The 112,037-nt window shown below is 73.7% G+C and carries 106 protein-coding genes and 5 pseudogenes (2 of these 111 running past the window's edge); 52 read left to right on the plus strand and 59 right to left on the minus strand.

The window, feature by feature from the left end; all coding sequences use genetic code 11:
• A protein-coding gene (locus AC0VYN_RS13785; protein ID WP_475536229.1) for a helix-turn-helix transcriptional regulator crosses the window boundary here: on the minus strand, positions 1–91 show its beginning. The gene continues 725 nt to the left of window position 1, outside the view; the window shows 91 of its 816 coding nt (coding positions 1–91); its start codon is at positions 89–91; its stop codon lies beyond the left edge, outside the window.
• 78 nt (positions 92–169) lie between these two features.
• Between AC0VYN_RS13785 and AC0VYN_RS13790 the strand changes: the two genes are divergently transcribed.
• The gene (locus tag AC0VYN_RS13790; RefSeq protein ID WP_475536230.1) at positions 170–886 is read left to right on the plus strand and encodes an SDR family oxidoreductase; all 717 of its coding nucleotides are present in this window, start codon (positions 170–172) and stop codon (positions 884–886) included.
• A gap of 176 nt (positions 887–1,062) precedes the next feature.
• Here AC0VYN_RS13790 and AC0VYN_RS13795 read toward each other — a convergent pair whose 3' ends face one another.
• From AC0VYN_RS13795 to AC0VYN_RS13810, 4 genes are all read right to left on the minus strand, one after another.
• Positions 1,063–2,304, minus strand: a complete 1,242-nt coding sequence (locus AC0VYN_RS13795) for a low temperature requirement protein A (protein WP_475536231.1) — start codon at positions 2,302–2,304, stop codon at positions 1,063–1,065.
• The gene (locus tag AC0VYN_RS13800) at positions 2,301–2,660 is read right to left on the minus strand and encodes a putative antibiotic biosynthesis monooxygenase (RefSeq protein ID WP_475536232.1); all 360 of its coding nucleotides are present in this window, start codon (positions 2,658–2,660) and stop codon (positions 2,301–2,303) included. The genes AC0VYN_RS13795 and AC0VYN_RS13800 overlap by 4 nt, the downstream gene beginning before the upstream one ends.
• Positions 2,657–2,995: a hypothetical protein gene (locus AC0VYN_RS13805; RefSeq protein WP_475536233.1), complete on the minus strand. Its 339-nt coding sequence runs from the start codon at positions 2,993–2,995 to the stop codon at positions 2,657–2,659. The genes AC0VYN_RS13800 and AC0VYN_RS13805 overlap by 4 nt, the downstream gene beginning before the upstream one ends.
• Before the next feature lie 69 nt (positions 2,996–3,064).
• Entirely contained in the window at positions 3,065–4,522 is a 1,458-nt protein-coding gene (locus AC0VYN_RS13810) for an aldehyde dehydrogenase family protein (protein ID WP_475536880.1), read from the minus strand.
• Positions 4,523–5,244: 722 nt separating this feature from the next.
• On the opposite strand from AC0VYN_RS13810, the gene AC0VYN_RS13815 reads away from it, so the two are divergent.
• Positions 5,245–6,129, plus strand: a complete 885-nt coding sequence (locus AC0VYN_RS13815; RefSeq protein WP_475536234.1) for a Vgb family protein — start codon at positions 5,245–5,247, stop codon at positions 6,127–6,129.
• 47 nt (positions 6,130–6,176) lie between these two features.
• On the opposite strand, the pseudogene AC0VYN_RS13820 reads toward AC0VYN_RS13815, so the two are convergent.
• Together AC0VYN_RS13820 and AC0VYN_RS13825 are read right to left on the minus strand one after the other, a co-directional pair.
• Positions 6,177–6,443, minus strand: a pseudogene (locus tag AC0VYN_RS13820) (hypothetical protein); the annotation flags it as partial.
• Between the two features lie 34 nt (positions 6,444–6,477).
• On the minus strand, positions 6,478–6,555 hold the full coding sequence (locus tag AC0VYN_RS13825; protein WP_467560784.1) for a 50S ribosomal protein bL37: 78 nt from the start codon (positions 6,553–6,555) through the stop codon (positions 6,478–6,480).
• 173 nt (positions 6,556–6,728) lie between these two features.
• Between AC0VYN_RS13825 and AC0VYN_RS13830 the strand changes: the two genes are divergently transcribed.
• Positions 6,729–7,109 (plus strand): DUF488 domain-containing protein, encoded by a 381-nt coding sequence (locus AC0VYN_RS13830; protein WP_475536235.1) that lies wholly within the window; start codon positions 6,729–6,731, stop codon positions 7,107–7,109.
• Here the strand turns inward: AC0VYN_RS13830 and AC0VYN_RS13835 are convergent.
• The 3 genes from AC0VYN_RS13835 to AC0VYN_RS13845 all read right to left on the minus strand — a co-directional run bounded on the left by AC0VYN_RS13835 (position 7,104) and on the right by AC0VYN_RS13845 (position 11,389).
• Complete coding sequence (locus AC0VYN_RS13835) at positions 7,104–7,640, minus strand: DUF488 domain-containing protein (RefSeq protein ID WP_475536236.1); 537 nt, start codon at positions 7,638–7,640, stop codon at positions 7,104–7,106. The two genes, AC0VYN_RS13830 and AC0VYN_RS13835, sit on opposite strands and share 6 nt — an antisense overlap.
• Before the next feature lie 158 nt (positions 7,641–7,798).
• Positions 7,799–9,106, minus strand: coding sequence for a phosphatase PAP2 family protein (locus AC0VYN_RS13840; RefSeq protein WP_475536237.1), 1,308 nt, complete (start codon positions 9,104–9,106; stop codon positions 7,799–7,801).
• Positions 9,107–9,316: 210 nt separating this feature from the next.
• Positions 9,317–11,389 (minus strand): SpoIIE family protein phosphatase, encoded by a 2,073-nt coding sequence (locus AC0VYN_RS13845; RefSeq protein ID WP_475536238.1) that lies wholly within the window; start codon positions 11,387–11,389, stop codon positions 9,317–9,319.
• Positions 11,390–11,734: 345 nt separating this feature from the next.
• Between AC0VYN_RS13845 and AC0VYN_RS13850 the strand changes: the two genes are divergently transcribed.
• The gene (locus AC0VYN_RS13850; protein WP_475536881.1) at positions 11,735–12,727 is read left to right on the plus strand and encodes an NADPH:quinone reductase; all 993 of its coding nucleotides are present in this window, start codon (positions 11,735–11,737) and stop codon (positions 12,725–12,727) included.
• Between the two features lie 50 nt (positions 12,728–12,777).
• On the opposite strand, the gene AC0VYN_RS13855 is transcribed toward AC0VYN_RS13850, so the two are convergent.
• From AC0VYN_RS13855 to AC0VYN_RS13865, 3 genes are all read right to left on the minus strand, one after another.
• Positions 12,778–13,008 carry a DUF5133 domain-containing protein gene (locus AC0VYN_RS13855; protein ID WP_451692522.1) on the minus strand — a complete coding sequence of 77 codons (231 nt, stop codon included), beginning with the start codon at positions 13,006–13,008 and terminating at the stop codon, positions 12,778–12,780.
• Positions 13,009–13,286: 278 nt separating this feature from the next.
• Positions 13,287–13,703, minus strand: coding sequence for a VOC family protein (locus AC0VYN_RS13860; protein ID WP_385463726.1), 417 nt, complete (start codon positions 13,701–13,703; stop codon positions 13,287–13,289).
• Positions 13,704–13,713: 10 nt separating this feature from the next.
• Positions 13,714–14,142: a helix-turn-helix transcriptional regulator gene (locus tag AC0VYN_RS13865; RefSeq protein WP_475536239.1), complete on the minus strand. Its 429-nt coding sequence runs from the start codon at positions 14,140–14,142 to the stop codon at positions 13,714–13,716.
• Positions 14,143–14,266: 124 nt separating this feature from the next.
• Between AC0VYN_RS13865 and AC0VYN_RS13870 the strand changes: the two genes are divergently transcribed.
• From AC0VYN_RS13870 to AC0VYN_RS13905, 8 genes are all read left to right on the plus strand, one after another.
• Positions 14,267–14,677, plus strand: a complete 411-nt coding sequence (locus AC0VYN_RS13870; RefSeq protein ID WP_475536240.1) for a VOC family protein — start codon at positions 14,267–14,269, stop codon at positions 14,675–14,677.
• Positions 14,678–14,787: 110 nt separating this feature from the next.
• Positions 14,788–17,178 (plus strand): ATP-binding cassette domain-containing protein, encoded by a 2,391-nt coding sequence (locus AC0VYN_RS13875; RefSeq protein WP_475536241.1) that lies wholly within the window; start codon positions 14,788–14,790, stop codon positions 17,176–17,178.
• A 95-nt stretch (positions 17,179–17,273) separates the two neighbouring features.
• Positions 17,274–18,551, plus strand: coding sequence for an NAD(P)/FAD-dependent oxidoreductase (locus tag AC0VYN_RS13880; RefSeq protein ID WP_475536242.1), 1,278 nt, complete (start codon positions 17,274–17,276; stop codon positions 18,549–18,551).
• Between the two features lie 52 nt (positions 18,552–18,603).
• Positions 18,604–18,831, plus strand: a complete 228-nt coding sequence (locus AC0VYN_RS13885) for a hypervirulence associated TUDOR domain-containing protein (protein WP_385463739.1) — start codon at positions 18,604–18,606, stop codon at positions 18,829–18,831.
• Positions 18,832–18,837: 6 nt separating this feature from the next.
• A complete protein-coding gene (locus AC0VYN_RS13890; protein WP_475536243.1) occupies positions 18,838–19,170 on the plus strand; it encodes a DUF3140 domain-containing protein in 333 nt (110 codons plus the stop codon).
• Between the two features lie 30 nt (positions 19,171–19,200).
• Complete coding sequence (locus AC0VYN_RS13895) at positions 19,201–19,656, plus strand: hypothetical protein (protein WP_475536244.1); 456 nt, start codon at positions 19,201–19,203, stop codon at positions 19,654–19,656.
• 99 nt (positions 19,657–19,755) lie between these two features.
• Positions 19,756–20,259: a MarR family winged helix-turn-helix transcriptional regulator gene (locus tag AC0VYN_RS13900; RefSeq protein WP_385463748.1), complete on the plus strand. Its 504-nt coding sequence runs from the start codon at positions 19,756–19,758 to the stop codon at positions 20,257–20,259.
• A gap of 171 nt (positions 20,260–20,430) precedes the next feature.
• Complete coding sequence (locus AC0VYN_RS13905) at positions 20,431–22,527, plus strand: MMPL family transporter (protein WP_475536245.1); 2,097 nt, start codon at positions 20,431–20,433, stop codon at positions 22,525–22,527.
• Positions 22,528–22,595: 68 nt separating this feature from the next.
• Here the strand turns inward: AC0VYN_RS13905 and AC0VYN_RS13910 are convergent, their stop codons facing one another.
• Complete coding sequence (locus tag AC0VYN_RS13910) at positions 22,596–23,033, minus strand: PPOX class F420-dependent oxidoreductase (RefSeq protein ID WP_451692508.1); 438 nt, start codon at positions 23,031–23,033, stop codon at positions 22,596–22,598.
• Positions 23,034–23,247: 214 nt separating this feature from the next.
• Here AC0VYN_RS13910 and AC0VYN_RS13915 point away from each other — a divergent pair, with 214 nt between their 5' ends.
• Positions 23,248–23,814, plus strand: a complete 567-nt coding sequence (locus AC0VYN_RS13915; RefSeq protein WP_475536246.1) for a DUF2243 domain-containing protein — start codon at positions 23,248–23,250, stop codon at positions 23,812–23,814.
• A complete protein-coding gene (locus AC0VYN_RS13920) occupies positions 23,814–24,680 on the plus strand; it encodes a cytochrome c oxidase assembly protein (RefSeq protein ID WP_475536247.1) in 867 nt (288 codons plus the stop codon). The genes AC0VYN_RS13915 and AC0VYN_RS13920 overlap by 1 nt, the downstream gene beginning before the upstream one ends.
• On the opposite strand, the gene AC0VYN_RS13925 is transcribed toward AC0VYN_RS13920, so the two are convergent.
• Positions 24,657–24,869 carry a hypothetical protein gene (locus tag AC0VYN_RS13925; RefSeq protein ID WP_475536248.1) on the minus strand — a complete coding sequence of 71 codons (213 nt, stop codon included), beginning with the start codon at positions 24,867–24,869 and terminating at the stop codon, positions 24,657–24,659. The two genes, AC0VYN_RS13920 and AC0VYN_RS13925, sit on opposite strands and share 24 nt — an antisense overlap.
• A gap of 580 nt (positions 24,870–25,449) precedes the next feature.
• Between AC0VYN_RS13925 and AC0VYN_RS13930 the strand changes: the two genes are divergently transcribed.
• Complete coding sequence (locus AC0VYN_RS13930) at positions 25,450–27,153, plus strand: RecQ family ATP-dependent DNA helicase (RefSeq protein WP_475536249.1); 1,704 nt, start codon at positions 25,450–25,452, stop codon at positions 27,151–27,153.
• A gap of 46 nt (positions 27,154–27,199) precedes the next feature.
• Here the strand turns inward: AC0VYN_RS13930 and AC0VYN_RS13935 are convergent, their stop codons facing one another.
• Positions 27,200–28,390 carry an amidohydrolase gene (locus AC0VYN_RS13935; protein ID WP_475536250.1) on the minus strand — a complete coding sequence of 397 codons (1,191 nt, stop codon included), beginning with the start codon at positions 28,388–28,390 and terminating at the stop codon, positions 27,200–27,202.
• 172 nt (positions 28,391–28,562) lie between these two features.
• Between AC0VYN_RS13935 and AC0VYN_RS13940 the strand changes: the two genes are divergently transcribed.
• The 4 genes and pseudogenes from AC0VYN_RS13940 to AC0VYN_RS13955 all read left to right on the plus strand — a co-directional run bounded on the left by AC0VYN_RS13940 (position 28,563) and on the right by AC0VYN_RS13955 (position 32,147).
• Positions 28,563–30,029: an aminotransferase class I/II-fold pyridoxal phosphate-dependent enzyme gene (locus tag AC0VYN_RS13940; protein ID WP_475536251.1), complete on the plus strand. Its 1,467-nt coding sequence runs from the start codon at positions 28,563–28,565 to the stop codon at positions 30,027–30,029.
• Between the two features lie 115 nt (positions 30,030–30,144).
• Positions 30,145–30,327, plus strand: coding sequence for a hypothetical protein (locus AC0VYN_RS13945; protein ID WP_475536252.1), 183 nt, complete (start codon positions 30,145–30,147; stop codon positions 30,325–30,327).
• A gap of 21 nt (positions 30,328–30,348) precedes the next feature.
• Positions 30,349–31,040: pseudogene (locus tag AC0VYN_RS13950) on the plus strand (hypothetical protein).
• 116 nt (positions 31,041–31,156) lie between these two features.
• A pseudogene (locus AC0VYN_RS13955) lies at positions 31,157–32,147 on the plus strand (serine hydrolase domain-containing protein).
• Between the two features lie 69 nt (positions 32,148–32,216).
• On the opposite strand, the gene AC0VYN_RS13960 reads toward AC0VYN_RS13955, so the two are convergent.
• Positions 32,217–33,593 carry a trypsin-like serine protease gene (locus tag AC0VYN_RS13960; RefSeq protein ID WP_475536253.1) on the minus strand — a complete coding sequence of 459 codons (1,377 nt, stop codon included), beginning with the start codon at positions 33,591–33,593 and terminating at the stop codon, positions 32,217–32,219.
• 192 nt (positions 33,594–33,785) lie between these two features.
• Complete coding sequence (locus AC0VYN_RS13965; RefSeq protein ID WP_475536254.1) at positions 33,786–35,447, minus strand: alkaline phosphatase D family protein; 1,662 nt, start codon at positions 35,445–35,447, stop codon at positions 33,786–33,788.
• Positions 35,448–35,704: 257 nt separating this feature from the next.
• Here AC0VYN_RS13965 and AC0VYN_RS13970 point away from each other — a divergent pair, with 257 nt between their 5' ends.
• Both AC0VYN_RS13970 and AC0VYN_RS13975 read left to right on the plus strand, forming a co-directional pair.
• On the plus strand, positions 35,705–36,010 hold the full coding sequence (locus AC0VYN_RS13970) for a hypothetical protein (RefSeq protein ID WP_475536255.1): 306 nt from the start codon (positions 35,705–35,707) through the stop codon (positions 36,008–36,010).
• Positions 36,011–36,125: 115 nt separating this feature from the next.
• Positions 36,126–36,488: a cupin domain-containing protein gene (locus AC0VYN_RS13975; RefSeq protein ID WP_475536256.1), complete on the plus strand. Its 363-nt coding sequence runs from the start codon at positions 36,126–36,128 to the stop codon at positions 36,486–36,488.
• On the opposite strand, the pseudogene AC0VYN_RS13980 reads toward AC0VYN_RS13975, so the two are convergent.
• The 6 genes and pseudogenes from AC0VYN_RS13980 to AC0VYN_RS14005 form a co-directional block, all read right to left on the minus strand.
• A pseudogene (locus AC0VYN_RS13980) lies at positions 36,489–36,818 on the minus strand (VWA domain-containing protein); the annotation flags it as partial.
• Positions 36,819–37,035: 217 nt separating this feature from the next.
• Positions 37,036–38,346 carry an FtsX-like permease family protein gene (locus AC0VYN_RS13985; RefSeq protein ID WP_475536257.1) on the minus strand — a complete coding sequence of 437 codons (1,311 nt, stop codon included), beginning with the start codon at positions 38,344–38,346 and terminating at the stop codon, positions 37,036–37,038.
• Positions 38,347–38,349: 3 nt separating this feature from the next.
• Entirely contained in the window at positions 38,350–39,135 is a 786-nt protein-coding gene (locus tag AC0VYN_RS13990) for an ABC transporter ATP-binding protein (protein WP_475536258.1), read from the minus strand.
• A gap of 163 nt (positions 39,136–39,298) precedes the next feature.
• Positions 39,299–39,943, minus strand: coding sequence for a LutC/YkgG family protein (locus AC0VYN_RS13995; protein ID WP_475536259.1), 645 nt, complete (start codon positions 39,941–39,943; stop codon positions 39,299–39,301).
• Positions 39,940–41,418 (minus strand): LutB/LldF family L-lactate oxidation iron-sulfur protein, encoded by a 1,479-nt coding sequence (locus AC0VYN_RS14000; RefSeq protein WP_475536260.1) that lies wholly within the window; start codon positions 41,416–41,418, stop codon positions 39,940–39,942. Before AC0VYN_RS14000 ends, AC0VYN_RS13995 begins: the two co-directional genes overlap by 4 nt.
• On the minus strand, positions 41,415–42,167 hold the full coding sequence (locus tag AC0VYN_RS14005) for a (Fe-S)-binding protein (RefSeq protein ID WP_385472736.1): 753 nt from the start codon (positions 42,165–42,167) through the stop codon (positions 41,415–41,417). The genes AC0VYN_RS14000 and AC0VYN_RS14005 overlap by 4 nt, the downstream gene beginning before the upstream one ends.
• A 213-nt stretch (positions 42,168–42,380) precedes the next feature.
• On the opposite strand from AC0VYN_RS14005, the gene AC0VYN_RS14010 reads away from it, so the two are divergent.
• The 4 genes from AC0VYN_RS14010 (at position 42,381) to AC0VYN_RS14025 (ending at position 46,580) form a co-directional block, all read left to right on the plus strand.
• Complete coding sequence (locus tag AC0VYN_RS14010) at positions 42,381–43,409, plus strand: LacI family DNA-binding transcriptional regulator (protein WP_475536261.1); 1,029 nt, start codon at positions 42,381–42,383, stop codon at positions 43,407–43,409.
• Between the two features lie 115 nt (positions 43,410–43,524).
• On the plus strand, positions 43,525–44,826 hold the full coding sequence (locus AC0VYN_RS14015) for an alpha/beta fold hydrolase (protein ID WP_475536262.1): 1,302 nt from the start codon (positions 43,525–43,527) through the stop codon (positions 44,824–44,826).
• A 95-nt stretch (positions 44,827–44,921) separates the two neighbouring features.
• Complete coding sequence (locus AC0VYN_RS14020; protein ID WP_475536263.1) at positions 44,922–45,665, plus strand: PIG-L deacetylase family protein; 744 nt, start codon at positions 44,922–44,924, stop codon at positions 45,663–45,665.
• Positions 45,666–45,749: 84 nt separating this feature from the next.
• Positions 45,750–46,580: a pentapeptide repeat-containing protein gene (locus AC0VYN_RS14025; protein WP_475536264.1), complete on the plus strand. Its 831-nt coding sequence runs from the start codon at positions 45,750–45,752 to the stop codon at positions 46,578–46,580.
• On the opposite strand, the gene AC0VYN_RS14030 is transcribed toward AC0VYN_RS14025, so the two are convergent.
• Positions 46,542–48,125: a cytochrome P450 gene (locus tag AC0VYN_RS14030; protein ID WP_475536265.1), complete on the minus strand. Its 1,584-nt coding sequence runs from the start codon at positions 48,123–48,125 to the stop codon at positions 46,542–46,544. The two genes, AC0VYN_RS14025 and AC0VYN_RS14030, sit on opposite strands and share 39 nt — an antisense overlap.
• 108 nt (positions 48,126–48,233) lie before the next feature.
• Here AC0VYN_RS14030 and AC0VYN_RS14035 point away from each other — a divergent pair, with 108 nt between their 5' ends.
• Positions 48,234–48,842: a TetR/AcrR family transcriptional regulator gene (locus AC0VYN_RS14035; protein ID WP_451692708.1), complete on the plus strand. Its 609-nt coding sequence runs from the start codon at positions 48,234–48,236 to the stop codon at positions 48,840–48,842.
• 23 nt (positions 48,843–48,865) lie between these two features.
• Here the strand turns inward: AC0VYN_RS14035 and AC0VYN_RS14040 are convergent.
• The 4 genes and pseudogenes from AC0VYN_RS14040 to AC0VYN_RS14055 all read right to left on the minus strand — a co-directional run.
• Positions 48,866–49,312: pseudogene (locus AC0VYN_RS14040) on the minus strand (lactonase family protein); the annotation flags it as partial.
• 41 nt (positions 49,313–49,353) lie between these two features.
• Complete coding sequence (locus AC0VYN_RS14045; RefSeq protein ID WP_475536266.1) at positions 49,354–50,409, minus strand: hypothetical protein; 1,056 nt, start codon at positions 50,407–50,409, stop codon at positions 49,354–49,356.
• Between the two features lie 48 nt (positions 50,410–50,457).
• Positions 50,458–51,729: an FUSC family protein gene (locus tag AC0VYN_RS14050; RefSeq protein WP_475536267.1), complete on the minus strand. Its 1,272-nt coding sequence runs from the start codon at positions 51,727–51,729 to the stop codon at positions 50,458–50,460.
• Positions 51,730–51,850: 121 nt separating this feature from the next.
• On the minus strand, positions 51,851–52,345 hold the full coding sequence (locus AC0VYN_RS14055) for an FBP domain-containing protein (RefSeq protein ID WP_475536268.1): 495 nt from the start codon (positions 52,343–52,345) through the stop codon (positions 51,851–51,853).
• A gap of 226 nt (positions 52,346–52,571) precedes the next feature.
• Between AC0VYN_RS14055 and AC0VYN_RS14060 the strand changes: the two genes are divergently transcribed.
• Both AC0VYN_RS14060 and AC0VYN_RS14065 read left to right on the plus strand, forming a co-directional pair.
• Positions 52,572–53,861, plus strand: coding sequence for an ROK family transcriptional regulator (locus AC0VYN_RS14060; RefSeq protein ID WP_475536269.1), 1,290 nt, complete (start codon positions 52,572–52,574; stop codon positions 53,859–53,861).
• A gap of 74 nt (positions 53,862–53,935) precedes the next feature.
• Positions 53,936–54,235 (plus strand): hypothetical protein, encoded by a 300-nt coding sequence (locus AC0VYN_RS14065; protein ID WP_475536270.1) that lies wholly within the window; start codon positions 53,936–53,938, stop codon positions 54,233–54,235.
• Positions 54,236–54,306: 71 nt separating this feature from the next.
• Here the strand turns inward: AC0VYN_RS14065 and AC0VYN_RS14070 are convergent, their stop codons facing one another.
• The 4 genes from AC0VYN_RS14070 to AC0VYN_RS14085 form a co-directional block, all read right to left on the minus strand.
• A complete protein-coding gene (locus tag AC0VYN_RS14070) occupies positions 54,307–55,338 on the minus strand; it encodes an SDR family oxidoreductase (RefSeq protein ID WP_475536271.1) in 1,032 nt (343 codons plus the stop codon).
• 287 nt (positions 55,339–55,625) lie between these two features.
• Entirely contained in the window at positions 55,626–56,936 is a 1,311-nt protein-coding gene (locus AC0VYN_RS14075; protein ID WP_475536272.1) for an FUSC family protein, read from the minus strand.
• A gap of 40 nt (positions 56,937–56,976) precedes the next feature.
• Positions 56,977–57,633: an HAD family hydrolase gene (locus AC0VYN_RS14080; protein WP_475536273.1), complete on the minus strand. Its 657-nt coding sequence runs from the start codon at positions 57,631–57,633 to the stop codon at positions 56,977–56,979.
• Between the two features lie 45 nt (positions 57,634–57,678).
• Positions 57,679–58,716 (minus strand): PHP domain-containing protein, encoded by a 1,038-nt coding sequence (locus tag AC0VYN_RS14085; RefSeq protein WP_475536274.1) that lies wholly within the window; start codon positions 58,714–58,716, stop codon positions 57,679–57,681.
• Positions 58,717–58,852: 136 nt separating this feature from the next.
• Between AC0VYN_RS14085 and AC0VYN_RS14090 the strand changes: the two genes are divergently transcribed.
• The 3 genes from AC0VYN_RS14090 (at position 58,853) to AC0VYN_RS14100 (ending at position 61,162) form a co-directional block, all read left to right on the plus strand.
• Complete coding sequence (locus AC0VYN_RS14090; protein ID WP_386920696.1) at positions 58,853–59,662, plus strand: SDR family oxidoreductase; 810 nt, start codon at positions 58,853–58,855, stop codon at positions 59,660–59,662.
• An 88-nt stretch (positions 59,663–59,750) separates the two neighbouring features.
• Positions 59,751–60,017 carry a hypothetical protein gene (locus AC0VYN_RS14095; protein ID WP_475536275.1) on the plus strand — a complete coding sequence of 89 codons (267 nt, stop codon included), beginning with the start codon at positions 59,751–59,753 and terminating at the stop codon, positions 60,015–60,017.
• 41 nt (positions 60,018–60,058) lie between these two features.
• Positions 60,059–61,162, plus strand: coding sequence for an ABC transporter substrate-binding protein (locus tag AC0VYN_RS14100; RefSeq protein WP_475536276.1), 1,104 nt, complete (start codon positions 60,059–60,061; stop codon positions 61,160–61,162).
• 45 nt (positions 61,163–61,207) lie between these two features.
• On the opposite strand, the gene AC0VYN_RS14105 is transcribed toward AC0VYN_RS14100, so the two are convergent.
• The 4 genes from AC0VYN_RS14105 to otr(A) form a co-directional block, all read right to left on the minus strand.
• A complete protein-coding gene (locus AC0VYN_RS14105) occupies positions 61,208–62,455 on the minus strand; it encodes an RICIN domain-containing protein (protein WP_475536277.1) in 1,248 nt (415 codons plus the stop codon).
• 149 nt (positions 62,456–62,604) lie between these two features.
• On the minus strand, positions 62,605–63,144 hold the full coding sequence (locus tag AC0VYN_RS14110) for a VanZ family protein (protein WP_385459316.1): 540 nt from the start codon (positions 63,142–63,144) through the stop codon (positions 62,605–62,607).
• Between the two features lie 117 nt (positions 63,145–63,261).
• Positions 63,262–63,924, minus strand: a complete 663-nt coding sequence (locus AC0VYN_RS14115; RefSeq protein ID WP_475536278.1) for a DUF4230 domain-containing protein — start codon at positions 63,922–63,924, stop codon at positions 63,262–63,264.
• Between the two features lie 109 nt (positions 63,925–64,033).
• Positions 64,034–65,917 (minus strand): tetracycline resistance ribosomal protection protein Otr(A), encoded by a 1,884-nt coding sequence (gene otr(A) / locus AC0VYN_RS14120; protein ID WP_475536279.1) that lies wholly within the window; start codon positions 65,915–65,917, stop codon positions 64,034–64,036.
• 191 nt (positions 65,918–66,108) lie between these two features.
• Here otr(A) and AC0VYN_RS14125 point away from each other — a divergent pair, with 191 nt between their 5' ends.
• Positions 66,109–67,062, plus strand: a complete 954-nt coding sequence (locus AC0VYN_RS14125; RefSeq protein WP_475536280.1) for a ribose-phosphate diphosphokinase — start codon at positions 66,109–66,111, stop codon at positions 67,060–67,062.
• Here the strand turns inward: AC0VYN_RS14125 and AC0VYN_RS14130 are convergent.
• The gene (locus AC0VYN_RS14130) at positions 67,028–67,414 is read right to left on the minus strand and encodes an anti-sigma factor antagonist (protein ID WP_475536281.1); all 387 of its coding nucleotides are present in this window, start codon (positions 67,412–67,414) and stop codon (positions 67,028–67,030) included. The genes AC0VYN_RS14125 and AC0VYN_RS14130 overlap by 35 nt on opposite strands.
• Before the next feature lie 125 nt (positions 67,415–67,539).
• On the minus strand, positions 67,540–68,490 hold the full coding sequence (locus AC0VYN_RS14135) for an NADP-dependent oxidoreductase (protein ID WP_475536282.1): 951 nt from the start codon (positions 68,488–68,490) through the stop codon (positions 67,540–67,542).
• Positions 68,491–68,561: 71 nt separating this feature from the next.
• On the opposite strand from AC0VYN_RS14135, the gene AC0VYN_RS14140 reads away from it, so the two are divergent.
• Together AC0VYN_RS14140 and AC0VYN_RS14145 are read left to right on the plus strand one after the other, a co-directional pair.
• Positions 68,562–69,530, plus strand: coding sequence for a GlxA family transcriptional regulator (locus AC0VYN_RS14140; RefSeq protein WP_475536283.1), 969 nt, complete (start codon positions 68,562–68,564; stop codon positions 69,528–69,530).
• A 175-nt stretch (positions 69,531–69,705) separates the two neighbouring features.
• Entirely contained in the window at positions 69,706–70,101 is a 396-nt protein-coding gene (locus AC0VYN_RS14145; RefSeq protein WP_475536284.1) for a VOC family protein, read from the plus strand.
• 63 nt (positions 70,102–70,164) lie between these two features.
• On the opposite strand, the gene AC0VYN_RS14150 is transcribed toward AC0VYN_RS14145, so the two are convergent.
• Complete coding sequence (locus AC0VYN_RS14150; RefSeq protein ID WP_475536285.1) at positions 70,165–70,467, minus strand: DUF4235 domain-containing protein; 303 nt, start codon at positions 70,465–70,467, stop codon at positions 70,165–70,167.
• 58 nt (positions 70,468–70,525) lie between these two features.
• Entirely contained in the window at positions 70,526–71,551 is a 1,026-nt protein-coding gene (locus AC0VYN_RS14155) for a glutathione S-transferase family protein (protein WP_475536286.1), read from the minus strand.
• A 227-nt stretch (positions 71,552–71,778) separates the two neighbouring features.
• Here AC0VYN_RS14155 and AC0VYN_RS14160 point away from each other — a divergent pair, with 227 nt between their 5' ends.
• Positions 71,779–72,705 (plus strand): cation diffusion facilitator family transporter, encoded by a 927-nt coding sequence (locus AC0VYN_RS14160; RefSeq protein WP_475536882.1) that lies wholly within the window; start codon positions 71,779–71,781, stop codon positions 72,703–72,705.
• Between the two features lie 66 nt (positions 72,706–72,771).
• On the opposite strand, the gene AC0VYN_RS14165 is transcribed toward AC0VYN_RS14160, so the two are convergent.
• Positions 72,772–73,221 carry a nitroreductase family deazaflavin-dependent oxidoreductase gene (locus tag AC0VYN_RS14165; protein WP_475536287.1) on the minus strand — a complete coding sequence of 150 codons (450 nt, stop codon included), beginning with the start codon at positions 73,219–73,221 and terminating at the stop codon, positions 72,772–72,774.
• Positions 73,222–73,393: 172 nt separating this feature from the next.
• On the opposite strand from AC0VYN_RS14165, the gene AC0VYN_RS14170 reads away from it, so the two are divergent.
• Both AC0VYN_RS14170 and AC0VYN_RS14175 read left to right on the plus strand, forming a co-directional pair.
• Positions 73,394–73,936 (plus strand): flavoprotein, encoded by a 543-nt coding sequence (locus AC0VYN_RS14170; protein ID WP_475536288.1) that lies wholly within the window; start codon positions 73,394–73,396, stop codon positions 73,934–73,936.
• A gap of 73 nt (positions 73,937–74,009) precedes the next feature.
• Complete coding sequence (locus AC0VYN_RS14175; RefSeq protein WP_475536289.1) at positions 74,010–74,978, plus strand: aldo/keto reductase; 969 nt, start codon at positions 74,010–74,012, stop codon at positions 74,976–74,978.
• Positions 74,979–74,997: 19 nt separating this feature from the next.
• On the opposite strand, the gene AC0VYN_RS14180 is transcribed toward AC0VYN_RS14175, so the two are convergent.
• Both AC0VYN_RS14180 and AC0VYN_RS14185 read right to left on the minus strand, forming a co-directional pair.
• Positions 74,998–75,660 carry a DUF4232 domain-containing protein gene (locus AC0VYN_RS14180; protein WP_475536290.1) on the minus strand — a complete coding sequence of 221 codons (663 nt, stop codon included), beginning with the start codon at positions 75,658–75,660 and terminating at the stop codon, positions 74,998–75,000.
• 105 nt (positions 75,661–75,765) lie between these two features.
• Positions 75,766–78,144: a SpoIIE family protein phosphatase gene (locus AC0VYN_RS14185; RefSeq protein ID WP_475536291.1), complete on the minus strand. Its 2,379-nt coding sequence runs from the start codon at positions 78,142–78,144 to the stop codon at positions 75,766–75,768.
• 255 nt (positions 78,145–78,399) lie between these two features.
• Between AC0VYN_RS14185 and AC0VYN_RS14190 the strand changes: the two genes are divergently transcribed.
• The 6 genes from AC0VYN_RS14190 (at position 78,400) to AC0VYN_RS14215 (ending at position 87,231) form a co-directional block, all read left to right on the plus strand.
• The gene (locus AC0VYN_RS14190; protein WP_475536292.1) at positions 78,400–81,495 is read left to right on the plus strand and encodes a glycoside hydrolase family 2 TIM barrel-domain containing protein; all 3,096 of its coding nucleotides are present in this window, start codon (positions 78,400–78,402) and stop codon (positions 81,493–81,495) included.
• A 151-nt stretch (positions 81,496–81,646) separates the two neighbouring features.
• The gene (locus tag AC0VYN_RS14195) at positions 81,647–83,890 is read left to right on the plus strand and encodes a glycoside hydrolase family 9 protein (RefSeq protein WP_475536293.1); all 2,244 of its coding nucleotides are present in this window, start codon (positions 81,647–81,649) and stop codon (positions 83,888–83,890) included.
• Between the two features lie 97 nt (positions 83,891–83,987).
• Positions 83,988–84,236, plus strand: coding sequence for a hypothetical protein (locus tag AC0VYN_RS14200; RefSeq protein WP_077797179.1), 249 nt, complete (start codon positions 83,988–83,990; stop codon positions 84,234–84,236).
• Positions 84,237–84,239: 3 nt separating this feature from the next.
• Positions 84,240–84,617, plus strand: coding sequence for a toxin Doc (locus AC0VYN_RS14205; protein WP_475536294.1), 378 nt, complete (start codon positions 84,240–84,242; stop codon positions 84,615–84,617).
• Between the two features lie 376 nt (positions 84,618–84,993).
• Positions 84,994–86,562: an RICIN domain-containing protein gene (locus AC0VYN_RS14210; RefSeq protein WP_475536295.1), complete on the plus strand. Its 1,569-nt coding sequence runs from the start codon at positions 84,994–84,996 to the stop codon at positions 86,560–86,562.
• 63 nt (positions 86,563–86,625) lie between these two features.
• Positions 86,626–87,231, plus strand: coding sequence for a class I SAM-dependent methyltransferase (locus tag AC0VYN_RS14215; protein WP_475536296.1), 606 nt, complete (start codon positions 86,626–86,628; stop codon positions 87,229–87,231).
• 26 nt (positions 87,232–87,257) lie between these two features.
• Here AC0VYN_RS14215 and AC0VYN_RS14220 read toward each other — a convergent pair whose 3' ends face one another.
• Positions 87,258–88,427, minus strand: coding sequence for a lactate 2-monooxygenase (locus tag AC0VYN_RS14220; RefSeq protein WP_475536297.1), 1,170 nt, complete (start codon positions 88,425–88,427; stop codon positions 87,258–87,260).
• Positions 88,428–88,775: 348 nt separating this feature from the next.
• Here AC0VYN_RS14220 and AC0VYN_RS14225 point away from each other — a divergent pair, with 348 nt between their 5' ends.
• Positions 88,776–89,210, plus strand: coding sequence for a protease inhibitor (locus AC0VYN_RS14225; protein ID WP_475536298.1), 435 nt, complete (start codon positions 88,776–88,778; stop codon positions 89,208–89,210).
• A 169-nt stretch (positions 89,211–89,379) separates the two neighbouring features.
• Here the strand turns inward: AC0VYN_RS14225 and AC0VYN_RS14230 are convergent, their stop codons facing one another.
• The 9 genes from AC0VYN_RS14230 to AC0VYN_RS14270 all read right to left on the minus strand — a co-directional run bounded on the left by AC0VYN_RS14230 (position 89,380) and on the right by AC0VYN_RS14270 (position 98,886).
• The gene (locus AC0VYN_RS14230) at positions 89,380–89,640 is read right to left on the minus strand and encodes a CDGSH iron-sulfur domain-containing protein (RefSeq protein ID WP_475536299.1); all 261 of its coding nucleotides are present in this window, start codon (positions 89,638–89,640) and stop codon (positions 89,380–89,382) included.
• Entirely contained in the window at positions 89,621–90,265 is a 645-nt protein-coding gene (locus AC0VYN_RS14235; protein ID WP_475536300.1) for a HemK2/MTQ2 family protein methyltransferase, read from the minus strand. Before AC0VYN_RS14235 ends, AC0VYN_RS14230 begins: the two co-directional genes overlap by 20 nt.
• 30 nt (positions 90,266–90,295) lie before the next feature.
• Positions 90,296–91,327, minus strand: coding sequence for an iron-containing redox enzyme family protein (locus AC0VYN_RS14240; protein WP_475536301.1), 1,032 nt, complete (start codon positions 91,325–91,327; stop codon positions 90,296–90,298).
• A 63-nt stretch (positions 91,328–91,390) separates the two neighbouring features.
• A complete protein-coding gene (locus tag AC0VYN_RS14245; RefSeq protein WP_475536302.1) occupies positions 91,391–91,573 on the minus strand; it encodes a hypothetical protein in 183 nt (60 codons plus the stop codon).
• Positions 91,574–91,637: 64 nt separating this feature from the next.
• Positions 91,638–92,651, minus strand: coding sequence for a Ppx/GppA family phosphatase (locus AC0VYN_RS14250; RefSeq protein ID WP_475536303.1), 1,014 nt, complete (start codon positions 92,649–92,651; stop codon positions 91,638–91,640).
• A 68-nt stretch (positions 92,652–92,719) separates the two neighbouring features.
• Positions 92,720–95,542 (minus strand): NHLP bacteriocin export ABC transporter permease/ATPase subunit, encoded by a 2,823-nt coding sequence (locus AC0VYN_RS14255; RefSeq protein WP_475536304.1) that lies wholly within the window; start codon positions 95,540–95,542, stop codon positions 92,720–92,722.
• A 1-nt stretch (position 95,543) separates the two neighbouring features.
• Positions 95,544–97,766 (minus strand): NHLP family bacteriocin export ABC transporter peptidase/permease/ATPase subunit, encoded by a 2,223-nt coding sequence (locus AC0VYN_RS14260; RefSeq protein ID WP_386920644.1) that lies wholly within the window; start codon positions 97,764–97,766, stop codon positions 95,544–95,546.
• Complete coding sequence (locus AC0VYN_RS14265; RefSeq protein WP_475536305.1) at positions 97,763–98,569, minus strand: biotin/lipoyl-containing protein; 807 nt, start codon at positions 98,567–98,569, stop codon at positions 97,763–97,765. Before AC0VYN_RS14265 ends, AC0VYN_RS14260 begins: the two co-directional genes overlap by 4 nt.
• Positions 98,570–98,670: 101 nt before the next feature.
• The gene (locus tag AC0VYN_RS14270; protein WP_475536306.1) at positions 98,671–98,886 is read right to left on the minus strand and encodes a type A2 lantipeptide; all 216 of its coding nucleotides are present in this window, start codon (positions 98,884–98,886) and stop codon (positions 98,671–98,673) included.
• A gap of 569 nt (positions 98,887–99,455) precedes the next feature.
• On the opposite strand from AC0VYN_RS14270, the gene AC0VYN_RS14275 reads away from it, so the two are divergent.
• The 3 genes from AC0VYN_RS14275 (at position 99,456) to AC0VYN_RS14285 (ending at position 103,798) form a co-directional block, all read left to right on the plus strand.
• Entirely contained in the window at positions 99,456–100,724 is a 1,269-nt protein-coding gene (locus AC0VYN_RS14275) for a S1 family peptidase (protein WP_475536307.1), read from the plus strand.
• A gap of 325 nt (positions 100,725–101,049) precedes the next feature.
• On the plus strand, positions 101,050–103,491 hold the full coding sequence (locus AC0VYN_RS14280; protein WP_475536308.1) for a SpoIIE family protein phosphatase: 2,442 nt from the start codon (positions 101,050–101,052) through the stop codon (positions 103,489–103,491).
• Between the two features lie 124 nt (positions 103,492–103,615).
• Entirely contained in the window at positions 103,616–103,798 is a 183-nt protein-coding gene (locus tag AC0VYN_RS14285; protein WP_475536309.1) for a hypothetical protein, read from the plus strand.
• Between the two features lie 109 nt (positions 103,799–103,907).
• Here the strand turns inward: AC0VYN_RS14285 and AC0VYN_RS14290 are convergent, their stop codons facing one another.
• Together AC0VYN_RS14290 and AC0VYN_RS14295 are read right to left on the minus strand one after the other, a co-directional pair.
• Positions 103,908–104,492: an isochorismatase family protein gene (locus AC0VYN_RS14290; RefSeq protein ID WP_475536310.1), complete on the minus strand. Its 585-nt coding sequence runs from the start codon at positions 104,490–104,492 to the stop codon at positions 103,908–103,910.
• A 97-nt stretch (positions 104,493–104,589) separates the two neighbouring features.
• Positions 104,590–105,051 carry a MarR family winged helix-turn-helix transcriptional regulator gene (locus AC0VYN_RS14295; RefSeq protein WP_386920636.1) on the minus strand — a complete coding sequence of 154 codons (462 nt, stop codon included), beginning with the start codon at positions 105,049–105,051 and terminating at the stop codon, positions 104,590–104,592.
• Between the two features lie 93 nt (positions 105,052–105,144).
• Between AC0VYN_RS14295 and AC0VYN_RS14300 the strand changes: the two genes are divergently transcribed.
• Positions 105,145–105,645, plus strand: a complete 501-nt coding sequence (locus AC0VYN_RS14300; protein ID WP_475536311.1) for a metallophosphoesterase family protein — start codon at positions 105,145–105,147, stop codon at positions 105,643–105,645.
• Between the two features lie 262 nt (positions 105,646–105,907).
• Here the strand turns inward: AC0VYN_RS14300 and AC0VYN_RS14305 are convergent, their stop codons facing one another.
• Positions 105,908–107,173, minus strand: coding sequence for a YncE family protein (locus tag AC0VYN_RS14305; protein ID WP_475536312.1), 1,266 nt, complete (start codon positions 107,171–107,173; stop codon positions 105,908–105,910).
• Between the two features lie 193 nt (positions 107,174–107,366).
• On the opposite strand from AC0VYN_RS14305, the gene AC0VYN_RS14310 reads away from it, so the two are divergent.
• Positions 107,367–108,035 carry a TetR/AcrR family transcriptional regulator gene (locus AC0VYN_RS14310; protein ID WP_475536313.1) on the plus strand — a complete coding sequence of 223 codons (669 nt, stop codon included), beginning with the start codon at positions 107,367–107,369 and terminating at the stop codon, positions 108,033–108,035.
• 26 nt (positions 108,036–108,061) lie between these two features.
• Here the strand turns inward: AC0VYN_RS14310 and AC0VYN_RS14315 are convergent, their stop codons facing one another.
• The gene (locus AC0VYN_RS14315) at positions 108,062–108,427 is read right to left on the minus strand and encodes a nuclear transport factor 2 family protein (protein ID WP_385466670.1); all 366 of its coding nucleotides are present in this window, start codon (positions 108,425–108,427) and stop codon (positions 108,062–108,064) included.
• A gap of 183 nt (positions 108,428–108,610) precedes the next feature.
• On the opposite strand from AC0VYN_RS14315, the gene AC0VYN_RS14320 reads away from it, so the two are divergent.
• Positions 108,611–108,886, plus strand: a complete 276-nt coding sequence (locus AC0VYN_RS14320; protein ID WP_475536314.1) for a hypothetical protein — start codon at positions 108,611–108,613, stop codon at positions 108,884–108,886.
• Positions 108,887–108,951: 65 nt separating this feature from the next.
• On the opposite strand, the gene AC0VYN_RS14325 is transcribed toward AC0VYN_RS14320, so the two are convergent.
• Positions 108,952–110,706 carry an ABC transporter ATP-binding protein gene (locus tag AC0VYN_RS14325; RefSeq protein ID WP_475536315.1) on the minus strand — a complete coding sequence of 585 codons (1,755 nt, stop codon included), beginning with the start codon at positions 110,704–110,706 and terminating at the stop codon, positions 108,952–108,954.
• A gap of 183 nt (positions 110,707–110,889) precedes the next feature.
• On the opposite strand from AC0VYN_RS14325, the gene AC0VYN_RS14330 reads away from it, so the two are divergent.
• Both AC0VYN_RS14330 and AC0VYN_RS14335 read left to right on the plus strand, forming a co-directional pair.
• Positions 110,890–111,978: an S-(hydroxymethyl)mycothiol dehydrogenase gene (locus tag AC0VYN_RS14330; protein WP_475536316.1), complete on the plus strand. Its 1,089-nt coding sequence runs from the start codon at positions 110,890–110,892 to the stop codon at positions 111,976–111,978.
• On the plus strand, positions 111,978–112,037 hold the beginning of the coding sequence (locus tag AC0VYN_RS14335; RefSeq protein ID WP_475536317.1) for an MBL fold metallo-hydrolase. 570 nt of this gene lie beyond the right edge of the window; only the first 60 of its 630 coding nucleotides appear in the window; the start codon lies at positions 111,978–111,980; the stop codon falls past the right edge of the window. The genes AC0VYN_RS14330 and AC0VYN_RS14335 overlap by 1 nt, the downstream gene beginning before the upstream one ends.

Here is a 112,037-nt window from a genome sequence, read left to right on the forward strand (position 1 = left end):
GGGCGGTGCCCGTCTCCGTCAGGCCGATCTCGTGCGGACGCAGGGCCGCCCGGCGGTTCCGCAGGTACTGGGCCAGCTCCTGCCGTGCCATACCGCCTCCTGTCTCCCCCCGCTGCCTGGTACAGACTGTCCCTGGCCGGGCGCGTGCGACCAGGGAAACGTGGTTGCCATGAACGAACGCACAGCTCTGGTCACCGGTGCCAACAAGGGCATCGGCAAGCATATTGCCCGGCTGCTCGCCGCCGAGGGCCTCACCGTGTACGTGGGCTCCCGCGACCCCGGGCGCGGGCAGCGGGCCGTCGAGGAGATCGGCGCCGGGGCCCGCCTGCTGGTCCTCGACGTGAGTGATCCCGACGGCATCGCACAGGCCGCGGCTCAGGTGGACCGCTTGGACGTGCTGGTCAACAATGCCGGCATCTCGCTGTCACTTGACCCGCCGGCCGGCACCGGCGTCGAGGAGTTCCGGCGCACGTACGAGACCAATGTGTTCGGGGTAGTGGCGGTGACCAATGCCTTCCTGCCCGCCCTGCGCCGGTCGCCGCGCCCGCGCATCGTCAACGTCTCCAGTGGCACCGCGTCGCTGACCTGGAGCACGAACCCCAACCCACAGTTCACCCCGGGAAGCGGCGGCGCCGCCGCCTACCGGTCGTCCAAGGCCGCCCTCAACGCCCTCACCGTCTTGTACGCCCAGACGCTGGCCCACGACGGCTTCAAGGTCAACGCGCTCGCTCCTGGCCTGCGGGCCACTGATCTCACTCCGGGGGCCGCCGCTGCCGGCGGCGACCCGGCCGAGGCCGCCCAAGGTGCCCTCCGTCTGGCCCTGCTGCCGGACGACGGCCCCACCGGTGGCTTCTTCTCCTGGGACGGAACCCTCGTGCCCTGGTGACGAGTCATGGGAGGCGTCGGGGACGGGTGACCCAGCGGTGGGTGACCCGTGCCCGGCGAATCAGGCTGCGGAGGACCTGCTGTTTGGGTCCGAGCCGGCCGTAGGCGTACCGGGCGCACGGCACGGGCGCCGTCGTACGCCGTGCCGGCCAGGTTCCCGCGGCGGCGAGGGTTCCCTCACAGAACTGGCACCGCGACGCCTTCCTCGCCCCTCCCGCGCTCCGGGCTCGCCCCGAGCGCCGTCAGCGTCACCCCGGCCGCCACCGCCATCGCCGCCACCAGCCCCGCCGCGAGCACCGCCCAGTGACCCAGGAACGTACAGACGACCACCAGCAGCGCCGTGGCCGGCAGCACCGACTGCTGGGCGATCCCCACCTTGTAGAAGCGCGAGTGCAGCGCCCACACCGTGAGCAGGAACAGCGCTGTCGGCAGCGTCACCGCCGCCGACGCCGACAGCGCCGAAAGGTGCGTCTTGCCCACCGCCTGCTCCACCGCCACCTCCATGCCGGCCCCGATCGCGGCACCCGAGACGAAGATCAGGTAATGGCCGTAGCCCCAGAGGAAGGACTGCCGGTTGGACCGGAGGTGCCCGTGGATGGGGACCGCGAAGTACACCCACCAGGCGGCGAAGATGATCAGCAGTCCGCCGGCGGCGATGGGCAGCAACTCACCCAGGGCCTCGTGCTCGTCGATCCCCGACTTCACGGCGACGGTGGCCGCCGCGACGGTCTCGCCGAGCACGATGAGCGTGAGCAGCCCGTACCGTTCGGCGATGTGGTGGGGGTGCCACGGCGTGGGGTGGGCCCGCTCCGCATACAGCGGTACGGCCATCTCCAGCAGCGTCATCACCAGGAAGAGCCACGGGCGGCCGGCCTCCGGCAGGGCCAGTAGTCCCAGCCAGCCGATCTGGCACAGCCCGATGGCGTACCGCAGCGCCATCGTCCGCTCGGGGCCCTGACTCGACCGCGCCACGCGCAGCCACTGCGCCGTCATGGCGAGCCGCATGATCACATAGCCCAGGATGACGACCAGGTACGCGTGTTCCTCGGACGCCTGGGAGACGCCCGCGGTCAGGACGAGCACGCCGGCTATCTGGACCAGCGTGACGATCCGGTACAGCACGTCGTCGTTGTCGTAAGCCGAGGCGAACCACGTGAAGTTCATCCACGCCCACCAGATGGCGAAGAAGATCATCAAGTAGTTGAGGATCCCCTCGCCCGTGTGCCCCTCGACCATGGCGTGCACCAACTGGGCGCATGCCTGGGCTATGGCCACGATGAAGCACAGGTCGAAGAAGAGCTCCAGTGAGGAGACGCCGCGGTGGCTCTCGTCGCGGCCTCGCGCCATGAGCCTGCGCAGTGGTCTGTGGTGTGCGGGCGCCGCGGAGCACGCCGGCGGCGGAGCCGGGCTGCTTGTCATCTGGTGAGCCAAGCTCCGAAATGCCGCTGCAGTCGGGGATTGATCTGCCAGACCATCGCTGCTGCCGCCGCCGGGACGAGTACAGCCAGTCGCACCGGCAGGTACAGATCCTCCAGAACAGGGTTCGTGGCCAGGCCCAGCAGGACGATGGTGGGGTAGATACCGCACACGGTGAGGAGCCACAGCTTCCAACGCCGGACGGCGGCCGGAACGGTGGGGTCGAGCCGGGGTTCGGCGTTCGCGAACGCGTTCCGGCTCTGCTCCCGGAGCGTGTGCCGGAGGTCTGTCACTGCCGGTGGGCTCGGCAGTCCAGGATCGTCGGCACCATAGGCATGGGAAACAAGTCTCTCGTTCATGGACCACTCCAAATCGAAATGCTGCGTGTCGTTGTGATTCCATCGGTTCCTGCTCGACCGAGGCGATGTTGGCGCTGCGTGATGGGCTGCCCGCGCAACAGCGGCAGCAGTTGCCGGGTGAGCAGCACAGGGCTCAGATGGTTTCGCTGGGTCTCGGCCGGAGCGGACAGGTCGGCGATGTATTGCTCGGCCCCGAAACGCTGCGCGATCGGCACCGGTCGCTGCGGGGCACGACCGTGCAGAAGTAACTGGTGCACGGCTTCCGCAAGCTCCTCAGCCAGAGCGAGACCAAGACCGTTCGTCGCTCCGGTGATCAGAATCGACGCCTGGTGCAACCTTCCCGCGCAGAGGTCAAGGCCGACGGCCCGGCGCCCAGGTGGGCGCCGGGCCAGGTCATGATCTGATCAGTGAGCGGACTGGGTGTGGTCCTGCTCCACGTACACCTTGAGGGCCTGGAACTCCTCGATTGCGCGCGGGCCGCACAGGTAGCCGTAGCCGCTTCCCTTGACGCCGCCCTCCTCGAAGTCCTCGCTGATGGCTCCCCAGGTGTTGATCCATACCGTGCCGGTGCGGATGCGCCGGGCGATCCGGCGGGCCTTCATCGAGTCCGAGCTGAACACCGAGGCGGCCAGGCCGTAGATGGTGGCGTTCGCCTTGGCCACGGCGTCGTCCTCGTCGTCGAAGACCTCGAAGGTCTGGACCGGACCGAAGACCTCTTCCTGCACGATCCGGACGTCGGTGCGGTCCACCTCGATCAGGCTCGGCCTGTAGAACGCGCCGGCGGCCAGCGGGCCGTCGGTGACCACACCGCCGCGCAGCAGTACCGTGCCGTACGAGGCGGCTTCCTCGACGATCGCGTCCACCCGCTGGGCGGACGCCCGGTCTATCACCGGGCCGAGCTGGGCCTTCTCGTCGTCGCCCGACCCGAGCCGCACCTGCGCGAGCGCGGCGGTAAGCCGAGTGCGCACCTGGTCGGCGATGTCCCGGTGAACCAGTACGCGGGAGCCGGTGCAGCAGAACTGCCCGTTCATCAGCACCAGCGACTGCACCACGGTGGGGATCACCATGTCCAGATCGGCGTCGGGAAGGATCACCATGGGCGCCTTGCCGCCAAGTTCCAGACCGAGCCGCTTGAGTGTGGTGGAGGCCGCGGCCGCGATATGGCGCCCGACCGGCGTACTGCCGGTGTAGTTGATCACGTCGACCTTGTCCGAGGAGACCAGGAACGGGGCCCCGGTGTTGCCGGACTCGGTGAACACGCTGACCACGCCCGCCGGGATCTCCGGGACCGAGGCCAGGACCTGCGCGAAAAGCTCGTTGGTCAGTGCCGTCTGAGCCGGAAGTTTGACCACGACGGTGCAGCCGGCGGCCAGCGCCGGGCCCAGTGCCCGCACGGTCAGCATGATGGGGGAGTTCCAGGGAGAAATGATCCCGGCGACGCCGAGCGGCTCGGGCACCGAGTGGGTGTACTGGCCGGGTGCCGTCTCGGCGGCGCGCCCGGCGGTCTGGGTGCGCGCAGAGGCCGCCGCGTACCGCAGCCACCCGACCGCACCGCTGACCTCCCACGTGGTCTCACCCAGCAGCTTGCCGTTCTCCCGGGACAACATGGCCGCAACCTCGGGTACCCGGGCCTCGAGGGCGTCGGCCAGCCGGCTGAGTGCGGTCGCCCGGAGCGGGGGAGTGCGCGCCCAGTCGGTGGTCGCGAACGCGGCGGCGGCGGCGTCCACGGCGGCCGAGGCCTCTGCCTCGCCACCGTCGTAGAACGAGCCGACGACGGTGCCGTCGGCCGGGTTGATCGATTCCAGAACCGAGCCGGAGCCGGTCCACTGTCCGTTGATCCAGTGCTGCGCGATGGTGTTGATGGTCCGCTCCTCGTGGTCCCGCCCGGGTACCGGGCGGATTCGATGTCTCCACGAGAATGGCTCGGCCACCGTGCCGACAGCCTCCGTCAGCTGACTGACATCCGGCCGACGGCTCGCTTACGTCAGCACCGGGGCAGTGCCGAGACCCGACCGGTAGCTCTCACCGCCCGGTGGCCGGAGGCTCGGGAGGCAGCCAGAGCGTCGCGGAGCATTCCTCTCGCGTGGCTCGTGGGATCACGACCTGGCCGTGACCGGCTGGCCGCCTGGACAGCCGGATACCCGCCCGCTGGTTCGCGGGCGACGAGGTCTCCGGCGGCCTGGAACTGCGCCGCACCGCCCGCACGCTCGGCGTCGACTACGCCCTTGCCGTCAGGGCCGATCACCGGGTCACCACACCGGTGGGGCGTTTGACCGCCGCCGTCCCGACCGTCACCCACGCCCGCAGCCACACCACTGACGACAGCAACCCCGAACTCGCCCCCGCGGGACTGGACGGAGGGGTCACGTTTCGGCGAGGTCAAGGGGTACGACGGTGCCCCGCTACCGGCGCCGGAGCTGCCGGCGACGCCGCTCAAGGTCCGGGGCAAGGGTCCGCTGAACCGCCGGGGCGGCTGACGGGCCGCGACGGGCCCGGCCGGGGAAATCGGGTGCCCTTCGGGGGGCCTCCGGTGAGATCATCGGGCTCGCGACCCATCAGCCGACGAGCACGGAGCGCAGGCCGGATGACCGACGTATCGATCGAGGAACACCCAGTGGACGGCGGCGGACCGTACGCGATCACCACGGGCCCGGACGGCGCGCTGTGGTACACGCTCGTGCACAGCGGCCGGATCGGCCGGCTGGTGCCCGGCGGCCGGCCGGAGAGCCACCGGCTCGAACCGGACTGCGGGCCGACGATCATCACCAACGGCCCGGACGGTGCCCTGTGGTTCACCGAGTACCGGTCACACCGCGTCGGCCGGATCACCGTCGGCGGCGCCGTCTCGGAGTTCGCGTTGCCCACGCCCGGGAGCGGGCCCTTCGGTATAGCGGCCGGAGCCGACGGTGCCCTGTGGTTCACCGAGACCGCCGCCGACCGCATCGGCCGCATCACCACCGACGGCGAGGTCACCGAGTTCCCGCTCCCGGTCACCGGCGCGTTCCCGTCCGCGATCACCGCGGGAGCGGACGGCGCGATGTGGTTCACCATGAACCAGGCCGACGCCATCGGCCGGATGGACCGCGACGGCACGGTGTCCGTCCACCCGCTGCCCACCGCGGCCGCCGCACCGGTCGGCATCACGCTCGGCCCCGACGGCGCCGTCTGGTACGTCGCGATCGCCGCCGGCCTCGTCGGCCGCGTCACCACCGACGGCGAGATCACGGAGTTCCCGCTGCCCGACCGGGCCGGCCGGCCCCACGCGATCACTCCGGGCGCCGACGGTGCCCTGTGGTTCACGGAGTGGGGCGGCAACCGCGTCGGCTCCGTCACCACCGAGGGCGTGATCGAGGTCCACGACCTGCCGGCACCCGGCTCGGAGCCGCACGGAATCGCCCTCGGCCCCGACGGCGCCCTGTGGGCGGCGCTGGAGACCGGTGCCCTCGCCCGCGTGCGCCGGAGTCCGTGATCCGGCGGGCGACCCGCCCCCCGGGGGGCCGGGCCGGCGCCGGGCCGTCACCCCGGGACGGTGGCGCCCCGCCGGACGGCGACGGGCTCCAGGCGGACGACGATGCCCTTGGACGTCGGCTGGTTGCAGACATCGGCCACGCTGTCCAGCGGCACGAGGACGTTGGTCTCCGGGTAGTAGGCGGCGGCGGAGCCGCGCGCGGTCGGGTACGGGACGACCTCGAAGTCCTCGGCTCTGCGCTCGGCACCGTCGGCCCACACGCCGACCAGGTCGACGAGCTGTCCCTCCGTCAGGCCCAGCGCGCTCAGGTCCGCCATGGCCCACTGTTCCGCATTCCGCGGCCCGTCCTCAGGACTGCGGCCGCCTTCCGTGGTTGGCGGCGTGCTTGCGGCGTGCCTTCTTCTTCCGACGTCGCTTCGAGGACATGGTCACCCTCCTCTCCGTGCAGGCAGGAGCGTCGCGCCCGCCGACGCTCCCACGGTTCCACACGGCCTCCGGCGACGCGACTCGAGGCGACCGCAGGTACGGACCCGACTAGGATGTGACGCGGATCGTGCTCCGCCGGCTGCCGCCGGCGGGTGACCGGCAGGGAGGACACCGTGGCCGGACGGATCACCTTTCGCAGGGTGTACGAGGAGCCGTCGCCGCAGGACGGCGAACGGGTACTGGTGGACCGCCTGTGGCCGCGTGGGGTGAGCAAGGAGGCGGCACACCTGGACAGGTGGCTGAAGGACGTCGCACCCTCGACCGATCTGCGCCGCTGGTATCACCACGACCCCGAGCGCTTCGTCGAGTTCCGCCGCCGCTACGTCGCCGAGCTGGACGACCCGGAGCGCGAGCAGGCCGTCCAGGAGCTCCGCGACCTCGCGGCCCACGGCGACGTCACGCTGCTGACGGCCGCCAAGGACGCCGGCCACAGCACGGCCGCCGTGCTGGCGCACTGGCTGGACGACGGCACGTCCGCACGACGGGACTCATGACTCGTCCGTGCCGGGCGGGTAGACCAGGTGTCCGTCCCGGACGCGCGCGTGGGGGTTCAGGACGGCGGGCTTCGTCGTCGTGGCCGACATGATGTGCACGACCTCCACGCCCGCCACTATCAGGGCGTCGGTGATCAGCCTGCGATGGCAGCGCCAGGGCACCGCCTCGCTGCACATGATCGCCGGCCGCCCCCGCGCGGCAAGGCCGAGCAGTTCCTCCAGCCCCTCCTCGAACTGGTCGCTCGCCATGTAGTCGGCGTAGTCCCGGAACGCCTTGACCCGCCATGCGCCGTTCTCGCTGGGCACCCCCTTGGGCGTGTGCCGGCGCCCGCCCAGTCGCGGAATCCGCCGGTACGCGATGTCGGGCGGCAACGCGTCGACGATCGCGGACTCGTTCCACTGCGGGAACTTCCGCGACGAGGGGAAGGAGCGGACGTCGACGAGGTGCGTCACCTCGTTGTTCCTCAGCATGGTGAGCAGCTCGTCGAAGTCCCGGGTGGAGTGCCCCACCGTGCAGACCGGGTTCGTCATACGGATCCGAAGGGCGGCGTCGGCATGGGGCGGCTCCTGGTGCGTCGACGGGGGGGCCTCCCCACCGAAACGCCTCGCCGTGGGTCCCGCAACCGGGGGCCGGCCCGGGCGGGAGCGCCGGGCCGGCCGAGGCGCGGGGCCGGGTGGGGCGCAGGGCCTCACACGAGTTCGGGGCGTGGATCGGTGGGCTGCGGTTCCGGTCGCGGCGCCGGAACGGCCTTCGGGGCCCACCCCCTGGTCGTCCGCACATAGCCGTGGACCACCGAGGCCGCCACCAGGAGGAGAAGCGGCCCGGACAGCCACGGATGTCCGGCCATCTCCCTGGGCAGGAAGCGGTACGACACCAGCAGCAGGGCGAAGACCGCCGTACCGTGGGCGACCAGCAGGGTGGCCGACCGGTCCCAGCCGCGTGCCAGCGAGCGCATCGTCGCCTCGACCGTGAGCGCGAACACCACACCCGCGACGAGGTCCGCGCCGTAGTGGTAACCGAAACCCAGCGTGGCGACGAGGGTGGCGACCAGCCAGAACGCCCCCGCCCAGCGCATCGGCCGTGAGCCCTTGCGGGTGTGGATGAAGAGCGTGGTGGCCCACGCCGTGTGCAGGCTGGGCATGCAGTTGCGCGGGGTGACCGCGTCGAACGGCATCGAGTGCGGGACGCCGACCGGCGGCAACGTCCCCGGCCACAGGTCGGCCGCCACCCACGAGCCGCCTTCGGCGCCGTAGGCGAAGACCGGTCCCACGACCGGGAAGATCATGTACACGGCCGGCCCCAGCAGGCCGATCGCGAGGAAGGTGCGCACCATGTGGTGACGTGGGAAACGGCCCTCGTCCGCCACCTGGCGCAGCTGGTAGAGCCCGACCACGGCCGCCGCCAGCGGAAGCTGACCGTAGACCAGGTGCAGGGCGTGGCCGCTGATCGGCTGGGTGGCCTCGACGATCCGGCCGACCAGCCACGACGGGTTGCCCAGCGCGTGATCCGCGGTCGCCACGTACTGGTCGAGGACCGTCGGCCGGGTCTTCGAGGTGATGAGGAGCCAGGTGTCGCCCGTCTTGTGACCGGCCACCAGCAGCAGGCCAAGACCGACGCCCTTCAGCAGCAGCACGCGCTCCCGGCCGGAACGGCGCGTGACCGCGACGACCGCGCAGCCCAGAACCACCCACAGGGCACCGTTGCCGAACTCCATGTCGGCACCGGCCCTCCATCGCACCAGCGCGAAGACGACGTCGACGGCGACCGCGACGGAGGCGGCGAGGAGCCGCTGCCGCCAGGTGAGTACCACCATCGTCAACGCCAGCCCGCCGTACAGCAGCGGCCCCGACGCCGGAGTGAAGACCACCTCGCGGGCCTGGTGGGTGATCGGCCCCGGCAGACCGTAGTGGCGCGCGGCGCACTCCAGCACCACCAGGAAGCCCAGGGTCACCGCACCCGCCGTGGCCCACAGCACCGTCCGCGGCCGGCGCGGCACGGAGAACAGAGAAGCGCGGTCGGTCCGCCGGGGTATGTGTGCGGGTGTGTTTTTCACCGGTGTGGCTCGATTGTCGGATTCAGCAAAAATGAGTCAGGTATGGCGCTGTTTGGCATGTCTTTCCGGGTGAAGAGCGGGCGAACAGGAGATCGTCCTGGGCTCGCACATGCTAACGGCCCGGGCCGCTGGGGTGTCCCTCGCCGTCGGACGTCAGTCGCCGGGGCTGATGAGGAGCAGGGCGATGTCGTCGCCCGGGGTCGGCGCGTGCCGGATGAGGGTGTCGGCCATGGCGTCGAGATCGGCCGGGTCCGCGTGCTCGAGCAGCCCGGCGAGGGCGGTGGTCGCGTCGTCGAGGTCCACTCCGGGGGCCTCGACGAGACCGTCGGTGTAGAGGGCGAGCACGCACCCGTGCGGCAGCGGGATCTCCTGGGCCGGGTAGGCGGTGTCCGGCTCGATGCCCAGTAGCAGGCCGGGGGGAACCCGGAGGAGTTCGGTGCGTCCGCCGGGATGGCGCAGCAGCGGCGGCGGGTGGCCGGCGGTGGCCAGGCAGGCGCGATGCCTGGCGAGGTCGAGGTGCACGTAGACGCAACTCGCGAACAGGCCGGGGTCGAGGTCGGTGAGCAGGCGGTTGGTGCGGGCCAGGACGTCGGCGGGGGACGCGCCCACGGTGGCGTGGGCGTGCACGGCGGTGCGGACCTGTCCCATGAGGGCCGCCGCGTCCACGTTGTGTCCCTGTACGTCGCCGATGGCCGCACTGGCCGTGTGCGCGTCTAGGCGGATGAGGTCGTAGAAGTCGCCGCCGATGCCCAGGCCCCGGGCGGCCGGCAGATAGCGGGCGGCGACCCTCAGCCCGGGAACCCGGGGCAGGGTGTGCGGCAGCAGGGCGGACTGCAGCCGGTGGGCCAGGTGGTCCTTGGTGTCGTAGAGCAGGGCGCGGTCCAGGGCCTGTCCGACCAGACCGGCCAGTGAGGTGAGCACGGCACGCTCGCCGGGCGGGAAGAGCCGGGGGCGGTCGTAGGCGAGGAGGATGGAGCCGATGGGGCGGCCGGAGGCGATCAGCGGGAGGAACGCCCAGGACGCCATGCCGTCCTCGTGGACGGTGGCCGGGTAGTCGCGCACGAGGTCGGCGAAGCTGGGGAAGAAGCCCGGGACGCCGGTGGTCAGGACCGCGCTGCCGGGGATGTCCGAGCTCAGGGGGATGGCGTCGAAACGCTCCACGATCTCGGCCGGATAGCCCCGGTGGCCGAGAATCCTGATGCGGCCGTCCTCGGCCGTCATCAGCGTCATGGCCTGGGCGCCGAGAGCGGGCAGCAGCTGGTCCGCCGTCTGCTCGACGACGTCCTGGACGCCGACGGCCTCGGTGAGGGTGGCCGCCAGGTGCATCAGGTGGTAGAGCACGGTGGCGCGGCTGGGTCCGGCGGTCGGGACCGGCGAGGACGCGGGCGCCTCCTCGGCGGGATCGCTCCGTGTGATGCGGACGCTGACGCCGGAGGCGTCCGGATGCAGCTCGAACGACAGCCACATGTCCGGGGGACGCAGCACCATGAAGGCCTGCGGCCGCCGGCTGACCAGCGCGGCCCGGTACCGGTCCTCGACCTGGGGGACGTCCATCCAGGGCAGCGACTCCCACGGCAGCGTGCCCAGCAGGTCGGCCGCGTCACGGCCGACGAGGTCGGCGGCGGCCGGGGTGATGAAGGTGATGCGGCCGTCCAGGTCCAGCGCGCAGGACCCCCCGGGCAGCCGGTCCACGAACGCCGAGACCGCCGTGGCCTCGTCGGGGGAGAGGCGGCGTCCGGCCGGCGGCGGCAGCATCCGCAGCCGCTCCGTGTCCACCCGGTCTCCGCGGTCCGCCGCTGCCTGCAACAGACTCCCCAGGCGGCGGCAGCCGCTCTCCAGCGCGTCGCGCTCGCCCCGGCTCAGCCGGTCCGGGCGGCCGCCGGTCCACATCAGCACCAGCCCGCCCCGGAGCGCGGTGTCCGACGAGACCGGGGCGGCGGCCATCGCGAACTCGTACGGCAGGACGAGTGCCGGCCGCGGGTACCGGCGTGCCATCTGCTCCTGGCCGGCGATCCAGACCACGCGCCGTTCACGCACGGCGTCCGCCACCGGCATGGGATCGGTGGGCGCGATCCGCCGCCACGGAGTGGCGATCTCCTGCGGCACCCCCGCCACCAGGACCAGCCACAACGCCTCGCCGTCCGGCGACAGCACGTACAGCATCCCGCCGAACGCCCCGCACTCCCGTACCACGGCGTCCATCGACGCGTCGATCGCGGCGTCCATCAGCCGCCCGCCCCGACCCGTGGCCGGGCCGGCCCCGCGGCACCGGGCGCGGGCCGGTGCCTCCCGGCACCCGGTCCGCTCACCCCGGCCCGCCGACCGGACCGAACATCGCCCATACGCGGACACTACGCCCTGGCCGCCGCCCCGGCATCCGGTCGGCGGAGCGGATCCGTACCCCCTTGCCCGGACGCGCCCGCCGGGTCGTGCGCGGCGGTCCGGCGGTGCGCCGCGGCACCCGGAACTGCCGGCGTGCGGCATCGGGTTCATGATCGGGTGGTGGGGCCGTCGCCGCCCCGCCGCCCCGATTCAGGAGGAGCCATGTCCGTCAGCGCAGTCCCCGGCACGATGCGGGCCGCCTGCATCGACGCCGTCGGCCCCGCCGACGCCATCCGGTACGGGACGCTCCCCGTGCCGCCCGTCGGACCCACGGACGTACTCGTCCGTGTCGAGGCCGCCGCCGTCGACCCCGTGGACACCTTCGTGCGGTCCGGGGCCTACGCCACCGCGCTCCCGTTCCCCTTCGTCGTCGGACGCGATCTCGTGGGTGAGGTCGCCGGCACCGGGCCCGGCGCGGTGGGCTTCACGGCCGGGCAGCGGGTGTGGTGCAACAGCCTGGGACACGCGGGCCGGCAGGGAGCCTGCGCCGAGTACGCGACGGTCGCCGCCGAACGGCTCTACGCCGCGCCGCCCGGCATCGCCGGGGAACACCTCGTCGCGGCCGCCCACCCGGCGGCGTCGGCCTGGCTCGCGCTGTTCCGGCACGGGCGGCTGCGGTCCGGCGAGACCGTGTACGTCGGGGGCGGGGCCGGCAACGTGGGCGGCGCCGCCGTCGCACTGGCCGCCCGGGCCGGTGCCAGGGTGATCGCGACGGCGCGGGCCGAGGACGACCCGGCGGTCCGCGCCCTGGGCGCCGCGGAGGTCCTCGACTACCGGGCGCCCGACCTGGGCGAGCGACTGCGCCGGGCCGCGCCCCACGGCTACGACGTGCACCTCGACACCTCCGGCCACGGCGTGCTGGCCGACTCCGTCGACCTGCTGGCGCACGGCGGGCGCCTGGTCGCCATGGTCGGACTGGGCGGCGGCCCCTCCGCCCTGCCGCTGGGCCGCCTCTACACCAAGGACGCGAGCATCGTCGGTTTCGCCATCAGCAACGCCACGACCGCCGACCTCGCCGCGGCGGCGGAAGGAGTCGTGGGCGTGCTGCGCGACACCCCGTGGCGCCCGCGCATCGCCGACCGCCTGCCGCTGTCGATGACCGCGGAGGCGCACCGGAGGCTGGAGGCCGGCACGGTCGCCGGCCGGCTGGTCCTCGTACCGGACGGCCGGCAGGGCGCATGAGTCCGGCGGTCCGTCCCCGGAACCGGACACGACCCCGGCCGGGCGCCCGCCTAGGCGGGAGCGACGACGGAGTCGTCCGTCGGACGGGCACCGGGCAGCTGGTGGCGGGCGGCCGTCAGGGCGGACTCGATGTCCCGGGTCCCGGTGGCGATGCACAGGGTGTAGGAGACGTCCTCCAGCCGCTGACGGGCCTCGGGCGTGCCGCGCTCGGCGTGCAGGGCCTGCAGCGACGCGTACTGCCTGAGCAGGTCGGTCAGAACGGCGGGGTGGGCCATGAGCATGGGGAACTTCTCCCTTGACGAGGGGCGGGCGGAGCGGTGCGGACGCCGGGGAGTGCGGAGGTTCCTCCGCCGGCACGGCGGGGCCGTGCGCGGTTCCCGGGGCTCGTCGTCGTGCCTGCTTCCTCCCGCCCCGACTGGTTCGAACAGTCGCGGAAGGGGCCCGGGAGGCGCTTCGGGAGCGAACCGACGGCCGCTGCCGCGACGGGCCTGTTATCCCAAGCACCTGGCACGCCGAATGCCCCGCGATGCGCGGCTCAAACCGTCACCGCCCGAAGCTCCTACCTCCCGAGGGGCTGGGTGAAGCGCAGCAGATTGCCGGTGGGGTCGCGGAACGCGCAGTCGCGGACGCCGTAGGGCTGGTCCATCGGCTCCTGCAGCACCTCCCCGCCCGCGGCGCTGATGCGCTCGAAGGTGGCGTCGCAGTCGTCGGTCGCGAAGATGACGCCGCGCAGCAGGCCCTTGGCCATCAGCTCCGCCATGGCCCGCTTGTCCGCGGGCGAGACATTGGGGTCGGCGGCGGGCGGTTCCAGGACGATGTTCACGTCCGGCTGCGCGGGCGACCCGACGGTCACCCAGCGCATCCCCTCGAAGCCGACGTCGTCGCGCACCTCCAGGCCGAGCACGTCGCGGTAGAAGACGATCGCCTCGTCGTGGTCGTCGACGGCGATGAAGCACTGGGAAAGCCTGATGTCCATACCGCTCACGCTACGGCCGTGCGGCGGGACCCGCTTCTCTCTTCCTGACCGGCCTGGTGTGGATCTTGGCCATGCAGGCCGGGACGGCGGCACCGGGGCCGTGGTCCCGGGACCGGTAGAGGCTCGGGCTGTCGCCGACCAGCTCCGTGAAACGCGAGCTGAAGGACCCCAGCGACGTACAGCCGACCTCGAAGCAGACCTCGGTCACCGTCAGGTCGCCGCGCCGCAGCAGCGCCTTGGCCCGCTCGATGCGGCGGGTCATCAGGTAGCTGTAGGGCGTCTCGCCGAACGCGGCGCGGAAGCTGCGGGAGAAGTGCCCCGGCGACATCAGGGCGTCCCGCGCGAGGGCCGGCACGTCCAGCGGCTCGGCGTAGGCGCGGTCCATCCGGTCGCGGGCCCGCCGCAGCCGGACGAGGTCGTCGAGTGCCGGGCGTCCCATGCGGCGAGTTTCCCACAGCCCCGACGAGCCGGGCCACCCGGTAGTGCGGCACCCGCCGGCGGGGGACCGGACCGGTCAGGAACGGAGAAGCACCCGGTCCCGGCCCCTGCCTAGCCTGACCGGCATGGACATCAGCATTCACTGGACCTTCCTCCCGCACAACGACCCGGAGGCCTCCCTGGCCTTCTACCGCGACCTCCTCGGCTTCGAGGTCCGGGGCGACGTCGGGGACGCCGCCATGCGCTGGATCACGGTCGGCCCCGCCGGCCGGCCCGAAACGTCCATCGTCCTGGAGCCGCCCGCCACCGCCCCCGGCATCACCGACGACGAGCGCCGCACCGTCATCGAGATGATGGCCAAGGGCACCCACGCCCGCATCACCCTGGCCACCGACGATCTCGACGCCGCCTTCGAGCGGCTGCGGTCCGGCGGCGCCGAGATCGTCCAGGAGCCGGCCGAGCAGCCGTACGGCCTGCGCGACTGCGCCGTCCGCGACCCCGCCGGCAACCTGGTCCGCGTCAACGAACGCCGCTGAGCCGTTCGGCACCGACGGTGCGGGACGAACAGACATACTGCTCGCAGACCGAGCCAGGGGATGCCGACGCCAGGCCCGTCGGCCGGCGCCGCCCGACAGATGGAGACACCATGAGCAAGGCCACGCGGACCGACACGCGCCCGCCTGCGCCGCACGCTGCCGACGGCCACGACCTGATCCGCGTGCACGGCGCGCGCGAGAACAACCTCAAGGACGTCAGCATCGAGATCCCGAAGCGCCGCCTGACGGTGTTCACCGGCGTCTCCGGATCGGGCAAGAGCTCACTGGTGTTCGACACGATCGCCGCCGAGTCGCAGCGGCTGATCAACGAGACCTACAGCGCCTTCGTCCAGGGCTTCATGCCGACCCTGGCCCGGCCCGAGGTCGACGTCCTCGACGGCCTGACGACCGCGATCAGCGTCGACCAGCAGCGCATGGGCGGCGACCCCCGCTCCACCGTCGGCACCGCCACCGACGCCAACGCGATGCTGCGCATCCTCTTCAGCCGGCTCGGTGAGCCGCACATCGGCCCGCCCAGCGCGTACTCCTTCAACACCGCCTCGGTCCGGGCGAGCGGCGCGATCACCGTCGAGCGCGGCGACAAGAAGGCCGTCAAGGCCACCTACGAGCGCACCGGCGGCATGTGCACCCGCTGCGAGGGCCGGGGCACGGTCTCCGACATCGACCTCACCCAGCTCTACGACGACTCCAAGTCGCTGAGCGAGGGCGCCTTCACCATCCCCGGCTGGAAGTCCGACAGCCAGTGGACCGTGCAGGTCTACGCCCAGTCCGGCTTCGTCGACCCGGACAAGCCGATCCGCGACTACACCGAGAAGGAACTGCGGGACTTCCTCCACGGGGCGCCGGTCAAGGTGAAGGTCAACGGCGTCAACCTCACCTACGAGGGCCTGATCCCCAAGATCCAGAAGTCGTTCCTGTCCAAGGACAAGGAGGCGATGCAGCCGCACATCCGGGCCTTCGTGGAGCGCGCCGTCACCTTCACCACCTGCCCCGAGTGCGACGGCACCCGGCTCAGCGAGGGCGCCCGGAACTCGCGGATCGGGAAGGTCGGCATCGCCGACGCCTGCGCGATGGAGATCCGCGACCTGGCCGAATGGGTCCGCACCCTCGACGAGCCGTCGGTGGCACCCCTGCTCACCGCGCTGCGGGGCACGCTGGACTCGTTCGTGGAGATCGGGCTGGGCTACCTCTCCCTCGACCGGCCGGCCGGCACCCTGTCGGGCGGCGAGGCACAGCGCGTGAAGATGATCCGCCACCTCGGCTCCTCGCTCACCGACGTCACCTACGTCTTCGACGAGCCCACCATCGGCCTGCACCCCCACGACATCCAGCGGATGAACGACCTGCTGCTGCGCCTGCGGGACAAGGGCAACACGGTGCTCGTCGTGGAGCACAAGCCGGAGACCATCGCGATCGCCGACCACGTCGTCGACCTCGGCCCCGGCGCCGGCACGGCCGGGGGCACCGTCTGCTTCGAGGGCACCGTCGCCGGGCTGCGGGCCAGTGACACGATCACCGGCCGCCACCTCGACGACCGGGCCGGTCTCAAGGAGAGCGTGCGCAAGCCGGCCGGCGCGCTGGAGATCCGCGGCGCGACTACGCACAACCTGCGGGGCGTCGACGTCGACGTCCCGCTCGGGGTGCTCTGCGTGATCACCGGTGTCGCCGGCTCCGGCAAGAGCTCGCTGATCCACGGATCGGTCCCCGCCGGGGCGGACGTCGTCGCGGTCGACCAGAGTCCCATCAAGGGCTCGCGGCGGAGCAACCCGGCGACCTACACCGGTCTGCTCGACCCGGTCCGCAAGGCGTTCGCCAAGGCCAACGGAGTCAAGCCGGCCCTGTTCAGCGCCAACTCCGAGGGCGCCTGCCCCACGTGCAACGGCGCCGGCGTCGTCTACACCGACCTGGCGATGATGGCCGGCGTCGCCACCCCCTGCGAGGACTGCGAGGGCAAGCGGTTCCAGGCGTCGGTGCTGGAGTACCGCCTCGGCGGCCGCGACATCAGCGAGGTGCTCGCCATGCCGGTGGCCGAGGCCGAGGAGTTCTTCGGCGCCGGCGAGGCCCGCACTCCCGCCGCGCACCGGATCCTCGGCCGGCTCGCCGACGTCGGCCTCGGCTACCTCACCCTCGGCCAGCCGCTCACCACCCTGTCCGGCGGCGAGCGGCAGCGGCTCAAGCTGGCCACCCGCATGGCCGACAAGGGCGGTGTCTACGTGCTCGACGAGCCGACCACGGGCCTCCACCTCGCCGACGTCGAGCAGTTGCTCGGCCTGCTGGACCGGCTCGTCGACTCCGGCAAGTCCGTCATCGTCGTCGAGCACCACCAGGCGGTCATGGCCCACGCCGACTGGATCATCGACCTCGGCCCGGGCGCAGGCCACGACGGGGGCCGGATCGTCTTCGAGGGCACCCCCGCCGACCTCGTGGCCGCCCGTTCCACCCTCACCGGCGAGCACCTCGCGGCCTACGTCGGCGCCTGACCGGGCCGTGCCCGGACGCCCTCCCGTCCGGGCGCCCCCGAGTGGTGGTGCGGCGGTACGCGGTCCACGCTGGTCGGGGAGCGTGAGGAGCGCACATGGGCAACGGCCGGCACCGCCGGACACCGCGCGCCGTCGTCGTCGGCGGCGGGTTCGCCGGCCTGGCCTGCGCGTTCGACCTCGGCCGCGCCGGTGTGGAGGTCGAACTGCACGAGGCCTCGGACACCGTCGGCGGCCGCGTGCGCACCGACCGCCGGGACGGCTTCCTGCTGGACCGGGGCTTCCAGGTCTTCAACACCGCCTATCCGCAGGTCCGCAGGCTGCTGCCGCTGCGCGCACTGCGGCTGCGGCCGTTCACCCCCGGCGTGCTGGCCCACACCCCGTCCGGTGTCCTCCGGCTCACCGACCCCACGAGGCGGCCCCGCGAGGCCGGCTCCCTCCTGCCGGGCCGCGCCCTCGGGACGCGGGACCTCGCGGCGCTGGCCGGCCTCACCGCGCGGGACACGCTGGCCCCCGCCGCGCTGCTCCGACGCGGCCGGGACAGGACGACCCGGGCGGCACTGGCCCGCAGCGGACTGACCCGGGACGCGGTGGACCACGTGCTGCGGCCCTTCCTGGCCGGTGTCTTCCTGGAACCGGACCTGGAGACGTCGGCCCGCTTCTTCCACCTCGTGTGGCGCAGCATGGCCCGGGGCACGCTCTGCCTCCCGGCCGGCGGCATCGGCACCGCCCCACGCCTGCTCGCCGCCCGCCTGCCCGAGGGCACCGTCCGGCTGGACTCGTCCGTCCGGTCGCTCACCGACTCCGGGATCCTGCTCCAGGACGGCACCGAACGCCCGGCGGACGCGGTGGTGGTGGCCACCGACGCCGTCACGGCGGCGCGGCTGCTGCCGGGCACGCCCGTACCGCCCGGCCGGACCGTCACCACCTACTACCACGCGGCCGGCACGTCGCCGCTGCCCGAACCGACCCTCGTGGTCGACAGCACGCTCACGGTCCTCAACACGTGTGTGCTCTCCGAGGTCAGCGGCACCTACGCGCCGCCGGGCACCTCGCTGGTGTCCACGTCCGTGCTGGGCGGCGACCCGCCGGGCGGGGAGTCGGCCGTGCGCCGGCGGGCGGCGGAGCTCTACGCGGCGGACACCGCCGGCTGGCAGCACGTCGCCACGTACACGGTCGAGAACGCGCTCCCGGCGATGCGGCCCCCGTGGCCGCTGTCGCGCCGCACCCGCGTCACCGCGGGCCGCTACGTCTGCGGGGACCACCGGGCCACCGGATCGGTCCAGGGCGCCCTGGCCTCGGGCAGCCGCGCCGCCCGGGAAATCCTCGCGGACCTGCGGGACGGCACGCCGGCCCCGGACACCCCACCGGGCTGAACAGGAAGACACCGAGCGGAACACCGAGCCGAGCAGACAGGGAGTACCGGAGATGGCGAAGAACCGTGGCGGGAAGAAGACGCCGAAGAAGGGCGACAAGGTCGCCTGGAGCAGTCACGGCAGCGAGACCGAGGGCACGGTGGAGAAGGAGATCACCGAACGGACCGAGGCCGCCGGCCGCACCGTGGACGCCTCGCCCGACGACCCGCAGTACCAGGTGCGCAGCGACAAGTCCGGCAAGTCCGCGGTGCACAAGCCCTCCGCGCTCAGGAAGAAGTGAGCGGGCGTGGACGACGCGGAGCGCAAGGAGACCTGGGACGACTTCCGCGAGCTGGTGAACATGTCCCCCGCCGACCTGGAGAAGTGGCTCGCCACCGACGCCTCCCGCGACGCCGGGCAGCACAAGGACGGGGGAGAGTCCACCGGGCACGCCTCCGGCCGCCGCATCGTGGACATCCTGCGGGCGAAGAAGGGCGACCTCACGGACGACGACTACCGGCACATGCGCAAGGTCGTCGGCTACGTCCGCCGGCACCTGGCCCAGCGGCCCTCGGGCGACGTCGAGGACTCCCGCTGGCGGCACTCGCTCATGAACTGGGGCCACGATCCGCTGGCCTGACGGCCCGTGCCACCGCACCGGAGGACACCCATGACGGACATGCACCGGCGCCCCGAAGGCGTCGGCGACGAGACGGTGGAGGCCCTCGGCTCCCTGTCCAAGGCGCTGGAGACCATCGAGCGCGCCCGCGGGCACCTGTACTCCTTCCACCAGCTCACCGGCACCGCCGACCTGGAGCTGGACCGCGCGGTGCGGCTGCTGCGCGAGGCCGGCCACCCGGAGTGGGCCCAGCGCGTCGAGACGGAGATCCTCGGGCGCAACGTCATCCCCGGCCACTGGACGTTCCAGATCGTCGAGGCCTACGACCGGACGTACTACCAGGCGTTCAAGGACCTGGAGACCGAGGCGGTGCGGCGGCTCGCCGAGGGCCGGAGCCACCTGTACGAGGCGGAGATGAAGGAGGCCCGCCGCACCCGGGAGCACGCCGATCACACGGCCCGCCCCGACAGCCCCGGGACCCGCCCGCCGAACGCGCCCTTCGCCTGAGGGCCGGCACCCGTGGGGCGGTACCCGTGCCGGCCCGTTCCCGCACGGACCGTCATGGGTGCGACATGGCCGGACGCGATCCTTCTATACGCTGATCGCGTGGCGACAGCGAACCAGCGCGGACGGCGCGCGCACGAGCCGGGGACGGGGCCCGAGGCGGACGACCTCCACGTCCTCGCCGCCGGACTGCGGCGGATGAACGGTGAGATCAACCGTCTCGTGCACGGCTTCGCCGCCGCCCACGGGCTGCACGCCACCGACGTCCAGGCGCTCGCGGCGATCCTGGACGCCGAGGAGCCGATGACGCCGGGACGGCTGCGCGAGCACCTGGGACTGACCTCGGGCGCGGTCACGGCCTGTGTGGACCGCCTGGAACGCGCCGGGCACGTGCGCCGGGTCAGGGAGAGCGCCGACCGCCGGGTCGTGCACCTGCACTACGTGCCCGACGCCCGCGCGTCGGCCCGGACGTACTTCCGGCCCCTGGCACAGGCCGCGGGCGCGGCCCGGGACCGTTTCGACGCCCAGGAGCTGGCGGTCGTCGTGCGGTTCGTCGCCGCCATGAACGAGGAGCTGCGGGCCGTGCGCTCCGCCGACGACGGCTGAACCACCGGCCGCCCGCGGGACGACGGGTCGTCCGCATCAGGGAGCGGGCCGGGGGCACCAGTCCAGTACCGACATGGCACGGCGGTGATGTAACTCGATCATTGAGATTGTTTATGATCGAATCATTCCGTCGACACCCGCACAACAAAAGACCTGGAGTCCCGCAGACCGATGTCCTCCACCTCACGAGCCCGCTGGCTCGTCCCCGTAGTCCTCCTCCTGGTCTGGCTGGGCATCGGCGGGGCGCTCGGCCCGTACGCCGGGAAACTGGGGGAGGTCGCCACCAACGACCAGGCCTCCTTCCTGCCCCGCAGCGCCGAGTCCACCCGGGTCATCGACGCCCGGAAGGCCTTCCAGCAGGACGAGACCCTGCCGGTGATCGTCGTGTGGACCGCGGAAGACGGCGGTGACGTCACCGGGCAGCGGGCGGGGGCCACCCGCTCGGTCGCGGGCCTCGACGGCGACCCGGGGATCGTCGGCCCCGCGACGCCCGCCTTCCCCTCCGAGGACGGCGAGGCCCTCCAGGCCGTCGTCCAGGTCGAACCCGACCTGGGCGAGCGCCTGCCCGACGTCCTGGAGGACATCCGGGACGCCGCCGGGCAGGTCCCGGGAACGCGGGCGCAGCTGGCGGGTCCCGCCGCCTCCCAGGCCGACCTGTCCGACGCCTTCTCGGGCATCGACGGCCTGCTCCTCGGCGTCGCCCTGATCACGGTGCTGGTGATCCTGCTGCTCGTCTACCGCAGCGTCCTGCTGCCCCTGACGATCATTCTCGGCGCCGTCTTCGCCCTGGGGCTGGCCTGCGCCATCGTCTACGTGCTCGCCTACCACGACGTCGTGCGCGTCGACGGGCAGGTCCAGGGCATCCTCTCCATCCTCGTCATCGGCGCCGCGACCGACTACGCGCTGCTGCTCACCGCCCGTTTCCGCGAGGAACTTCCCCGGCACCCGGACCGCTTCGGCGCCGTGCGTGCCGCGCTGCGCGCGTCCTGGGGTGCCGTCGTCGCCAGCGCGGCGACCGTCGCCCTGGGCCTGCTGGCCCTGCTGCTCAGCGACCTGACCAACAACCGCGCGCTCGGGCCCGTCGGTGCCATCGGCATCGTCTGCGCCGTCCTGAGCACGCTCACGTTCCTGCCCGCCGTCCTGGTCCTGCTGGGCCGCGCCGCCTACTGGCCGGCCAAGCCCGTCCGGGCCGACGACCCGGAGGCCGGCCACCGCCTGTGGCACCGCATCGCCGGGCTGGTGGACCGGGCGCCGCGCCGCATCTGGGCGATCTGCCTCGCCGCGCTGCTCGCCTGCGCCGCCTTCGCCCCGACCCTCGAGTCCAAGGGCGTCCCGCTGGACGAGATCTTCGTCAACGACGCCCCGTCGGTCGCGGCGCAGGAGACGCTGGCCCGGCACTTCCCGGGCGGCTCCGGCAACCCGGCCGTGATCATCGCGGACGCGGACCGGGCCGGCCCCGTCCTCGCGGCGGCCCGCGACACCCGCGGCGTCGCCTCCGCCGCCGCGGTGACCGCCTCGGGCCGGCCCGGCGGCGGCCCCCCGAAGGTGGTCGACGGACGGGTGCGGATCGATGCCACGCTCCAGGACCCGGCGGACAGCGACGCGGCCAAGGAGGCGGTGGCCCGCCTGCGGAGCGCGGTGCACGGGGTGCCGGGCGCCGACGCCCTCGTCGGCGGTTACACCGCCCAGCAGTACGACACCCAGCGCACCGCCGAGCACGACCGCACGCTCATCGTGCCCGTGGTGCTCGCCATCATCCTGGTCATCCTGATCGGCCTGCTGCGCTCGCTGCTGATGCCGGTGCTGCTCGTCGTGACGGTGGCGCTCAACTTCCTGGCCACCCTGGGCGTCTCGTCCCTGGTCTTCCGGTACGTGTTCGGCTTCAGCGGCACGGACGCCTCCGTCCCGCTGTACGGGTTCGTCTTCCTCGTCGCCCTCGGCGTGGACTACAACATCTTCCTCATGTCGCGGGTGCGGCAGGAGTCGCTGCACCACGGGGTCCGGGAGGGCATCCTGCGCGGCCTGACCGCCACGGGCGGCGTGATCACCTCGGCCGGTGTCGTGCTCGCCGCCACCTTCGCCGCGCTCGGCGTGATCCCGCTGGCCTTCCTCGTGCAGATCGCCTTCATCGTCGCCTTCGGCGTCCTGCTGGACACGCTGGTGGTGCGCTCGCTGCTGGTCCCGGCCCTGGCCCGCGACATCGGCGCCGTCGCGTGGTGGCCGGGCCGCCTCGGCCGCAAGCCTTCCGGGGACCCGGCGGAGGGATGAGCCGGCCGCGTGTGTGCCGTGCCGTCCCGATCCGGGGCTCGCGGCACACGCGCCCGGCGCGCGTCCGGTCAGCTCGTCGCCGGGCCGGGAGCCTCCGGGCGCCGGGGCCGCACCGTGCCGAGCCAGCGCCGCACCTCGATCTCGACGACGACCCGCTCCGGGTTCGCCCGGGGCTGCCGGTAACGGGCCGCGTACCGCTCCTCCGCCTCCCGGACGGCATCGGCGTCGTCCCGTACGGTCGCGACACCCTCCAGCGTGGACCAGCGCCGGCCGTCCACCTGGCCCACGGCGACGGCCGCCCCGCCGGCCCGCTCGATGTTGCGCACCTTGGCGGTGCCCCGGCTCGTGATGACGCGTGCGGTGCGGGTCGCGTGGTCGTACGTCACGCCGACCGGGACCAGGTGCGGGCTGCCGTCGGCGCGCGGCGTCGACAGGAAGCACACCCGGCGCTCCTGCCAGAAGGCGATGAACTCCGCGTCGGCGTCGTCGTGCTGCACGGTGTCCATGGCGCTCCTAGGTGTCCGCTCGGCCGGCCCCGCTCCGCCGCGGTCGACCGGCCCGTTCGCCTCCTCACCCTACGACGCGCACCCGCACGTGAGCGCCCGTCACCCGAGTGACGGAAAACGGCGACGGGATCCCGCCGGACGGTGACATGAACCCGCGGGGCGGGGAAACCGTGTCCGGAAGCTCCGCGCACAGCCGACGGGACGGAGAACAGGCATGGCCACCACGACAGGTGAGACCCGGGCGGTCACGGAGGCGGCGAACAGCATCCGGCTGCCCGGCATCCTCCTCGGGGTCGGGCTCGGCGGCTTCGTCGACGGCATCCTGCTCCACCAGCTCCTGCAGTGGCACCACATGCTCACCAGCACCGACCACGACCGCATCGGGGTGAAGTACTACGACCCGAACACCGTCTCCGGCCTGGAGATGAACACCGTGTGGGACGGCGTCTTCCACACCGTGTGCTGGATCTCCGTCCTGCTGGGTCTGGCCCTGCTGTACTCCCGGGTCACCCACAACCGGCGCGCGGTGTGGGCGTCGAGGGTGCTGTGGGGCTGGATCCTGGCCGGATGGGGCCTGTTCAACGTGGTAGAAGGCCTCCTGGACCATCAGATTCTGGGCATTCATCACGTCCACGGCGGCCCCCACCAGGCGTGGTGGGACGCCGGGTTCCTGGCCCTCGGCGTCCTGCTCCTGGCCGGCGGTCACCTCATCCGGCGCGGGGCCCGGCCCTTCGACCCCGGCGCCCCCCGGGGCACGGGACGGTCCGGAGGCCCCGCCTGATGGGCCCGGCGGACGGCGCGCACGCCACGCACCACCACGGTCCGGACGGTGACGTCGTGCCGGGTGCCGCGACAACCCTCTTCGTCCCGCTGGTCCTGCTGACGCTCCCGGCCGCGGCCTACCTGCTCGCCGTACGCCGGGCCCGGCGCCGCAACCCCGCGCGGGGCTGGAGCGGCCGGCGGTCGGCGTCGTTCCTCGGCGGGGTGGCGCTGCTCGCCGTCGCGCTGCTGCCGCCGCTGGGGCCGGCCGCGCACACCGACTTCCGGGGCCACATGGCCCAGCACATGCTCGTCGGCATGTACGCGCCCCTGCTCCTGGTCCTCGCCGCGCCGGTCACCCTGCTGCTGCGCACCCTGCCGCCGGCGCACGCCCGCCGGGTGACCGGGCTGCTGCACAGCCGTCCCGCGCGCCTGGTCACCCACCCCGCCACGGCGCTCGCGCTGAGCACCGGCACCCTCGGCGCGCTGTACTTCACCCCGCTCCTCGGCACGGTCATGTCCCACCCCGCCGGGCACTGGCTGACGCTCGCCCACTTCCTGCTGTCCGGCTGCCTCTTCGCGTACGCCGTCGCGGGCCCCGATCCGGCGCCCGCGCGGCCCGGCGTGCCGGCCCGGCTCGTGTACCTCGGCATCGCGATCGCCGCTCACGCCCTCATCGCCCAGGCGATGTACGGCGGGTTCCTCATCGACGTCCACGCGCCCGTCGACCAGGTCCGGCAGGGCGCCGAGATCATGTACTACGGCGGTGACATCGCCGAGCTGCTGCTCGCGGGCGCCCTGGTGTCCACCTGGCGGCCCGAGCGGCGTGCCGCCCGTGCGCGGGCCCTGCCGGCGGGCCCGGGGTCAGGCGGCGTCCCGGTCCGCTGAGGCCGAGTGCCGCGCGGCCGGCGCTGGGCCCCGGCCCGCGCCGGCGCCGCCGCCCGGGATCAGCCGCAGATGCCGGCGCCGGGCGTGCCGGGCGGGCTCCGTGTCCCGGAAGATCCGGTCCTCCAGCCACGTCATGGTGAAGAGAAGCAGCCCGAGTGCGGGCAGCAGCAGGACGGCAACGACAACCACGACGCAGGTCCCCCTCCGCGGTGAACGACTTCCTGACGGGTGCCCGGGGCCGTACGGGTGATGGGCCCGCGTCCCGTGAAGATGACGCGACCGTCGGACATGAGGCGCAGAAAGGGTGAAAAGGTGTGGGCGGGGCTGGATGTGCCCCCGTGTCATGTTCGAGGCGCCGGTGGGTACGCGGGGCCGACGGCAGGGACGTACGTACGCGCCGAGGAACGGAGCACTTGAGGCGATGACGGACGCAACCGCACCCACCGGCCCGGCCACGGCACCGCAGTCGGCTGGCCCACGTGGCAGACCGAACCGCCCTTCGACGCCGACTTCCCCACCCTGGACGGCGTCCTCGCCGAGCTCGCACTGCCGGCCGGAGAGTGGACGGTCGAGACCAGGGAGACCGTCCGCCGGCCGCACACCTCGCCCGAGGGCGCCGAGGGCCACCGCGACGACAACGTGTGGCGGCTGCGGCGGGTGTGACGGGCCCCGCAGGGCCGGTGAGGCACTGGCGACGGCCCGGACGGGTACCCGGGCCGGGACGCCGGGCGTACCGCGCGGCGGCTCACCGATCGACGAGGGAGGGGCCATGGGCGGGAAACGGCCGTCGGACACGGCGGAGGGCACCGAACGCCTGCGGCGCACAGCCGAGGAGGTGTACGGCTGGGACACCCTCCTGCCCGCGCAGCTCGAGGCCATGGAAGCGGTCCTGGCCGGACGGGACACCCTCGTCGTCATGCCCACCGGCTCCGGCAAGTCCGCCGTCTACCAGGTCCCCGGCGTGCTGCTGTCCGGCCCGGTCGTCGTCGTCTCGCCGCTGCTCGCCCTCCAGCGGGACCAGATCGCCGGTCTGCCCGACGGCGCCCGCGCCCCCGGCGCGGTGGCGGTCAACTCCGACCTCACCTCCGCCCGGGCGGAGGCCGCCTGGGACGCGGTGCGGCGGGGCGAGGCCAGGTTCCTCTACCTGTCCCCGGAACAGCTCGCCAAGGACGAGGTCGTGGAGCGGCTGGCCGAGCTGGAGCCCGCCCTGTTCGTGGTCGACGAGGCCCAGTGCGTGGCCTCCTGGGGCCACGACTTCCGGCCCGACTACCTCCGCCTGGAGCAGGCGGTACGGCGAGTGGGCCGGCCCCCGGTGCTCGCCCTCACCGCGACGGCGGCCCCGCCCGTGCGCCGGGAGATCGTCGAACGGCTCGGCATGGAGCGGCCGCGGTTGACGGTGACGAGCTTCGACCGGCCGAACATCCGGCTGGAGGTCCGCCGGTTCCTCGACGAGGACGAGCGGCGCCTGGCGATCGTCGAACGGGCCGCCGCCGAGCCGAAGCCGGGCATCGTCTACGCCGCGACCCGCAAGGACACCGAGCACTACGCCGGCGAACTGGCCCGGCTCGGACTGACGGCCGAGGCCTACCACGCCGGACTGCGCGCCGGGGAACGCGCCCGCATCCACGACACCTTCCTCTCCGGCGCCGCCGACGTCGTGGTGGCCACCTCCGCCTTCGGCATGGGCATCGACAAGGAGGACGTGCGGTTCGTGCTGCATGCCTCCCTGCCGGGCTCGCCGGACGCCTACTACCAGGAGATCGGCCGCTGCGGACGGGACGGCGAGCCCGCCCTCGCCGTACTGCACTACCGGCCCGAGGACACCGGCATGCGGAGCTGGTTCGCCGCCCGCACCCCCGGCCGCGGCGCGCTGTCCGACGTCGCCGACGCCGTCCACGACCACCGGAGCGACCCCGCCGGTGTGGACCGGCTGCGCCGGGACACCGGGCTGTCGCGCAACCGCGTCACCGCGGCGGTCAACCTGCTCGAGGAGGCCGGCGCCGTCGACACCGGCGAGGACGGCGAGGTGCGCCCCGATCCGGGCACCCCGCCCGACGAGGCGGCCGACCTGGCCGGGGACGCGGCAGAGGCGCACCGGCGGACCGACCGCACCCGCGTGGACATGGCCCGCGCCTACGCCGAGACCACGAGCTGCAGACGGCGGTTCCTGCTCGGCTACTTCGGCGAGGAGTACGAGCCCCCGTGCGGCGCCTGCGACGTGTGCGACGCGCAGGACGCCGGGGCGGGGGACGGCGGGGCCGGGGGACCGGCCGCCCACCCCGAGGCCTCCGCCTATCCGGTCGGCGCCCAGGTACGGCACGGCGAGTGGGGCGAGGGCACGGTGCTGAGCGAGGACGGCGACCGCATCACCGTCCTGTTCGACCGGGCCGGCTACCGCACCCTGTCCCTGGAGGCCTTGTCCGGCCGCGACGACCTGCTGACCGTGGTTCCGGCGGAGGACGACGAGGCGTGACCAGGACACCCTGGGTGCCCGGCGAGCACGTCTGCCGGAGGGCGGTTCAGCCCTCACCCGCCTCCGCCGCGCGGTGCCGTGCCCAGGCCGCTTCCCGCAGGTCCGGGCGCAGCAGCACGTCGGCGGCCGTGCACGCCAGCGCCCCGGCGGCGGCGGTCAGGACCTCACGGGCCCGGCCGGAGGCGGCGGCCGCGGCGAACTCGGGGGTGTGGTCGGAGCCGTCCTCGCCCATGATCGCGACGAACGGATGGATGGCGGGCACGCGCGTGCTCACGTTGCCGACGTCCGACGAGCCCAGGTACACACCGGGCACCGGAGGCGTCAGCGCGATCCCCGCCGCGGACAGATGCGCCGCGAACCGGTCGGACAGCACCCCGTTGTCCCGGAAGTGGTCGTAGCGGACCGTGGCGCGTTCGACCTCGGCCCGCGTACCGGTCGCCCGGGCGACGCCCTCCGCACACTCGCGCAGCTGCCCGATCAGCTCGTCCAGTGCGCGCGAGGTGGCCGCCCGCAGCCCGAACAGCCCCTCGGCGAACTCGGGCACGATGTTCGTGGCGGTCCCTCCGTGCGTCACGATGCCCTGCACGTGGGAAGCCTCCGGCAGTCGCCGGCCGACCACGGCCAGGACGTTGAACAGCTCCACGAGGGCCGCGAGCGCGTCGACGCCCTCGGTCGGGTTGCCCGTCGGGTGGGCGGCCCGCCCGTGGAAGGCCACCCGGTACTGCACCTGCGCGGTCAGCGGCGCCCGTCGCCAGTCGTACACCCCCGGGTGGAACATCAGCGCCGCGTCCACCCCGTCGAACACCCCGGCCTCCACCTCCACGACCTTCCCGCCCCCGCCCTCCTCCGCGGGCGTGCCCACGGCCGTCACGCAGCCCGCCGAGCCGCCCAGGACGGCGTGCACCGCGAGGGCGGCGCCCAGACCCGCCGCCGCGATCAGGTTGTGGCCGCAGGCGTGACCGAGGCCGGGCAGTGCGTCGTACTCCAGCAGCAGCGCCACGGCGGGGCGGCCCTCGCCCGAGCGGGCGACGAACGCGGTCGGCATGCCGGCGGTGCCGCGCTCGACCGTGAAACCGGCTCCCTCCAGCTCCCCCGTGAGCAGGGCGGCCGCCCGGTGCTCGGCGAACGCGTACTCGGGGTCGGCGTGCAGCCGCAGCGCCACGTCCCACAGCGCCCCGGCCCGGCCGGCCACCTCCTGGCGGATGTCCTCGTGGACGTCGTCGAGCGTGCGGGCCACGCCGCCTCCTCGCGTCGGGTGCTCCGGCTTCCTGCCGGTGTGCGGGTGCCACCATCCGGGTGCCGTGACACGCACCGGGTTTCGGCGGCCGGGCGGGTGCAATACGTTCCCATGCGCCACGGGGCCGTGAACCACGGACGGACGGCGCCCCCGAACCGACGTGGGAGGAACGATGGATCACTCGCGGGTGCCCGTTCTGGAGGCGCTGGAGGACTTCCGGCGGCGGGGAGACATCGCCTACGGCCCACCGGGTCACAAGCAGGGCCGCGGGGTCGATCCGCGGGTCGCGGAGATCGTCGGGATCGACGTGTTCCGCTCGGACGTCCTCTCCCTCAACGGGCTCGACGACCGCCGTCAGTCCCAGGGGGTGCTCAGCGCCGCGCAGGAGCTGATGGCGGACGCCGTCGGCGCCGAGCATGCCTTCTTCTCCACCTGCGGCAGCTCCCTGTCGGTCAAGACCGCCATGCTGTCCGTGGCCGGCCCGGGGGAGAAGCTGCTGCTGTCGCGCAACGCGCACAAGGCGGTGGTCGCGGCGGTCGTCGTCAACGGCGTCGAACCGGTCTGGGTCCACCCGCGGTTCGACGCCGAACGGCACCTCGCCCACCCGCCGGAGCCGGACGACGTCCGCCGCAAACTCGAGGAACACCCGGACGCCAAGGGCATGTTGCTGATCACGCCCACGGACTGGGGCACCTGCGCGGACATCACGGGCGTGGCCCGGGTGTGCCACGAGTACGACGTGCCCCTCATCGTGGACGAGGCCTGGGGCGCCCATCTGCCCTTCCATCCCGCCCTGCCCCCCTGGGGGATGGACGCCGAGGCCGACCTGGTGGTGACCAGCGTCCACAAGATGGGCGGCGCGATCGAGCAGAGCTCCGTCTTCCACCTCCAGTACGACCGGGTGTCGCCCGAGGTGCTGGCGCAGCGTGAGGACCTGCTGGGTACGACGAGCGCCTCGTCGCTGGTGTACGCCACGCTCGACGGCTGGCGGCGGCAGATGGTCGAGCAGGGCCACGACCTGCTGGACGCCGCCCTGCGCCGTGCGGAGCGGATCCGGGCGGCGGCCGCGGACATGCCCGGTCTGCGGCCCATGGGCCGGGAAGTCGTCGACGCGGGGCTCGCCGCCTCCTTCGACCCGCTCAAGATCGTGATCGACGTCCGGGAACTGGGCGTCAGCGGCATGCAGGCGACCGAGTGGGTGCGGGACCACTGCCATGTGGACCTCGGCGGCTCCGACACCTGCCGCATCAGCGCATCGGTGACCCACGCCGACGACGACCACACGGAGGAGGTCCTGCTGGGCGCCCTGCGCGCCCTCGTCGAGGGGGCCGGGTCCATCGAGCGCCGGCCGCCCGTCCGCCTGCCCGAACCCCCGGTGCTGGAGCTGGAGCAGGCCATGTCGCCGCGCGCCGCGTTCTTCGCCGAGGTGGAGCACGTACCGACCGAACGGGCCGCGGGGCGCGTCTGCGCGGAGACGATCAGCCCCTATCCGCCGGGCGTGCCCGTGATCGCCCCCGGCGAGGTCATCACCGACGAGGTCCTCGACTACCTGCGCAGCGGCGCCGAGCACGGTGTCCTGATCCCGGACGCCGCCGACTCGTCGCTGCGGACGCTGCGCGTGGTCCGCACGATGTCCTGACTGTCCGAATTGTTGAAGAAGTTATCTTCTGTGAATTCCGAGAAGACAGGCATGCTTTGTGGCGTGTCGGACACCTGTGGTGCGAAGGCCTCTTGCTACCAGAGGAGATGGTGAAATGCCTTCCAACGACAGGATGCTCGCGGAAGTCACCGAGGACATCGACATCGAAGCGGCACTCGACCCCGCCGAGCCCGACGGAGTCTTCCGGGACAGCCGTGAGTGCGGCGGTCTCGCCCTGCAGTCCGGCGGCGGGCATCTGCTGCTCTCGCCCCCGACCCCGCGCCCGAAGAAGGGCTGACGGACCGACGGGAGCAGTGAGATGGAGCAGTCGAGCACATCGGCCCTTCTCCAGGGCACGGTGCTGGACCTCGCTTCGGACGTGGTCTCCGCTCTTCGGAGCGGAGACCACGCGCGAGCGGGCGGCACCCCGACGACGGACGGCGCGGGCATCGCACGTGCCGCGATACGCATCCTGGGCGCCGACACACTGCTGCCCACCGAACTCAAGGGCGTTCCGCCCGACCCCGGCCTGCTCGCCGTGTTCAGGGACGCCGTGGCGGCCCACCCGCCGCGGTCCGACGCGGCCCCCACCGTCGTGTGGAGCCACTGGGCGATGGCCCGCGCCCTGCGACGCCTCGAAGAACCTGTGGCCGGACCGACGGGGGCGCCGAGCCCGACGCCGGCTGGCTCGACGACGCCGGCTGGCAGCAGCTGACCCATCAGCTCGCCGTGCTCGCCCCGCTCGCCCTCCCCGGCGAGGACAGCGCGGTGGCCCGCGCGGCCCGGCGCCGCCCGGTGGACGTCGCCCGGGGCTTCGTACGGGCGGTGCGCCGCCGGGACTGGCAGCAGGCGGCCGGAGCCGGACGCTGGCTCGCCCTCCTGGACGGCGTGCCGGACACCCTCGGTCTCGAGGCGGGCCTCGACTTCGTCCGGCTCATGGGCGGCGGAGACCCGCGCGTGGCCCTCCAGCTGGAGGCGGCGCGGCTGATGCCGGCCGGAGTCCTGCTGTGACCGCGGCACCCGCGACGCACACGGCCGGTGCCACGAACACGGCGCACGACGGCGGCGCGTGGGACGAGCGGGACACACGGCACGTGCGCCGGATCGAGGAGACCGCGCTCGCCTGGATGCACGCCCACCGCGACCGCTTCGCGCTCGGCGAGGACGCCCTGGCCGCGACGGCCAGGTGAACCGCACCTGGAAACCGCTCGGCGAACTGGCCCGGGTCTGCGCGTCCGTGTCCCTGTGCACCCCGCCGTCGGACCCGCTGCACGCACGCGTCTCCGGCCTGCTGGAGTTCGCCTGGCAACAGACCCGCGGCGGCGAGCTGTTCCTGCTGATGCAGTCACTGGAGCCCTTCGCCACCTATCCGCTGGAGGTGTACGCGGCCTTCGCCTCGGCCGGACACCGGCACCCCGGCTACGAGGCGGGACTGCCCGCGCTGCCGCGCGACTTCCTCCCGCGCACCCTGCCAGCCCGGCGCACCAACCCCTACGCCCGCTACCCGGCCGCCCGTGTCGTCGACGCCTTCCTGCGCCACCGCCCGAGGCGCCGGCCCGGCACGCGCTGGCGCTACTCCAACTTCGGCGTCTCCGTCCTCGGCCACGCCCTCGCGGCCGCCACCGGCACGGCCTGGCCGGACCTGCTCACCGAGCACGTCCTGCGCCCCTTCGGCCTGAGCGGTACGGCGCTGTCGGCCGAGGAGCCCAGGACCGACGCCGCCGGGCACGGCAAGGACGGCCGCACCCCGGTACCGCCCTTCGACGCGGGCGGCTTCCCGGCCGCCGGGGCCGTCCGCTCACCCCGCACGACCTGCTCGCCTTCCTCGAGGCCCACCTCGCCCCGGCCGGCTCCCCGGCGGCCGGCGCCCTGGGCGCGGTGCGGGTGCCGGTGCTCCGGCGGGGCCCCGGGCACCGTCACGTGCACACCGTGGCATGGTTCCGGCATCCCACCGACGGCGGGCCGATGTACTTCCACGGCGGGGCCACCCTCGGCCAGCAGGCGTCCCTCGGCTTCCGGCCCGACACCGGCACGGCCCTGGCCGCGGTGTGCACCCGCCGCTTCCGGGCCCGCGACCCGTTCGTCGCCACCGCCTACGCGTTCCTCGCCGAGGGATGACGGACACGCCTCCGGCGCGGGGCGGTCACCCCGTGCCGAAGGCGCGTGCCCCGAGCTCGTGGCGGACCGTCACACGGGCTGCCACAGGGCCGGCGTGCCCTCCGGCGACCAGGCGCCCTGCGCCTGGTGGTTCTGCAGGCACCGGTACCGCACACCCGCGTAGGTCACCGTGGCCCCGACCTGGTAGACCCGGCCGGCGGCCCACGCGTCCGCGGCCGCGTCGTCCTGCGGCGCGGGCGTCTGGGACTGGGCGGCCGTGGTCCTCAGGGTGAGACCGAAGTCGCTGAGCAGCGGATTGACCGGCTGGTAGAACGTGGTGCCGCCGTTGGTGCAGTCGCCGGAACCGCCCGACGTGGTGCCCTGCGCCTGGGCGCCCGCGACGAAGGGGCCGCCGGAGTCGCCCGGTTCGGCGCACACCGTGGTCTCGGTCAGACCGTCGACGGTGCCCTCGGCGTAGCTGACGCTCGTGTCGTGCCGGCGGACGGTGCCGCAGTGCCAGCCCGTGGTGGACCCGGAGCGGCACACCGACGCCCCGACCAGTGCCTCCACCGAGCCGGCGACCTGCACCTTCTGCCCGTCCTGCGCCTTGACGTCGGGCGTGGCCGTCCAGTCGGAGTTGACGGCCACCCAGGCCATGTCCTTGCCGGGGAAGGTGGAACTCTGGAACGTGCCCTGGTCGCTCTGGTCGTACCCGGTGGTCCTCGCGCCGGGCCTGCCGCAGTGGCCGGCCGTGGCGAAGCCCTGCTGCTGTCCCTTGGTGACGGAGAAGCCGATGGAGCAGCGGGCCCGGGCGTCGATGTAGTAGGCGTCGCCCCCGACGAGGTCCTTCAGCAGCCGGGGCCGGTCAGGGGACACCTCGACGCCCACGTTCTCGGCCTCGACGCCGGCGCTCCTGACGAAGGCCGTCGCGGCCGCCTCGCTGCGCGCCTGGACCATGACCCGGTTGGTGCGCACGTCGACGTACCAGACCGGCGTCTCGGCGGTCTGCGTCCGCACGGCGGCGGCGTCCAGCTTCTCCTTGACCGCCGTGAGCCGGGCCAGCGGCTTCTCGACGACCGCCGCCGTGGCGCCCTCGGCCCGGATCGCGCCGGCGTCGGCGGCGTCGGTGGTGGCGACGGTCAGTTCGGCCGAGGTCGCGCCGCTCACCCAGGCGCCGGCGAAGCGGTCGCCCAGCGTGTTGCGCAGCCGGCCCGCACGGGTGCCGGCCTCCGCCTCGTTGACCAGCCGGGCCGTCGCCTGATCCGGCGTCAGCCGCAGGTCGCGCTCCATCGCGTGCAGCACCTGCGTCGACGGTGTGTCGGCGCCGAGTGTCCGGGCGGCGGTGGGCAGCGGCCCCGGTGCGGGCGGCGGCGCGGCCGACGCGGCCTGGGGGAGCGCGGTCAGGGCGAGCGCGCCGAGCGCGGTCAGGGCGGCGCGGCGGGTGCGCGCGGCATGTCTGCCGACCATGCGATGTGCCTCCTTCGAGTGCTGTGCGAGACAGCGGAGAACAGTGGGTGACCGTGGGTCACGCTGCGACTGGGGCGGATCACAGGCCTTGCCCGAAATCCCCGCGGCGACGCCGGACGCGGGCGTCTTTCGCGCGATGGGGGACGCGGTGGGGTGCAAGTGCAGTACACGCGCGGGCGCACCGCGTCCGGGTCAGGCCGGCTTCAGCCCCGGGGACCCCGCCTCGGTGACGAAGGACGCGGCCGTGGTGACGGCGGCGCCGGGCGTGGTGACGGCGGAGACCGTCCGGAAGTCCATGCGGGCCGCCTGGCGGTCGAGCCGGACCCGGACGTAGCCGCGCCTGCCGTCGTAGAACCTCAGGTGCGGGTTGGCCCGCATGTACGTGTCCCAGTTGGCGGGCCGCTCCACGCCGTCCCGGCCACTGGAGACGGAGGTGCAGGTGACCTCCGTGCCGAGGGTCGCGGACGCGGGGTCGTCGAAGTCGTCCTTGACGTCGAAGGCGTAGGCCACGTGCACGTCGCCGGTGAGGATCAGCCAGTTGTCCACCCCGGCCGACTTCGCCCCGGCGACGACCCGGCCGCGGGAGGCCCGGTAGCCGTCCCAGGCGTCCATGGAGAGCGCGGCGTCGGCGGTCACGTCGAACTTGCGCTGGGAGAAGCAGACCTGCTGCGGCATGACGTTCCACAGCGCCGTCGAGTCACGCCAGCCGTCGATCAGCCACTTCTCCTGCGCGGCACCGGTGAGGGTGCGCGCCGGGTCGTCCGACTCGGCGCCGGGAGCGTGCGGACGGTCGTCGTAGGCCTGGTCGGAGCGGTACTGACGGGTGTCCAGGAGGTCGAACTGGGCGAGCGTGCCCCAGTGCAGCCGGCGGTACAGCTGCGCGTCGGGGCCCTGGGGCAGCTGGGCGGCGCGCAGCGGCTGGTTCTCCCAGTACGCGCGGTAGGCGGCGGCGCGGCGCAGCAGGAACTCGGCCGGCGGCACGGCGTTCTCCGGGACGCTCCCGGCGTAGTTGTTCTCCGTCTCGTGGTCGTCCCAGGTGACGACGAAGGGGTGGGCGGCGTGCGCGGCCCGGAGGTCCTGGTCGCTCTTGTAGAGCGAGTAGCGCAGCCGGTAGTCGGCGAGGGTCATGGTCTCGCGGTTGAACACGCCGGGCAGCGTGAGGTCCGTGTAGCGGCGCTCGCCCCCCGCCGGGTTCACCGCGTACTCGTAGAGGTAGTCGCCGAGGTGGAGGACCACGTCGACGTCGTCCTCGGCCAGGTGCCGGTGCACCGTGTAGTAGCCGTCCTGGTAGGCCTGGCAGGCGACGGCGGCCAGTCTCAGGCCGGACGTGTCGCTGCCCGGCGCGGGGGCGGTGCGGGTGCGGCCGGTCGGGCTGATCCAGGACCCGGTCCGGAAGCGGTAGTAGTACTCGGTGCCCGGCGTCAGACCCGTGACGTCGACGTGCACGCTGTGGGTGTACTCGGCGTGGGCGTCGGCGGTGCCGCGGAACAGGACGCCCGCGAAGCGGTCGTCGAGGGCCACCTCCCACTCGACCGCGACCCGTTCCGTGCCCATGCCGCCGTCCTCCAGGAACGGCTCGGGCGCCAGCCGCGTCCAGAGCAGCACCGAGTCCGGCAGGGGGTCGCCGGAGGCGACGCCGAGGGTGAAGGGGTCCTCGGCGATGCGGGCGGTGCGCTCGCGGGCGGCGACCGCGCCCCGGGCCGGCAGATCGACGGAGAAGGCGAGCGCGGCGGCGGCCGCGGTGACGGTGAGGAAGCGCCGGCGGCCGAGGTGCCGGGCGGCGGCGCCCCATACGGCGTCGTGCGGGGAGGAGGCGTGCTCGGCCGGTGCGCTGTGACGGCCCGTGGGCGCCATCTGGTGTCCTCTCGTACGGGGCGGGCGGTCCGTGGGCGGGCGTGCGGGAAGCCGGGTGGGCCCCGGGCGGCCGCGCCGCGCACGCCGACCCGCGGTACGCGGACCCCGCATGCTATGCAGACGAAATGACCGAAACGGTCAGGGCGTGCGGAGTGATCACACAGGAGGCGGTACGCGCGTGTGCCCGGCGTCGGCCCGGGGCACTCGCGGCGGCGAAGCAGCACGTACGCGGCGGAGGAAGGCGGCGGGCCGGGACGATGGCCAGGACACGGCGCTACGAGGTGGCGGCCTCCGGCCGCTGGTGGGACGCGGAGGACAACCGCTGGCTGCCGGCCGGCGAGGTGCACGCGTGGGAGCAGGGCATGAACCAGACCGTGTGCGGGCTGTCCCTCCACCGGTCGCAGCTGTCCCGCTTCCCGTCCGTGGGCTGGGGCGACGTGCTGCCCGAGTCCGGGGGCGCGGCCGACGCGGTGCGCCGGGTCTGCCCCCGCTGCGCCGCCGCGGCCGGGCGCCGCGGCACGGACGCCCGGCCCACGTGGCGGCGCACCCACCCACGGCCGTAGGACCGGACGGCTCGCCCGCTCCGTGCGGTACCGCCCGGTGGCCGGGCCCCCCCGAATGGCGGCCCCGACTTGACAGGCGGACGATGGAGTGGTGGTGCAGGGAAGGAGGAGCGTCATGTTCGAGGCCAAGACGCTCGACAAGCCGGACGAGCGGCGTGATTTCCCCCGGGGACACCTCGAGGCCGTCCACATGGAAGGGCTCGACTTCGCCGTGGCCACCTTCGAACCGGGCTGGCGCTGGTCGGAGTCGGTGGGACCCATCGCGGGCACCGACAGCTGCATGATCCACCACAACTGCTACGTGGTGCAGGGCCGCATGTGCGTCCGCATGGACGACGACGGCACCGAGAGCGAGGTGGGCCCCGGCGATGTCTTCGTCTGCACGCCCGGGCACGAGGCCTGGGTCGTGGGCGACGAGCAGTGCGTGGTGTACGACTTCGCCGGAGCCATGGCGAAGGAGTACGCCAGGGCCGACTAGTCAGACCGGCAGCAGTCGCGTCACCAGTGCGCCGAGCTGGCGGGCGTTGCGGCATTCGTGCATCTCGACCAGCCCGGCGTACTCCGGTGCCGCAAAGTCGCCGGTGCCCCACCGTGAGCGCTGCTCGGGGTTGAGCCAGTACACCCGGCGGGCCCGCGCGGCGATGTCCCGGACCGCGGCGAGGTTCGGGTCGCCCATGTTCGTCCGGGCGTCCCCCCGCACGAACACGGTCGTACGCGGGCCCACCGCGGCACCGTAGCGCTCCGCGAACTCGCCGAGGGCGACCCCGTAGTCGCTGCTGCCGTGCCAGCCGGTGAGCGTCGCCCGCTCCGCGATCCCGGGGCCGCCGGACCGGCGCGGGAAGTACAGGTCGAAGACCGGGTCGAACACTTGGCGCTGGCCGGGCGTGTGCAGCAGGGTGGCCGCCAGGCCAGCGGGGGACGGTTCCTGCGACCCCCTATCTAAGCGCTTGTTCAGCACCGCTGTCACGCGCGGGGACGGTGCGACGGAATGCCCGCGGGCGGACACCCCCCGCACCGCCCGGGGTTCACGCGGCCGGCGCGACCGCCCCTACCGCCGGGACCCGCAGCACCCGTCGGGCCGTCACCAGGCTCGTGCCCAGCGTCACCGCCGCGCTCACCGCCGCCATCGCGAGCCATGTGCCGAGGAACGGGTCCGGCAGCACCGCGTCGGTGCGCACCACCGTGAACGGCACGACCCCCGCCAGCGCGGCCGCCGTGCCGAACAGCACCCCCGTGACCGTCAGGATCACGGCCTCGGTGCCGACCGTGCCCAGCACCTGCCCGGGCGTCGCCCCCGCCAGCCGCTGCTGCCCGAACTCGCGCGAGCGGAAGGCCGTCGCCGCGTACAGGGAGTTGACCAGCATGACGCAGACGAAGACCGCGATGATGCCGACGACCGTGAGGTTGAGCGTCTCCAGGTTCTTGGCGTCGACCGACTTGACCAGTCCGGAGGCCCGCACGGCGTCGCTCTCCACGGACTGCAGGGTGAGGGTCGCCGTGGACACGGCGGTGAACAGGATCAGCGGAACCAGGATCCCGGCGAGGTGACCGGCCCGTACGCGCAGGTTGCGCACCGCCAGCCAGCCGCTCGCGCCGGCGAGCGGCAGCCGGTCGAGCACGCCCGTCAGCAGGGCGGGCGACAGCAGCGCGAACCCGACGGACAGCAGGATCGCCCCGTAGGCCGGTGCCGCCATCAGTGCCTCGTCGGTCGCCGAGAACAGGAACGTGGAGGCCGCCCCCGCCGCCCCGGTGACCAGCGCGGCGCAGGCCAGGAACCGCCGTGCGCCCGGCCGTGCCCGGCCGCCCCGGGTGACCCGGCGCACCGCCAGGAACGCGGCGCCGGCCGACGCGAGGAGGGTGATGGCGACACCGCTGCCGAGCGCGACCGGGCCGAAGGCCGCGTCGACCGAGTCCGCCACCTGCCCGCTGTCCTGGAACATGCCCAGCAGCGCCCGGCCGCCCAGCACGGCCGGCCCGACCGCCAGGGCCGTGCCCGCCAGGGCCACGGCCACCGCCTCACCCACGACCATCCGCCCGATCTGCGCCGGAGTCGCCCCCGAGCACCGCAGCAACTCCAACTCGGCGACGCGCTGGCGCACGTTGACGGTCAGTGTGGAGGCCACCGCGAAGAACACCAGCAGCGTCCCGTACCCGCCGACGACGCCCGCCGTCAGACCGAGCGTGTCCGCGCTCACCGGGTCGACGCCGGCCCCCGCCGCCGTGTCGTGCATCGAGTTGAACGTCATGACGACCGCCGCGCCCAGGAAGGTGGACAACAGCGTCGCGAGGAACCGTCCGGGGCGTCGCCGGACCGACCGCAGGGACAGTGCGAACATCGCTCACACCCCCGCCGGCACGTCGTCGCCCAGGTGCGCGAGCCGCTCCGCGACCGCGTCCGGGGTCGGGGCGTCCATCCGGCCGGCCGGACGCCCGTCGGCGAGGAAGACGACGGAGTCCGCGTAGGAGGCGGCGACCGGGTCGTGCGTCACCATCACCACGGTCCGCCCGTGCACCCGCACCGCTTCCCGCAACAGCAGCAGCACCTGGCGGGCGCTGCGCGTGTCCAGGGCGCCCGTCGGCTCGTCCGCGAAGATCAGCCGGGGCTCGGTCACCAGCGCGCGGGCGATCGCCACCCGCTGCCGCTGACCGCCGGAGAGCTGGTCGGGGCGGTGCCCCAGCCGGTCGCCGAGTCCGACCGCGACCAGGATCTCCCGGGCCCGCCCGCGGTCCACCCGCCGCCCGGCGAGCTTCAGCGGCAGCACCGTGTTCTGCGCGACGGTCAGCGTCTCCAGCAGGTTGTACTGCTGGAACACGAACCCGACCCGCCCCCGCCGGAACTTCGTCAGCTCCGTCTCGCTGCCGCCCGTCAGCTCCTCGCCGTCCACGCTCACGATCCCGCTGTCGGGCCGGTCGAGGCCCGCCGCGCACTGGAGCAGCGTGGACTTGCCCGAGCCGGACGGTCCCATCACCGCGGTGAACGTGCCCCGCCCCAGGCTCAGCGTCACCCCGTCCAGCGCGGTCACGGTGTTCCCGGCGGTGCCGTAGGTCTTGGTGACCTTGACCAGCCGCAGCGCCTCGGGGGACGGTCCGGGGTCGTGCCGGCCTCGTGCTCGGTTGCGGAACATCGTGATCACCCTCCGTGCGGCACGCCCGGTGCGCTGCCTCGCCTACGACGCTACGGAGCGCACGGCCCGGCCACACGGGGCGCAGAGCCCGTATCCGGGGGTGTACCCAGGGACACCCCCGGCCCGCGACGCCCCGCCGCACGGCCCGCGACGCACCGCGCCGTCAGCCGGTCGCCAGCACCACCTCCAGGGTGCGCGGGCCGTGCACCCCCTCGACCCGGTCGAGCTCGATGTCGCTGGTCGCCGAGGGGCCGGAGATCCACGTCGACGGGCGGGCCGGGTCCAGGCGTCCGAGGGCCTGGGGGACGGAGGCGACCACCTGGCCGGGGACCCGGACGACGCAGATGTGGTGGTCCGGCACGAGCGTGATCCGGCGGCGGCCCTGGTCGGGGGAGCCGTCCAGGACGATCGTGCCGGTCTCGGCGATCGCGACCGCGCACCCCGTGACCACGCTGTCGACGCGGTCCAGTTCCCCCGGCGTGCTCTCCGGCCGGTCCCGGACCCGCTCCGGACCGCCGTCCGCGAGCCAGTCCGGGTCCAGGCCCGGTGGCACGAGCACCGTCCTCGCCCCGCGGGCGGCGAGCAGCCCGGTGACCGTCGCCGCCACCTCACCGGCCGTGCAGCGGTGCACGATCGCCCGGTACTCCGCCAGGTTCGCGGCGAGCAGCTCCACCGTCTCCGCGACGGTCCGGTGCCCGTGTTCGCGCAGGTAGTCCCGGGCGACCGCGTCCTCGTAGGGAGTGTCGTCGTGCGGCACGTCCGCGAGGGCGCGCCGCACCCGGCCCAGGATGCGTTCCCTGCTGCTCACTTCGCTCCGTCCTTCCCGCCGCGCGTGCGCTGCCACCAGTCCCGGAACGGCTCCGCGGGCACCGCCGGCAGATCCCGGGCGCCGCTCCACGCCCGGCCCGGCCCCGGAAGCGTGCGCGGATGCAGCCGGCGGGTGCGCGACGCCAGCCGCTGCCCGGCCCGCAGCGCGCCCGGGTGCGTGAACGCCCACCGCGCCGCGCGCATCGCCGCCCGCTCGGCGGCATGTCCCTTCGCCGGCTTCAGCACGACCCGGTTGCCCTCCCGGACGGCCGGCCCGCCCTGCACGACCCGTTCCCGCAGGTGCACCAGGACCTCGGGGATGTCGATGGCGACCGGGCACACCTCGTAGCAGGCACCGCACAACGAGGACGCGTACGGCAGGGAGGCGTCGATCTCGCTGCCCGTGCCCCGCAGTTGGGGGCTCAGGATGGCGCCGATCGGGCCCGGGTACACCGAGCCGTAGGCATGACCGCCCGCCCGTTCGTAGACCGGGCAGACGTTCAGGCAGGCCGAGCAGCGGATGCAGCGCAGTGCCTGGCGGCCGACCTCGTCGGCGAGGGTGTCGGTGCGGCCGTTGTCGAGCAGGACCAGGTGGAAGTTCCGGGGGCCGTCGCCGTCGGTGGTGCCCGTCCACATCGACGTGTACGGGTTCATGCGCTCGGCGGTGGAGGAGCGGGGCAGGAGCTGGAGGAAGACCTCCAGGTCCCGCCAGGTCGGCACGATCTTCTCGATGCCGACCACGGAAATCAGTGTCTCGGGCAGGGTCAGGCACATGCGGCCGTTGCCCTCGGACTCCACGACGACCAGCGTGCCGGTCTCGGCGACCACGAAGTTGGCGCCGGAGATGCCGACCTTGGCGCGCAGGAACTTCTCCCGCAGATGCAGCCGGGCCGCCTCGGCGAGCTCGGCCGGAGTGTCCGTCAGGCCCTCGGGCGCCGGGCGGCCCCACTCCCCCATCTCGGAGCGGAAGATGTCGCGGATCTCGCCGCGGTTGCGGTGGATGGCCGGGACGAGGATGTGCGACGGCCGGTCCCTGCCCAACTGCACGATGAGCTCGGCGAGATCGGTCTCGTAGGCCCGGATGCCCCGTGCCTCGAGCGCCTCGTTGAGGCCGATCTCCTGCGTCGCCATCGACTTGACCTTGACGACCTCGGACTCGCCGGTCTCCGCCACCAGCCGGGCCACGATCTCGTTGGCCTCGTCCGCGTCGGCGGCCCAGTGGACGGTGCCGCCCGCCGCCGTGACCGCCTCCTCGACCCGCACCAGGTAGCGGTCGAGGTGGCGCAGCGTGTGGTCCTTGATCCGCTTCCCGGCCTCGCGCAGCCGCGCCCAGTCGTCCAGCTCCGCCACCGCCCGCGCCCGCTTGTCGCGGATGGTGTGCGTCGCGTGCCGCAGATTCCCGCGCAGCGTCGTGTCGCGCACGGCCGCACGCGCCGCCTCGGGAAAGGCCGGCATCCCCACGAACGTCCCGCTCATGCGGCCGCCTCCTCCGTGCTCGCCAGGATCTCCGCGATGTGCACCGGCCGCATGCCCGTCCGCAGCCGCGCCATGGTCCCGCCGATGTGCATGAGACAGGAGTTGTCGGCCGCGCACAGCACCTCGGCGCCCGTCGCCTCGGCGTTGCGCACCTTGTCCGTGCCCATCGCGACGGACACGTCGGCGTTCTTCACCGCGAAGGTGCCGCCGAAGCCGCAGCACTCCTCGGCGCCCGGCAGCTCCACCAGCTCCAGCCCCCGCACCGCCCGCAACAGCCTGAGCGGCCGGTCCCCGAGGCCGAGGGCGCGCAGCCCGTGGCAGGTCGGGTGGTACGTCACCGTGTGCGGGTAGTACGCCCCCACGTCCGTCACCCCCAGCACGTCCACCAGGAACTCGGTCAGCTCGTACGTCTTCGGCACCACCGGTGCCAGGGTGGCGGCCAGGGCGTCCCCGCGGCCCTCGGCCCGCGCCCGCTCGCCCAGCCGCGGGTACAACTCCCGCACCATCGCGCCGCACGACCCCGACGGCGTCACGATCGCGTCGTAGTCCGTGAAGACCTCGGCGAAGCGCCGGGCCAGCGGCTCCGTCTCGTGCCGGTAGCCCGTGTTGTAGTGGGCCTGGCCGCAACAGGTCTGGCCCGCCGGGAAGTCGACCTCGACGCCCAGCCGGGTCAGCAGTCTCACCACGGCACGGCCGGTGTCCGGATAGAGCGTGTCGTTGACGCAGGTCAGGAACAGGGCGACACGCATCGCGGCTCCTCGGGCGATCGTTGCGATCATCGGACGGAAAGCAGGGTAGTCGTCGCGTCCGGTCCCGCGGCAGGGTGCGGTCGTCCGGTGGCGCGTCGTTCCGCGTCCCGTCACCACCGGCGCCCGGCCGGGCGGAGGCCGCCCCGCGACGGCGCGGGTAATGTGAAGGTTTTCCCGCCCCCTCCCCAGACCGACCCTGGAGGTCCCTGCCCGATGGCCCATTCGGTGGGTATCAAGGACGTCGCCCGCGCCGCCGGAGTATCCGTGGGCACGGTCTCCAACGTCATCAACCGCCCGGACAGCGTCGCGGCCGAGACCCGCGCACGGGTGCTGTCCGCGATCGACCGGCTCGGCTACGTCCGCAGCGAGTCCGCGCGCCAGCTGCGCGCGGGCCGCAGCCGCATCATGGGGCTGCTCGTCCTCGACATGGGCAACCCCTTCTTCGTGGACGTCGCGCGCGGCGCCGAGCGGGCCGCCCGCGAGGCGGGGCTCGGCGTGATGGTCTGCAACAGCGCCCAGAGCCCCGGCGAGGAGGCCGAGTACCTCTCGCTCTTCGCCGAACAGCGGGTGCGGGGCGTGCTCCTGACCCCGGCCGACGCCACCGGCCGCAACATCGAGGGCTTCCGGCGCCACAACATCCCCTTCGTACTGGTCGACCGGGTCGCCGAGGGCACCACCGAGTGCTCGGTCTCCGTCGACGACGTCGCCGGCGGCGCCCTGGCGGTGCGCCACCTCGTCGACGCCGGACACCGCTCCCTCGCCTACGTCAGCGGCCCGCCCGGCCTCAACCAGGTCCGCGACCGCCGCACCGGCGCCCTGAACGCGCTCGCCGAGGCGGGACTCGCCCCCGAGACCCTGCGCGAACTGCCCACCGACCGCCTCGACGTCGCCGCGGGCCGCGACGCCGGCGCCCGGCTGCTCGGCCTGGCCGACCGGCCCACCGCCGTCTTCTGCGCCAACGACCTGCTCGCCCTGGGGGTCCTTCAGGCCATGTACGCCGCGGGGGTCGGCGTCCCCGACGACCTCGCCATCGTCGGCTACGACGACATCGAGTTCGCCGCGGCCGCCGCGGTCCCGCTCACCTCGGTGCGCCAGCCCGCCGTCACCATGGGCGCCATGGCCGCCGAGCTGCTCCTGGAGGAGACCGAACGCCACGGCGACGACGACAGGGCCCACGTCCACCGGCGGGTCGTGCTCCAGCCCGAACTGGTGGTGCGCCGCTCGAGCCTGTCCGCCCGCTGACCCGCCGTTCAGCACATTGTCCCGGTCCCGGGGGGCGTCGGCCGCAGGACCATGTGCTGAACTGGGACACGGCCGAAAGATCCGACCGTAGGACCCATCCGCCCCGGGAGCCCCGTTGAGCGCCAGTTACCGCCAGCCCGGCGTCGTCCTCACCGACCGCCGATTCACCGTGCCCCTCGACCACGCCGACCCCGCGGGGGAGACGATCGAGCTGTACGCCCGCGAGGTCGTCGCGAGCGACAAGGCGCAGGACGACCTGCCGTGGCTGGTGTACCTCCAGGGCGGCCCCGGCTTCGGGGCGCACCGCTTCGTCGGCCGCCCCTCCTGGCTCGGCCGCGCCCTGGAGGAGTACCGCGTCCTGCTCCTCGACCAGCGCGGCACCGGTGCCTCCACGCCGGCCAACCGCCAGACGCTGCCGTTGCGCGGCGGCCCCGCCGAGCAGGCCGACTACCTCACGCACTTCCGCACCGACTCCATCGTCCGCGACTGCGAGATCGTCCGCGCCCAGGTCACCGGCGGCGCCCCCTGGGCCGTGCTCGGCCAGAGCTTCGGCGGCTTCTGCACCGTCGCCTACCTCTCCCTGGCGCCCGAGGGCCTGCACACCGCCCTGATCACGGGCGGCCTGCCGTCCCTGGACGCCCACGTCGACGACGTCTACCGGGCCGCCTACCCCCGCATCGAGCGCAAGGTCGAGGCGCACTACGCCCGCTACCCGCAGGACGTCGAGCGCGCCCGCCGCATCGCCGACCACCTGCTCACCCACGACGTCGTCCTGCCGAACGGCTACCGCCTCACGGTCGAGGCCTTCCAGTCGCTCGGTATCGTCCTCGGCGGCAGCGAGGGCAGCCACCGCCTGCACTTCCTGCTGGAGGACGCCTTCGTGCGCACCCCGCGGGGCGCGGAGCTGTCCGACGCCTTCCAGGAGGAGGTCCAGGGCCTGCTGTCGTTCGCCGGCCACCCGTTGTACGCCCTCGTCCACGAAGCGATCTACGGGCAGGACGCGCGCCCGACGAACTGGTCCGCCGAGCGGGTCCGCGCCGAGTTCCCGCGCTTCGACGCCGCCAAGACCCTCGCGGGCGACGAACCGCTGCTGTTCACCGGCGAGACGATCCACCCCTGGACGTTCGACTGCGACCCGGCACTGCGCCCGCTGCGCGAGACCGCCGAACTGCTCGCCGCCCGCACCGACTGGACGCCCCTGTACGACCCCGCGCGGCTCGCCGCCAACGAGGTGCCGGCCGCCGCGGCCGTCTACCACGACGACATGTACGTCGACACCGCCCACGCGCTCACCACCGCCCGGAACATCCGGGGCCTGCGCACCTGGGTCACCGACGAGTTCGAGCACGACGGCGTGCGGGCCGGCGGCCCCCGTGTCCTGGACCGCCTGCTGGCGCTGGCCCGCGACGAGGCCTGACCGGCGGTCCCGCGCCACGGCCACGCGGGCGGCGCGCGCGTCCCGCCCGTGCCGTCGCCGTGGGTGAGGCCGGTGCCGCGGACTAGGGTGCGGACATGACGGAGCCGACGATCACGCAACTGGAGCCCATGCCCGGCGACTGGCGGCGCGCCCTCGCCGTCGTCGCCCACCCGGACGACCTGGAGTACGGCTGCGCGGCGGCGGTCGCCGCCTGGACCGACGAGGGCCGCGAGGTCGCCTACGTCCTCGCGACCCGCGGCGAGGCGGGCATCGACACCCTGTCGCCCGCCGAGTGCGGCCCGCTGCGGGAGCGGGAGCAGCGGGCGAGCGCGGCCGTGGTCGGGGTGAGCGAGGTGGAGTTCCTCGACCACCGGGACGGCGTCGTCGAGTACGGCGTCGCCCTGCGCCGGGACATCGCCGCCGCGATCCGCCGGCACCGGCCCGAGCTGGTCATCACCCTCAACCACCGCGACACCTGGGGCCAAGTGGTCTGGAACACCCCGGACCACGTGGCCGTCGGCCGGGCCACGCTCGACGCGGCGGGCGACGCCGGCAACCGGTGGATCTTCCCGGAGCTGACCGAGCGGGGCCTCGAGCCCTGGGACGGCGTCCGCTGGGTCGCCGTCGCGGGCTCCGCCACGCCCACGCACGCCGTGGACGCGACGGCCGGGCTGGAGCGGGCCGTCCGCTCGCTGCTCGAACACCGCACCTACATCGAGGCGTTGACCGACGAGGAACCGGAGGCGTACGCGCGCGGATTCCTGACCCGCACCGCGGAGCAGACGGGCCGGCGGTTCGGGAACCGGCCCGCGGTCGCCTTCGAGGTGTTCGCACGGTGACGGACCCGGCCGACGGCTCGCTCGGCCCCGCCGGGGGACCCGCCACCGCCGGGGCCCCGGCCCGCGTTCCGTAAGCTGAACCCCATGCGAGAACGAGAGACCGGCCGGGCCGAGCTGCGCGGGGACTGCGAACGGTGCTTCGGGCTGTGCTGCGTGGCGCTGCCGTTCACGCGTTCGGCCGACTTCGCGGTGAACAAGGACGCCGGCACCCCCTGCGGCAACCTGCGCGAGGACAGCCGGTGCGGGATCCACGCGCGGCTGCGGCCGGAGGGCTTCACCGGCTGCACGGTCTACGACTGCTTCGGCGCCGGGCAGCAGGTCTCCCAGGTCACCTTCGGCGGCAAGGACTGGCGCACCGGCCCGCCCGGGCACGCCCGCGGCATGTTCGAGGTGTTCCCGGTGGTCCGCCAGCTGCACGAGCTGCTCTGGTACCTGACCGAGGCACTGACCCTGCCCGCCGCCCGGCCCGTCCACGCCGACGTGCGCCGCATGCTGGCCGAGACGGAACGGCTCACCGCCGCGGCCCCCGCGGAACTGGCCGCGCTGGACGTGGCGGCACACCGGCAGCGGGTCAACGTGCTCCTGCTGCGCACCAGCGAACTGATGCGGGCCGGGACGCGCGGCAAGAAGAAGAACCGCCGCAACGCCGACCTGATGGGCGCCCGTCTGAAGGGTGCCGACCTGCGCGGGGCCGACCTGCGCGGCGCCTACCTCATCGCCGCCGACCTCACCGGCGCCGACCTGCGGGGCGCGGACCTGATCGGCGCCGACCTGCGCGACGCCGACCTGACGGACGCGGATCTCACGGGCGCCTTCTTCCTCACCCAGCCGCAGCTCACCGCGGCCCGGGGCAGCGCCGGCACGAAGCTGCCGGAGTCACTGGCCCGGCCGGCGCACTGGACAGCGGGCCGCTGAACCGCCCTGCTCCGTGCCGCCCTGCTCCGTGCCACCCGCCTCCGTGCCGGCCTGCCGCGCGGCGTCGGTCCTCTCGCCGTCGGGCTCCGGCAGCGCCCCGCGGCGGTCCAGCCGCAGCCGCAGCCCCTCCGGCATCAGCGTCAGCCGCTCCGTCACCCGCAGCCGGTAGTCCGGCTCGGGCCGCAGCTCGTAGCGGCGCAGCAGCAGCCCGAGCACCAGCGTGGCCTCGTGCAGCGCGAACTGCCGCCCGATGCACGCCCGCGCGCCCGTGCCGAACGGCTTGAACGTGTGCGGCGCACGCGCCCGGACGGCCTTCGCGTCGAAGCGGTCGGGGTCGAACCGCTCGGCGTCCGGCCCCCACACGTCGGGATCGCGGTGCAGCATCCCGGTGAGGACGAGCGCCCACGCGCCCCGCCGCATGGGATACGCGCCGTCCAGCACCGTGTCCCGGCGCGCCTCCCGCGAGAAGGCGGGCGCGGTCGGCCACAGCCGCAGCGTCTCGTCCAGCACCCGGCGCACGTACCGCAGCCTGGCCACCTGCTCGTAGCCGGGCGCCTCGACGGCGCCCCAGACCCGGTGCACCTCGGCGCGGGCCCGGGCCGCGACCTCGGGGTGCCGGGCGAGGTAGTGCAGGGCGAAGGAGAGCGCGCCCGAGGTGGTCTCGTGGCCGGCCACCAGGAAGGTGATGACCTGCCGCCGGACGTTCTCCGCCGACAGGCGCTCACCGGTGTCCGGGTGGACCGTCTCCAGCATCCGGTCGAGCAGGTCGCCGTCGCCGCCGTCCGAGGAACGGCGGGCCCGGACCAGGTCGTCGACCGTGCGGTTCAGGTAGGCGATGTCGGCCGCGTTGCGGCGGCTCGCACCGCGCAGCAGCCAGCGCGCGAGCGGCACGGGCACGGTGTTCAGGCGCTGCGCGTGGCCGAGGGTGCCCACCATCGCGGTCACGAACGGGTGGAGCCGGGGGCGTTCGAACGACCCGAAGTCGTGCCCGAACCCGGTGCGAGCGATCGTCTCCAGGGTCAGCTTCGTCATGTCGCCGGGCACGTCCACGGGGTGTCCGGCGGCCTCGGCACGGTCCCACTGGCCCGTCAGCCGTCCGGCCACGTCCAGCATCATGAGGTGGTAGCCGGCCATGGCCTCCCGGCTGAAACCGGGCGCCAGGACGTCGTGCGCGAGCTGCCAGTTGGGTTCGTGGTTGTACGCCGTGAACAGCCCGTCCCCGGCGACCGGACGCAGGTTGGCCACGCCGAGCCCCACGTGCTTGGCGAAGCGGGACTCGTCCGCCAGGTCGGCGGCGAGCCGGGCGCCCCACACGAACACGAACTCCTTGCCGAAGACCCGCCGCCGGAAGATCGGTCCCAACTGCCGTGCGTAGCGCAGCGAGTCCTGCATCGGCGTGCTCCGGCTCGCCCCGAGCACGTCCCCGACCAGCGGGAGGCGGTGCGGCGGGTGCGGGATGCGGTCCAGTTCGGGCCAGCCCAGCTCGGCGCTGCGCAGTCCCTTGGGCAGCCCGTCCGCGGCCGCTTCCGTCCTCGTCCGAGCCATGACCGATCTCCCTCGACGCGGCGCCGTGTCCCGAGTGTGTTGTACGTCGATTCAATAGCGGTCCCAGTGTCGTCCCGTTGCTGAACCGACGTCAAGTAGAGTGCGGGCATGGCCGCGAACCAGGGCGGGCGCACGCGCCGCCGGCTCAGCACCGAGGAGCGCCGGGAGCAACTGCTGTCGGTGGGCGCGCGGTTGTTCTCCGAGAGCCCCTACGACGAGGTGTGGATCGAGCGGGTCGCCGAGATCGCCGGAGTCTCGCGGGGCCTGCTGTACCACTACTTCCCGGGCAAGCGGGACTTCTTCGCGGCGGTCGTGGAACGCGAGAGCGAGCGCATGCTGCGGATGACGGCGGCCGTGCCCGGCGTCCCGGTGCGCGAGCAGCTCGCCGCGGGCCTCGACGCGTACCTGGAGTACGTCCGGGAACACGCGCACGGCTACCGCGCCTTCCACCGCGCCGACGCGACGGGGGACCAGGTCGTGCGCCGGGTCTACCGACGGGCGCTGGCCGCGCAGGAACGGCAGATCCTCGCCGCCCTGGCCGCCGACCCGGAGTTCGGCCCCGCCTTCGAGGAGCGGGCCGACGCGCGGCTCGCGGTGCGCGGCTGGCTGGCGTTCACCACCGCGGTCTGCCTCGAGTGGCTGCGGGACCCGCGGCCGGCCCGGGAGCAGGTGCGCGACCTGTGCGCGCGGGCCCTGCTGGGTGCGATCGCGCCGTAGGCACCGGTCCCGCCCAGGAAGGGGCAGGGCGCGGTGCCGCCGGTGCTCCGGCTGCCCAGAATCCTGCGGTCGGACAGGCGTACGGCGATCACGGCGCCGTCCGCCCGCTCGTTCACCGCGTACAGCGTGTGTCCCGCGGGGTGCACCGCCAGATACGACGGGTCCGGCACGCCGGTGAGGGTGCCGCGGCCGGTGATCCGGCCCGTGCGGACGTCGTACTCGGCCAGCCCGATGCCCCGGCCGCCGCCCTCGGCCGAGGTGTACGTCCCCAGGTGGAGCGGGCGCGGACCCGGCGGGGCGTGCTCCCGGCCCGGCGCGCCGCCGCTCGCCGAGGAGGCCGCGGGGGTGGCCGCGGGCCCGGGCCCCGGCGCGTCGCCGCAGGCCGTGGCCGCCGGGAGCGCCGCCGCCGCGGCGGCCGTCCGGGCGAGGGCGGCGGTGAACCGGCGCCTGCTCCAGCCGCCGTCCCTCATGCGCGCTCCCGTCCGCCGGCCCGTCAGGTCCGCCCCCGTGTCTACCAGTCGCCGTCCTGCACGGGTGCCCCGGGGGCGTCCTTGAGGGGCTGGATCTGCTGCGGGCCGGGCTGCTGCCAGCTCTCGTGGTCGTCGCCGATCCAGTCCCCGACCGGCTTGACCTCCTGGAGCGGTTCGGCCGGCGACAGGTCGCGCGCGTCCTCGTCGTAGTAGTCGAACCAGGGCAGACCCGCCCTGGTGTAGGCCGCCCGGTCCACGGGGGACGGCGGCGGGGCCTCGCCGGTGATGCGCTGCCACTCCGGAGGCGTCACCAGGTGCACGAAGACCCGGCCCGCCGGCCGCTCCGCCCAGTCCGTCAGGGGCCGTTCGTCCCGGTAGACCTCCTGCCGCATGGAACCGCCGACGCCCAGCCCCATGGCGGGGGCGGACCGCGCCCGTGCCCCGCCCGCGGGTGCCGGGGCCGCGCCGGGGGCGGCCGGCGCCGACATCGGCAGCGCGGTCCCGAAGGCGCTGCGCCGGCGGGTGCCCCGGTCACGCAGCGCCTCGGCCCGGCGCCGCTCCTCCTCGCGCCAGCGGGCCAGCTCCCGGTCGTTGAGGGCGAACGCCTGCAACTGCACGCCGCCCCACACCTCCTCGCCGGTCACCTGGCCCTCGACGGTCGCGCCCATGCCCAGCGGAACCGCCACGAACTGGCGGACCGTGCCCGTCCCGGAGTTGATGCCGTCCAGCCAGGGCTGCCGGGGAAGCACCACGTAGTTCTGCGGATCGCGGGAGAGCCGGTCGCTCCACGGCCGGCCCGACACCGCGCACACCTTGCCCACGCCGACCTGCAGGGCCGCCGGCTCCCTGGTGCCGGCGAAACTCAGCCACATGGCCTCGCGCAGGTACACCGGCAGCATCACGCCACCGCGCGCCCGCCACGCCTCGGGCACGTTGTCGGCGTAGTCGGCGATCCGCCGGACCGGGAACTCACCGAGCCCCGGCGGCAGCGGATGCGTGCCCGTCTCGGGCAGCCGCAGCGTGCGGATGAACCGCACCGCCGCACCGCCCGGCAGCCGCAGCGTGTTCCCGTCGATCCGCACCCCGGTTCCGGTCATCCGATCGCCCCACTTCCCGCCGGGCCCTCGCCCGGCCGCCCGTGTCTGTCATGAAGAACGATGCCCGGCGGCGCCCCGGTTCCGCCGCAGCCGCGTCACCTTGCGCGCACGGTCCCACATCCTGGTCAGTCGCGGGCGGCGCTCGCGCTGCTCACGCGTGTGGCGGTCCAGCTCCTCCAGCAGCCTGCGCGAGCGGTGCTCGGTGTCCATCTCGTCGATGATGCGGTTGACCTCGGTCAGCACCGCCCCCTGCAGCTGCCAGTTCCGGGCGCCGCGCTGGACCTCGTCCAGCAGCAGCCCGCCGAGCTTGTCCCGGGTGACCGCCGCCTGCCGCAGCTCGACGGTCAGGCGTTCCTCCGCCGACTCGGCGTTCTCGCTGACGCTGGTGGTGACCAGGACCGAGAAGCTGACCACGGCGTCGGCGATCTCGGACAGCAGCTGCTGGATGGTCGCGCCCGTCTCCGGCGCGAACAGGGGATCGGGCTCCCGTTCCTTGGCGAGGTCGGTGAAGGTGCGCGCCAGGACCCGCAGTACCACCGTGCAGATCTCCAGGGTGTCCAGGCCGGTCCGCAGCACCACCCGGTGCAGCAGCCCCTCCCGGACGCGCGGATTGAGCCGCAGGCTGTCCTCGGCCTGCCGCAGGTCCTCGTCCACCTCGGCGATGTCGTGGTCGAGACGGCGGGCCTCGTGCAGCCGGGCCGCCGCCTCGTGGAAGGGCGTGGCGCCCGCGGCCTCCTCGCCCATCCGCAGCATCAGCTGCCGCACCCGCCGGGCCAGGCCCTCGATGGACTCCCCGGCCTGCTCCACCCACACCGGAGGGGCGAAGAGCAGGTTGAAGACCAGTCCGACGACCGCCCCGATCAGCGTCTCCACCACCCGGGCCCAGGCCAGGGAGCCGTGCGAGGTCACCCCCAGCACCAGCATCGCGCTGATCGCCACCTCGGCCACGAACTCGTGCGCCCGCACCAGATGCCCGACGCCCAGCGCCGCCACGATCACCAGCGCGAGGCTCCACCAGCTCAGTCCCACCACCGCGCTGAAGACGATGGCGACCAGGACACCGGCCACCACCGCGTTCACCCGTCGGACGCTCATCTTCAGCGTGGCGTACAGGGTGACCTGGACGACCAGCAGCGCGGTCAGGGGCGCGGTGAGCGGCGCCGCCGACTTGTCGGGGGTCAGCCGCACCGCGATGACATAGGCGATCGACGCCGCGGCGGCGGAGCGCAGCGCCTGCACCACCATCGGATCCCGGTGCCACTTGGCCAGGCGCTTCGCCTCACGCGCGGCGGACGCCACGGTCTCACGTACATCAGGCATCCTCGGGCTGTTCCCCTTCCCCCGGCGCAACGAACGTATCCGGACAGACGGTAACCGGACGCACGCGGTCAAAACGGTTCCCACGCGCCTGGTTCCGCTCGATGGGCCGGGGGCCGGCGGATCAGTCGGTGATCTTCGCCAGAAAGGCCGACAGATTGCCCGTGGTGCGGGCGATCTGCTCCTCCAGGGTGAGGCTCTCCTCGAAACGGGCGCCGGTCTCCGGCGTCTTCTTCCCGCGCAGGTACAGCGAACAGGCGAGGTCGGTGCACATGTACAGGCCGACCGAGTTTCCCTCGCGGCCGGCCGGGCCCGCCTTGCGCGCGGTCATCAGCGACACGCCCCCGCGGGGATGGGTGGTCAGGCAGAGCGAGCACATGCTGCGGTGGAAGAAGCCCGGCCGGACCGGCTGGAATCGCAGGGCGACACCGACCAGGCGCCCGCCGTGCTCGGTGACCAGATAGCTGCGGTCGGGCGCTCCGGGGTCCCGCCAGCCGAGGAAGTCGAGGTCCCCCCACGGGCGCTCGTCGAGATCGCGCGGGACGGCCAGGCGCTTCGCCTCGCCCTTCGAGCAATTGATGAAACAGGCGCGGATGTCCCGCTCGGTGAGTGTTCTCATGGGAGGTCCCGGGGTGCGATCGTCGGTCGGGGGAAGAGAACCTAGGGGGCCTAGGTTTCCGCCTAGGGTAAATAGCCGGGCGGCGAACGGGCCAACGGATTTACCGGGAGCGGCGGCCGCACCAGCCGCCGCACAACAGTTCAGAGCCTGAATTAAGGAGAGAGGAAAGTCGCGGGCGGCGGGCCGGCGGAGGTATGTTGCAGGTCGGGACGGTGGGAGGAGCCACATGGCGGGGCGGAACGGGCGCACGGTGCGCGACCTCAGGCGGGCCAACCGTACGGCCGTAATGCAGCGGCTCTACTTCGACGGGCCGCTCAGCCGCTTCGAGCTGGGCCCCGCGACCGGGCTGAGCTCCGGCTCGGTCAGCAACGTCGTCGCGGACCTGGTCGGCGACGGCCTGGTGGAGGAGGCCGGCAGCGTCGACTCCGACGGCGGCAGGCCCCGCACACTGCTGCGGGTGGCCCCCGCGAGCGGCCACATGATCGGCGTGGACGTCGGCGAGACCAGAGTGCGCGTCGAGCTCTTCGACCTGACCCTCACCGAGCTCGCCCGCGCGGAACGCCCGCTGACCCAGCAGCGGTACGAGGTCGAGGTGATCGTCGACCACATCCGCGAGGGCATCGCCGAGGTGCTGACCGCCGCCCGCCTCGCGCCCGAGCGGCTGCTCGGCGTGGGCATCGGCGTCCCCGGCATCGTCGAGCACACCCCGGACCGCGGCGCCGTCGTCCACGGCCAGACCATCGGCTGGGACGCCGTGCCGCTGGAGGCCCTGCTCCGCGCCGGTTCCCCGCTGCCCGGCACCGTCCCGTACTTCATCGACAACGGCGCCAAGACCCTCGGCCAGGCCGAGATGTGGTTCGGCGCCGGACGCGGTGCCCGCAACGCGATCGTGGTGCTCTTCGGCTCCGGCGTCGGCGCCTGCCTCGTCACCCCCGAGGTGGAACACGGCCGCCCCGTCGAATGGGGACACCTCACGGTCCGGGTCAGGGGGCGCCGCTGCCGCTGCGGCGCGCTCGGCTGCCTGGAGGCCTACGCGGGCGCCGAGTCCCTGCTGGCCCGCTGGCGCGAGGAGGGCGGCCGGGTGCCCGAGGGCACCGACGAGGAGACGGCCCTGACCTCGATGCTGGCCGCCGCCTATCCACCCGGCGGCGCCGCCGCCGACCCGGTCGCGCTCGCCGTCCTGGAGGAGACCGCCGAGTACCTGGGCGCCGGCCTGTCCGACCTGATCAACCTCTTCCAGCCCGAGCGCATCCTGATCGGCGGCTGGGCCGGCCTCCAGCTCGGCACCCGCTTCCTGCCCGCCGTACGGCGCCACGCGGTGTCCTACGCGCTGCGCCATCCCGCGCAGCAGGTGACGGTCGACCTGGGACGGCTCGGCCCCGACGCGGTCACCGTCGGCGCCGCGATCCTGCCGCTGGCCGACTTCTTCGCCCGTGGCGGCAGGCGCCCCGAGCCGGCGCCCGAGAACCCCCTCCCCGCCTGGCGCACGGCCCTGGAGGAACGGGCGCCGCACTGAGGTTTCGCCGGCCGCCACGGGGGCACCCGACGTCGGCCGTACGACCCGGTAGAACCACCGGAAGGGAGAGCGCCGTGACCGACCACCGCCTCGAGGGACCGGGCGAGAACGGTGTCCCCGTGCCGCGGGACCTGCCGGACCAGCAGGCCGGCACCGGGGAGGACCCCTGGGAGGCCGCGCCCTCCCGGAAGACGCGGGAGAAGCCGGAGGACCCCGAGGACACGGACGACGCGAGGGAAGGCGGCGACGAGTCCGCGGAGTCCGGCGACACGGACGTCCCCGACACGGACGAGGCCGGGACCGGCCGCCAGGGCGCGCCGCACTCGGGCAACGTGCACCCCGAGCACCCCGTACCCGACGAGTCCTCCGGCTGACGGCACCCCGGCGACAGACGGCCGGCCGGGACGGATCCGATCCGCCCGGCCGGCCTTTCCGCGCCCTGCCGTCAGCCGGCCTTGCGCCCCCGCAACGGCTCCGTAGCCGCCCCCGCGCCCTGCTGGAAGCCGCGCAGGAACTCCTCCAGGACCTCCGTCGCGGTACGCACGGGGCGCCAGCCGAGCTCCGCCCGCGCCCGCGTGCAGTCCATGAGCGGGAGCCGCAGCACCGCATCGAACAGGTGCGGGGACGCCGGCAGCAGACGCAGTCCCCACGCGGCGGCGATCGCCGTGCGGGCGGCCGTGCGGGGCAGCCGCACCGGCCGGGCGCCGGTCATCCCGCCCAGCAGTTCCGCGTCGACCGGCGGGTCGGCGGCCAGGTTGTACGGGCCCCGGGCGTCCTGTGTGAACACCGCCAGCCGGTAGGCGCCCGCCGCGTCGTCGGTGTGCAGTGCCTGCATCCGCAGTCCCGGGACGTCCGGCAGGAACGGCAGCAGCTCCGGACGGGCCAGCGGACCCGGCAGGTACTTGCCGCCGAAGATCCGGCGCTGCTCGCTCGCCGACTCCCGCTTGAAGAGGAAGGCCGGCCGCATCCGTACCACCCGGATGCCCGGGTGGTCGCGTTCGAAGGTGTCCAGGACCCGCTCCAGGTAGGCCTTCTCCCGGCAGTACGCCGCGTCCGGCCAGCCGTGTGTCGGCCACGACTCGTCCACGGCGTGCTCCTTCGGCCCCGGCGAGTACGCGCCGACCGACGAGGCGTGCACCAGCGTCGGCACTCCGGCCGCGGCCACCGCCTCGAAGACCCGCAGGGAGCCGAGGACGTTCGTGCGCCAGGTCGTCGCGGGATCGTGCGTCGGCTGGAACGCCCACGCCAGATGGATCACGGCGTCGGCGCCGGCGAGGAGACCGGCCGCGTCGGCCCGCTCGGAGGCCAGGTCGACGGCGGCCCACTCCGTCTTCGGCGGCGACCACTCGGGGATCCGCCGGGCCAGTCCCAGGACTGACCCGACCCGTGGGTCCTCCGAGAGGAGTCTCACCACGCTGGTGCCCACGTTGCCGGTGGCGCCCGTGACCACGATCCTGCTGCCCGTCGTACTGCTCACCTTCCGCTCCTCCCGTCCGCCTGCCAGGTCGGGAGCCACGGGTACCCCGCCCTGCCGCGGGCAAAGAAGAGCCCCGACCGGACGGGGGGATCACGGTCGGGGCGGTATGCGGGGCACGGACGGCGGTCGCCTCTCGGCGGAAGGCTCCACAGGGCTTCAGCCGAACGATCGTCCCTGTGGGCCATAGATGAGGCCCGGGGACACTGTCCCATCCGTACCCACGCACTCTTCAACGGCGCACACCCTCCCGGTGTTCCACCGTCTGTCGTGTTTTGGGGTGATCCGCGTCACTGGTCCACGGGCTCGGGATCGATCTCGGCCCAGAGGTTCTCGGCCTGGAGCAGCAGCGCGCCCAGCACCGACGCCTGCGCGGCGCCCTGGCCGGCGTGTTCCCGCAGTCCGTCCTGCAACTGCCGGTGCAGCTCCTCCATCGTCTCCTCCGTCGCCTCGGTCGCCTCCCCGGCGTCCGTCGCGTCCCGCGTGTCCCGCCCGCCCCGTGCGTCCCCCGGGCGGGGGTCCGTGAGACCGGCCAGCCGGTCGGCCTCCACGTGGCAGGAGTCGCCGATCAGCTTCAGCAGGCGCGCGTACAGGCCGAGGACCGGGCCCTCGGGCGGGGCGGGGGTGCGGTTCTCGTCGGCCGCCACGGACAGCGTCCGGGTGAGCGACGTGATGTTCCCGGTGACCCGGGTCCACCGCTGGTCCTCCTTCTCGGGCGGCGCCGGGGGCGGTGCCCGGTGCAGCACCCGCAGCGGGCCGTGGGTCAGCCGCAGGCTCTCCTGACTCCAGGACCGGGCCGACGCGAGCGCCTGCACACGCCGCTGCAGCCGTACGGCCTCGCCGGTCCAGCCGGCCGCGGTCTGCGCGTCCCACTCGTTCTCCCGCAGATCGGCCGCGACGGTGTGCAGGACGTCGCCCGCCTCCCGGGCCAGCGCCGCGAGGTTCTCCCGGACGTCCCGCAGGTGGATCGGCGGCAGTACGAACGCGTTCACCGCGATGCCCACGATCGCGCCGAGCGCCGCCTGCGCCACCCGGTGCCCGACCGCCGACGCGGAGACCGGGGTTCCCGCGGCCAGGACGAACACCGCCGTGGTGGCCGCGTAGACGCCCTGCTGACCGAAGCGCGGCCAGTTCCCGAGCAGCATCAGCAACGGCAGGGACAGCGCCAGCGCGCCCGTGTTGTCATCGGTGACCGCCTGGGCCACGGAGGCCACCAGCGACCCGAGGCAGATCGCCCCGAACTGCTGCCCGGCCTGGCGTACGGAGCTGTAGACGGTGGCCTGGACGAGCACCACCGCCACCCAGGGGGCCATCAGCGCCATCGGGTCGTCGAGCCAGACGCCCGCCACGGCCCAGGCGAGCAGGCCCGCTCCCGCCGCCTTCAGCGACTGGACCACCAGGTCGCGTTCCCGGCCGGGGCCCCGCCCGGCGGCCAGGACGGCCTGCCCGACGGCAGCGGCCTCGCGCCGTACCCGGTGCACCGGCCGCGCTCCGCGGAGCGCCTGCGCCAGGGCGGTCCGCCACCGTCCCCGGCGTCCCGTGCCGCCCTTCCCGTCGTCGTCCCCGGCCGTTCGCCGGGTGTCGCGTTCCACGTCCGTCATACGCGTCGTACGGTGCCGTGCTTCCCCATGACCGGGCGGCTCATGCCAGCGGGCTGTTCGCGAGCGAGGCCAGCAGGTGGGCCGGGTCCGCGTACACCGCTCCCGCGCCCGCCTCCTCCAGGTCGGCGCGCGGCAGCCCGCCGCACAGCACGCCCACGCACCGCACTCCGGCACGGCTGCCCGCGCGCATGTCCCACACCGTGTCGCCGACGAACACCGCCCGCTCGGCCGGCGCCCCGGCGAGCTCCAGGGCGTGCTCCACCGGCTCGGGCGCCGGCTTGCCCGCGTCGACGTCGTCGGCGCTCGCCGTGGCGGTGATCGCGTCGTCCGCGTCGATGGCCCGCCGCAGCGCGCCCAGCTCCGCGCCGCCCGCCGAGGTGGCGAGGACGACCGTCCAGCCGTCGCCCGCCAGGCGCCGCAGCAGTTCCCCCGCCCCCGGCAGCGCCGGCAGCCGGTCGAAGTACTGCCCGTACAGCGCCTTGTGGGCGGCGCTCAGCTCCGCGTCCCGGTCCTTGTCCCGGTCGTCGCCCAGCAGGTGGCCGATGAGGTCGGTGGAGGCCAGGCCCACCGCCCGGTGGACGGCGTGCATCGGCACCCGGTGGCCCGCCTGCCGGAAGGCCTCCCACCAGGTGACCACGTGCAGATGATTGGTGTCGACGAGGGTTCCGTCGACGTCGAACACGGCCGCCCGTTCCATGCACCGTTCCCTTCTTCTCGCTGTGTGAGTCCGGCGGGTACCACGTCAGCCGCCCGCCACTCCGGCCGGTACCCTGCCCTCCCGCGTCCAGGCCAGCAGCGCGTCCAGCGACCAGGTCGTCACCACCCGCTCGGCGGGCACCCCGCACTCCTCGGCCCGCGCGCATCCGTGGACCTGCCAGTCCAGCTGTCCGGGCGCGTGCGCGTCGGTGTCGACCGAGAACAGCACGCCCGCCTCCACCGCCCGGCGCAGCAGCCGCCGCGGCGGATCGAGCCGCTCCGGCCTGCTGTTGATCTCCACGGCGGTACCGGACTCCGCACAGGCGGCGAACACGGCGTCCGCGTCGAACTGCGACTCCGGCCGCCCCCGCCCGGTCACCAGCCGCCCGGTGCAGTGCCCGAGGACGTCCGCGTGCGGGTCGCGGACGGCGGCCACCATGCGGCGGGTCATCGCGCGGGCGTCCATCCGCAGCTTGGAGTGCACGGACACCACCACGACGTCCAGCCGCTCCAGCAGCTCCGGTTCCTGGTCCAGCGAGCCGTCGTCGAGGATGTCGCACTCGATGCCGGTCAGCAGCCGGAACGGCGCCCACGTTTCGTTCAGCTCCGCCACCACGTCGAGCTGCTCGCGCAGCCGCTCCGGGGACAGGCCGCGGGCAACCGTCAGCCGGGGCGAGTGGTCGGTCAGCGCCGCCCACTCGTGTCCGAGCGCCGCCGCGGCCCGCCCCATCTCCTCGATCGGGCTGCCGCCGTCCGACCAGTCGGAGTGCAGATGGCAGTCGCCGCGCAGCCTGGCCAGCAGCTCCTCGCCCCCTTCCGCGAGCGGGGACCGCGCCTCGCCCTCCAGCTTCTCCAGGTAGCCGGGCACCTGCCCGGCCAGCGCCTCCCGCGCCACCTGCGCCGTCTTCGGCCCGACCCCCTTGAGGGACTCAAGCGAACCGGCCTCCGCCCGCTCGCGCAGCTCGGCGGCGGGCAGCCCGCCGAGCACCCGGGCCGCGGTGCGGAAGGCCCGGACACGGTAGGTCGGCTCCTGCGACCGCTCCAGCAGGAAGGCGATCCGGTCCAGCGCCTCGACGGGGTCCATCGGCACCTCCTCCTCGGGTACCTCCAGGGTTCCCCGGCGGGCCGGGGACCGCACGGCGGCTCCGGCGGTTTGCCCGCGCGGCCCCCGGGTACTGCGATGCCCCGGTACACCGTCCGCACCGACGAGGAGGCCCGTCGTGCCCCGTCCCACGCCGACCGACACCAGGGTGGCCGTCGTCACCGGTTCCGACTCGGGGATCGGCCGCGCCACCGCCGTACGCCTGGCCGAGGCGGGCATGGACATCGGCATCACCTGGCACACCGACGAGAAGGGCGCCGAGCGGACCGCCGAGGAGGTCCGGGCGCTGGGCCGCCGCGCCGAGGTCGCCCACGTGGACCTGACCCGGCTGCCCGGGGCCGCGGACACGGTGGACGCGCTGTGCGAACGGCTCGGCCGGATCGACGTCCTGGTCAACAACGCCGGTACGGGCACCGCCACGCCCTTCCTGGACTTGGGACTCGACGACCTGCGCCACGTCCTGGACGTCGACCTGGCCGGGCCCTTCCTGTGCGGACAGAACGCGGCCCGGCGCATGATCCGTCAGGGCGACGGCGGCCGGATCGTCAACGTGACGTCCGTGCACGAGCACCAGCCGCGGGTGGGCGCGGCACCGTACTGCGCGGCCAAGGGCGGCCTCGGCCTGCTCACCCAGGTCATGGCGATCGAGCTGGCCGAACACGGCATCACCGTGAACGCGGTGGCCCCGGGCGAGATCGCCACCCCGATGACCGGCCAGGAGGACACCGATCCGCGGGCCGAACGCCGCCCCGGCGTGCCGCTCGGCCGGCCCGGAGACGCCCGCGAGGTCGCCGCAGTCATCGCCTTCCTCGCCGGACCCGAGGCCTCGTACGTCACCGGCGCGTCCTGGAGCGTGGACGGCGGCATGCTCCGCATGGGCCCGATGGCCGGATCGCACCTGACGGGCGACGACTGGCGCCGCCCCTGAGCGGGAGGTGACGGCCGCCCCGCCCGCAGGGGTCCCGAGGACGCGGTCACGAGGCGCCGCTTCCCTGGTTGCGGCCTACCCTCGATGCATGACCGAAATCGCGAGCCCGCACATCGGCAGTCCGCGGATCCTCGTGCTCGGGGTGCAGCCGGGCACGCCGCCGTTCCGGATCGTGGAGATCGACGGACAGGTGGTCGGAGAGGCGACGACCGTCATCGACGTCCTGGAGGCCGCCGCCGCCTTCGGCATCAGGGTCCACGACCTCGACGACCCCGACGTGGTCCGCTGGGTGGGCGGGGACAAGTTCACCTGGACGCCGCGGTGGCCCGCGCCGGACCGGACGACGGACGGATAATCGGTTGCCCGCCGGCGACACCGGCGGATGCACTGTGCCGCATGGTCACCCAGGCGCGCCCGTCGCGGCGGCTCCAGGAGAACGTACGGATCGGGGCTCTCGTCCCGCTCACTCCGCCCGGCTGGACCGAGGCGGGCCGGCACCTGCTCGCCGGACTCGAACTGGCCGTGGGCGAGGTCAACGAGGCCGGCGGGATCCTCGGACGACCGCTCGAACTGCTCGTCCGGGACACCGCGGCCGATCCGGACAGGGCCGCGGCGGCCGTGGAGGAACTGGCGGTCCTGGGCGTGGCCGCCCTGGCGGGGGAGTACCACAGCGTCGCCGCCCGTGCCGCGGCCGGCAGGGCCGACGCCCTCGGTGTGCCGTTCCTGTGCTCGTCGGCGGTCCTCGACGCGCTCACCGACCGGCCGACTGACCGGGTCGCGCGCCTCGCCCCGGCACAGTCCCGCGGCTGGCGGCTCTACGCGGACTTCCTCCGCGGGGCGGGGCACGGCCGGATCGCCGTCGCGGCCCAGCCGAGCGTCTACTGGGCGTCGGGGACCCGCATCCTGCGGGACCACCTCGCCCCGAGCGGTGGCACGGTCGTCGAACTCGACCTGAGCGCGCTGGACCCCGCGGACGTGTGCGAAGAGATCGCCGCACACCGCGCCACGGCTCTCCTGCTGCTGGCCGGTCACCCGGAGCCCGCGGTGTCGGTCGTCCGGGCCGTCCGTCGCGACCGGCGCCTCGCCGGGGTCCTCGTCGGAGCTCCCGCCGGGCAGCCGGAGTTCGCCGGGTGGACGGCGGCGCTGGGCGAGGACGGCACCGCGGTCCCGTTCCTGCGCTACCTGCCCGAGCGCCTCGGCCCGCTCGGGGCACGCGTCGAGTCGGCGCTGCGCGAGCGGCTGGCCGAGGCACCCTCGTTCGTCGCCCTCGAGGGGTACGACGCGGTCGTCGTCCTCGCCGAAGCGCTGCGCGCCCAGGGCGCGGACCGGGCGGGCACGGCGGCGGCCTGGCCGCGGGTCGCGGTCGAGGGCACCCGAGGGCCGATCCGGTTCTCCCGCACGCCGGGCATCGACGTCTGGCAGTGGACGTGGCCGCCCGTCCAGGTCGTCGACCGGGATCCGGCGGAACCCGGCCGCTTCAGGATCCTCCACGCCGGCTGAGAGCGCCGGGGACCCGCGTGCGGACCCCCGGCTCCCGTCCTCGGGTCAGCCGACCGTCCACTTCTGGTTGGCGCCGCCCGTGCAGGTCCAGATCTGCAGCCGGGTGCCGTTGGCCGAGCTGTTGCCGGTGACGTCGAGGCACTTGTCGGCCTGCGGGTTGACGATGTCGCGCGCGCCGGTGACGACCCACCGCTGGGCGGCGCTGCCGTTGCAGTCCCACAGCTGGACGACCGTGCCGTCCGCGGTGCCGCCGGCGTTGACGTCCAGGCACTTGCCGAGCGCCCGGACCGTGCCGTCGGATCCCACCGTCCACCGCTGGGCGGCGGTGCCGTTGCAGTCGTAGAGCTGCACCGGGGTGCCGTTGGCGGTGTTCGCGGCGGCGACGTCCACGCACTTGCCGGCCAGGCCGCGGATCGCGCCGCCGTTCGCCGAGTCGCTCGTGGTCACCGACACGTGGTCCACCACGAGGGTCTGCGGGAAGGCCGTGGAGCCGTCCGGGTCGCCGGGCCAGTAACCGCCGACCGCCAGGTTGAGGATCAGGAAGAAGGGCTTGTTGAACACCCACTGCCTGCCGCCGAGATCGGCCGGCGTGCGCCGCTGGTAGACGTTGCCGTCCACGGACCAGGTGATCGAGTCGGGGGCCCAGTCGACGGCGAAGGTGTGGAAGCCGTCCGCGAAGGCCTGGCCGCCCGGCAGGGTGTAGCCGGCGCCGATGCCGCCCGAACCGGAGTAGCCGGGGCCGTGGATGGTGCCGTGCACGGTGGAGGGCTCGAAGCCGACGTTCTCCATGATGTCGATCTCGCCCGAGTCGGGCCAGTTGACCGGTGTGCCGAGCATCCAGAAGGCCGGCCACATGCCCTGCCCGCGCGGCACCTTCATCCGCGCCTCGACGTGCCCGTACTGCGCGGTGAACTTCCCGGAGGTGTTGAGCCGGGCCGAGGTGTACTGGCAGGTGCCGTACCAGCACTGGTAGTTGGCCGGGTTCTCCTTGCGGGCCGTGATGACCAGGTGCCCCTGGCCGTCCAGGGCCGCGTTCCTGGTGCCGGAGGTGTAGTACTGCCGTTCGTGGTTGTTGACGTTGTCGCCGGTCTCGGTCTGCCACTTGGAGGAGTCGACGGCCGCACCGGCCGGGCCGTCGAAGGTGTCCGAGAAGGTCACGGCGGCGGCCGCGCTGCCGGCGGCCGCGGCCCTGTCGGGCCGGGCCTCGGCGGAGCCGGTGACGAGCGAGGCGGCCAGTCCGGCGGACAGGGCTGCGGCGAGGAGACATCTGCGGAGCAGGGGTGGGCGGGCCACGGCTCTCCCTTTCGTGCGGCGCCCCGTCACGGGGCGCCGGCAGAGGTGGGGGGTAAGGGTGTCGCCTCTTGATTTAAGGAGTGAGGTAAGGGTCCGTCAATACTTTGGTACGGACCACCTGAACCCGTTCCGGGAGAAGCCCGCCCCGCTCAGTCGCGGGGCCGGCGCGCGTGCACGGCGCGGCTGGTCCGCCGCCCCAGCAGCAGATAACCGATCAGCGCGCCCGTGCTGTTGAGGATCACGTCGTCGATGTCGAAGGCCCGCCCGGTGATCAGGGCACCCTGCGCGAACTCCACCAGCAGCATCACGAAGGCGGTCAGCAGCAGCACCCGCAGCACCCCGCGTGTGCGCGGGGCGATCACCGGAACCAGGACGCCGAAGGGCACGCCCAGCAGCAGGTTGCCGCCGATCTGCTTGACGGCGTCGCGCAGCGCGGGCTGGTCGAGGTAGGCCCGCAGGGAGCGCCCCGGATGCATGTTGGTGTGCGTCAGCGCCTCCGAGGCGGGGGAGGGGTTCAGGGTCAGCCGGGCCAGTACGGCCGCGAACGCCACCATGAACAGGAACGCCAGCGTCATCGCCAGCAGGCGCAGCGGGAGGGCGAGCGGGCGCCGTTCGCTCCGGTCGGTGTCCCGCGCCTTGGCGGTGCGGGGGCGCGTCAGGAAACTCGGTCGTGATACGGCGCGAGCCATGAGGTCCTCCAGTAGTCAACGTCCCCGCGTGATGAGGCGGTTACCCGCGATGTGGCCGTGGATGCCGGGGCGTTTTCCGGCCCGGCCGGGGGGCCGCCCCGGCGCCGCCGGAAGCGCTCAGGAGCCGTAGGTCACCCGTACCTCCTCGAAGCCGAGGGAGCGCAGCAGGCCCTGGAGCATCGCCGTGGTGTTGCCCTCGGCGCGCGCGGTCAGCTCGCTGTCCTTCGCAGCCTCGCCGATGTGCCGGGCGGCGAGCTTCTGCACCGCCTGCTCGCCGTTCGGGTTGTCCGAGAACAGGTCGCCGAGACGGTCGAGGAGACCGCGCTGCTTGGAGACGGCGTACGAGTGCTCGGGGTCGAGGGCCGGTTTGCCGAGCGCGGCGTGCGGCAGCCGCAGCGTGGCCGAGGTGCGCTCGTCGTTCACCGTCACGTCGTCCTCGCCCACCTGGCCGAGGTCGACGTAGGCGTCGACGGTGCCGGCCCCGACGTACAGGGTGCGGCTGCCGCGGATCGCGTCGGGCAGGAACTTGGTGTCCTTCTCCAGGTCCACGACGACCTGGAAGGAACCGGAGGCGGCCTCGTAACGGCTGATGTCCTGGATGGACTTCAGCAGCGCGGGTCCCGAACGGTCGTGGGTCTCGGAACCGAACAGGTCCTTGAGGCCCGGCACGATGCTCAGCCGCAGTCCCGCGAACAGCACGACGAGCACCAGCACGATCGCGCTCAGCGCCTTGGCCCAGCCGGGCATCCGCCCGGGGAGGTGCCTGATGGGAGTCGTCATGGTGAAGGCCCTCCTTCCTACTGTCCGCCTGCCCCTCATCTCCCGTGCCAGACCGTGCAGTTGGAGATGAGGCGGCGGCGTGCGGGCGGACGGGAGGCGCGGCCGGCGGTCAGTGCGGTGGTTTCAGCGGCCGGTCCTGCGACGGGCGGGAGGACCACACCGCCTCCCCGCGCGTGAGCCCCGGCAGGCGCAGTTCGGCCTCCCGTACCCGCCGGGCCGGCAGTTCGCCGGAGATCAGCCAGGCGGGGTCGCCCCCCGTCGTCCCGGTGAAGTCCGCCCCCAGCGCGGCGAGCTGCGCGGTCACGGGCGCCAGCGCGTCCGGCGGCACCTCGGCCTCGAACGCGTGATACGGCTCGTAGAGGCGCGTTCCCGCCTGCCGCAGGGCCCTCCGCAGGACGATCGGGGTCAGTCCGCGGAAGTCGGCGGCCGTGCTGAGCGGGGAGCTGAAACCGGAGCGGATCAGCGTCACCCGGTAGTCGGTCACCGCCACGCCGGCCGGTCCGGTCAGCAGCGTGGCGTGGACCGTCTCCTCCACGGCCTGGTGGAAGGCGCGGGGGAGGGCGCCGAGTTCCGTCTCGTACCCGAACACCCCGCCCGAGCCGCGCGGCCCCGGCTCGACGCGCAGCCCGATCGTCGCCCAGTAGCGGGTGTGGTCGTGCCACGGCATCTCGTCGACGGCCTCACCGGTGCCGGCCGGGCGCTCCAGGAACCGGACGCGCCCCGGCGAGAACTCCGCCTCGATGCCGAACTCCCCGGCCAGGGTCGCCGCGAGGACCTCCATCTGCACCTCGCCGTACAGCAGCAGAGCGGTGGCCCCGGACTCCGCCGGGCGGGCGTGCAGCAGCGGGTCCTGGTCGGCGAGGGCGAGCAGCGCCGACCGCAGCCGCGCCGCCTGCTCGGGACGCCGGGCCCGGACGAGGGTCTCCAGGGTCGGCGGTGCGAACTGCGGCGCACGGCCGGTGACGGGGCCGAGCCGGTCGCCGACGCGCAGGGCGGCCGGACCCGACAGGGCGGCGATGTTCCCGGCGGTGAGCGTCCCGGCCCCGCCGATCACCTCCAGGCGCGTCACCCGGCCGCGGACCTCGCCGGTCCGGCCGTCGGACTCGCGCCGCAGGAAGGTCAGCCGCTGGCGCGGGCGCACCTCGCCGTCGTACAGCCGCAGATACGCCGTCCGCTCGCCGCCCGGTCCGGGGCGGACGGCGAACACCGTGCCGCGCGGTGGCACCGGACCGGCCGCCGGTGAACGGGCGGGGACCAGCCGGACCAGGCCCTCGGCCAGCTCCGCGACGCCCTGGCCGCCGAGCGCCGAGCCGAAGTACAGCGGATGGCACGAGCCGTCGGCGGTCCGGGCGGCGAGCGCGGCGCGCACCTCGCCGGCGGTCGGCTCCGGACCGTCCACGACCGCCGCCAGCATGCCCGGGTCCACCTCGGCGAGCACCTCGGCGGCACGGGCGCGCACCGGCGGGTCCGTCAGACGGCAGGGCCGGACGCGGGCACCGGCACCGCCGAGCCCGGCGGCCACCTCCGTCAGGGGCACCACGTGCGGAGTCAGCCGGTGCCGGATGCCGTCGAGCAGCTCCTCGGCGCGGGCACCGGACCGGTCGATCTTGTTGACGAAGAGGAGCGTGGGCAGCCGCAGCCGCCGCAGGGTCCGCATCAGCACCCGCGTCCGCGCCTGGACGCCCTCCACGGCGGACAGCAGCAGCACCGCGCCGTCGAGGACCTCCAGGGCGCGCTCGACCTCGGCCACGAAGTCGGAGTGCCCCGGGGTGTCGATCAGGTTGACCTGGGTGTCGCCGACGGTGAACGCGGCGACCGCGGAGCGGATGGTGATGCCGCGCCGGCGCTCGATCTCGCCGTCGTCCGTACGGGTGTCGCCGGCGTCTACGCTGCCGAGCCGGTCGACGGCCCCGTGGTCGAAGAGCAGCCGTTCGGTGAGGCTGGTCTTACCGGCGTCGACGTGGGCCAGGATTCCGATGTTCAAAGTGCGCATGCGGGGATGAGTCCTCGAGAACCGTGGGCCGGAAGGGGCACTGGGCGATGTCGAGGAGTCGGCGCATGCGAGGGATCCTGACCTGAGGGAACACGGACGGGCGTCATCATGACGCCCGCCCCCGGGTACGCCGCAACCGGATTTCCGTAAGCTGAGGTTCCGGCCGGACAGGATCACGCGAGGAGCGGTCCGTGCGAGACGTCGCCGTGTTCAGCGGTAGTGCCCACCCCGAGCTGGCCGAGGAGGTCTGCGCGCATCTGGGTGTGCCCCTCAGCCCCGTCCGGGTCAGCCGGTTCGCCAACGACTGTCTGGAGGTGCAGCTGCGGGCCAACTGCCGGGAGCGGGACGTCTTCCTGGTCCAGCCGCTGGTCAAGCCGGTGCAGGAGCACCTGGTCGAGCTGCTGCTGATGTGCGACGCGGCCCGCGGGGCGTCGGCCGGGCGCATCACCGTCGTCCTGCCGCACTACTCCTACGCCCGCTCCGACAAGAAGGACGCGCCGCGCATCTCGCTCGGCGGACGTCTGGTCGCCGACCTGCTGGTGGCGGCGGGCGCCGGCCGGGTCCTCGCCATGACCCTGCACGCGCCCCAGGTGCACGGCTTCTTCGCGGTCCCGGTCGACCACCTGCACGCGCTGCGCGAACTGGCCGCGCACTTCCGCCGGTACGACCTGACCCGCACGACGGTGGTCTCGCCCGACCTCGGCAACGCCAAGGAGGCCGCCGCGTTCGCGCGCATGCTCGGTGCCCGGGTCGCGGCGGGCGCCAAGCAGCGGCACGCCGACGACCGGGTCACCATCAGCACCGTGATCGGGGACGTCGCAGGGCGCGACGTCATCGTGCTCGACGACGAGATCGCGGGCGGCAGCACCATGCTCGAACTCCTCGGCCGGCTGCGGGAGCAGGGGCCGCGCACGATCCGGCTCGCCTGCACGCACGGGCTGTTCGCGGCCGGTGCGCTCGGCCGGCTCAGCGAGCAGCCCGACGTGCTGGAGATCGTGTGCACCAACACGGTGCCGGTGCCGGCCGGCGACCGCACGGAGAAGCTGCGGATCCTGTCCATCGCCCCCGCGCTGGCCGAGGCCGTGCGCCGCATCCACAACGGTGAGTCGGTCAGCGCCCTGTTCGACGCCCCGGCGACGGACTGACGCCGAGCACCTCCGCCAGGGTCGGCCGCGGGGGCAGCAACCGGGCGAGTCCGGTGATCCGCAGCATGCGCAGCGTCAGGGGATGGGTGCACACCAGGTGCACCTGGCCGTCCCGGTCGAGCACCCGGTGCCTGGCCCGGTACAGCAGCCGCAGCCCCGAGCAGTCGAAGAACTCGACCCCGCCGAGATCGAGCACGATCCGGGCGCCCGGGCGCCCCGTCTCCCGGTCCAGGTGCGGGAGGATCTCGGCGGCCGACGCGATGTCGATCTCGCCGAGGAACTCCAGCACCGTGTGCCCCCGGTCGCGGCGGACGCGCAGATGCCTGGTGAGCGACGCGGAATCCTGTCGCACGACGACAATGCCTCCAGCCTGCTCCGGGGGCCCAACTGCCCAAGCTCAATCGAAAGTTACCCCGAACGAGCGTGTTTGAGCATGTTCAATTGACATATGTCAGCGAACTCTCACAGCGCGGCCCGTCAGTCGACCACGAGAACCAGCTTGCCCGTCGTACGGCCCGTCTCGCCGAGCTCGTGGGCCCGTGCCGCGTCGGCCAGCGGGAACGTCCGCTCGACCGAGGCCCGCAGTGCGCCCGACTCGACCAGCCCGGCGATCTCCCGCATGTCGGCCCGGTCCGCGTCGACGAGCATCCGCACCGCCCGCACGCCGAGCCGCTCGGCCTCCTGGTGGAACTCGTCCGAACCGACCGGCAGGATCGACACCACGATCCCGCCCGGCCGCAGCACGCGCAGGGACCGCAGTGAGGTCTCGCCGCCGATCGTGTCCAGCACGACGTCGACGTCCTTCACGGCCTCGGTGATGTCCGTCTCCCGGTAGTCCACCGTCTCGTCCGCGCCGAGGGAACGCAGGAACTCGTGCTTGCCCGCGCTCGCCGTGCCGATCACGTGCGCGCCCCGGGCCTTGGCGATCTGCACCGCCACATGGCCCACGCCGCCGGCCGCCGCGTGGATCAGCACCCGCTGCCCCTGCCGCAGGCCGGCCCGCTCCACCAGGGCCTGCCACGCCGTCAGCGACACCAGCGGCAGCGCGCCGGCCTGGACGTGGTCGATCCCTGCGGGCTTGTGGGTGAAGGTGCGGGCCGGGGCGGTGACGTACTCGGCGTGGGAGCCGTGGCCGAACGGGTACGACAGCATGCCGAAGACCTCGTCGCCGGGCCGGAACGCGGCGACGCCGATCCCCACCGCCTCCACCACGCCCGAGACGTCCCAGCCCAGGACGAACGGGGGTTCGCCGAGGAAGCCGCCGTTCGCCCGGTGCTTCCAGTCGGTCGGATTCACTCCGGCGGCCCGCACCCGCACCAGCACCTCGTTGGGGCGCGCTTCGGGACGTTCCAGCCGTACCTCGCGCAGCACGTCGGGACCGCCGAGGGTGTCCTGGCTGATGGCTCGCATCGTTTTCACATCGCTCATGGTGACCCAGCCTGCCGCTCGCCGCCCTCCAGGGAAATGGCATGATTGCCACGCTCCGATAGAATCGTGCCATGAGGCAGAGGAACCGCCCCGCCGGGCGGACGGAACGAGTCGTGGTGCTGGCCCTCGACGGCGCGTACCCCTTCGAGCTGGGCATCCCCAGCAGGATCCTCGGCGCCGCCGACGGCCGTTACGAGGTGCTCACCTGCACCGTGGACGGCCGTCCGGTGCGCACCGACGCGGACTTCACCGTCACCGCCGACCACGGACCCGAGATCCTGGACTCGGCCGACACGGTGGTCGTCCCCGCCGTCTCGCCCTCCCTGGTCACCGGCGAACCGGCCCCCGAGGTCACCGCCGCCCTCGCGCGCATCCGCCCCGACGCCCGCATCGTCTCCATCTGCACCGGGGCCTTCGTGCTGGCCGCCGCCGGGCTCCTCGACGGCCGGCGGGCGACCACCCACTGGCAGCTCGCCGACCGGTTCCGGCACCTCTTCCCGCACATCCCCCTCGACCCGGACGTCCTCTTCGTGGCCGACGGACGCGTCATCACCTCGGCGGGCGCGGCCTCCGGCGTCGACGTCTGCCTCCACCTCGTGCGCGAGGACCACGGCAGCGAACTGGCCAACGCGGTCGCCCGCCGCTGTGTGGTCCCGCCCTTCCGGGACGGCGGACAGGCGCAGTACATCGAACAGCCGGTGCCCGAGCAGGGCGCCGCGAGCACGGCGGCGACCCGGGCCTGGGCCCTGGACCACCTCGGCGAGCCCCTGACGCTGGCCCGCCTGGCCGCGCACGCCCGGATGAGCCTGCGCACCTTCGCCCGGCGCTTCCACGACGAGGTGGGCATCAGCCCCGGCCGCTGGCTGACCCAGCAGCGCGTCGCCCGGGCCCGGCATCTGCTCGAGTCCAGCGACCTTCCGGTGGACCGGATCGCCGGCCAGGTCGGCTTCGCCACGGGAGCCTCGCTGCGTCAGCACCTGCACGCGGCGATCGGGGTCTCGCCCCAGGTGTACCGCCGGACGTTCCAGTCCACGCGCTGAGCGGTCGAGGTCACAGGCCGGGTGGGGCGACGGAGGGCCCATTGTGACGCCTCGTCAGAAAGGCGCCTCGGCACCGGCGTTGCCCGTGGCCGACTGATTCCGCCGGGCCGGGATATGCGCAAGGAAGAGGGCCGCGGGACACGGCGTCCCGTGCCCGGGATCCTTCGGAGGAGACATGGCACTGGTCAACGCGGGCGTCGTGGTGCTCGACTGCGCGGAACCCGAGAAGCTCGCCGAGTTCTACAAGGAGCTGCTGGGCGCGGAGGAGACCGACGTGTCCGCCAACCGCATCGACATCGAGGCACCCGGCGGCTTCCGCATGGGCTTCCGGCGGGACGTCAACGCGACCCCGCCGAGCTGGCCCCGCCCCGAGAACTCCCTCCAGGCCCACCTGGACTTCGTGGTGGAGGACCTGGACGAGGCCGAGCGCGGGGTCGTGGGGCTCGGCGGGCGTCCGCTGGAGGCGAAGGACGCGGCGGGCCCGCACGAGGAACGCGGCTTCTCCGACCCGGCGGGCCACTCCTTCACCCTGCGCCGCAGTACGCAGCCGACGGCACCCAAGCAGGGCTGAGGCCCCACGGCCCGGGTGCCGTCGGCGCGGCGGGTGCGGCGCGGCGGCCGGACTTCCGTCCGGTCAGTCCCGTCCGCTCTTGTCGCCCACGGGCCAGACACCCGTCGAGCGCTCGATCGCCTTGGCGCCCGTCCGGTCCACGGCACTGCGCACCACGGCGAAGATGGCGCCCTGGACCGCCGCGGCCAGGAGGATCTCGCCCCAGCCGCGGTCCGGGTCCAGGGCGTCGGGCGCGTCGTCCTCGTGCCGGATCACCTTCCACGTCTTCTGGAAGGCCATTCCGGCCAGCGCGCCGCCCGCCCAGCCCAGCACGAAGCCGACGGGCTTGTACGCGAGGGGGAGCTTCTGCTTCTTCTTCTTGCCCACGTGGGTCTCCTTCTCGTTTCGCTTGTGACATCGGGACGTGACGAGCACGGCCCGCGGGTCAGGGCCTGCCGCGCTCCGGTACCTCCTCGCCGGCGGGCACCGGCCCGGGCGGCGTGCCGTCGCCGAACGGGCGGCCGCCCAGCTCCTGCCGGTGGTGCGGCGTGAGCCAGCCGGACAGGTCCGGGCCCAGCGGCACGATGCCGGTCGGATTGATGCCGGTGTGGACCTGGTAGTAGTGGCGCTTGATGTGGTCGAAGTCCACGGTGTCGCCGAAGCCGGGCGTCTGGAACAGGTCGCGGACGTAGGCCCACAGCACCGGGCTCTCCGTCAGCTTCCAGCGGTTGCACTTGAAGTGGCCGTGATAGACGGCGTCGAAACGTACCAGCGTGGTGAACAGCCGGATGTCCGCCTCCGTGATCGTGTCCCCGACCAGGTAGCGCTGCCGCTCCAGCCGGGGGACCAACTGCTCCAGCCGGCGGAACACGCCCGAGCACGCGGCCTCGTACTCGTCCTGGCCGGTGGCGAAGCCCGCCCGGTACACGCCGTTGTTGACGTCCTGGTAGACGCCGGCCATCACCTCGTCGATCTCGTCGCGCAGGGCGTGCGGATACAGGTCGGGTGCCCCCGGCCGGTGCAGGGACGTCCACTCGGTGGCGAGATCCAGGGTGATCTGCTGGTAGTCGTTGGTCACCAGCCTCCCGCTGGGCACGTCGACGACCGCCGGCACACTCACCCCGCCCGGATAGCCGGTCTCCCGCCTGTCGTACGCCTCGCTGAGGAAGCGGATGCCGAGGACCGGGTCACGGCCGTCCGGGTCCAGGGTGAACCGCCAGCTGCGGTCGTCCTGGACCGGATCGGCGACCGCCAGGGACAGGGCGTCCTCCAGGCCGAGCAGCCGCCGGGACACCAGGGCCCGGCTCGCCCACGGACAGGCGCGGCTGACCACCAGCCGGTACCGGCCGGCCTCCACCGGCCAGCCGTCCCGGCCGTCCGCCGTGATCCGGTCGGCGAAGTGGCTCCTGGACCGCTTGAACGCCTTCCTGCCGTAACCGCTGTTGCCGGGCGTCCCGTCGTCGCCGCTCATGGGACGTACCTCCCTGTCGTCGGTGGGCCCTGGTAACGCGTTCCCCGTTTTCCGCCGTCGGCACTGGTGAGCCACCCACAAGGCGGGTGTGAGCCGGGCCGGCAGGGGGCAGTCGGCGAAACGTGAGCCGGACAACCTCGAACACGACAGCGAACGGGCGGACCGACGGAGAGGCGGACGACGGGACCGGAGGCAAGGCCGCCGGCAAGGAGGACCGCAGGACGCGGATCACCGTGCTGGTGGCCCTGGCGGCCAACCTGGTGATCGCGGTCGCCAAGACGGTCGGCGGATTCCTCGCGGGGTCCCCCGCGCTGCTGTCGGAGGCGGCGCACTCGGTGGCGGACAGCCTGAACGAGGTCTTCCTCCTCGCCGCACTGCGCCGCAGCCGGCGCCCCGCCGACAGCCGCCACCCCTTCGGATACGGCAAGGAACGCTTCTTCTGGTCCCTGCTGGCCGCCGTGGGCATCTTCGTCATGGGCGGCTGCTTCTCGTTCTTCCAGGGCGTCGAGGCCCTCCGGACGGGCGCGGAGGAGACGCTCGGCGGCTACGTGGCCGGGCTGATCGTGCTCGGCGTGGCCCTGCTCGCCGAGGGCGCCTCGCTGCTGCGGGCGCTGCACCAGGTACGCGCGCAGGGCGGGGTCGCCGCCGGGCTGCGCGACCCGGCCCTGCGCACGGTCGTCGCCGAGGACGGCACCGCCGTGCTCGGCGTCACCCTCGCCATGATCGGCATGGCCCTGCACATGGTCACCGGACAGGTCGTGTGGGAGGCCTGCGCCTCGCTCGCCATCGGCGCGCTGCTCGTCTTCGTGGCCTACCGGCTGGGCCGCGAGGCCCGCGACCAGCTGATCGGAGAGGCCGCGGATCCGGAGGCGAGCGGCCGCATCCGCGCGCTGCTCCGGGCACAGCCGGAGATCGACAGTGTCGAGGCGCTGTTCACGATGAAGACGGGCCTCGACTCCGCGCTGGTGGCCGCCCGCATCGACCTGGTGCCCGGCCTGGACAGCGAGCGGGTGGAGGAGGTGTCCATGCGCATCAAGAGGTCCATCGCGCGGACCGTCCCCGAGGCCCGGCAGATCTTCCTCGACGTCACCGACCGGCCCGCGCGGGAGGCAGCGGAAAGCCCCGCCGCGACGGGGGAGCACGGCGGGGCCTGATTTTCGTGTGCCCGGCCGCGGCCGGGCCATGCCCACGGACCCGGGACTTCCTCGCCCGGACCGCGGTCAGTTGCCGCCGGCCGGTTCCAGGACGAAGACCGGGATCTCCCGGTCCGTCTTCTCCTGGTAGTCGGCGTACGTCGGGAACGCCGCGACGGCCCGCTCCCACCACTCGGCCTTCTCCGCGCCGGTGACCTCACGGGCCGTCATGTCCTGCTTCACGGGGCCGTCCTGGAGCTCCACGCGGGGATCGGCCTTGACGTTGTGGTACCAGACCGGGTGCTGGGGCGCCCCGCCCAGGGACGCGACCACCGCGTAGCGGCCTTCGTGCTCGACGCGCATCAGCGGCGTCTTGCGGATCTTGCCGCTGCGGGCGCCCCGCGTGGTCAGCACGATCACGGGCAGGCCCGTGTCCAGCAGGGTCGTCCCCTGCGTTCCGCCGGAGCTCTCGTACAGCTCCACCTGCTCACGAACCCACTGCGTCGGGCTGGGTTCGTACTCGCCCTCAAGAGGCATGGTTTCCGTCCCATCGTCGCGTCGTACGGCTGACCGGCACCGGCCGGTGCACGGTCCATCCTTACCGCATCCCGGCCGCGGACCGCCGACGGCCGCGCGACACGGGCCCGGCGGAGCGGGACGGCCCGTTCCCCCCGGGCCCGGTACCGCCGGCGTTGAGTAGGGTTCCGGCGTGACCCGACCGGCCCCGAGCACCGAGAAGCCCTTCCTCTACGTCGTCGTCTGCGCCGCCGGCGTGGCCGCCGGCGTCGGCGAGCTGATCACCGCCGCACAGGAACGCGACTGGGAGGTCGGCGTCCTCGCGACCCCGGCCGCCATGGGCGGCTTCTTCGACGCCGCCGCCGTCGAGACGCAGACCGGCCGCCCGATCCGGTCGGCCTGGCGCCGGCCGGGCGACGCGCGCCCCTTCCCGGCACCCGACGCCGTCGTGGCCGCGCCCGCCACCTTCAACACCGTCAACAAGTGGGCCGCCGGCCTCGCCGACACCCTCGCCGTGGCCACCCTGTGCGAGGCCTGCGGCCTCGGCGTCCCCATAGCCGTCCTGCCCTGCGTGGCCGACGCGCTCGCCGCTCATCCCGCCTACCGGGAGAGCCTGGAACGGCTGCGCGGCATGGGAGTGCGCTTCGGCGACCCGTACACGGGCGAGGAGGAGGCGGACGGCGGGCGCCCCGACTTCGGCTGGGACCGGGCCCTCGACCTGATCGAGGGGCGCTGACCGGAGCGGGGCGCGGTCCCGGACGAGGACGTACGCTCGCCGGGTACCGATCCGGAAGGCAGGAGCAGCAACGATGCAGTACGTGAAGCTCGGTTCGACGGGCCTGGACGTCTCCCGCGTCTGTCTGGGGTGCATGACCTACGGCGTACCCGACCGCGGCACGCACGAGTGGACCCTCGACGAGGAGGCCTCGCGTCCGTTGATCCGGCAGGCGCTGGAGGCCGGCGTCACCTTCTTCGACACGGCCAACGTCTACTCCGACGGCACCAGCGAGGAGATCGTCGGCAAGGCGCTCGCGGACTTCGCCCGCCGGGACGAGATCGTGCTCGCGACCAAGGTGCACGGCCGGATGCGGTCCGGGCCCAACGGCGCCGGACTGTCCCGCAAGGCGATCATGACCGAGATCGACCACAGCCTGCGGCGCCTGGGCACCGACTACATCGACCTGTACCAGATCCACCGCTTCGACCCGCACACGCCGGTCGAGGAGACGATGGAGGCGCTGCACGACCTGGTGAAGGCGGGCAAGGTGCGCTACATCGGGGCCAGTTCGATGTACGCCTGGCAGTTCTCCAAGATGCAGTACACCGCCGAGCGGCACGGCTGGACGAAGTTCGTCTCCATGCAGAACCACTACAACCTCCTCTACCGCGAGGAGGAGCGCGAGATGCTGCCGCTCTGCACGGACCAGGGCGTCGGTGTGCTGCCCTGGAGCCCGCTGGCCCGTGGCCGCCTCACCCGCGACTGGGGTGCCGCCACCGGGCGCAGCGCCACCGACGCCTTCGGCAGCACGCTCTACCAGGAGGGCGACCGGGCGGTCGTCGAGGCCGTCACCCGCATCGCGGCGGAGCGCGGCGTACCGCGTGCCCAGGTGGCCCTCGCCTGGCTGCTGCACCAGGACACGGTGACCGCGCCGATCATCGGCGCCGCCAGGCCGGGCCACCTCGAGGACGCGGTGGCGGCCGTCGAACTCACCCTCGGCGACAAGGAGATCGAGGAGCTGGAGCGGCCGTACGCGCCGCACCCGGTCGCCGGTCACTGACGGCGCGGCCGGCGGGTGCTCAGGGGCCCGTGCCGGGGGCCAGGGCGGTGACGGACACCGACGACTCGTTGCCGCCCACCGGGACCTCACCGGCCTGCCACGTCACCCTGACTGGCTCCCGCTCGTCCGGCGGGGTGACGAGCAGCGCCGCCGGGGTCGCCGTGCGGGCACCGCTGATCTCCGGGCTGGAGAACGACAGCCCGGCCCACGCGCTGCCGCCCGGCGCCAGCGTGACCTTCCGCGGAGACTCGGGGGCGCGCTCGGGGTCGGGGCCGAGCTGCCTGCCGGACGCGTCCACGAACGCCGCACCCGGGTAGCCGTACAGGCTGCAGGTGTGGGCGGAGGTGTTGGTCAGCACGACCGGGAAGTTGCGCTGTCCGGCTCCCGGGTCGACGCGGCCGATCGAGGCCCGCAGCCCGGAGGTGTGACAACGGCCGTCGGTGCGGGCGGACGCGGACGCGGAACCGGCCGTGTCGCTCGGCACGGTGCGGGCCGTCGGCCCGCCGTCGGTGGCGCGGTCCGCCGGCGTGCCGCTGCTCGCGCCGGCCGACTGCTCGGCGCGGCCGGACTGCGTCGTGCTCGGCGTGCCGCTGTCGGTGCCGCAGGCGGTCAGCATGCCGAGCACCGCGACCGCGCTCGCGAGCAGGGCCGTCCGGCCGAGGGGCTGGGACGTCTTCGCCATCGCTTCTCCACACTCCCGTGAGGTTCGTCGCGCGCGGCCCGGCGCGGGTGCCGGGCGGCACGTCCTGGGTTCGAGTGTCCCGCGGGGCGGTGCGGAAACCGCGGGTCACTCCTCCTCGAGCAGGGCCAGTTCCGCCCAGATCGTCTTGCCCTCGGTGGTGTGGCGGCTGCCCCAGCGCTGGGTGAGCTGGGCCACCAGCAGCAGACCGCGCCCGCCCTCGTCCCAGGTCTTGGCCCGGCGCAGATGCGGCGCGGTGTGGCTGGTGTCGGAGACCTCGCAGATCAGCGTGGTGGCGTCGTGGATCAACCGCAGCCGGATGGGCGGTGAGCCGTACCGGATGGCGTTGGTGACCAGTTCGCTCACCACCAGTTCTGCGGTGAAGGTGGCCTCCAGCAACGCCCAGGCGGCCAACTGCTCGACGACCTGTTTGCGGATGGGGGCGACCAGCGACGGGTCCGCGGGGATGTCCCAGGTGGCGACCTGGCCGGCGGGCAGCCCCCGGGTGCGGGTCAGCAGCAGGGCCACGTCGTCGGTGGCGCCGCCGTCCGGCAGCAGGGCGTGCAGCACGCGGTCGCAGGCGGCGTCCAGCGAGCCGGCGGTGGCGTCCAGGGCCTCCCGCAGCAGCACTTCGCCGTCGTCGGTACTCCGGTCGCGGCCCGCGACCAGGCCGTCGGTGTAGAACGCGAGCACGCTTCCCTCGCGCAGTTCCAGCTCGGTGGACTCGAAGGGCAGGCCGCCCACGCCGAGCGGCGGACCGGAGGGCAGGTCGAGCTGCCGGGGCGAACCGCCCGGCGGGATCAGCACCGGCGGCGGATGCCCGGCCCGGGCCAGGGCGCACTGCCGGGACACCGGGTCGTACACCGCGTACAGACAGGTGGCACCGACCTCGCCCGTGCCGTCGCCGCCGGACTCCTCCGACAGCCGGACGACCAGGTCGTCCAGGTGGGTGAGCAGTTCCTCGGGGGTCAGGTCGATGTCGGCGAGGGTGCGCACGGCGGTGCGCAGCCGGCCCATGGTGGCCGAGGCCTGGATGCCGTGCCCGACGACGTCCCCGACGACCAGCGCGACCCGCATCCCGGACAGGGGGATGATGTCGAACCAGTCGCCGCCCACTCCGGAACGGGCCGCCGGGAGATAGCGGAAGGCGGCCTCCAGCGCGGCGGTGGGCGGCAGCCACCGGGGGAGCAGGCTGCGCTGCAGCATGAGGGTGGTCTCGCGCTCGCGGGAGTAGCGGCGGGCGTTGTCGATGCAGACGGCGGCCCGGGCGCTGACCTCCTCGGCCAGCAGCACGTCGTCGTGCGTGAACGCGTAGGGGGTGCGGAACCGGGTGAAGACCGCGATCCCCAGGGTGGTCCCGCGGGCCTGCAAGGGGACGGACATCGTGGAGTGGATGCCGTACTCCTCGACCCGCCCGACGCGGACCGGGTCCCACTCACGGTACTGCTCGACGTCGCCGGAGGGTACCGCGGCGACGATCGCGTGCCCCGCGACCAGGCACCGGGCCTGCGGTGAGGCCGCCGGATAGACGTCGAGGCGGCCCGGTTCGGCCACCGCCTCCGGGCATCCCGGGTTGACCGACTGGTGGGCGGCCCGGCGCAGGGCGACCGGCGGCGTCGGCGTGCCGACGGGATCGCCGCCGTGCTCCGGCGGGTCCAGCAGGTCGACGCTGACGAAGTCGGCGAGCGCCGGGACGGACACGTCGGCCAGCTCCTGCGCGGTGCGGGTCACGTCGAGGGTGGTGCCGATGCGCACGCTGGCCTCGTTGACCAGCTGGAGCCGCTCCCGGGCGAGGTGCTGCTCGGTGAAGTCGTGGGCGGTCACGCAGACGCCCCGCACCTCGCCGTCCGGAGCGGTGAGCGGGGCGATCCGGGCCAGCCAGGCGTGGGCGCGGCTCTCGCCGGGGGCCTTGAGGTAGGTGTGCATGTCGTGGCCCTGGCCGGTGGCGAGCACGTGCCGCATGTGCTCCTCGAGTTCCGCGGCCTGCGGACGGCTGCCGAGGTCGGTGGCCCGCAGGCCGCGCAGGCGGTCCGGGGGGAGTTCGAAGAGGCGCGCCATGGCGTCGTTGAGGCCGCGGATCCGGAGCAGGTCGTCGAAGATCATCATGGCGCACGGGGACTGCGTCAGTGCGGCTCTGACCAGTGGGTCGTCCGGTTGTTCGGGCCCGTCGACCAGCGGTGTGACGGCCAGCCACGTGCCCGGACCGTCGTCCTCGGACGGTCTGTGGCGGGCGAGCACCCACACCGTCACCGTGTGCCCGGCGCGGTGCCGCAGGGCCAGCGTCCCGTTCCAGCGTTCGGCGCCGGGCTCGAGCGCCGGGCCGTCGGTCCCGTCGGCCAGCAGTTCGGCGGCGGGGCGCCCCACGACGTCCGCGGCGGGGTGCCCCAGCAGCAGGCGCGCGCCCTCGCTCCACTCCCGCAGCGTGCCGGAGTCGTCGACGACGACGCGGGCCGCGGCGGCATCGTCGTGCGGGTTGACCGGACTCATCCTCGCCACTCCATTGCGCACACCCACAGTGAACAGCGCGTCACCTGGATCCCAGCGTAGTGCGTCCGGGCCCCGCGCGGACCCGAACCATCCGGCTCGCGGAGCCGCCCCGGCGCACGGGACACGGGACCGTCGGGGCGCTCGGGACAGAAAGAGCTTTCCGTGCCCTTGACGACGGCGTATGGACCGACGTCAGAATCTGTTTGTTCACGATCACTTGTGAGTACTTCTGATTCCTGATGAGGGAGATCCGGCATGACGGTCACGCGCAGATCGGTCCTGATCGCCTCGGCGGCGACGCCCGCGGCGGGTGCGCTGCTGGGCGCCCCGCCGGCGTGGGCCACGGACGCGGCGGGGGAGGGCGCGGGCCGCCGCACGGTCGCCCTGCGCGACGGCTGGCGCTTCGCCCTGGTCGATCCGGACGGGACCGCCGGCCCGGCCGGGGAGTACGCCGGAGCCGCCGGACCGGACTTCGACGACTCGGCGTGGCGCGAGGTGGCGATCCCGCACGACTGGAGCATCGAGCAGACGCCCACCACCGAGCACGGCACCACCAGCGGCACCGGCTTCCTGCCGGGCGGCCTCGGCTGGTACCGCCTCGCCTTCACCCTGCCGTCCACCGCGGCCGGGAAACGGATCTCGGTCGAGTTCGACGGCGTCTACATGGACTCCCACGTCTACTGCAACGGCCGGGAGGCCGGCCACCACCCCTACGGTTACACCGGCTTCGCCCTCGACCTCACCGGCCTGGTGCACACGGACGGCCGCACGGAGAACGTCCTCGCGGTCGAGGTGCGGAACCAACTGCCCAGCAGCCGCTGGTACTCGGGCAGCGGCATCTACCGCGAGGCCCGGCTGGTCGTCACCGAACCGGTGCACGTGCGGCGCTGGGGCACGTACGTCACCACGCCCGAGGTGAGCGACGAGCGTGCCCTCGTCCGGGTCGAGACCTCCGTCGTCAACGCCACGGGCACCGCGCGCGAGGTCGAAATCAGGTCGGCGGTCCAGGACGCCGAGGGGCGCACGGTGGCGCGGGCCGCGTCGACGGTCACCGTGGCGGACGACGGGAGCGAGACCCACGAACTCGTCCTACCCCGGCCCCGGTTGTGGGACTTCGCGGACCCGTACCGCTACACCCTGCACACCGAACTCCGGGTCGGCGGACGCACGGTGGACACCTACCGCACCCCCTTCGGCGTCCGTACCTTCCGCATCGACCCCGACGAGGGCTTCCACCTCAACGGAGCCCACGCCAAGATCAGGGGCGTCGACCTCCACCACGACCTCGGCGCGCTCGGTGCGGCCGTCAGCGTCGACGCGGTCCGCCGCCAGATGACCCTCATGAAGTCGATGGGCGCCAACGCCTTCCGCACCTCCCACAACCCGCCCTCGCCCGAGATGATCGAGATCTGCGAGGAACTGGGCATCGTGATGCTGGTGGAGGCCTTCGACTGCTGGCGCACCGGCAAGAACCGGTACGACTACGGCCGGTTCTTCGACGAGTGGTGCGAGCGGGACGCCACCGAGATGGTGCTCGCGGCCCGCAACTCGCCGGCCGTCGTCATGTGGTCGATCGGCAACGAGATCCCCGACTCCACCTCCACCGCCGGCCTCGCGATGGCCGACCGGATCATCGCCGCGATCCGGGCCGCGGACGCCACCCGGCCGCTCGTCATCGGCTCCGACAAGTACCGCCGGCTGCCCGCCAAGGGTTCGGCGGCCGACCTGATGCTGGCCAAGCTCGACGGACTCGGGCTCAACTACAACACCGCCAAGTCCGTGGACGCCCTGCACGCCGCCTATCCCCACCTGTTCCTGTTCGAGTCCGAGTCGTCCTCCGAGACCTCCACGCGCGGCACCTACCAGGAGCCCGAGCACCTCAACACCGGCGAGAACCACACGCCCGGCGGGCGGGCCACCTCCTCGTACGACAACAACCTCGCCTCCTGGACCATGAGCGGCGAGTACGGGCTCAAGAAGGACCGGGACCGCAGGTGGTTCGCCGGGCAGTTCCTGTGGTCGGGCATCGACTACATCGGGGAGCCCACGCCCTACGACGTCTTCCCCGTGAAGGCGTCCTTCTTCGGCGCGGTCGACACCGCCGGCTTCCCGAAGGACATGTACCACCTGTTCCGCAGCCAGTGGACGGACGCACCGATGGTCCACCTGCTGCCGATGACCTGGAACCACCGCGCGGGCGACACCGTCGAGGTCTGGGCGTACTCCAACGCCGACACCGTCGAGCTGTTCCTGAACGGGAAGTCCCTGGGCGTCCGCTCGTTCGACACCAAGAGGACGGCGGACGGCCGGGCCTACCAGGAGACCACCGAGGCCACCGGCGACGACAAGACCTTCACCGACGGCCCCTACCCGGGCAGTTACACGAGCCCCACCGGCAGCGCGGGCAAGCTCCACCTGACCTGGCGGGTCCCCTTCGCGCCCGGCGAGCTGAAGGCCGTCGCCCGGCGCGGCGGCAGGACCGTCGCCACCGACGTCCTGCGCACCGCCGGGGCACCGCACGCCGTACGCCTCACCCCGGACCGGGAGACCGTCGCCGCCGACGGCCGTTCCCTGGTCTTCGTGACCGCCGAGGTGGTGGACCGCGACGGAACGGTGGTGCCCGGCGCCGAGCACCTGATCTCCTTCGAGGTCGCGGGCGGCTCCCTCGCCGGAGTGGACAACGGCCGCCAGGAGAGCGCCGAGCGCTACCAGGCCAGTACCCGCACCGCCTTCCACGGCAAGGCCCTGGCCATCGTGCGGTCCGGCACCCGCCCGGGGACGGTGCGGGTGACCGCCCGAGCGGAGGGCCTGCGGGCGGGCGCGGCGGTCGTGCGCGCCCGGCGGGCCGCGTCCGCCGCGACCACGCCGGCCCCGCGGTTCGCGCCCGGGCACCCGGAGCCCGTGGTCCATCCGCACGCGGACGCGAGCTTCTCCGGACGCCCCGGCACGCTGCCCGCCGCGGTGCTCGACGGCGACCCGGCCACGGGCTGGTCCAACGGCTTCCACAAGGAGGCCACCGCCCTGCTGCCCGCCTTCGACGGGGCCCGCGCCGAGGACTGGATCTCGGTCGACCACGGTCGGACCCGCCGGTTCGGCCGGGTCGAGGTCTCCTTCACCGTGGACGCCGCGCACAGCCTGCCCGCCACGGTGGAGGTCGCCGTCTGGGACGGCCGCGCGTGGCGGACGGCCGAGGGCGCGCGCACCGAGTGGGCGACCGCGTCCGACGCCCCCACGGTGATCACCTTCGCCCCGGTGCGCGGATCCCGCGTCCGGCTCACGCTCACGAGCCGTCACCCGGGCGAGGCGAGGGGAGCGGTCCGCGTCAGCCGGCTGGAGGCGCCCGCCGTCTGACCGGCAGTGCCCCGGTCCGGACGGGAACCGCTCCCGTCCGGACCGTTGACGGGCTGTCATGTCTGCCACAACCATGGCCCTCGACCACAATTGGGAGCGCTCCCACAGATCCTTCGGTGGCGCTGCCTCCCCCACCCCGAGGAGTCCGGACGTGAAAAGACGCAGAACCGCGCTCGCCTCCCTGACGGCCCTGCTCGCGGCCGCCGTCACCGCGCTGCCCGCCGCCCCGGCCGGTGCCGACGAGACCGAGCAGGTCAGAAACGGCACCTTCGACAACGGCACCGACTCCTGGTGGGCGAGCAGCGGCGTCACCGCGGCCGTGACCGACGGCCGGCTGTGCGCCGACGTCCCCGGCGGCACCGCCAACCGCTGGGACGCCGCCGTCGGCCAGAACGACATCACCCTGGTCGCGGGGGAGTCGTACAGGTTCTCCTTCACCGCGACCGGCGCTCCCGCCGGCCACGTGGTCCGGGCGATCGTGGGCCTGTCGGTGTCCCCGTACGACACCTACTACGAGGTCAGCCCGCAGCTGAGCGTCTCCGGCGACACCTACTCGTACACCTTCACCTCGCCCGTCGACACCACCCAGGGCCAGGTCGGCTTCCAGCTCGGCGGGACCCCCGACGCCTGGCGGTTCTGCGCGGACGACGTGTCCCTGCTGGGCGGCGTGGCACCTGAGCCGTACGTCCCCGACACCGGACCTAGGGTGCGGGTCAACCAGGTCGGCTACCTGCCGTCCGGACCGAAGAACGCCACGCTGGTCACCGACGCGACAGCGCGCCTGCCCTGGCAGCTCAAGGACGCCGGCGGCCGGGTCGTGGCCCACGGCTGGAGCGTGCCGCGCGGCGTCGACGCATCCTCCGGGCAGAACGTCCACTCGATCGACTTCGGCCGCCACCCGCGGCGCGGCGACGGCTACACCCTGGTCGCCGACGGGGAGACCAGCCGCCCGTTCGACATCGGCACCGCCGCCTACGAGCGGCTGCGCGTCGACTCCGCGAAGTACTACTACACCCAGCGCAGCGGCATCGCCATCAGCGACCGGCTGCGCCCCGGCTACGCCCGCCCCGCCGGACACGTGGGCGCGGCACCCAACCAGGGCGACACCGAGGTGCCCTGCCGGCCCGGCGTGTGCGACTACACCCTCGACGTCTCCGGCGGCTGGTACGACGCGGGCGACCACGGCAAGTACGTCGTCAACGGCGGCATCTCCGCCTGGGAGCTGCTGAGCACCTACGAGCGTTCGCTGCACGCCCGGACCGGGAAGCCGTCGGGCCTCGGTGACGGCACGCTCGCGATCCCGGAGAGCGGCAACAAGGTGCCGGACATCCTCGACGAGGCCCGCTGGGAACTGGAGTTCCTGCTGAGGATGCAGGTCCCGGCCGGGCAGCCGCTGGCCGGAATGGCCCATCACAAGATCCACGACGCCCAGTGGACCGGGCTGCCGCTGCTGCCGAGCGACGACCCGCAGAAACGCGAACTGCACGCCCCGACCACCGCGGCCACCCTCAACCTGGCGGCGACGGCCGCTCAGGCGGCCCGCCTCTACCTGCCCTACGACCGCGCCTTCGCGGCGAAGGCGCTCGACGCCGCACGCACGGCCTGGGCCGCGGCCCTCGCCCACCCGGACGTGCTGGCCGACGAGAGCGACGGAGTCGGCGGCGGCGCCTACCCCGACAGCCGGGTGGACGACGAGTTCTACTGGGCGGCCGCCGAGCTGTACCTGACCACGGGTGAGCGGACGTTCGAGAAGTACCTGCTGGCGTCCCCCGTCCACACCGCGGACATCTTCGTCCCGCTCGGCTTCGACTGGGCGCGCACCGCGGCGGCCGGCCGCCTCGACCTGGCCCTCGTGCCGAACCGGCTTCCCGGGCGGGACGCCGTGCGCCGCTCCGTGGTGAAGGGCGCCGACCGCTATCTCGCCACGCTGAAGGCGCACCCCTACGGGATGCCGTACGCCCCCGACGGCAACGCCTACGACTGGGGATCCAGCGCCCAGGTCCTCAACAACGCGGTCGTCCTCGCCTCCGCCTACGACATCACCGGCGGCTCCGCCTACCGTGACGGCGCCCTCCAGACCATGGACTACATCCTGGGCCGCAACGCGCTGAACATCTCCTACGTCACCGGCTACGGCGAGGCCAACGCCCATCAACAGCACAGCCGCTGGTACGCCCACCAGCTCGACCCCGCCCTGCCCGACCCGCCGGCCGGCACCCTCTCCGGCGGACCCAACTCGGCCATCCAGGACCCCTACGCGCAGAGCAAGCTCCAGGGCTGCGTCGGACAGTTCTGCTACATCGACGACATCCAGTCCTGGTCGACCAACGAGCACACCGTCAACTGGAACGCGGCACTGGCCCGCATGGCGTCCTTCGTGGCGGACCAGGGCTGAGGGTCCGCTCACCCGTTCGCTTCCCGCGGTACCGTTGTACTCCTGCTCTGACCTGGGGGTATTTACGGTTCAGTACCCACGCGGTACCGTGGGAGGCATGCCAGCCCTGAACGTGGAGTTCAGCGACCGCGAGCTCGAGGACCTGAGGCAGATCGCCAAGGAACGCGGTACGTCGATGAAGGCGCTCGTGCGGGAGGCCGCCGCCGCCGACATAGCCCGGCACCGGGCGCTGCAGGAGGGCGCCGAGGCGTTCCGCCGGTTCTTCACCGCCCACGCCGACGAGTTCGCGGCCGCGTTCCCCGACGACGAACCACCGCCCGCCCGGGGCGAGGGGCGGGCCGCCTGACCCATGGCACCCGTTCTCCACATCGACGTGCCCTGGCTGCTCCAGCGTCACGAGGAGGTGCTGCCGGAGCAGCCCACGATCAACGACTTCTCCGCGCTGGTCGCCGCCGTCGCCCGGCACCGTGTCGATCCGCCCCGCCTCGGGGTGAACTCCGACCCCGCCTGGCGGGCCGCCGCCCTGCTGCACACCCTCGCCGTGCTCAGGCCCCTGCCGTCGGCCAACGCCCGCTTCGCCTGCGCGACGGCCGTGGCGTACATGTTCGCCAGCGGTGCCGGCATCGACCCGCCCTACGGTGCCCTGGTCGACCTCGCGCGCGACCTGCTCACCGGTGACGCCGATGTCTTCGGCGCGGCCGACCGGCTGCGTTCCTGGCAGATCTGACCCTCGCCCCGCCGCCCTCCCGGGGTGCCGGCCGGGGGAGGGCGGGACGGGCCCGGAGGCCCCCGCCGGCCTTTCCCGCGGGACACGCCGGAAATTCCGAAAACCCGTGTAGGGCACATCGGTTGACGCGGATTCCGGGCGTCTTTCGTGGAGGTCCGGCATTGTCCGGGCGCGCCTTGTTGACCATGAGTGCTTTGTGCGAGAGTGAAGCACTCGTGCGGGGGGTGAAGGCCGGGTCTCGCACGCATCGTGGGAAACCGGGCCCGATTTCGCCGTGGCGAATTCACGCCCCCACGCCGCGCCCAAGAGGTATACACCAATTCCCTTTCGGTGACCGGAACTGCGCGTCACCTGCGCGTGGGAAGGAAACAGCTCAGTGCCCACCCCCCACCCCCCTCGTCCCGTCCGCCCGTCCTCCGGCGGGGGTCCCGGGGAGTCCGACGAGTGGCTGGCCGCCCGCCTCCGGGACGGCCCGGAGAGCCAGGCGGCCCGGGCCGTCGCGCTGCTGACGGCCCGGCACTGGCAACCGGCCCACGACTACGCGGCCATCTGCCTCGCCACGTCGGGGCGGACCAGCGCCATGGTCACCGCCGCGGCCCAGCACCGGGTCATGGACCGTCTCGCCCAGGGCGAACCGGCCACGGCCCTGCGCCCGCGGCTGCTGGTGGCCGTGCGCGACACCGTCCGCCAGTGGGCCGCCGACGACGCGATCAACGGCGTTCTGCCGCAGTTGCTCAAACCCGCCGGCGGGCGCGGTATGCGGGCGGCGAAGTCCCTGATCCCGGAAAACCGCACACTGGCCGCGCGCGCATTCGCCTCCCTTCCCGGACCGGCCCGCTGTTTGCTGTGGCACACGGAGGTCGAGGGGGAACCCATTGATGTGCCGGCCGGTCTCCTCGGTATGGACACCGACACCGCGTCGGCCACGTACGGACAGGCGCGTGAGCAATTCCGCGAGGGATGCCTGCACGCGCACCGGCAGCTCGCGCCGACCCAGGACTGCCGTTTCCACAACCGGCTCCTCGACGTCCCGATCCGCCGGGGCGCGGACCTGCTGCCGGAGGTGCGCAAGCACCTGGGAGAGTGCCGGCACTGCCGGCACGCGGCCGAACAACTCGCCTGCTTCGAACGGGAACTGGGGCCGCTGATCGCGGAGGCGGTGCTCGGTTGGGGTGCCCGGCGCTATCTCGACTCCCGTCCCGACCGCGCGGACCGGGGCACCCCGGCCAGGTCCGCCGCCCGGCACCGCGGCGGACGCTCCAACCTGCTCGCCCGGATCCCCGTGTCCGTACGCCGGCTCCCGGGCCGGCCCCGCTCCGTCCGTTCGGTGCTCAGAGGAGTCGGCGCCGCCTCGGCGGGAGTACTGGCGGTCGTCCTCGTGACGAACGTGTGGTCGTACGACGGCGGCGGCGCCGATCCGGCCGCGTCCACCAGCGCCGCCGACGGCCGGGGTACGGCGTCGGCGACCTCCCGCCCGAAACCGCCCGGCGCCGCCGGTCTGCCCACGGCCGCGGATTCCGCCCGCCTGCGCAACGCCGCCGCCGGCCTCTGCCTCGACGTCCGGGGCGAGCCCAGGGCCGGCGCGGGGGCCCGGCTGGCGGCGTGTTCCGAGGCGTGGACGCAGCAGTGGACGCTGGAGGAGGACGGGCTGCTGCGCAGTGTCGCGGACCCCGGGCTGTGCCTGGACTCGCAGGCGGACGCCGGAGTCGTCATTCTCGGTGCCTGCGCCGACGAGGGCACCGAGCGGGGCGACGCCGTGCGCTACGACCGCACCGCACAGGGCGCGCTGCTGCCGCGCTGGCAGAACCAGCTCGCCCTCGCCGCCACCACCGGCGCCCCGGACGCCGACGTCGTCGTCAAGGTGCACGACGGCTCCACCGGGCAGCGCTGGCGGATCGAGAAGGCGCCGGCGGCGGACGGGGCCCTGTCGGTCGCCGGCACCTAGGAGGGGTCCGCGCGAGGAGTGCGCCGGCCGGCCGAAGGCCAGGGAGAACCTAGGCTTGCTGCCATGAACCGATGGGAGAAGCTGACCGGTGGCAGCTCCGGCGAGCAGTACGCCGCTCGTTTCGCGGAACTCGCCGAACAGGGACGGGACGTACACGGCGAGGCGCGCTTCTGCGCCACGCTCGTGCCTCCCGGGTCACGCGTGCTGGACGCCGGCTGCGGCACCGGGCGGGTCCTGATCCAGCTCGCCGGCCTCGGCTACGACGGCGTGGGGGTGGACCTCGACGCCTCCATGCTGGCCGTGGCACGCCGGAACGCGCCACGGCTGACCTGGCTGCGGGCCGACCTCTCGGAGTTCGACCCGGCCACCGCGGGCGTCACCCCCGGTTTCGACCTCGTCGTCGCCGCGGGCAACGTCTTCCCCCTCCTCGCTCCGGGCACCGAGGCCGCCGTCGTCGCCACGCTGGCCCGGGCCCTGCGCCCGGGCGGCCTGCTCGTCGCCGGTTTCGGCCTGGACCGGGACCACCTTCCCGTGCCGCCGACCCTGACCCTGGCGGAGTACGACGCTCACTGCGCCTCGGCCCTCCTCACCCTCACCGACCGCTTCGCCACCTGGGACGCCGACCCTTACGACGGAGGCGGATACGCGGTCAGCGTCCATCGCCGCTGAGGGCGGTCCCGCACACCGGCCGGCGCTCAGGCGGACTCCTCGACGAGGTCGGCCGGACCGGGTGTGGTGGGGGAGGCGTGTCCGGACAGGGCGAGCGTCAGGTCCAGTTCGGCGAGCAGGCAGCGGATCACGTGCTCGACGCCCGCCTGCCCGTCCAGGCCGAGGCCGTAGACGTACGGGCGGCCCAGCAGCACCGCCCGCGCGCCGAGCGCGAGCGCCTTGAAGACGTCGTCGCCGGTGCGGACGCCGCTGTCGAACAGCACGGTGAGCCGGTCGCCGACCGCCTCCGCCACGCCGGGCAGCGCGTCGGCCGCCGCGATCGAACCGGCCACTTGACGCCCGCCGTGGTTGGAGACCACCACGCCGTCCATCCCGGCGTCGGCGGCGAGCCGGGCGTCGTCCGGGTGCAGCACCCCCTTGAGGACGACGGGGCCGTCCCAGTTCTCCCGCAGGAACGCCAGATCCGGCCAGGTCTTGGCCGGGTCGGAGAACATGCCGACGAAGTGCATCACCGCCGCGTTCGGGTCCTCGTGCACCGGCTTCGCCAGACCCGCCCGGAAGGCCGGGTCGGAGAAGTAGTTGGCGGTGCCCACGCCGTGCAGGAAGGGCAGGTACGCCTGGTCCAGGTCGCGCGGGCGCCACGACAGCAGCGGGGTGTCCAGGGTGACGAAGAGGGCCGTGAACCCGGCCGCCCGCGCCCGGCCGAGGAAGCTGCGGGCCACCTCGCGGTCCTTCGGCCAGTACAGCTGGAACCAGCGTTCGGCGTCCCCCATGGCCTCGGCGACCTGCTCCATCGGCGTACTGGACGCCGAGGACAGCACGAACGGCACGCCCTGCGCGGCGGCGGCCCGGGCGGCGGCCCGCTCCGCGTCCGGATGCATGATCGACAGCACGCCCACCGGCGCCAGGGCCAGCGGGGCCGGCAGGGCGCGCCCCAGCACCTCGACCGAGAGGTCCCGCTCGTGCACGTCCCGCAGCATCCGCGGCACGATCCGGCGTCGCTCGAGGGCCCGCCGGTTGGCGCGGGCCGTGGAGCCGTCGCCCGCGCTGCCCGCGACGTACCCCACGGGGCCGGGGCCGAGCCGGTGCCCGGTCAGCTCCTCCAGCCGGGTCAGGTCGGTGGGCAGCCGCGGCACCGCGCCCGTCATCCCGTTCAGGTAGATCTCGTACTGGAAGTCCGCCCAGTGCTTCGCCATCCGTACGTCCCGCCTCTCGTCGTCCAGCCAGCGCGCCGCCAGCACCCTACGCGCGGGTGGGACAGGGCTGATCCGGCGGGTGGGGGACTGTTTCGGGAGTGTTTCCGGCCTATTGGCGAAAGCGCGGATCACGTCATCCGGCCAGCACACATGATCAAGAACTGCCCCGTTCCGGACTTGGAACGTTCTAATTCCGTGACTTCCCGCCACTGATTCAACACGCAAGGTTACTGAAATCCGTGGGGTCGATGTGTCTTTCGGCGGCGGACTCGGCAGACTCGCGCTCGCCGTCCGGCACCGACCGGGCCGTACGGCACCACCCTCCAACCGAGCGGAAGGATGCACACAATGCGGAACACCGCGCGCTGGGCAGCGACTCTGGGCCTGACGGCCACCGCCGTCTGCGGGCCCCTCGCAGGGGCCTCGATCGCCTCCCCGGCCACCGCCCCCGCGTCGCTCTACGCCCCGTCGGCCCTGGTGCTGACCGTGGGGCAGGGAGAGAGCGCTGCCACCGCCGCACCGCTGCGCGCCGTCACCCTGACCTGTACGCCGACGGCCGCCGGCACCCACCCGGCCGCCGGCCCCGCCTGCGCGGAACTGCGCGCCGCGGGCGGCGACTTCGGTGCGCTGGCGGGCGACTCCGATGTGCTGTGCACCCGGCAGTACGCCCCGGTCGTCGTCACCGTCGACGGGGTCTGGCAGGGACGGCGCGTGTCCTACGAGCGCGCCTACGCGAACGAGTGCGTGAAGAACGCGGGCAGTACGAGCGTCTTCACGTTCTGAGAGACCGGGACCGCGCGGTCCACGCGACGTGACCGGCTGCTCGCTGCTGGGGAGTGCGAGCACCGCCGCGTGGACGGTGCCGGTCCCGCACCGGGGACGGCGGACGGAGTGGGGCCGTCCGCCGTTCCCCGGCACCCTCACCCGTCACCGTCACCCGTGACCGTCACCGTCACCCGTGACCGTCGCCGTCACCCGTGACTCGGCCCTCGTCGGGCGGCCCGTCGCCCCGCCCGGACGACCGCGCACGGTGGCTGGTGTCGCACCAGGGGTAGCGCCGGCTGCGGCGGCAGGTGCACAGGGCGACCCGGAAGCGGTCGGAGGACACCGTCGTGCCGTCCTCCAGCTCGATCTCCACCGGCCCCTCCACGAGCATGGGCCCGCGGCGCTGGACGGTGATCCGGCGGGGCGGTTCAGACGGGGAGTTCGGCACGGACGACCACCAGCTCCTCCTCGTTGTCGGCCTGGGACAGCAGGCCCCGCTGCCGCAGCCAGTGCTCCCGGCCGCGGACCACGGGGCCGAAGGCGATCCGCTGCCGCCTGGTCACCGCGGCCTTCAGGCCGGCGTCCCGCAGAAGCGCGACCGTCCGCTCGGGGTCACTGAGCGCGGACTGCACGAGCAGCAGCACCCCGCCGGGCCGCAGCAGGGCGGGCGCCTCCCGGCAGATCCGGTCCAGCACCAGCCGCCCGTCGTGGCCCGCGTCCCAGGCCCGGGCCGCCCCGCGAGGCCGGCGCCCGGCGCCCGGCGCCGGGACGTACGGCGGATTGGCCAGGACGAGGTCGAACGCCTCGCCCCGTACCGGAGTGAAGAGGTTGCCGCGCAGGACCCGGACGCGGGCGCCCACCCGCGCCGCGTTCAGCCGGGCGGCCCACACCGCACGCCGTGACACGTCCACCGCCGTGACACGGCCGCCCCGCCGGGCCGCCGCCAGCGCCAGGGCGCCCGAGCCGGTCCCCACGTCGAGCACGGCCGCGCCCGGTGGCAGCGACTCGTCGGACAGCGCCCCGACCAGCAGGGCGGTGTCCTCCTGAGGGGCGTAGACGCCCGGTAGCACCATGAAATTCACGAAACCCACGTACCCCCGCAGTCACGAAATATGGGAGGTTCGGGCGGGCTCGCGGGGCACGCCCGCCAGGGGAGTGCGCAGGGACGACCGCCCGGCCCGCCAGTCGGCGAGCAGCCGGTCGGCGAAACGGTCCTCGAGGTGGCCGGTGGCGTCGATGCCGAAGACGACGTCCGCCGCGAGCTGGGGTTCCTGCTCCAGCAGGCCCTCGATCACCTCGTGCCGGACGATCTGCTCGTGCACGGCGTCGGCCTCGACGTGCTCGTCGTAGAAGTGCTCGGCGGCGGGCCCCGCACCGGTACGGCGCATCGCCTCGGCGAGCCGCCGGGAACCGGGCGACGAGGTGATCTCGACCGCCGCGAAGTGGCCGACCAGGGCGCCGCGCAGCGCCCGGTGCAGACCGAACAGGGACATCATGTTCACGGTGGCCAGGCACTCGGCCGAGGCCGCGTCGAGGTGACGCCCGTACGTCGTGTCCAGCCCCAGGTCCGTCATCAGGTCGGCGAACAGCCGGGCGTGCACCCGGTCGGCGCGGCCGCCGCCGTACTCGTCGAACTCCACCGCCGCCATCGCCGCCTTCGCGCGGCCCCACAGCCGCGGCAGCACCCACGCGTGCGGGTCGGCCTCCTTGAGGTGGTACAGGGAGCGCTGGGCCGCGTACTCCCGCAGGTGCCACAGCTCGCCCTCGTCCCGCAGGAAGTGGCTGACACCCTTGCCGTCGACGGGCTCGACCAGCAGCGCCCCGACCGCGTCCGCCACACTGTCGTGGACCGGTGTGTCGGCGCGCAGCGCGGACAGGAAGCGGTCCTCGAGCGCCGCCCGGGTGCGCAGCAGGCCGGGGTCCCACTCGAGGCCGGAGGACACGCCGGCGAAACCGCGGTAGTGCAGCTCGTAGCACTGGTACAGGGCGAGCTGCAGGTCGTCGCCGTACGGTGACGCGGCGGTCACGTCCTCGGGGCGGGGCAGGGGGCCGGTGCCGAGCAGATACGAGCCGACGGCCGCGGAGAGCGGGCCCCGGGCCGTCGGCAGCTGTGGTTCTTGGCGGACGTTCTCCATGCGTCGCGGGTACCCGGGACACGCCGTCGCATCCGCGCCGCGCCGGGCACCCGTGCCGCCGCCCTACTCCTCGCCGGACTGCTCCTGCGCCTCGACGTTCGGGGAGGTGGCGTCGCCCGCCTCGCCCCGGTGCCGCCGCTCCCCGGCGGACTCCGGGTCCCGGGTCTCGGCCTCCTCGATCTCGCGCATGACCTCCTCGACGGCCGTCTCGGGCTGCTGGTGACTGCGGTCGTGGTCGTGGGACACGAAGCGCTCCTCTTCTCGTTCGGTTCGGTGCTGCCGCCGGCCCCGTCCGGGGCCTGCGGCGGTGTCAGTCCGCCGCGGACGCGATGCGCAGCGGCACGGGGCCGGGGGCGGCGGGCTCCTCCTCGTCGCGGCGGACGACCTCCGCCCACCAGGACGGCCCGTCCTCGATGTGCCGCAGCAGGACGCCCTCACGGATCGCCCAGGGGCACAACGTCACCGACTCCAGTCCGGTCAGTTTCATCACCGTGTGCCCGACCACCGCGCCCGCAAGGCTCTGTGCGGCCCGCGGAGCGGAAATGCCGGGCAGACGGGCCCGCTCGGCCGCGGGCAGGCCGGCCAGCCGGCCCACCGCCTGCTTGAGGTCCGCGCAGGTCATGTGCCGTTCGACGAAGGGGCCGTGCCGTCCGGGCAGAGCCCCGCACAGCCTCCCGAGCTGCTGGAACGTCCGCGAGGTCGCCACCGCGGTGCGCGGCCCCTCCCAGCGGATCCGCGCCGCCACGTCCCGCAGCTGGTGCCGGACCGCGCGGCGCAGGGCCCGCAGCTGCTCCGGCTGCGGCGCGTCCTGGCCGCCGGCGAGGAACTCGTGGGTCAGGCGTCCCGCGCCCAGCGGCAGCGAGGCCACGAAGTCGGGCAGCCGGCCCCGGCCGAAGGCGACCTCCAGCGAGCCGCCGCCGATGTCCAGCAGGGCGAGCGGTCCCGACCGCCAGCCCATCCAGCGCCGGGCGCCGAGGAAGGACAGCTCGGCCTCCACCTCGCCCGGCAGGGTGCTCAGAGCGACCCCGGTGCGGGTCCGGACGGTGTGCAGCACCTCCCGGCGGTTCGGCGCGGCCCGCACCACGGCGGTTGCGAAGGCCAGCGGGCCGGCCGCACCCCAGCGGGCCGCGGTGCGGCTCGCGTCGGCGACCGCCGCCACCAGCCGCTCCACGGCCTCCTCGGGGACCGGAGCACCCGGCGGGACCTGCTGGGACAGCCGCAGGCGCCACTTGGCCGTGTGGACCGGCAGCGGAACGCCTCCCTTGGCGTCCGCCACCACAAGCCGGACGGTGTTCGACCCGACATCCACCACACTGATTCGCATGAAGGCGCAGGTACCCACTCAGGGGCCGGTCCAATGGTGCCCCGGCCGGGCACCTCCGGACCGGAGGCTCAGGCCAGCTGCCGTCGCACCAGCTCGTGCAGCCGGCCACTGGTGTCCGCCAGCAGCTCGGCCGGCGGACCCTGCTGGGCGACCCTGCCGTCCTCCATCACGATCACGCGGTCGGCGTCCAGCACCGTCGTCAGACGGTGGGCGATGACGATCCGGGTGGCGTTCAGCGCCTTGGTCGACTCGATCACCGTGCGCTGGGTCTCGTTGTCCAGGGCGCTGGTCGCCTCGTCGAGGAACAGGACGCGGGGCCGGCGGATCAGCGCCTGCGCGATCATCAGCCGCTGCCGCTGGCCCCCGGAGACCGCCCCGCTGCCCGAGACGATGGTGTGCAGGCCCATCGGCATCCGCTTGATGTCCTCGGCGAGCCCCGCCATCTCGGCCGCCGCCATCGCCTCCTCGGGCGTGTACGGCTCGGTGCCGCAGATGACGTCCAGGATCGAGCCGGTGAACGGCTGCGCGTGCTGGAGCACCACACCGCACTGACGGCGTACGGCGGACTGGTCGAGGGCGGCCAGGTCCTGGCCGTCGTACAGGACGCCGCCCGACAGCGGGCGGTCGAAGCCGATGAGCAGCCGGAGCAGGGTCGACTTGCCGCAGCCGCTGGGCCCCACGATCGCCACGAATTCGCCCGGCCGCACCGCGAACGACACGTCGTCCAGGACCAGCGGCCCGTCGTCGGAGTACCGGAACGACAGCCGCCGCGCCTCGATGGCCCCGGACAGCGGCCCCGGCCGGGTGCTCCCGGTGCGCACCTCGGGTGCCGCCTCCAGCACCGGCTTGATCTCCTCGAACAGCGGCAGCGCCGCCACCGCCGACACGAACGCACCGGTGAGCTGGGTGACCGAGGTCAGCAGCATCGTCACCGAGGTGTTGAAGGTGAGGAAAGCAGCCGCCGACATCGAGCCGCGGGCGGGTCCGGCCAGCAGCATGAACATCAGCAGCGTGCACAGCGGCAGGTACACCGCGCCGAGCACCGCGTTGAGGTTCTTGATGCGCCCGGCCCGCTGCTGGAGCTCACGGCTGTGCGCGAACCGCTCCGCCCAGGCCGCGTAGGCGTAGTTCTCGGCCGCCGCGACCCGCAGCTTGGGCAGTCCGCGCAGGGTCTGGAAGGCCTGGTTGTTCAGCTTGTTGGTGAGCCGCACCAGCCGCCGCTGCCAGCGCACCTGCCACAGCCCGAGGCCCAGGAAGACGCCGGCGACGACCACCAGCATGCCGATCGCCGCGAGCGCCATCGGCACGCTGAACCAGAGCAGCAGCCCCAGGTTCATGGCCCCGACGGTCACCGACTGGGCCACCGTCGGACCGACCCCGGCGAGGAGTCTGCGGATCGCGCTGATGCCCATGGCCGCGCTCGCCAGCTCACCGGTGGAGCGCTCGGTGAAGAACCGGGTCGGCAGCCGCAGCAGCCTGTCCCACACGGCCGGCTGGAGGGTCGCCTCGATACGGCCCTCCAGCCGCAGGATCGTGAGGTTCTGCAACAGCGTGAACGCCGCCGCGACGACACTGCTCAGCATCACCGCGAGACACACCTGCACGATCAGCCCGGTCTGGGCCTTCGGCACGAACTCGCCGAGCACCTTGCCGGTCGCGACCGGCACCAGCGCGCCGATCGCCACCGTCACCAGCCCGGCGAGCAGCAGGCCCGCCAGGTCACCGCGCGTGCCCCGCAGACAGAACCGCAGCAGCCCCAGCGGACCGAGCCGGCGCTCGGGCAGCGGCCGGTAGAACATCACCGCGCGCGGCTCGAACTCCTCGGCGTTGGCCTTCTCGACCGGTGTCTCCCGGCCGGTCGCCGGGTGGACGGCCACGTAGCCGCCGCGCCGCCACAGCAGTGCCACCGGCGCGCCCGAGAGGGCACGGTGACCGACCAGCGGCCCGACGTCGTCCCGCCACCAGCGGCCGTCCAGCCGTACGGCCCGGGTCCGGACGCCGGAGGCGAGGGCGATCCGCTCGACCGGGTCGAGCCGGTCGCTCTCGGTGCTGTTCTGCGCGGGCTCGGCCAGCGTGATCCCGGCCGCGCGGGCGACCAGCGCGCAGGCCGCGTGGGTGGCGTCGGTGTCGGCGGCCGTGGCCCGCTTGTCCGGCCGCCTGCCGATGGAGGCGAGCAGTGTCCGGTCGGCCCGGGCGCGTACCGCCTCACCGGCCTTGATACCGGCCGCCGTGCGCGTCTCGTGGCTGCGCTCCAGCTGCTCGATCCAGCGGTCCAGGGTGGTCAGCAGCCGGTACTGCTGGTCGACCATGCTCTGCCACAGCGCGGGATCCATCAGCAGGTCGGCGGCCGCCTCGTCGCCGTACACGGCGCCGTACTGCACGCTGCCGGGCGGGACCTGCATCCAGAAGACGTCGTCGTCCGTGGGGGCCGCCGCCCGTTCGGAGGCCATCGGCGCCTGGAAGAGGATGGCCAGACTGCGCCCGACGCCCAGGGCGAGCGCGTACTCCAGCGGGCTCGTTGTCGGCGGCACGTACCGCGGGTTGCCGTACTCGTCGTACGACCAGGTCTGCGTGTGCGCCGGCTGGTACAGCTCGCGCAGCCCGATGCGGTGCACCACGCAGTCCCGCAGGGGCCGGGCGACCAGTGTGTGCTGCGGGCCGGCCACCGGTCCGAGCAGCACCGAACCCGCCTCCAGGCGGCCCAGGTGGTGCCAGTGTCCCTGCTGCCCGGCGTCCACCGCGAACAGGTCCACCGCGCCGGACACGACCAGCCAGAGCACCTGGGGGCCCTCCAGGTCGAGACGGGTGAACCCGGCGCAGTCCACACGCGTGCCCAGGGAGCCGAGCGCGCCGAGGACGAGATCGCCCTGCCCTTCGTGCACCGTCGTCATCTCACCGCTCCCCGACCAGCGCCGCGTACGCCCCGCCGCGCGCCACCAGTTCCTCGTGCCGCCCGCGCTCCACGACCGTGCCGTGCGCCAGGACGACGATCTCGTCGCTGTCCCGCACGGTGCTCAGCCGGTGCGCGATGACCACGCACGCGCAGCCCCGCCGGCGCAGGTTGTCCATCACCACCAGCTCGGTCTCCGCGTCCAGCGCGCTGGTCACCTCGTCCAGGACCAGGATGCTGGGCCTGCGCACCAGCGCCCGCGCGATCTCCAGACGCTGGCGCTGCCCGCCGGAGAAGTTGCGGCCGTCCTGCTCGACCCGGCTGTGGATGCCGCCCGGACGGCGCATCACGACGTCGTACAGCGCGGCGTCCCGCAGCGCCTCCACCACGGCGTCGTCCGGCACCGAGGGGTCCCACAGGGCCACGTTGTCGCGCACCGAGCCCTCGAAGAGGAAGACGTCCTGGTCGACGAAGGAGACGGAGGACGCCAGCGCCCCGCGCGGAATGTCCTCGAGGCGCTGCCCGTCGATGCGGATCACGCCCTCCCACGGGGTGTACAGCCCGGAGATCAGCCGGGACACCGTGGACTTGCCGCTGCCCGAGCCGCCGACGAGGGCCACCTGCCGCCCCGGTCCGACGGTCAGGTCGAAGCCGGTCAGCAACGGTTTGTCGAGGGGGCTGTAGCCGAACGAGATGTTCTCCAGCTCGACATGGCCGTGCAGCCGGCGCGTGGAGTCGCCGCCGCCGGGGCGGGCGTACAGCGGGTCGGTGCGGAAGTTCTCCACGTCCTTCAGCCGGGCCACGTCGGCCGCGAAGTCCTGGATGCGACCCGCGACGCCGTTCAGCCGGGTCAGCGGGGCCGTGAAGCGGGTGACCAGCGCCTGGAAGGCGACCAGCAGACCGATGGAGATGTGCCCCTCGACCGCCCGCATGCCGCCGATCCAGAGGATCAGCGCGCTGTTGACCGTGGCGAGCGTCGGCGCGACCACCCCCAGCCAGGCACTGGGCACCCCGAGCCGCTGCTGCTCCTCCAGCGTGGTGGCGTGCTGCCCGGCCCACTTGCGGAAGTAGCCGTCCTCACCGCCGGTGGCCTTCATCGTCTCGATGAGCTGAAGACCGGTGTACGACGTGTTGGTCAGCCGCGCCGTGTCCGCCCGCAGCTTCGCCGTCCGGGTGGCGCGCAGTCTGACCACGACCCGCATCGCGACGATGTTGAGCAGCGCCACGCCGATGCCGACGAACGTGAGCTGCGGGTCGTACGTGTACAGCAGCACGGCGTACAGCACGACGACGATCGCGTCGACACCCGCCGCCGCCAGGTCGCGGGCCAGGGTCTCGGCGACGGCGTCGTTGGACTGCAGGCGCTGCACCAGGTCGGCCGGGCTGCGCTGCGAGAAGAACGTCACCGGCAGCCGCAGCAGGTGCCGCAGGAAGCGGGCACTGGAGAGGGTGGAGGAGATGATGCGGCCGTGCAGCAGGTTCGCCTGCTGGAGCCAGGTCAGCACCACCGTGAGCAGGACGCACGCCGCCATGGACGCGAACAGCACGCCCAGCAGCGAGGTCTGCTTGCCGATCAGGAACATGTCGATGTAGGTGCGGCTCAGCGCGGGCACCGCCGCGCCCACCGCCACCAGCAGCAGGCTCGCCAGCACGGCCGCCGGCAGCGTGCCCGCGGTCCCGCGCAGCCGGGCCGGCATCGCGCCGAGCACGCCCGGCCTGCGGCCGCCCCGGGCGAAGTCCGGGCCGGGCTCCATGGTCAGCACGACCCCGGTGAAGCTGCCGTCGAAGTCCTCCAGGGACACGAAACGGCGGCCCTTGCCCGGGTCGTTGATGAACACCCCGCGCCGGCCGAAGCGCCGGCCCATGCCGTCGTAGACGACGTAGTGGTTGAACTCCCAGAACAGGATGGCGGGCGCCGTCACCTCGGCGAGGGCGGCGAGATCCATTTGCATGCCCTTGGCGGTGAAGCCGTAACCGCGTGCCGCCTTCAGGAGGTTGCTGGCGCGCGAGCCGTCGCGGGAGACGCCGCAGGCGATGCGCAGCTCCTCCAGCGGGACGTGCCGGCCGTAGTGGCCGAGCACCATCGCGAGGGAGGCGGCGCCGCACTCCACGGCCTCCATCTGGAGCACGGTGGGGGTACGGACGGTCTTCGCCCGGCTCCTCGGCACCTTGCGGCTCGGCGGGGCGGCACGGCGTCTGCCCCGGGTGTCGGTCGCGGTACTCACGGCAGCAGCCAATCGACGGGACGCTGCCCGGACAGCCGGATGGAGCCCGTGGCCGGCGTCATGGAGGTCAGTTCGAAGGGCGGCCCGTCCGCGGACGACCACGCGTAGCCGCTCTTCGTGGACGACGAGGTGTCGAGGCGGACCGTCACGGCCACCGGCCGGCCGTCCTTCGTCAACTGCTCGCCGAGCTGGCCGTCCCCGAGGAACGCGCCGATCGACTGGGCCGACTGGGCCGAGCGGTCCACCGACTTCACGTGGCCGTGCAGCACCCCGAACTCCTGGGCCGGCACCGACTGGACGGTCAGGTCGACCGGGGCGTCGGCGGGAATGGCCCCGGCGTTCTCGGCGGGGACGTAGACGGTGGCGTACAGCGGGTCGCCCGCGTGGGCGACCTTCTCGATGGACGCGACGTTCGCGCCGGTCCCGATGATCTGGCCGACGGAGGCGGCGAGCGCGCTGACGCGGCCCGCGTCGAGCGAGCGGACGACGGTCTCGCCCTCCGCGGTGCGGACCTTCAGCACGGGCGAGTCGGCGGCCAGCCGCTCACCCTGACGGACGAGGACCGCGGTGACCTGGCCGGACACCGGGCTCTGCAGGACGTAACTGCCCTGCCCGTGGGTCAGGACGGCGGGCGCGCCGACCGTCGAGGCCACCGAGCCGGTCACCGCCCACACGGACGCGGCGGCCATCGCGACGACGGTCACGGACAGCACCAGCCAGCCCTGCGGGCGGGCGAAACGCACCGGAAGGTCGAGCTCCTCCGGTGACTGGAGTTTGGCGAGGGCCTGTTGGCGGAACTGCACGTCGGACGTATCCCAGGAGAGCGCGAAGAAACCGTCGGGAAACCGCCGAAAAGTCCCGGAGCCGGGTTACGGCTCCGGGACTCAGCGGCACAAGGGCGCGATCAGAGACCGGCGACCAGGTTGGTGACCGGGGCCGTGTTCAGGCCGGTGACACCCTCGACGGTGCCGACGGCCGTGTTGAGCAGACCCGAGACCGGGGCGATGCCGTCCACCAGACCGGTGACGGTGCCGACGGCGTTCACGTTCAGACCGCCGGAGACGTTGTCGAGCTCGGCGTCGGAGATCTCGACGGTCTCGACACGGGGGGTGGAGTTCATGATGGAACTTCCCTTCATATAGCCAATTCACAAGGGGGGAGCGGCCCCCTCTGGGGACAGATGACGGCCGCGACCGCGGCGACCGGGGCGCCCTGGTTCCGGAGCCCTCCGCGGCCCCCGCGGTGCGATGGATCAAAGCACGCGGCCGGTCGGCCCTTCCAATCAATCACCCCTCCGACCTGGACACTTGCGACGCCGGGGCGCCGATACGTGCAGGACCGCGCACGTCTTCGCGGCGACTTCTTCACACCGGGCGGGTCGTCGGGCCGTCCGGCCCCTTGTCCGTGCCGCCGCGAATCCGGCACTCCTGCCCCAATGGCGTGCCCGGCATCCGTGGCTTGTGGAGAACGGCCGGTCGGGGTGACCGGGTTGGGCAATCGATGTGCAGATTCCCTGAAGGCGGGATTCCGCTCCGCGAGTTCGACGCAGCGTCACCGCCCGGACGCGGAATGTGGTGAACCGGCGGGATTGAACGGCCCGTGCGGCCCGTGCGTACCAACAGCCGTCCAGGCGCCCCCCCGACAGCTGCCCACCGGCGGCACGGACCCCGTCCCAGGAGGTCGAGAAGTTTGAGTCACAAGCGAATCCCGAAGCGCAGGGCCGCGATGGCGGCAGGTTCAGTGGTGGCGCTCGGCGCGGCCGCCCTCCTGCTGCCGCACGCCAACGCCTCGCAGGACGGCGATGGTTCCGGCGCCACCGCCGCGGCGCCGCGGACACTCAGGGCGGCGGACGCCTCGGACCTCGCCGCACGGCTCCCCGGACTGCTCGGCGACGCCTTCGCCGGCTCCTACTACGACGCCGGCAAGCGGCAGCTCGTCGTCAACGTCGTGGCCGGCGGTGACGACGACGCCGCCGCGCGGGCCGAGAAGGCGGGCGCGGCCGTCCGCGAGGTGGACAACAGCATGGCCGAACTGAGCGCCGGCGCACGGACGCTGAAGACCGAGGCGACGATCCCCGGCACCTCGTGGGCCGTCGACCCCCGGACCAACAGGATCCTCGTCACCGCGGACCGCACCGTCACCGGAGCCGCGTGGGACCGGCTGGAGTCCACCGTCGAGAGCCTCGGCCCGGGCACGGCCACCCTCAAGAAGTCCGGCGGGGCGTTCACCACGTACGTGTCCGGCGGGGACGCCGTCTTCGGCGGCGGCGCGCGCTGCTCGCTCGGCTTCAACGTAACCGCGGGGGACGGCTCGCCCGCCTTCCTGACGGCCGGTCACTGCGGGGTCGCCGCCGCGCGGTGGTCCGACGCGCAGGGCGGGCAGCCGATCGCCACCGTCGACCAGGCGCTGTTCCCCGGCCGGGGCGACTTCGCCCTCGTCAGGTACGACGACCCCGCGACCGAGGCGCCGAGCGAGGTGAACGTCGGGAACCGGACTGTCGCCATCACGGGCGCTGCGGAGGCGACGGTCGGACAGCAGGTCTTCCGGATGGGCAGCACCACCGGACTGGCCGACGGGCAGGTCCTCGGCCTGGACGCGACCTTGAACTACCCCGAGGGCACCGTCACCGGCCTCATCCAGACCGACGTGTGCGCCGAACCCGGGGACAGCGGAGGCTCCCTCTTCACGCAAGACGGCCTGGCGATCGGCCTCACGTCCGGCGGCAGCGGCGACTGCACGGTGGGCGGCGAGACCTTCTTCCAGCCGGTCACCGCGGCCCTGGAGGCGGTCGGCGCCTCGCTCGGCGACACCGGCGCGGCGGGTGGAGCGGACGCCGGCGGCGGCGACGCGGTGGGCGGTGCGGGAGCCGGCACGGGCGAGCAGGCCGGCGGTGAGGACTCCGGTGCCGGTGACGGAACGGGGGTCGCCGACGCCGGCGCACGGCATGAGGACCGCTGACCCCGGGCCGGTCACGGCCCGGGGCCGCTGACGCTCGTGACGGCACGGGGTCCGGCGGGGTGGACCGGTCGCGGCCCGGCGTGGACCCGGTGACATCTGCTGGCCCCGCCGCCCCGCGCGGCCACACGGACCCGGTCCGGCCCTCCGGGGGGAGGGCCGGACCGGCGCACGCCCCGCTCAGGGACGCCCCCGACCGGCGCGGCGCCCCCGCGCATCCCCGACACCCCCGGCCCACCCGCGGGGCGTGTCCCTCTGTCCCGGCAGGATCGCGGGTTCCCCGTTCGCAGGGGCTGCGCGGCCGTCCCATACGCGCTGTAATGGCGACGTGGTCGGAGAGGGCGCTGCGGAACGCGGGACGAGAACGCTGCGTGCCGAGGGTGCCCTGAAGGCCGTCGCGTCCGTCCCGGACCGGGGTGGGCGACTGCGCCGCGTCCTCGAACAGGCGCTCGTGTTCGGCGGGGCCGCCTTCGCCGCCGTGTACACGCCCGGCGAGGACCGCGAACTGCTCTGCCTCGCCGAGTCGGTCGGTGTGCCGAGGACGCTGTACGGCGTGCGCGACAGCTATCCCGCGGACGGCGGCTCCCCGGTCGCCGACGCCCACCGGGCCGGTACCGCGGTGTGGCTCGGTCCCGCGGAGTTCGCCGGGTCCGCCGAGTCGCGGCACGTGCCGTCCAGCGGCTTTTCCCTCGCCGCCCTGCCCGTGCCCGGTGACGGCGGCTGTCTCCTCGCCCTGACCGAATGCCCGGGCGGCTTCGGCCCCGAGGACCGGGCCTGTCTGCGCCTGGTTGCCGAGGCCGTCGTCGGCCCCGCCCCGCCCGTCGCCGCCGAGAGCCGGGAACTGCGGCCGGACGCGTTCTCCCTGGCCATGGACACCGGCCGGGTCGAGGTCGGCGACGACATCCTGCGGCTGTTCGACCTCGCCCCGGGCGACTTCGACGGGAGGGTCGAGACGCTGCTCGGCCTGACCGTGCCCGAGGACCTGCCCTCCCTGATGTCGGTGGTGGAGGCCGGCCACATGACCATCGGGGACCGGGAGCTGGAGTTCCGGGTGCTGCGGCCCACCGGCCCGCCGAAGTGGCTGCGGCTGCGGGGGCGTCTGCTGCCGGGCGGCGACGGACGGCCGGCCCGCCTCGTCGGCACCGTCGCCGACGCCTCCACCCTGCGCCCCGACGTGACCGACGTCGCCCGCGTGCAGCGCCTGGCCGCCGCGCTCGCCACGGCCGGCACCGTCCGGGACGTCAGCCAGGCCGTGGTCGCGGCCCTGCGCAGGCCCCTGCGCGCCGACCGGATCGCCCTGGCCGAGCTGGAGAACGACCGGCTCGTGGTCACCGTCCTCGACCCGCCCGAACCGGAGTCGTGGCCCGAGCTGTGGCGGCTGGAGTGGCGCACCGAGTGGCCCGACGCGCCCGTCCGCGCCATGCCCACCCTCGCCTCGGCGCTGCGCGAGGGCCGCGCCCGGATCTGGCCCGCCGGCACCGCGCTGGAACCCGCGCTCGCCGACGTCGGCCCCGGCGGCCTGGCCGTCCTGCCGCTGCCGGCCGCGGGCCGTACGGCCGGCGTCTGCCTGATCGGCTGGGACTCCCCGCACGACTTCGGCCCCGACGAGCGCGCGCTGCTCACCGCCTCCGCCGGTCTGGCCGGACAGGCGCTGATGCGCGCCCACGCCTTCGACGCCGAGCACGAACTCGTCGGCATGCTCCAGCGCCAGCTGCTCCCGCGCCGCCTGCCGGAACTGCCCGGCGCGGTCGCCGTCGCCCGCTACCTGCCCAGCACGGCCGGCCTGGAGCTCGGCGGTGACTGGTACGACGTCATCCCGCTGCCCGACCACCACGTCGCCCTGGTCATCGGCGACGTCCAGGGCCACAGCGCCGGCGCCGCCACCCTCATGGGCCAGATGCGCACCGCCCTGCGCGCCTACGCCGTCGAGGGCCACCCGCCCGACGTGGTCGTCTCCCGGGCCAACCGGCTGCTGACCGACATGGGCACCGACCTCTTCGCCACCTGCGCCTACGTCGACCTGGACATGGAGGAGGGCTCCGCCTGGTGCGTCCGCGCGGGACACCTGCCACCGGTGCTGCGCCACCCCGACGGCACCACGGAGATCGCGGAGGCCGAGGGCGGCCCGCCGCTCGGTGTGGTGGCGCAGGCCGACTTCCCGATGAGCCCGCTCCGGCTGCGGCCCGGCACCCTGATCGCCCTCACCACGGACGGGCTCGTGGAGTCCGCCGACGCCGACATCGACGAGGGCATGGACCGCTTCGCGCACGCGCTGTCCGTGTCCGATCCCGCCCACCTCGGTCTCCTCGCCGACGCCCTGCTCGGCAACGCCCCCCGCAGCGACGACGTCGCCCTGCTGCTGGTGCGCTACGACGGCATGGAGACGCTCCCGCGGCGCGAGACGTGGACGGTGTGGCGGCTGCCCGAGGCCGTGCGGCACGCCCGTCGCTTCACCGGCCGCACCCTGCGCTCGTGGGGAGTGCCGGCGGCCGACATCGACGCCGTGCTCCTGGTCGTCTCCGAGCTGGTCACCAACGCCCTGGTGCACACCGGCGGCGCGGTCCGGCTCGACCTCGTGCTGGTGGGCGGCCGGCTGCGCGTCGCGGTCGCGGACGCGTCGCCGCGTACACCCGTGAAGCCGACCAGCATCGGCTGGGAGGCCACCGGCGGGCGCGGCATCCTGCTGGTCGAGGCGGTGTCGGCGACGTGGGGGACTCTGCCGGTCAGCGGCGGCAAGCAGGTCTGGAGCGAGATCGCGCTGGGCGGCTGATCCCGCACCCCCGGGCCGTCCGGTGGGCAGGCCGGCCCGGGAAGGAACAAGCGCCCGTTTCACCGGCACATGTCCGGGGACCCGAAGGAGATCCGCACCGGACACAGAAGGAAGATGATGCCCCGTGATCGCGGACACCAGCGAGAAACCCGTCGTCCGCCGTTTGGAGACGGGCTGGTCGACGGCCCGCCGCCTGCGCGGCGAGGGTGGCGCCATGCGCACGTGGGTGCCGGCCGTCGACGACGGCGACGTCCCGCGCACACCGAAGGCGGGCCAGGAGTCGAACATCGTCAGGGGTGAGGACTGACCGCACCCCGGGACCGAAGATCGTCGATGCGCCGGCCGTCGTGCCGGCGCGGCCCGTGTCCGGGCCCGTCCGTCTGCCGCCCCCGTGGAGGCGCCACACCGCTGGGGTCTCAGCAGTGGGTCTTGGCCAGCAGCTCCAGGATCTCGGCCGTGGTGCCGGTCTCGCCCAGCCGCGGGAAGATCCGCTCGACACTGTTGCGGTGGGCGTCCACGTCCATGTCGCTCATGGCGTCGGTGGCGAGCGTGACGTGGTAACCGTGCTCGTGCGCGGCCCGGGCGGTGGACTCCACGCCGATACTGGTGGCGATGCCGGTCAGCACGATCTGGGTGACGCCCCGGCGGCGCAGCGCGACGTCCAGTCCGGTGCCGTGGAACGCCCCCCAGTTGCGCTTGGTGACCCTGATGTCACCGGGGTGACCGGCGAGCTCGTCGACCAGGACGTCCCAGCCCTCGGGCCGGGGCCCGCCGGCGCCGCCGACGTCGGTCCGGCCGGGCACGGCGTCCGCCCCGTCCGCGGCGAAGGAGACCCGGACCAGCACCACGGGCAGGTCCCGCGCACGGAAGGCGGTCGCCAACTCGGCGCTGCGGGCCACGACGTCGGAACCGGTGCAGGGGCGGGTCGGCGCGGCGACGATGCCGGCCTGGAGGTCGACCACGACGAGGGCGGTGCGGGGGTCGAGGGCGGTGACTGCCATGGGGGAGGGCCTTTCGGACGGTCGGGTGGTGCGGGTTGCTCGGGTGGACGCGCTCCGGCGGACGCGGGTGCGACGGTCCGCCGGACAGGGCCCGGGGTCACGGCCGGGTCAGCCGCTCCAGCAGGGCGAGTGCGTCGAGGACCGTGTCCCGTTCCGCGGCGGTGCACCGGTCCTGGAAGGCCCGGGCCAGCCACTCCTCGCGGACCTGCCGGTTGTCCTCGGTGCGGGCGCGGCCGGCCTCGGTGAGGGTGACGAGCTGGCGTCGGCCGTCCTCCGGGTCGGGGCTGCGGCGGATCAGTCCCTGCTGGTCGAGGGCGGCCAGCGTGGCCGCCATCGACTGCGGCCGGACGCCCTCGGCGGACGCCAGTGCGCTGGCGGTGGCCGCACCGTGCTTGCCGACCAGCGTGAGCGCCGACACCTGGGAGGGCGTGAGGTCCTCGTCCCGGGCGACCTCCCGGATGCGCCGCCGCAGCCGGCTGAAGACGACGTGCAGCTCGCGCGCGGCACGGGCGGCGGAGTCGGAGATGCCCGCGGCGGGCCCCTCGGCGTCGGCTTCCATGTCTCCACGGTAGGTTCGACAGGTAGGACTGTCCAGTTCTGCCTGAACAGTTTTACCTGATCATTCAGGCCGCCGTGCCGCTAGGCTGGATCCGTGCGTCTGCTGCTCATGTCCGACACCCACCTGCCGAAGCGGGCCAGGGAGCTGCCCGCGCCCCTGCTGGCGGAGATCCCGCGGGCCGACGTCGTCCTGCACGCGGGGGACTGGGTGGACACGGACACGCTCGGCCTGCTGGAGGCGCGCAGCCGGCGGCTCGTCGCGGTGTACGGCAACAACGACGGACCCGGGCTGCGGGCCCGGCTGCCCGAGGTGGCCCGCGCCGACCTCGGTGGTCTGCGCTTCGGCGTCGTCCACGAGACCGGCGCCGCCCAGGGCCGGGAGGCACGCTGCGCCGCCCGCTTCCCCGACCTCGACGTGCTGGTCTTCGGACACAGCCACATCCCCTGGGACACCACCGCCGGCACCGGTCTGCGGCTGCTCAACCCCGGATCGCCGACCGACCGGCGCCGCCAGCCGTACTGCACCTACATGACCGCCACGACCACCAGCGGACGTCTGGAGGACGTCGAACTGCACCGCCTGCCGCGCCGCTGACCCGCATCGCGGGCGGCGCTCGGCCGCGTCGGAGCACTGGGGAAGGGCAGCGCCCGAAGGACGCTGCCCTCTACGTGCCGGGTCGCTCCGTGTCGGGGGGAAGCGGCCCGGGCGCTACGAGTGTGCGCTGTCACGGACCTCCTTCCGTCACGAGTACCGCGGAGGTCATGCATGCCTCGTTCGATGCCGGGCGACTACCCCTCTGCGCGCGGCTCACACACGCGGGCCGGGGGACTTTTTCCGCAGCGGGCCCGCGTGCCGGTCAGCCGGCCGACGGCCCGGTCCAGCCGGCCGTGACATGGCCCAGCCTGACCCGCTGCGGGTGGTCGCCGACCGGGACGGAGACCGACTTCTCGCCGGTCGCGAAGTCGATGGCGGTGACCTGGTCGGCACCGCTCTCGGAGATCACGCAGTGGGTGCCGTCGCCGCTGACCGTGGCCCAGTACGGCTTGGCGGCGCCGACCAGCGGGCCCTCCTTCAGCGTCGTACGGTCGACGACCGTCGCATAGTCGTCCATCGTGCCCGCGACGCAGATCCTGGCGCCGTCCGGACTCATCGACAGGCCGTGGTGCCGCGAGTCGTTGACCCAGGTGGTGCGGTCCTCGCTCGTGGCGGGGTTCTTCGGCAGGGTCTTGGTCCGCGTGATCCGGTCGGTGGCCAGGTCGTACTCGAAGAAGCCGTTGAAGAAGGAGACCTGGAAGTACAGGGTGGACTCGTCGGGCGAGAACACGGCCGGCCGCACGGCGTCGGAGTAGTCTCCGAGACCGATCGCGTCGAGGCGCTCGCGCATGTCGATCACCTTGACCTGCCGGAACGTCGTCGCGTCCACGACGGTGATGCGCCGGTTGCCCTTCGTCCAGTCCAGCCAGGGGGCGTCGAGCGCGGTGTTGACGTCGCCGATGGACATGTTCCAGATGTACTTGCCGTCCCGGGTGAAAATGTTCTCGTGCGGCTTGTCCCCCGTGCCGAAGGACCCGACCTGCCGGCCCGTGCCGATGTCCAGCACGTGCACGGTGTTGGACGTGGAGGCCGACACCGCGACGCGGGTGCCGTCCGGCGAGACCGCCATGTGGTCGGCACGGTAACCCGACACGGGGAAGCGCCAGTTGAGGCGCCCCGTGGCGAGGTCGATGGACACCACGTCCGCGAAGCTCGGCCGGGAGACCACGACCGACCTCCCGTCCGGTGTCGAGTACATGTCGTCCACGAACTGGTCGTGTCCCTCGCCCACGCTGTTGCGGATGGCCTGGAAGTAGATCCAGCGGATCGGATCGGCGTTGATCTCGGCCATCCGCTGCGCCTTGTCCGGGACGACGCCGATCCGGCCGATCCGCGCGAAGTCGCCGGTGGACGCGATGACGTCGGCGGTGCCGTCCCAGTTGTTGCCGACGAACATCACCTCCCGCAGCGCGGCGGGGGCGTCCGGGGACGCGGCGCCGGCGGTCGCGGTCGCGCTCGCGGGAGCGGCGAAGGTGAGCGCGAGGGCGGCGGCCACGGAGCAAAGGTGCCTGGGTCGGGGAACAGGCATGCTGCTCTCTCCTCTGAAGGTGGGGCGGGGCGGGGGGGAGCGCGCGACGGCGCGCGGAATCTGAACAGAGCCGCTTTCAGAGTGAACTTACTGAAAAGTAAGGAAGGGATGCCCCGCTCCACAAGACCGCGTACACGACAAAATTGAGCCCGGTGCGGGAGGGCGGCGGAACCGGGCGGGAAGGGGCACGCGGGTGGCGGGCAGGTTCAGCGGGCCGACGGGCCGCTACGGCGGCAAGTCCGCCGCGCAGCGCAAGGCCGAACGGCGCCACCGCTTCCTGGACGCCGCGCTCCGGCTGTTCGGCGACACCCCCGGCTACCGCGCCACCACCGTCGCGGCCCTCTGTGAGGCCGCCGGCCTGTCCACCCGCCAGTTCTACGAGGAGTTCCGCACCCTGGAGGACGTCCTCGCCGCGCTCCACCTCCAGGTCAACGCCTGGGCGGAGGAAGCCGTCCGGGCCGCGGCGGCCCAGGCGACCGGCCTGCCGCTCGCCGAACGCGCCACCGCCCTCTTCCGCGCCTACGCCTCGAACGTCACCGCCGACCCGCGCCGCATCCGCATCACCTTCGTCGAGATCATCGGCGTGAGCCCGCGCCTGGAGGAACAGCGACTCGCCCGCCGCGCCCGCTGGATCGACCTCATCCGCGACGAGGCGGAATCGGCCGCCGCACGCGGCGAGGCGGCGACCCGCGACTACCGGATCGCCGCCACGGCGTTCATCGGCAGCGTCAACGGACTCCTCCACGATTTCAGCGCCGGCCGGGTGGACGCGACGCTGGACGAGGTCGTCGACGAACTGGTCCGCCAGCTCCTGTCCATACTCCGGCCGCCCCACTGGCCCCCCGGCGACCGGGGGACCTGAGCGGGGCGGGCCCCGGGGTGCCCCGGCTACTCGTCCCAGGCCTGGATCATGGTCTGCCGGACGATCTTCCCGTCCCGCAGCGACATCATCGACTCCGCCAGGACGCGGACGCCGTCGGGATAGGCGCAGGACTCCGTGTAGGCGGCCTGGTCGCCCTGGACGACGCAGTTCTCGAGCCGGTGCGTCATGTCGCGGCTGTAGACGTCGTCGAGCATCTCGGCGATCTCGTCACGGCCGTGCAGGACCTTGGGACTGCTGGGCTGGGCGTACCGGTCCACGATGTGGATCTCCGCGTCGTCCGCGTAGAGCGACAGAAGGGCCGCCGCCGTCTCTTCCTCGATGCCCCGGCGCAGCGCTTCGGTGTCGAAGCCGGGGCTTGTGCTGGTGCCCATGACGACCTCCTTCGAAGGTCGCGGCCCGACCGGGAGCGGGCCGCTGAGGGCCTCTCCTTCGAGCGTCCTCCGCCGGGACGGCTCCGGCAAGCGCTGCCGGCGCATCCCGGCACCGATGCTCCCGACGGGTGAGGACGGTCGCCCGGCCGTGTCCGCCTCCGGTCCGTCCGCGTTGCCGAAGGCATGATCCCAACACGACGCATCGCCTCCGCCGTCGGTCTCGCCGCGGCCCTCACCGCCCTCGTCGCGCCGACGGCGAGTGCCGCCGGCCCGGGTTCGGCGGGAGCCGGAGCGCTCGCCCCGGCCCTCCAGTCGCTCGCCGTCGACGGCCTGTCCGACGGGGGCAAGGACGCCCGGACGACACCCCCCGTCCCGTTGCACGGGCCCGACACCCGTGACCAGATGCGGCAGACCGTCGGTCTGCTGTCCCCGGTGATCGGCGCACTCGCCCCGAGGTGACGTCCGCGGCCGGCGGAATCCAGGGAGGGCCGCCCGCACCGGGCGGCCCTCACTCGTGCGCGGGCTCAGCCGCCGGTCGCCAGGAACTGCGTCGCCGCCAGCTCCGCGTACAGCGGGTCGGCGGTCACCAGCTCCCGGTGCGTGCCGACCGCGCGGACCCGGCCCGCGTCCATCACGACGATCCGGTCGGCCGCCGTCACGGTGGACAGCCGGTGGGCGACGACCAGTACCGTCGTCGTCCGCGCCACGTCGGCCACCGTGTCCCGCAACGCCGCCTCGTTGACCGCGTCCAGCTGCGAGGTGGCCTCGTCGAGCAGCAGCAACCGGGGGCGGCGCAGCAGGGCCCGGGCGATGGCGACACGCTGGCGCTCTCCGCCGGACAGCTTGGTGCCCCGGTGCCCCACCAGCGTGTCGAGGCCGCCCGGCAGCCTGGCCACCAGGTCGTCGAGGCGGGTCGTCTTCACCACGGCGGCGAGCGTCCCGTCGTCCGCCTCCGGGTTGCCCAGCAGCAGGTTGTCGCGCAGCGAGCCGGACAGCACCGGCGCGTCCTGCTCCACGTATCCGATCGCGGCGCGCAGCGAGGGCAGTTCCCACTGCGCGAGGGTGCGGCCGTCCAGTGTGATCTCACCCGACTCGGGGTCGTAGAACCGCTCGACGAGGGAGAAGACCGTCGTCTTGCCCGCGCCGGACGGACCGACGAACGCCGTCATCCCCCGCGCGGGCACGGTGAACGTCACCCCGTGGTGGACGTACGGCAGGTCGTCGGCGTACCGGAAGCGGACGTCGCGGAAGGCGAGGGCGGCGGGGCGTTCGGCCGGCGAGGGCAGTGGGACGGACCGCACCGGAGGCTCGGCGGGCAGGCGCAGGGCCTCCTGGATGCGGACCAGGGCGGCCGCGCCCGTCTGGTACTGCGCGACCGCGCCGATCACCTCCTGGAGGGGCGATATCAGGAAGAACACGTACAGCAGGAACGCCACCAGCGTGCCCACGTCGACGGCCCCGGTCGCCACCCGCGCACCGCCCACCGCGAGCACCGTGATGAACGCGATCTGGATGGCCAGCCCCGCCGTGTTGCCCGCCGCCGCCGACCACTTGGCGGCCCGCACGCTCTGCCGCCAGGACTCCTCGGCCGCCTCGTGCAGCACCCGCTCCTCCCGGTGCTCGGCACCCGACGCCTTCACCGTGCGCAGGGCGCCCAGCACCCGTTCCAGCGCGGCCCCCATCACGCCGACCGCCTTCTGGGCCTCCTTGCTCGCCCGGTTGATGCGCGGCGCGATCAGCCCGATCACCGCCCCCGCACCCGCGATCACCGCCAGGGTGACGCCGAGCAGCACGGGATCGACCAGTCCCATCATCACGACCGTCGCCACGAGCGTGAGCCCGCCCGTGCCCAGGCCGACCAGCGAGTCGGAGGTGACCGTCCGCAGCAGCGTCGTGTCCGAGGTGACGCGCGCCATCAGGTCGCCCGGCTCGGTGCGGTCCACGGCCGGGATGCGCAGCCGCAGCAGGTACGACGCAAGCGACCGCCGCGCGCCGAGGACCACCGACTCGGCGGTGCGCCGCAGCACGTACGAACCCAGAGCGCCCACCACCGCGTTGGCGACCACCAGGCCGGACATGGCCAGCAGTGCGCCGGTGATGGCCCGGTCGTGCGACAGGTCGTCGATCAGGCCCCGGGCCACGAGCGGCAGCAGCAGCCCCGTCACGCCGGTGAGCAGGGAGAGCAGGGCGCCCCCGAGGAGAGCCCACCGGTGCGGCCGCACGTACCCCAGGAGCAGGCGCCAGGCGGGCGGGCCGGGCTCCGTCTCGGCGATGCTCAACGGCTCTCCTTCGGCAGACGGCGGACGCCCCAGGCTACGTCGGCGCCGCACGGCGCGGCTCGCGGTTTCACCGCCTCCGTACGGCCGCGAACCCAGCATGACCGCCCCGTCACGGGATCTTGCCGATCGGTTGCGCGTAGGGTCGGGGGAGAACGACGAGTGGCCGAAGAAGGAGTCAGAGCCATGGCGCAGGAAGTACGCGGCGTGATCGCACCGGGCAAGGACGAGCCGGTACGGATCGAGACGATCGTGGTGCCCGATCCGGGACCCGGCGAGGCCGTGGTCAAGATCCAGGCCTGCGGCGTGTGCCACACCGACCTGCACTACAAGCAGGGCGGCATCAGCGACGACTTCCCCTTCCTGCTCGGCCACGAGGCCGCGGGCGTGGTGGAGTCGGTCGGCGCCGGGGTCACGGACGTGGCTCCCGGCGACTTCGTCATCCTCAACTGGCGTGCGGTGTGCGGCAAGTGCCGGGCCTGTCTGCGCGGGCGCCCCTGGTACTGCTTCGACACCCACAACGCGGAGCAGAAGATGACCCTGGCCTCGACCGGCCAGGAACTCTCCCCGGCGCTCGGCATCGGCGCCTTCGCCGAGAAGACGCTGGTCGCCGCCGGACAGTGCACCAAGGTCGACCCGGCCGTCTCCGCCGAGGTGGCCGGACTGCTGGGCTGCGGCGTCATGGCCGGCATCGGCGCCGCCATCAACACCGGCGACGTCGGCCGCGGCGACACCGTCGCCGTCATCGGCTGCGGCGGCGTCGGCGACGCGGCGATCGCCGGCTCGCACCTGGCCGGCGCGTCGAAGATCATCGCCGTCGACATCGACGACCGCAAACTGGAGACCGCCCGGAGCATGGGCGCCACCCACACCGTCAACTCCCGCGAGGGCGACCCCGTCGAGGCGATCCGCGAGCTGACCGGCGGCTTCGGCGCCGACGTCGTCATCGAGGCGGTCGGCCGCCCGGAGACCTACCGGCAGGCCTTCTACGCCCGCGACCTCGCCGGCACCGTCGTCCTCGTCGGCGTGCCGACCCCCGAGATGAAGCTGGAACTGCCGCTGCTCGACGTCTTCGGGCGCGGCGGCTCGCTGAAGTCGTCCTGGTACGGCGACTGCCTGCCCTCCCGCGACTTCCCGATGCTCATCGACCTTCACCTCCAGGGCCGTCTGGACCTCGGCGCGTTCGTCACCGAGACCATCCGGCTCGACGAGGTCGAGAAGGCCTTCGAGCGGATGCACGCCGGTGACGTGCTGCGTTCCGTGGTGGTGCTGTGATGACCGCCCGCATCGAACGCCTCGTCACCTCCGGCACGTTCAGCCTCGACGGCGGCACC

The organism is Streptomyces sp. 63XJN7_1_ISO-PGPR-S23-121 (assembly GCF_056173025.1).

Coding starts and splice junctions, on each gene's coding strand:
- AC0VYN_RS14005 (WP_385472736.1), bottom strand. CDS start 42,167: ATGCGTGTCGCCCTGTTCCTGACCTGCGTCAACGACACGCTCTATCCG.
- AC0VYN_RS14155 (WP_475536286.1), bottom strand. CDS start 71,551: ATGAGCGGCGACGACGGGACGCCCGGCAACAGCGGTTACGGCAGGAAG.
- AC0VYN_RS14140 (WP_475536283.1), top strand. CDS start 68,562: ATGAGGCAGAGGAACCGCCCCGCCGGGCGGACGGAACGAGTCGTGGTG.
- AC0VYN_RS14185 (WP_475536291.1), bottom strand. CDS start 78,144: ATGAGTCCGGTCAACCCGCACGACGATGCCGCCGCGGCCCGCGTCGTC.
- AC0VYN_RS14225 (WP_475536298.1), top strand. CDS start 88,776: ATGCGGAACACCGCGCGCTGGGCAGCGACTCTGGGCCTGACGGCCACC.
- AC0VYN_RS14240 (WP_475536301.1), bottom strand. CDS start 91,327: ATGGAGAACGTCCGCCAAGAACCACAGCTGCCGACGGCCCGGGGCCCG.
- AC0VYN_RS14255 (WP_475536304.1), bottom strand. CDS start 95,542: ATGACGACGGTGCACGAAGGGCAGGGCGATCTCGTCCTCGGCGCGCTC.
- AC0VYN_RS13815 (WP_475536234.1), top strand. CDS start 5,245: ATGACCGACGTATCGATCGAGGAACACCCAGTGGACGGCGGCGGACCG.
- AC0VYN_RS13920 (WP_475536247.1), top strand. CDS start 23,814: ATGGGCCCGGCGGACGGCGCGCACGCCACGCACCACCACGGTCCGGAC.
- AC0VYN_RS13870 (WP_475536240.1), top strand. CDS start 14,267: ATGGACATCAGCATTCACTGGACCTTCCTCCCGCACAACGACCCGGAG.
- AC0VYN_RS14330 (WP_475536316.1), top strand. CDS start 110,890: ATGGCGCAGGAAGTACGCGGCGTGATCGCACCGGGCAAGGACGAGCCG.
- AC0VYN_RS14215 (WP_475536296.1), top strand. CDS start 86,626: ATGAACCGATGGGAGAAGCTGACCGGTGGCAGCTCCGGCGAGCAGTAC.
- AC0VYN_RS14095 (WP_475536275.1), top strand. CDS start 59,751: ATGACCGAAATCGCGAGCCCGCACATCGGCAGTCCGCGGATCCTCGTG.
- AC0VYN_RS13845 (WP_475536238.1), bottom strand. CDS start 11,389: ATGGACGCCGCGATCGACGCGTCGATGGACGCCGTGGTACGGGAGTGC.
- AC0VYN_RS13825 (WP_467560784.1), bottom strand. CDS start 6,555: ATGTCCTCGAAGCGACGTCGGAAGAAGAAGGCACGCCGCAAGCACGCC.
- AC0VYN_RS14060 (WP_475536269.1), top strand. CDS start 52,572: ATGGCGGGGCGGAACGGGCGCACGGTGCGCGACCTCAGGCGGGCCAAC.
- AC0VYN_RS14110 (WP_385459316.1), bottom strand. CDS start 63,144: ATGGCTCGCGCCGTATCACGACCGAGTTTCCTGACGCGCCCCCGCACC.
- AC0VYN_RS14145 (WP_475536284.1), top strand. CDS start 69,706: ATGGCACTGGTCAACGCGGGCGTCGTGGTGCTCGACTGCGCGGAACCC.
- AC0VYN_RS14320 (WP_475536314.1), top strand. CDS start 108,611: ATGATCCCAACACGACGCATCGCCTCCGCCGTCGGTCTCGCCGCGGCC.
- AC0VYN_RS14205 (WP_475536294.1), top strand. CDS start 84,240: ATGGCACCCGTTCTCCACATCGACGTGCCCTGGCTGCTCCAGCGTCAC.
- AC0VYN_RS13865 (WP_475536239.1), bottom strand. CDS start 14,142: ATGGGACGCCCGGCACTCGACGACCTCGTCCGGCTGCGGCGGGCCCGC.
- AC0VYN_RS14235 (WP_475536300.1), bottom strand. CDS start 90,265: ATGGTGCTACCGGGCGTCTACGCCCCTCAGGAGGACACCGCCCTGCTG.
- AC0VYN_RS13855 (WP_451692522.1), bottom strand. CDS start 13,008: ATGCTCATGGCCCACCCCGCCGTTCTGACCGACCTGCTCAGGCAGTAC.
- AC0VYN_RS14270 (WP_475536306.1), bottom strand. CDS start 98,886: ATGAACTCCACCCCCCGTGTCGAGACCGTCGAGATCTCCGACGCCGAG.
- AC0VYN_RS13940 (WP_475536251.1), top strand. CDS start 28,563: ATGGATCACTCGCGGGTGCCCGTTCTGGAGGCGCTGGAGGACTTCCGG.
- AC0VYN_RS14165 (WP_475536287.1), bottom strand. CDS start 73,221: ATGCCTCTTGAGGGCGAGTACGAACCCAGCCCGACGCAGTGGGTTCGT.
- AC0VYN_RS13960 (WP_475536253.1), bottom strand. CDS start 33,593: ATGGTCGGCAGACATGCCGCGCGCACCCGCCGCGCCGCCCTGACCGCG.
- AC0VYN_RS14175 (WP_475536289.1), top strand. CDS start 74,010: ATGCAGTACGTGAAGCTCGGTTCGACGGGCCTGGACGTCTCCCGCGTC.
- AC0VYN_RS13835 (WP_475536236.1), bottom strand. CDS start 7,640: ATGACGAACCCGGTCTGCACGGTGGGGCACTCCACCCGGGACTTCGAC.
- AC0VYN_RS13860 (WP_385463726.1), bottom strand. CDS start 13,703: ATGGACATCAGGCTTTCCCAGTGCTTCATCGCCGTCGACGACCACGAC.
- AC0VYN_RS14200 (WP_077797179.1), top strand. CDS start 83,988: ATGCCAGCCCTGAACGTGGAGTTCAGCGACCGCGAGCTCGAGGACCTG.
- AC0VYN_RS14050 (WP_475536267.1), bottom strand. CDS start 51,729: ATGCCTGATGTACGTGAGACCGTGGCGTCCGCCGCGCGTGAGGCGAAG.
- AC0VYN_RS14180 (WP_475536290.1), bottom strand. CDS start 75,660: ATGGCGAAGACGTCCCAGCCCCTCGGCCGGACGGCCCTGCTCGCGAGC.
- AC0VYN_RS13880 (WP_475536242.1), top strand. CDS start 17,274: ATGGGCAACGGCCGGCACCGCCGGACACCGCGCGCCGTCGTCGTCGGC.
- AC0VYN_RS14035 (WP_451692708.1), top strand. CDS start 48,234: ATGGCCGCGAACCAGGGCGGGCGCACGCGCCGCCGGCTCAGCACCGAG.
- AC0VYN_RS14045 (WP_475536266.1), bottom strand. CDS start 50,409: ATGACCGGAACCGGGGTGCGGATCGACGGGAACACGCTGCGGCTGCCG.
- AC0VYN_RS13970 (WP_475536255.1), top strand. CDS start 35,705: ATGGCCAGGACACGGCGCTACGAGGTGGCGGCCTCCGGCCGCTGGTGG.
- AC0VYN_RS14000 (WP_475536260.1), bottom strand. CDS start 41,418: ATGAGCGGGACGTTCGTGGGGATGCCGGCCTTTCCCGAGGCGGCGCGT.
- AC0VYN_RS14010 (WP_475536261.1), top strand. CDS start 42,381: ATGGCCCATTCGGTGGGTATCAAGGACGTCGCCCGCGCCGCCGGAGTA.
- AC0VYN_RS14250 (WP_475536303.1), bottom strand. CDS start 92,651: ATGCGAATCAGTGTGGTGGATGTCGGGTCGAACACCGTCCGGCTTGTG.
- AC0VYN_RS13905 (WP_475536245.1), top strand. CDS start 20,431: ATGTCCTCCACCTCACGAGCCCGCTGGCTCGTCCCCGTAGTCCTCCTC.
- AC0VYN_RS14025 (WP_475536264.1), top strand. CDS start 45,750: ATGCGAGAACGAGAGACCGGCCGGGCCGAGCTGCGCGGGGACTGCGAA.
- AC0VYN_RS13965 (WP_475536254.1), bottom strand. CDS start 35,447: ATGGCGCCCACGGGCCGTCACAGCGCACCGGCCGAGCACGCCTCCTCC.
- AC0VYN_RS14020 (WP_475536263.1), top strand. CDS start 44,922: ATGACGGAGCCGACGATCACGCAACTGGAGCCCATGCCCGGCGACTGG.
- AC0VYN_RS13790 (WP_475536230.1), top strand. CDS start 170: ATGAACGAACGCACAGCTCTGGTCACCGGTGCCAACAAGGGCATCGGC.
- AC0VYN_RS14290 (WP_475536310.1), bottom strand. CDS start 104,492: ATGGCAGTCACCGCCCTCGACCCCCGCACCGCCCTCGTCGTGGTCGAC.
- AC0VYN_RS13885 (WP_385463739.1), top strand. CDS start 18,604: ATGGCGAAGAACCGTGGCGGGAAGAAGACGCCGAAGAAGGGCGACAAG.
- AC0VYN_RS14315 (WP_385466670.1), bottom strand. CDS start 108,427: ATGGGCACCAGCACAAGCCCCGGCTTCGACACCGAAGCGCTGCGCCGG.
- AC0VYN_RS13910 (WP_451692508.1), bottom strand. CDS start 23,033: ATGGACACCGTGCAGCACGACGACGCCGACGCGGAGTTCATCGCCTTC.
- AC0VYN_RS14100 (WP_475536276.1), top strand. CDS start 60,059: ATGGTCACCCAGGCGCGCCCGTCGCGGCGGCTCCAGGAGAACGTACGG.
- AC0VYN_RS13930 (WP_475536249.1), top strand. CDS start 25,450: ATGGGCGGGAAACGGCCGTCGGACACGGCGGAGGGCACCGAACGCCTG.
- AC0VYN_RS13850 (WP_475536881.1), top strand. CDS start 11,735: ATGCGGGCCGCCTGCATCGACGCCGTCGGCCCCGCCGACGCCATCCGG.
- AC0VYN_RS13945 (WP_475536252.1), top strand. CDS start 30,145: ATGCCTTCCAACGACAGGATGCTCGCGGAAGTCACCGAGGACATCGAC.
- AC0VYN_RS13975 (WP_475536256.1), top strand. CDS start 36,126: ATGTTCGAGGCCAAGACGCTCGACAAGCCGGACGAGCGGCGTGATTTC.
- AC0VYN_RS14055 (WP_475536268.1), bottom strand. CDS start 52,345: ATGAGAACACTCACCGAGCGGGACATCCGCGCCTGTTTCATCAATTGC.
- AC0VYN_RS14115 (WP_475536278.1), bottom strand. CDS start 63,924: ATGACGACTCCCATCAGGCACCTCCCCGGGCGGATGCCCGGCTGGGCC.
- AC0VYN_RS14030 (WP_475536265.1), bottom strand. CDS start 48,125: ATGGCTCGGACGAGGACGGAAGCGGCCGCGGACGGGCTGCCCAAGGGA.
- AC0VYN_RS13875 (WP_475536241.1), top strand. CDS start 14,788: ATGAGCAAGGCCACGCGGACCGACACGCGCCCGCCTGCGCCGCACGCT.
- AC0VYN_RS14135 (WP_475536282.1), bottom strand. CDS start 68,490: ATGAGCGATGTGAAAACGATGCGAGCCATCAGCCAGGACACCCTCGGC.
- AC0VYN_RS14295 (WP_386920636.1), bottom strand. CDS start 105,051: ATGGAAGCCGACGCCGAGGGGCCCGCCGCGGGCATCTCCGACTCCGCC.
- AC0VYN_RS13990 (WP_475536258.1), bottom strand. CDS start 39,135: ATGTTCCGCAACCGAGCACGAGGCCGGCACGACCCCGGACCGTCCCCC.
- AC0VYN_RS14190 (WP_475536292.1), top strand. CDS start 78,400: ATGACGGTCACGCGCAGATCGGTCCTGATCGCCTCGGCGGCGACGCCC.
- AC0VYN_RS13895 (WP_475536244.1), top strand. CDS start 19,201: ATGACGGACATGCACCGGCGCCCCGAAGGCGTCGGCGACGAGACGGTG.
- AC0VYN_RS14305 (WP_475536312.1), bottom strand. CDS start 107,173: ATGCCTGTTCCCCGACCCAGGCACCTTTGCTCCGTGGCCGCCGCCCTC.
- AC0VYN_RS13985 (WP_475536257.1), bottom strand. CDS start 38,346: ATGTTCGCACTGTCCCTGCGGTCGGTCCGGCGACGCCCCGGACGGTTC.
- AC0VYN_RS13795 (WP_475536231.1), bottom strand. CDS start 2,304: ATGACAAGCAGCCCGGCTCCGCCGCCGGCGTGCTCCGCGGCGCCCGCA.
- AC0VYN_RS13915 (WP_475536246.1), top strand. CDS start 23,248: ATGGCCACCACGACAGGTGAGACCCGGGCGGTCACGGAGGCGGCGAAC.
- AC0VYN_RS14085 (WP_475536274.1), bottom strand. CDS start 58,716: ATGGACCCCGTCGAGGCGCTGGACCGGATCGCCTTCCTGCTGGAGCGG.
- AC0VYN_RS13800 (WP_475536232.1), bottom strand. CDS start 2,660: ATGAACGAGAGACTTGTTTCCCATGCCTATGGTGCCGACGATCCTGGA.
- AC0VYN_RS14075 (WP_475536272.1), bottom strand. CDS start 56,936: ATGACGGACGTGGAACGCGACACCCGGCGAACGGCCGGGGACGACGAC.
- AC0VYN_RS14080 (WP_475536273.1), bottom strand. CDS start 57,633: ATGGAACGGGCGGCCGTGTTCGACGTCGACGGAACCCTCGTCGACACC.
- AC0VYN_RS14220 (WP_475536297.1), bottom strand. CDS start 88,427: ATGGCGAAGCACTGGGCGGACTTCCAGTACGAGATCTACCTGAACGGG.